At 56.1% G+C, this 111,659-nt stretch carries 119 protein-coding genes, 3 tRNA genes, 1 other RNA gene and 1 pseudogene (2 of these 124 only partly in view); 50 read left to right on the plus strand and 74 right to left on the minus strand.

The window, feature by feature from the left end:
* Nucleotides 1-809: the 3' portion of a phage tail tape measure protein gene (locus PGH32_RS06040; RefSeq protein ID WP_337893475.1), read on the plus strand. Its footprint begins 1,936 nt before the window's first position; 809 of the gene's 2,745 nt are visible here — the last part of the coding sequence; the start codon falls outside the window, past its left edge; its stop codon occupies nt 807-809.
* A 12-nt stretch (nt 810-821) separates the two neighbouring features.
* Complete coding sequence (locus PGH32_RS06045) at nt 822-1,307, plus strand: phage tail protein (RefSeq protein WP_337893476.1); 486 nt, start codon at nt 822-824, stop codon at nt 1,305-1,307.
* 117 nt (nt 1,308-1,424) lie between these two features.
* On the opposite strand, the gene arsH is transcribed toward PGH32_RS06045, so the two are convergent.
* Nucleotides 1,425-2,123, minus strand: a complete 699-nt coding sequence (gene arsH, locus PGH32_RS06050) for an arsenical resistance protein ArsH (RefSeq protein WP_031592440.1) — start codon at nt 2,121-2,123, stop codon at nt 1,425-1,427.
* Between the two features lie 86 nt (nt 2,124-2,209).
* On the opposite strand from arsH, the gene PGH32_RS06055 reads away from it, so the two are divergent.
* From PGH32_RS06055 to arsC, 3 genes are read left to right on the plus strand one after another with little or no spacing between them, the layout of a single operon-like run.
* Nucleotides 2,210-2,530, plus strand: a complete 321-nt coding sequence (locus tag PGH32_RS06055) for a transcriptional regulator (RefSeq protein ID WP_337893477.1) — start codon at nt 2,210-2,212, stop codon at nt 2,528-2,530.
* Between the two features lie 45 nt (nt 2,531-2,575).
* Nucleotides 2,576-3,865: an arsenic transporter gene (locus PGH32_RS06060; protein WP_337893478.1), complete on the plus strand. Its 1,290-nt coding sequence runs from the start codon at nt 2,576-2,578 to the stop codon at nt 3,863-3,865.
* 12 nt (nt 3,866-3,877) lie between these two features.
* Nucleotides 3,878-4,303 carry a glutaredoxin-dependent arsenate reductase gene (arsC, locus tag PGH32_RS06065; RefSeq protein ID WP_337893479.1) on the plus strand — a complete coding sequence of 142 codons (426 nt, stop codon included), beginning with the start codon at nt 3,878-3,880 and terminating at the stop codon, nt 4,301-4,303.
* A gap of 208 nt (nt 4,304-4,511) precedes the next feature.
* On the opposite strand, the gene PGH32_RS06070 is transcribed toward arsC, so the two are convergent.
* The 18 genes from PGH32_RS06070 to PGH32_RS06155 all read right to left on the minus strand — a co-directional run bounded on the left by PGH32_RS06070 (nt 4,512) and on the right by PGH32_RS06155 (nt 17,742).
* Nucleotides 4,512-5,606 carry a phage tail protein gene (locus tag PGH32_RS06070; protein ID WP_337893480.1) on the minus strand — a complete coding sequence of 365 codons (1,095 nt, stop codon included), beginning with the start codon at nt 5,604-5,606 and terminating at the stop codon, nt 4,512-4,514.
* 2 nt (nt 5,607-5,608) lie between these two features.
* Nucleotides 5,609-6,325, minus strand: a complete 717-nt coding sequence (locus PGH32_RS06075) for a hypothetical protein (protein WP_337893481.1) — start codon at nt 6,323-6,325, stop codon at nt 5,609-5,611.
* A gap of 7 nt (nt 6,326-6,332) precedes the next feature.
* Nucleotides 6,333-9,296 (minus strand): hypothetical protein, encoded by a 2,964-nt coding sequence (locus PGH32_RS06080; protein WP_337893482.1) that lies wholly within the window; start codon nt 9,294-9,296, stop codon nt 6,333-6,335.
* Between the two features lies 1 nt (nt 9,297).
* A complete protein-coding gene (locus tag PGH32_RS06085; RefSeq protein ID WP_337893483.1) occupies nt 9,298-9,900 on the minus strand; it encodes a phage tail protein I in 603 nt (200 codons plus the stop codon).
* Nucleotides 9,893-10,792 (minus strand): baseplate assembly protein, encoded by a 900-nt coding sequence (locus tag PGH32_RS06090; RefSeq protein ID WP_337893484.1) that lies wholly within the window; start codon nt 10,790-10,792, stop codon nt 9,893-9,895. The genes PGH32_RS06085 and PGH32_RS06090 overlap by 8 nt, the downstream gene beginning before the upstream one ends.
* Nucleotides 10,779-11,147 carry a GPW/gp25 family protein gene (locus PGH32_RS06095; RefSeq protein WP_337893485.1) on the minus strand — a complete coding sequence of 123 codons (369 nt, stop codon included), beginning with the start codon at nt 11,145-11,147 and terminating at the stop codon, nt 10,779-10,781. Before PGH32_RS06095 ends, PGH32_RS06090 begins: the two co-directional genes overlap by 14 nt.
* On the minus strand, nt 11,144-11,728 hold the full coding sequence (locus tag PGH32_RS06100; protein WP_337893486.1) for a phage baseplate assembly protein V: 585 nt from the start codon (nt 11,726-11,728) through the stop codon (nt 11,144-11,146). Before PGH32_RS06100 ends, PGH32_RS06095 begins: the two co-directional genes overlap by 4 nt.
* Nucleotides 11,728-12,366: a phage virion morphogenesis protein gene (locus tag PGH32_RS06105; RefSeq protein WP_337893487.1), complete on the minus strand. Its 639-nt coding sequence runs from the start codon at nt 12,364-12,366 to the stop codon at nt 11,728-11,730. Before PGH32_RS06105 ends, PGH32_RS06100 begins: the two co-directional genes overlap by 1 nt.
* Entirely contained in the window at nt 12,363-12,821 is a 459-nt protein-coding gene (locus PGH32_RS06110; protein ID WP_337893488.1) for a phage tail protein, read from the minus strand. Before PGH32_RS06110 ends, PGH32_RS06105 begins: the two co-directional genes overlap by 4 nt.
* On the minus strand, nt 12,818-13,060 hold the full coding sequence (lysC, locus tag PGH32_RS24685; protein WP_443112740.1) for an Rz1-like lysis system protein LysC: 243 nt from the start codon (nt 13,058-13,060) through the stop codon (nt 12,818-12,820). Before lysC ends, PGH32_RS06110 begins: the two co-directional genes overlap by 4 nt.
* Nucleotides 12,966-13,361, minus strand: coding sequence for a DUF2570 domain-containing protein (locus tag PGH32_RS06120; RefSeq protein ID WP_337893490.1), 396 nt, complete (start codon nt 13,359-13,361; stop codon nt 12,966-12,968). Before PGH32_RS06120 ends, lysC begins: the two co-directional genes overlap by 95 nt.
* Nucleotides 13,358-13,909, minus strand: a complete 552-nt coding sequence (locus PGH32_RS06125) for a lysozyme (protein WP_337893491.1) — start codon at nt 13,907-13,909, stop codon at nt 13,358-13,360. Before PGH32_RS06125 ends, PGH32_RS06120 begins: the two co-directional genes overlap by 4 nt.
* Entirely contained in the window at nt 13,906-14,187 is a 282-nt protein-coding gene (locus PGH32_RS06130) for a hypothetical protein (protein ID WP_337893492.1), read from the minus strand. Before PGH32_RS06130 ends, PGH32_RS06125 begins: the two co-directional genes overlap by 4 nt.
* The gene (locus tag PGH32_RS06135) at nt 14,178-14,378 is read right to left on the minus strand and encodes a tail protein X (protein WP_337893493.1); all 201 of its coding nucleotides are present in this window, start codon (nt 14,376-14,378) and stop codon (nt 14,178-14,180) included. Before PGH32_RS06135 ends, PGH32_RS06130 begins: the two co-directional genes overlap by 10 nt.
* Nucleotides 14,378-14,875 (minus strand): head completion/stabilization protein, encoded by a 498-nt coding sequence (locus PGH32_RS06140; protein WP_337893494.1) that lies wholly within the window; start codon nt 14,873-14,875, stop codon nt 14,378-14,380. The genes PGH32_RS06135 and PGH32_RS06140 overlap by 1 nt, the downstream gene beginning before the upstream one ends.
* Nucleotides 14,876-14,976: 101 nt before the next feature.
* Nucleotides 14,977-15,801, minus strand: a complete 825-nt coding sequence (gpM, locus tag PGH32_RS06145) for a phage terminase small subunit (RefSeq protein ID WP_337893495.1) — start codon at nt 15,799-15,801, stop codon at nt 14,977-14,979.
* Between the two features lie 46 nt (nt 15,802-15,847).
* Nucleotides 15,848-16,891: a phage major capsid protein, P2 family gene (locus PGH32_RS06150; protein WP_337893496.1), complete on the minus strand. Its 1,044-nt coding sequence runs from the start codon at nt 16,889-16,891 to the stop codon at nt 15,848-15,850.
* A 23-nt stretch (nt 16,892-16,914) separates the two neighbouring features.
* Nucleotides 16,915-17,742 (minus strand): GPO family capsid scaffolding protein, encoded by an 828-nt coding sequence (locus PGH32_RS06155; protein ID WP_337893497.1) that lies wholly within the window; start codon nt 17,740-17,742, stop codon nt 16,915-16,917.
* A gap of 157 nt (nt 17,743-17,899) precedes the next feature.
* Here PGH32_RS06155 and PGH32_RS06160 point away from each other — a divergent pair, with 157 nt between their 5' ends.
* From PGH32_RS06160 to PGH32_RS06170, 3 genes are all read left to right on the plus strand, one after another.
* Entirely contained in the window at nt 17,900-19,624 is a 1,725-nt protein-coding gene (locus PGH32_RS06160; protein WP_337893498.1) for a terminase large subunit domain-containing protein, read from the plus strand.
* Entirely contained in the window at nt 19,624-20,676 is a 1,053-nt protein-coding gene (locus tag PGH32_RS06165; protein WP_337893499.1) for a phage portal protein, read from the plus strand. The genes PGH32_RS06160 and PGH32_RS06165 overlap by 1 nt, the downstream gene beginning before the upstream one ends.
* A gap of 459 nt (nt 20,677-21,135) precedes the next feature.
* Nucleotides 21,136-21,471 carry a hypothetical protein gene (locus PGH32_RS06170; RefSeq protein ID WP_337893500.1) on the plus strand — a complete coding sequence of 112 codons (336 nt, stop codon included), beginning with the start codon at nt 21,136-21,138 and terminating at the stop codon, nt 21,469-21,471.
* 575 nt (nt 21,472-22,046) lie between these two features.
* On the opposite strand, the pseudogene PGH32_RS06175 reads toward PGH32_RS06170, so the two are convergent.
* The 7 genes and pseudogenes from PGH32_RS06175 to PGH32_RS06205 all read right to left on the minus strand — a co-directional run.
* Nucleotides 22,047-24,119, minus strand: a pseudogene (locus tag PGH32_RS06175) (replication endonuclease); the annotation flags it as partial.
* Nucleotides 24,116-24,979, minus strand: a complete 864-nt coding sequence (locus tag PGH32_RS06180; protein WP_337893501.1) for a DNA adenine methylase — start codon at nt 24,977-24,979, stop codon at nt 24,116-24,118. The pseudogene PGH32_RS06175 and the gene PGH32_RS06180, both read right to left, overlap by 4 nt.
* Complete coding sequence (locus tag PGH32_RS06185) at nt 24,976-25,203, minus strand: TraR/DksA family transcriptional regulator (protein ID WP_337893502.1); 228 nt, start codon at nt 25,201-25,203, stop codon at nt 24,976-24,978. Before PGH32_RS06185 ends, PGH32_RS06180 begins: the two co-directional genes overlap by 4 nt.
* Nucleotides 25,203-25,436: a DUF2732 family protein gene (locus PGH32_RS06190; protein ID WP_337893503.1), complete on the minus strand. Its 234-nt coding sequence runs from the start codon at nt 25,434-25,436 to the stop codon at nt 25,203-25,205. The genes PGH32_RS06185 and PGH32_RS06190 overlap by 1 nt, the downstream gene beginning before the upstream one ends.
* Nucleotides 25,437-25,665: 229 nt before the next feature.
* Complete coding sequence (locus PGH32_RS06195) at nt 25,666-25,941, minus strand: hypothetical protein (RefSeq protein ID WP_337893504.1); 276 nt, start codon at nt 25,939-25,941, stop codon at nt 25,666-25,668.
* On the minus strand, nt 25,938-26,144 hold the full coding sequence (locus PGH32_RS06200) for a DUF4761 domain-containing protein (protein WP_337893505.1): 207 nt from the start codon (nt 26,142-26,144) through the stop codon (nt 25,938-25,940). The genes PGH32_RS06195 and PGH32_RS06200 overlap by 4 nt, the downstream gene beginning before the upstream one ends.
* Before the next feature lie 48 nt (nt 26,145-26,192).
* Nucleotides 26,193-26,453, minus strand: a complete 261-nt coding sequence (locus PGH32_RS06205; protein WP_337893506.1) for a hypothetical protein — start codon at nt 26,451-26,453, stop codon at nt 26,193-26,195.
* Between the two features lie 100 nt (nt 26,454-26,553).
* On the opposite strand from PGH32_RS06205, the gene PGH32_RS06210 reads away from it, so the two are divergent.
* Complete coding sequence (locus PGH32_RS06210; protein WP_337893507.1) at nt 26,554-26,856, plus strand: helix-turn-helix domain-containing protein; 303 nt, start codon at nt 26,554-26,556, stop codon at nt 26,854-26,856.
* 55 nt (nt 26,857-26,911) lie between these two features.
* Here the strand turns inward: PGH32_RS06210 and PGH32_RS06215 are convergent, their stop codons facing one another.
* Nucleotides 26,912-27,145 (minus strand): hypothetical protein, encoded by a 234-nt coding sequence (locus PGH32_RS06215; RefSeq protein WP_337893508.1) that lies wholly within the window; start codon nt 27,143-27,145, stop codon nt 26,912-26,914.
* Here PGH32_RS06215 and PGH32_RS06220 point away from each other — a divergent pair.
* The 7 genes from PGH32_RS06220 to PGH32_RS06250 all read left to right on the plus strand — a co-directional run bounded on the left by PGH32_RS06220 (nt 27,135) and on the right by PGH32_RS06250 (nt 33,160).
* Entirely contained in the window at nt 27,135-27,479 is a 345-nt protein-coding gene (locus PGH32_RS06220; protein ID WP_337893509.1) for a hypothetical protein, read from the plus strand. The genes PGH32_RS06215 and PGH32_RS06220 overlap by 11 nt on opposite strands.
* Nucleotides 27,479-28,468 carry a phage integrase gene (locus PGH32_RS06225; RefSeq protein WP_337894269.1) on the plus strand — a complete coding sequence of 330 codons (990 nt, stop codon included), beginning with the start codon at nt 27,479-27,481 and terminating at the stop codon, nt 28,466-28,468. The genes PGH32_RS06220 and PGH32_RS06225 overlap by 1 nt, the downstream gene beginning before the upstream one ends.
* Before the next feature lie 243 nt (nt 28,469-28,711).
* Complete coding sequence (gene btuC, locus PGH32_RS06230; protein WP_337893510.1) at nt 28,712-29,692, plus strand: vitamin B12 ABC transporter permease BtuC; 981 nt, start codon at nt 28,712-28,714, stop codon at nt 29,690-29,692.
* A gap of 42 nt (nt 29,693-29,734) precedes the next feature.
* Entirely contained in the window at nt 29,735-30,280 is a 546-nt protein-coding gene (locus tag PGH32_RS06235) for a glutathione peroxidase (RefSeq protein WP_337893511.1), read from the plus strand.
* Nucleotides 30,281-31,021: a vitamin B12 ABC transporter ATP-binding protein BtuD gene (gene btuD, locus PGH32_RS06240; RefSeq protein ID WP_314421912.1), complete on the plus strand. Its 741-nt coding sequence runs from the start codon at nt 30,281-30,283 to the stop codon at nt 31,019-31,021. It abuts the gene before it with no gap.
* 73 nt (nt 31,022-31,094) lie between these two features.
* Nucleotides 31,095-31,553, plus strand: coding sequence for an NlpC/P60 family protein (locus tag PGH32_RS06245; protein ID WP_337893512.1), 459 nt, complete (start codon nt 31,095-31,097; stop codon nt 31,551-31,553).
* Between the two features lie 167 nt (nt 31,554-31,720).
* Nucleotides 31,721-33,160, plus strand: coding sequence for a protein adenylyltransferase SelO (locus PGH32_RS06250; RefSeq protein ID WP_314421907.1), 1,440 nt, complete (start codon nt 31,721-31,723; stop codon nt 33,158-33,160).
* Here the strand turns inward: PGH32_RS06250 and PGH32_RS06255 are convergent.
* The 6 genes from PGH32_RS06255 to ppsR form a co-directional block, all read right to left on the minus strand.
* Nucleotides 33,157-33,936 (minus strand): heme ABC transporter ATP-binding protein, encoded by a 780-nt coding sequence (locus PGH32_RS06255; protein ID WP_314421906.1) that lies wholly within the window; start codon nt 33,934-33,936, stop codon nt 33,157-33,159. The two genes, PGH32_RS06250 and PGH32_RS06255, sit on opposite strands and share 4 nt — an antisense overlap.
* Entirely contained in the window at nt 33,929-34,930 is a 1,002-nt protein-coding gene (locus tag PGH32_RS06260; RefSeq protein ID WP_337893513.1) for a FecCD family ABC transporter permease, read from the minus strand. Before PGH32_RS06260 ends, PGH32_RS06255 begins: the two co-directional genes overlap by 8 nt.
* Nucleotides 34,927-35,748 carry a heme/hemin ABC transporter substrate-binding protein gene (locus tag PGH32_RS06265; protein WP_337893514.1) on the minus strand — a complete coding sequence of 274 codons (822 nt, stop codon included), beginning with the start codon at nt 35,746-35,748 and terminating at the stop codon, nt 34,927-34,929. The genes PGH32_RS06260 and PGH32_RS06265 overlap by 4 nt, the downstream gene beginning before the upstream one ends.
* Complete coding sequence (locus PGH32_RS06270; RefSeq protein WP_314421888.1) at nt 35,745-36,776, minus strand: hemin-degrading factor; 1,032 nt, start codon at nt 36,774-36,776, stop codon at nt 35,745-35,747. Before PGH32_RS06270 ends, PGH32_RS06265 begins: the two co-directional genes overlap by 4 nt.
* 262 nt (nt 36,777-37,038) lie before the next feature.
* Nucleotides 37,039-38,085 (minus strand): 3-deoxy-7-phosphoheptulonate synthase, encoded by a 1,047-nt coding sequence (locus tag PGH32_RS06275; RefSeq protein ID WP_337893515.1) that lies wholly within the window; start codon nt 38,083-38,085, stop codon nt 37,039-37,041.
* Between the two features lie 132 nt (nt 38,086-38,217).
* A complete protein-coding gene (gene ppsR / locus PGH32_RS06280; RefSeq protein WP_314421877.1) occupies nt 38,218-39,051 on the minus strand; it encodes a posphoenolpyruvate synthetase regulatory kinase/phosphorylase PpsR in 834 nt (277 codons plus the stop codon).
* Between the two features lie 471 nt (nt 39,052-39,522).
* Between ppsR and ppsA the strand changes: the two genes are divergently transcribed.
* The gene (gene ppsA / locus PGH32_RS06285) at nt 39,523-41,901 is read left to right on the plus strand and encodes a phosphoenolpyruvate synthase (protein ID WP_314421875.1); all 2,379 of its coding nucleotides are present in this window, start codon (nt 39,523-39,525) and stop codon (nt 41,899-41,901) included.
* Between the two features lie 925 nt (nt 41,902-42,826).
* On the opposite strand, the gene rprA is transcribed toward ppsA, so the two are convergent.
* Nucleotides 42,827-42,932: antisense sRNA RprA (gene rprA / locus PGH32_RS06290), an RNA gene on the minus strand.
* A 261-nt stretch (nt 42,933-43,193) separates the two neighbouring features.
* Nucleotides 43,194-44,315: an AI-2E family transporter YdiK gene (ydiK, locus tag PGH32_RS06295; RefSeq protein ID WP_314421870.1), complete on the minus strand. Its 1,122-nt coding sequence runs from the start codon at nt 44,313-44,315 to the stop codon at nt 43,194-43,196.
* A 301-nt stretch (nt 44,316-44,616) separates the two neighbouring features.
* On the opposite strand from ydiK, the gene ydiJ reads away from it, so the two are divergent.
* Together ydiJ and PGH32_RS06305 are read left to right on the plus strand one after the other, a co-directional pair.
* A complete protein-coding gene (gene ydiJ, locus PGH32_RS06300; protein ID WP_337893516.1) occupies nt 44,617-47,670 on the plus strand; it encodes a D-2-hydroxyglutarate dehydrogenase YdiJ in 3,054 nt (1,017 codons plus the stop codon).
* Nucleotides 47,670-48,086 (plus strand): hotdog fold thioesterase, encoded by a 417-nt coding sequence (locus tag PGH32_RS06305; RefSeq protein WP_337893517.1) that lies wholly within the window; start codon nt 47,670-47,672, stop codon nt 48,084-48,086. The genes ydiJ and PGH32_RS06305 overlap by 1 nt, the downstream gene beginning before the upstream one ends.
* A 59-nt stretch (nt 48,087-48,145) precedes the next feature.
* Here the strand turns inward: PGH32_RS06305 and PGH32_RS06310 are convergent, their stop codons facing one another.
* The gene (locus PGH32_RS06310) at nt 48,146-48,550 is read right to left on the minus strand and encodes a hypothetical protein (protein WP_314421861.1); all 405 of its coding nucleotides are present in this window, start codon (nt 48,548-48,550) and stop codon (nt 48,146-48,148) included.
* Nucleotides 48,551-48,939: 389 nt separating this feature from the next.
* Between PGH32_RS06310 and sufA the strand changes: the two genes are divergently transcribed.
* From sufA to PGH32_RS06345, 7 genes are all read left to right on the plus strand, one after another.
* On the plus strand, nt 48,940-49,314 hold the full coding sequence (sufA, locus tag PGH32_RS06315; protein ID WP_314421857.1) for a Fe-S cluster assembly scaffold SufA: 375 nt from the start codon (nt 48,940-48,942) through the stop codon (nt 49,312-49,314).
* A 5-nt stretch (nt 49,315-49,319) separates the two neighbouring features.
* Complete coding sequence (sufB, locus tag PGH32_RS06320; RefSeq protein WP_337893518.1) at nt 49,320-50,813, plus strand: Fe-S cluster assembly protein SufB; 1,494 nt, start codon at nt 49,320-49,322, stop codon at nt 50,811-50,813.
* A gap of 64 nt (nt 50,814-50,877) precedes the next feature.
* Nucleotides 50,878-51,624, plus strand: coding sequence for a Fe-S cluster assembly ATPase SufC (gene sufC, locus PGH32_RS06325; protein WP_314421847.1), 747 nt, complete (start codon nt 50,878-50,880; stop codon nt 51,622-51,624).
* Nucleotides 51,599-52,879, plus strand: a complete 1,281-nt coding sequence (gene sufD, locus PGH32_RS06330) for a Fe-S cluster assembly protein SufD (protein WP_314421843.1) — start codon at nt 51,599-51,601, stop codon at nt 52,877-52,879. Before sufC ends, sufD begins: the two co-directional genes overlap by 26 nt.
* The gene (gene sufS / locus PGH32_RS06335; protein ID WP_314421836.1) at nt 52,876-54,099 is read left to right on the plus strand and encodes a cysteine desulfurase SufS; all 1,224 of its coding nucleotides are present in this window, start codon (nt 52,876-52,878) and stop codon (nt 54,097-54,099) included. The genes sufD and sufS overlap by 4 nt, the downstream gene beginning before the upstream one ends.
* A 114-nt stretch (nt 54,100-54,213) precedes the next feature.
* On the plus strand, nt 54,214-54,636 hold the full coding sequence (sufE, locus tag PGH32_RS06340) for a cysteine desulfuration protein SufE (protein ID WP_314421834.1): 423 nt from the start codon (nt 54,214-54,216) through the stop codon (nt 54,634-54,636).
* A 74-nt stretch (nt 54,637-54,710) separates the two neighbouring features.
* Nucleotides 54,711-55,742 carry a L,D-transpeptidase family protein gene (locus tag PGH32_RS06345; protein ID WP_337893519.1) on the plus strand — a complete coding sequence of 344 codons (1,032 nt, stop codon included), beginning with the start codon at nt 54,711-54,713 and terminating at the stop codon, nt 55,740-55,742.
* Nucleotides 55,743-55,845: 103 nt separating this feature from the next.
* Here PGH32_RS06345 and PGH32_RS06350 read toward each other — a convergent pair whose 3' ends face one another.
* The 6 genes from PGH32_RS06350 to PGH32_RS06375 form a co-directional block, all read right to left on the minus strand.
* Complete coding sequence (locus tag PGH32_RS06350; RefSeq protein WP_008456504.1) at nt 55,846-56,082, minus strand: major outer membrane lipoprotein; 237 nt, start codon at nt 56,080-56,082, stop codon at nt 55,846-55,848.
* A gap of 305 nt (nt 56,083-56,387) precedes the next feature.
* On the minus strand, nt 56,388-57,800 hold the full coding sequence (gene pykF, locus PGH32_RS06355; protein ID WP_314421821.1) for a pyruvate kinase PykF: 1,413 nt from the start codon (nt 57,798-57,800) through the stop codon (nt 56,388-56,390).
* 375 nt (nt 57,801-58,175) lie between these two features.
* Nucleotides 58,176-58,252: transfer RNA gene (locus tag PGH32_RS06360), tRNA-Val, on the minus strand.
* 15 nt (nt 58,253-58,267) lie between these two features.
* Nucleotides 58,268-58,344: transfer RNA gene (locus tag PGH32_RS06365), tRNA-Val, on the minus strand.
* Between the two features lie 20 nt (nt 58,345-58,364).
* Nucleotides 58,365-58,441: transfer RNA gene (locus PGH32_RS06370), tRNA-Val, on the minus strand.
* A 149-nt stretch (nt 58,442-58,590) separates the two neighbouring features.
* A complete protein-coding gene (locus tag PGH32_RS06375) occupies nt 58,591-59,964 on the minus strand; it encodes an MATE family efflux transporter (protein WP_314421816.1) in 1,374 nt (457 codons plus the stop codon).
* A gap of 230 nt (nt 59,965-60,194) precedes the next feature.
* Between PGH32_RS06375 and PGH32_RS06380 the strand changes: the two genes are divergently transcribed.
* Entirely contained in the window at nt 60,195-60,851 is a 657-nt protein-coding gene (locus PGH32_RS06380; RefSeq protein WP_314421809.1) for a riboflavin synthase subunit alpha, read from the plus strand.
* Nucleotides 60,852-61,033: 182 nt separating this feature from the next.
* Here the strand turns inward: PGH32_RS06380 and cfa are convergent, their stop codons facing one another.
* Both cfa and punC read right to left on the minus strand, forming a co-directional pair.
* Entirely contained in the window at nt 61,034-62,182 is a 1,149-nt protein-coding gene (cfa, locus tag PGH32_RS06385) for a cyclopropane fatty acyl phospholipid synthase (RefSeq protein WP_314421807.1), read from the minus strand.
* A gap of 322 nt (nt 62,183-62,504) precedes the next feature.
* Nucleotides 62,505-63,698, minus strand: a complete 1,194-nt coding sequence (gene punC / locus PGH32_RS06390) for a purine nucleoside transporter PunC (RefSeq protein WP_337893520.1) — start codon at nt 63,696-63,698, stop codon at nt 62,505-62,507.
* Between the two features lie 112 nt (nt 63,699-63,810).
* On the opposite strand from punC, the gene punR reads away from it, so the two are divergent.
* Nucleotides 63,811-64,725: a DNA-binding transcriptional activator PunR gene (gene punR, locus PGH32_RS06395; RefSeq protein ID WP_337893521.1), complete on the plus strand. Its 915-nt coding sequence runs from the start codon at nt 63,811-63,813 to the stop codon at nt 64,723-64,725.
* A 23-nt stretch (nt 64,726-64,748) separates the two neighbouring features.
* Here punR and purR read toward each other — a convergent pair whose 3' ends face one another.
* Nucleotides 64,749-65,774 carry an HTH-type transcriptional repressor PurR gene (gene purR, locus PGH32_RS06400; protein ID WP_314421800.1) on the minus strand — a complete coding sequence of 342 codons (1,026 nt, stop codon included), beginning with the start codon at nt 65,772-65,774 and terminating at the stop codon, nt 64,749-64,751.
* 294 nt (nt 65,775-66,068) lie between these two features.
* Between purR and cydH the strand changes: the two genes are divergently transcribed.
* A complete protein-coding gene (cydH, locus tag PGH32_RS06405; RefSeq protein ID WP_105594962.1) occupies nt 66,069-66,158 on the plus strand; it encodes a cytochrome bd-I oxidase subunit CydH in 90 nt (29 codons plus the stop codon).
* 57 nt (nt 66,159-66,215) lie between these two features.
* Here cydH and PGH32_RS06410 read toward each other — a convergent pair whose 3' ends face one another.
* Complete coding sequence (locus tag PGH32_RS06410) at nt 66,216-67,079, minus strand: C40 family peptidase (protein ID WP_337894270.1); 864 nt, start codon at nt 67,077-67,079, stop codon at nt 66,216-66,218.
* A 365-nt stretch (nt 67,080-67,444) separates the two neighbouring features.
* On the opposite strand from PGH32_RS06410, the gene PGH32_RS06415 reads away from it, so the two are divergent.
* A complete protein-coding gene (locus tag PGH32_RS06415) occupies nt 67,445-67,783 on the plus strand; it encodes a Grx4 family monothiol glutaredoxin (RefSeq protein ID WP_314421796.1) in 339 nt (112 codons plus the stop codon).
* A 95-nt stretch (nt 67,784-67,878) separates the two neighbouring features.
* Here the strand turns inward: PGH32_RS06415 and rnt are convergent, their stop codons facing one another.
* From rnt to PGH32_RS06445, 6 genes are all read right to left on the minus strand, one after another.
* Nucleotides 67,879-68,529 (minus strand): ribonuclease T, encoded by a 651-nt coding sequence (rnt, locus tag PGH32_RS06420; RefSeq protein WP_314421790.1) that lies wholly within the window; start codon nt 68,527-68,529, stop codon nt 67,879-67,881.
* Between the two features lie 104 nt (nt 68,530-68,633).
* Nucleotides 68,634-69,041 (minus strand): lactoylglutathione lyase, encoded by a 408-nt coding sequence (gene gloA, locus PGH32_RS06425; RefSeq protein ID WP_314421788.1) that lies wholly within the window; start codon nt 69,039-69,041, stop codon nt 68,634-68,636.
* Between the two features lie 143 nt (nt 69,042-69,184).
* Nucleotides 69,185-70,285 (minus strand): alkene reductase, encoded by a 1,101-nt coding sequence (locus PGH32_RS06430; protein ID WP_314421786.1) that lies wholly within the window; start codon nt 70,283-70,285, stop codon nt 69,185-69,187.
* Between the two features lie 44 nt (nt 70,286-70,329).
* Complete coding sequence (locus PGH32_RS06435) at nt 70,330-70,920, minus strand: TetR/AcrR family transcriptional regulator (protein ID WP_314421784.1); 591 nt, start codon at nt 70,918-70,920, stop codon at nt 70,330-70,332.
* A gap of 78 nt (nt 70,921-70,998) precedes the next feature.
* Entirely contained in the window at nt 70,999-72,636 is a 1,638-nt protein-coding gene (eptA, locus tag PGH32_RS06440; protein WP_337893522.1) for a phosphoethanolamine transferase EptA, read from the minus strand.
* A 67-nt stretch (nt 72,637-72,703) separates the two neighbouring features.
* Nucleotides 72,704-73,348, minus strand: coding sequence for an NAD(P)-dependent oxidoreductase (locus tag PGH32_RS06445; RefSeq protein ID WP_314421778.1), 645 nt, complete (start codon nt 73,346-73,348; stop codon nt 72,704-72,706).
* Nucleotides 73,349-73,452: 104 nt separating this feature from the next.
* Between PGH32_RS06445 and PGH32_RS06450 the strand changes: the two genes are divergently transcribed.
* From PGH32_RS06450 to PGH32_RS06460, 3 genes are read left to right on the plus strand one after another with little or no spacing between them, the layout of a single operon-like run.
* Nucleotides 73,453-74,361 carry a LysR substrate-binding domain-containing protein gene (locus PGH32_RS06450; protein ID WP_337893523.1) on the plus strand — a complete coding sequence of 303 codons (909 nt, stop codon included), beginning with the start codon at nt 73,453-73,455 and terminating at the stop codon, nt 74,359-74,361.
* A gap of 47 nt (nt 74,362-74,408) precedes the next feature.
* The gene (locus tag PGH32_RS06455) at nt 74,409-74,648 is read left to right on the plus strand and encodes a DUF1289 domain-containing protein (protein WP_314421769.1); all 240 of its coding nucleotides are present in this window, start codon (nt 74,409-74,411) and stop codon (nt 74,646-74,648) included.
* 44 nt (nt 74,649-74,692) lie between these two features.
* Nucleotides 74,693-75,589 carry an aldo/keto reductase gene (locus tag PGH32_RS06460; RefSeq protein WP_337893524.1) on the plus strand — a complete coding sequence of 299 codons (897 nt, stop codon included), beginning with the start codon at nt 74,693-74,695 and terminating at the stop codon, nt 75,587-75,589.
* A 38-nt stretch (nt 75,590-75,627) separates the two neighbouring features.
* On the opposite strand, the gene PGH32_RS06465 is transcribed toward PGH32_RS06460, so the two are convergent.
* The 3 genes from PGH32_RS06465 to PGH32_RS06475 are packed head-to-tail and all read right to left on the minus strand — an operon-like array spanning nt 75,628 to nt 78,740.
* On the minus strand, nt 75,628-77,631 hold the full coding sequence (locus PGH32_RS06465; RefSeq protein ID WP_314421764.1) for an FUSC family protein: 2,004 nt from the start codon (nt 77,629-77,631) through the stop codon (nt 75,628-75,630).
* A gap of 7 nt (nt 77,632-77,638) precedes the next feature.
* Nucleotides 77,639-78,496 (minus strand): HlyD family secretion protein, encoded by an 858-nt coding sequence (locus PGH32_RS06470; protein WP_337893525.1) that lies wholly within the window; start codon nt 78,494-78,496, stop codon nt 77,639-77,641.
* A gap of 4 nt (nt 78,497-78,500) precedes the next feature.
* Nucleotides 78,501-78,740: a DUF1656 domain-containing protein gene (locus PGH32_RS06475; protein ID WP_337894271.1), complete on the minus strand. Its 240-nt coding sequence runs from the start codon at nt 78,738-78,740 to the stop codon at nt 78,501-78,503.
* A 151-nt stretch (nt 78,741-78,891) separates the two neighbouring features.
* On the opposite strand from PGH32_RS06475, the gene slyA reads away from it, so the two are divergent.
* Nucleotides 78,892-79,329, plus strand: a complete 438-nt coding sequence (slyA, locus tag PGH32_RS06480; protein ID WP_314421758.1) for a transcriptional regulator SlyA — start codon at nt 78,892-78,894, stop codon at nt 79,327-79,329.
* 131 nt (nt 79,330-79,460) lie between these two features.
* On the opposite strand, the gene PGH32_RS06485 is transcribed toward slyA, so the two are convergent.
* The 3 genes from PGH32_RS06485 to ycgZ form a co-directional block, all read right to left on the minus strand.
* A complete protein-coding gene (locus PGH32_RS06485; RefSeq protein WP_314421755.1) occupies nt 79,461-79,739 on the minus strand; it encodes a biofilm development regulator YmgB/AriR family protein in 279 nt (92 codons plus the stop codon).
* Nucleotides 79,740-79,776: 37 nt separating this feature from the next.
* On the minus strand, nt 79,777-80,079 hold the full coding sequence (locus PGH32_RS06490) for a hypothetical protein (protein ID WP_337893526.1): 303 nt from the start codon (nt 80,077-80,079) through the stop codon (nt 79,777-79,779).
* 67 nt (nt 80,080-80,146) lie between these two features.
* Entirely contained in the window at nt 80,147-80,386 is a 240-nt protein-coding gene (gene ycgZ / locus PGH32_RS06495) for a regulatory protein YcgZ (protein WP_314421749.1), read from the minus strand.
* Nucleotides 80,387-80,704: 318 nt separating this feature from the next.
* Here ycgZ and PGH32_RS06500 point away from each other — a divergent pair, with 318 nt between their 5' ends.
* Nucleotides 80,705-81,925, plus strand: a complete 1,221-nt coding sequence (locus PGH32_RS06500) for a diguanylate phosphodiesterase (protein WP_337893527.1) — start codon at nt 80,705-80,707, stop codon at nt 81,923-81,925.
* Nucleotides 81,926-82,178: 253 nt separating this feature from the next.
* A complete protein-coding gene (locus PGH32_RS06505; RefSeq protein WP_314421742.1) occupies nt 82,179-82,910 on the plus strand; it encodes a MerR family transcriptional regulator in 732 nt (243 codons plus the stop codon).
* A gap of 57 nt (nt 82,911-82,967) precedes the next feature.
* Here PGH32_RS06505 and slyB read toward each other — a convergent pair whose 3' ends face one another.
* Nucleotides 82,968-83,435 carry an outer membrane lipoprotein SlyB gene (slyB, locus tag PGH32_RS06510; protein ID WP_123330363.1) on the minus strand — a complete coding sequence of 156 codons (468 nt, stop codon included), beginning with the start codon at nt 83,433-83,435 and terminating at the stop codon, nt 82,968-82,970.
* Between the two features lie 286 nt (nt 83,436-83,721).
* On the opposite strand from slyB, the gene anmK reads away from it, so the two are divergent.
* The 5 genes from anmK (at nt 83,722) to pdxY (ending at nt 88,303) form a co-directional block, all read left to right on the plus strand.
* Entirely contained in the window at nt 83,722-84,840 is a 1,119-nt protein-coding gene (gene anmK / locus PGH32_RS06515; RefSeq protein WP_314421740.1) for an anhydro-N-acetylmuramic acid kinase, read from the plus strand.
* 62 nt (nt 84,841-84,902) lie between these two features.
* Nucleotides 84,903-85,217, plus strand: a complete 315-nt coding sequence (locus tag PGH32_RS06520) for an MliC family protein (protein ID WP_314421736.1) — start codon at nt 84,903-84,905, stop codon at nt 85,215-85,217.
* Nucleotides 85,218-85,282: 65 nt separating this feature from the next.
* Nucleotides 85,283-85,942: a pyridoxamine 5'-phosphate oxidase gene (gene pdxH, locus PGH32_RS06525; RefSeq protein ID WP_314421734.1), complete on the plus strand. Its 660-nt coding sequence runs from the start codon at nt 85,283-85,285 to the stop codon at nt 85,940-85,942.
* A 146-nt stretch (nt 85,943-86,088) separates the two neighbouring features.
* Nucleotides 86,089-87,363: a tyrosine--tRNA ligase gene (tyrS, locus tag PGH32_RS06530; protein ID WP_337893528.1), complete on the plus strand. Its 1,275-nt coding sequence runs from the start codon at nt 86,089-86,091 to the stop codon at nt 87,361-87,363.
* A 79-nt stretch (nt 87,364-87,442) separates the two neighbouring features.
* Nucleotides 87,443-88,303, plus strand: coding sequence for a pyridoxal kinase PdxY (gene pdxY / locus PGH32_RS06535; protein ID WP_314421726.1), 861 nt, complete (start codon nt 87,443-87,445; stop codon nt 88,301-88,303).
* Nucleotides 88,304-88,411: 108 nt separating this feature from the next.
* Here the strand turns inward: pdxY and gstA are convergent, their stop codons facing one another.
* From gstA to ydgT, 11 genes are all read right to left on the minus strand, one after another.
* Nucleotides 88,412-89,017: a glutathione transferase GstA gene (gene gstA, locus PGH32_RS06540; RefSeq protein WP_314421724.1), complete on the minus strand. Its 606-nt coding sequence runs from the start codon at nt 89,015-89,017 to the stop codon at nt 88,412-88,414.
* 164 nt (nt 89,018-89,181) lie between these two features.
* Nucleotides 89,182-90,675: a dipeptide/tripeptide permease DtpA gene (gene dtpA, locus PGH32_RS06545; protein WP_314421720.1), complete on the minus strand. Its 1,494-nt coding sequence runs from the start codon at nt 90,673-90,675 to the stop codon at nt 89,182-89,184.
* Nucleotides 90,676-91,361: 686 nt separating this feature from the next.
* The gene (gene nth, locus PGH32_RS06550; protein ID WP_337893529.1) at nt 91,362-91,997 is read right to left on the minus strand and encodes an endonuclease III; all 636 of its coding nucleotides are present in this window, start codon (nt 91,995-91,997) and stop codon (nt 91,362-91,364) included.
* A complete protein-coding gene (locus PGH32_RS06555; protein WP_314421715.1) occupies nt 91,994-92,695 on the minus strand; it encodes an electron transport complex subunit E in 702 nt (233 codons plus the stop codon). The genes nth and PGH32_RS06555 overlap by 4 nt, the downstream gene beginning before the upstream one ends.
* Entirely contained in the window at nt 92,688-93,320 is a 633-nt protein-coding gene (gene rsxG / locus PGH32_RS06560) for an electron transport complex subunit RsxG (protein ID WP_337893530.1), read from the minus strand. Before rsxG ends, PGH32_RS06555 begins: the two co-directional genes overlap by 8 nt.
* Nucleotides 93,320-94,381 (minus strand): electron transport complex subunit RsxD, encoded by a 1,062-nt coding sequence (gene rsxD / locus PGH32_RS06565; protein WP_314421709.1) that lies wholly within the window; start codon nt 94,379-94,381, stop codon nt 93,320-93,322. Before rsxD ends, rsxG begins: the two co-directional genes overlap by 1 nt.
* Nucleotides 94,382-97,135 (minus strand): electron transport complex subunit RsxC, encoded by a 2,754-nt coding sequence (gene rsxC, locus PGH32_RS06570; RefSeq protein ID WP_337893531.1) that lies wholly within the window; start codon nt 97,133-97,135, stop codon nt 94,382-94,384.
* Nucleotides 97,128-97,703, minus strand: a complete 576-nt coding sequence (rsxB, locus tag PGH32_RS06575) for an electron transport complex subunit RsxB (protein ID WP_314421707.1) — start codon at nt 97,701-97,703, stop codon at nt 97,128-97,130. Before rsxB ends, rsxC begins: the two co-directional genes overlap by 8 nt.
* On the minus strand, nt 97,703-98,284 hold the full coding sequence (gene rsxA, locus PGH32_RS06580) for an electron transport complex subunit RsxA (RefSeq protein WP_105594928.1): 582 nt from the start codon (nt 98,282-98,284) through the stop codon (nt 97,703-97,705). The genes rsxB and rsxA overlap by 1 nt, the downstream gene beginning before the upstream one ends.
* Before the next feature lie 210 nt (nt 98,285-98,494).
* Nucleotides 98,495-98,938, minus strand: coding sequence for a DUF2569 domain-containing protein (locus PGH32_RS06585; protein WP_314421704.1), 444 nt, complete (start codon nt 98,936-98,938; stop codon nt 98,495-98,497).
* A 109-nt stretch (nt 98,939-99,047) separates the two neighbouring features.
* Entirely contained in the window at nt 99,048-99,263 is a 216-nt protein-coding gene (gene ydgT / locus PGH32_RS06590; RefSeq protein WP_314421702.1) for a transcription modulator YdgT, read from the minus strand.
* A gap of 458 nt (nt 99,264-99,721) precedes the next feature.
* Between ydgT and ytfQ the strand changes: the two genes are divergently transcribed.
* From ytfQ to yjfF, 4 genes are read left to right on the plus strand one after another with little or no spacing between them, the layout of a single operon-like run.
* Entirely contained in the window at nt 99,722-100,678 is a 957-nt protein-coding gene (gene ytfQ / locus PGH32_RS06595) for a galactofuranose ABC transporter, galactofuranose-binding protein YtfQ (RefSeq protein WP_123330333.1), read from the plus strand.
* 53 nt (nt 100,679-100,731) lie between these two features.
* Nucleotides 100,732-102,255: a galactofuranose ABC transporter, ATP-binding protein YtfR gene (gene ytfR / locus PGH32_RS06600; RefSeq protein ID WP_314421696.1), complete on the plus strand. Its 1,524-nt coding sequence runs from the start codon at nt 100,732-100,734 to the stop codon at nt 102,253-102,255.
* Nucleotides 102,248-103,267, plus strand: a complete 1,020-nt coding sequence (gene ytfT, locus PGH32_RS06605; protein ID WP_337893532.1) for a galactofuranose ABC transporter, ATP-binding protein YtfT — start codon at nt 102,248-102,250, stop codon at nt 103,265-103,267. Before ytfR ends, ytfT begins: the two co-directional genes overlap by 8 nt.
* Nucleotides 103,260-104,246: a galactofuranose ABC transporter, permease protein YjfF gene (yjfF, locus tag PGH32_RS06610; RefSeq protein WP_337893533.1), complete on the plus strand. Its 987-nt coding sequence runs from the start codon at nt 103,260-103,262 to the stop codon at nt 104,244-104,246. The genes ytfT and yjfF overlap by 8 nt, the downstream gene beginning before the upstream one ends.
* A 302-nt stretch (nt 104,247-104,548) precedes the next feature.
* Here yjfF and PGH32_RS06615 read toward each other — a convergent pair whose 3' ends face one another.
* Nucleotides 104,549-105,007 (minus strand): hypothetical protein, encoded by a 459-nt coding sequence (locus PGH32_RS06615; RefSeq protein ID WP_337893534.1) that lies wholly within the window; start codon nt 105,005-105,007, stop codon nt 104,549-104,551.
* A gap of 340 nt (nt 105,008-105,347) precedes the next feature.
* Here PGH32_RS06615 and PGH32_RS06620 point away from each other — a divergent pair, with 340 nt between their 5' ends.
* Entirely contained in the window at nt 105,348-105,956 is a 609-nt protein-coding gene (locus tag PGH32_RS06620) for a dTMP kinase (protein ID WP_337893535.1), read from the plus strand.
* Nucleotides 105,957-106,061: 105 nt separating this feature from the next.
* Nucleotides 106,062-106,577 (plus strand): glutathione peroxidase, encoded by a 516-nt coding sequence (locus PGH32_RS06625; RefSeq protein ID WP_337893536.1) that lies wholly within the window; start codon nt 106,062-106,064, stop codon nt 106,575-106,577.
* A 5-nt stretch (nt 106,578-106,582) separates the two neighbouring features.
* Here PGH32_RS06625 and PGH32_RS06630 read toward each other — a convergent pair whose 3' ends face one another.
* Nucleotides 106,583-107,146 (minus strand): TetR/AcrR family transcriptional regulator, encoded by a 564-nt coding sequence (locus PGH32_RS06630; RefSeq protein WP_337893537.1) that lies wholly within the window; start codon nt 107,144-107,146, stop codon nt 106,583-106,585.
* A 70-nt stretch (nt 107,147-107,216) separates the two neighbouring features.
* On the opposite strand from PGH32_RS06630, the gene PGH32_RS06635 reads away from it, so the two are divergent.
* Nucleotides 107,217-107,834 carry a glutathione S-transferase family protein gene (locus PGH32_RS06635; protein WP_337893538.1) on the plus strand — a complete coding sequence of 206 codons (618 nt, stop codon included), beginning with the start codon at nt 107,217-107,219 and terminating at the stop codon, nt 107,832-107,834.
* Nucleotides 107,835-107,873: 39 nt separating this feature from the next.
* Here PGH32_RS06635 and PGH32_RS06640 read toward each other — a convergent pair whose 3' ends face one another.
* The gene (locus PGH32_RS06640; protein WP_337893539.1) at nt 107,874-108,335 is read right to left on the minus strand and encodes a GNAT family N-acetyltransferase; all 462 of its coding nucleotides are present in this window, start codon (nt 108,333-108,335) and stop codon (nt 107,874-107,876) included.
* Between the two features lie 41 nt (nt 108,336-108,376).
* Nucleotides 108,377-109,084, minus strand: a complete 708-nt coding sequence (locus PGH32_RS06645; RefSeq protein WP_314421679.1) for an MgtC/SapB family protein — start codon at nt 109,082-109,084, stop codon at nt 108,377-108,379.
* A 286-nt stretch (nt 109,085-109,370) separates the two neighbouring features.
* On the opposite strand from PGH32_RS06645, the gene PGH32_RS06650 reads away from it, so the two are divergent.
* A complete protein-coding gene (locus PGH32_RS06650) occupies nt 109,371-110,693 on the plus strand; it encodes an MFS transporter (protein WP_443112741.1) in 1,323 nt (440 codons plus the stop codon).
* A 17-nt stretch (nt 110,694-110,710) separates the two neighbouring features.
* Nucleotides 110,711-111,659, plus strand: the 5' portion of a protein-coding gene (locus PGH32_RS06655; RefSeq protein ID WP_337893540.1) for a mandelate racemase/muconate lactonizing enzyme family protein. The gene runs 215 nt beyond the window's last position; 949 of the gene's 1,164 nt are visible here — the first part of the coding sequence; its start codon is at nt 110,711-110,713; its stop codon lies off the right edge, out of view.

Consider the following 111,659-nt stretch of genomic DNA (forward strand, 5'->3'; position numbering starts at 1 on the left):
CCCCGTTTGCGCCGATATTTTCAGCCATTGGTGATGCGATAAAAACCGCATGGGAGTGGTTCAAGGAGCTACTCACCCCGATGGAGGCCAGCAAAGAAACCCTGGATAAATGCGCCAGTGCCGGTGAGACGTTCGGTAATGTCATCGGTGGTGCTTTGCAGCTGGTGCTAACCCCCGCAAAGATCCTGCTGGATACGCTGGGCTGGATTCTGGAAAAACTGGGTGTATTGCCAGACGAGGCGGAGCGCGCCCGCAGGCGAATTGAAGAGGCTCAGGCGTCAGCAACATTGCAGGGAAGGATCGCACTTCTTCAGGGGGATTTAGCTGTTGTTAACCCGAAGAAGCCTGACGGAACGCCTGAATTTGTTGGCCCTCTACAGCCGCCGGGCGGTGTCCTGACCGGGACAAATTCTGGCGCGACAAAGAACCTCAGCAAGATAGCCGACAACACGAAAGCCACGGCAGATAACACGAAGAAAGTCGGCCCCGGCGACATTGTGTTTAAGAATCTGCCGCAGGCGCTGGCGCTGCGTGGGGCTTATCAGGAAGCCCGCGTTATTCCGCAGCCCGTACCGCGTGTTTCAGCGGTGGCGGGCGGTGGCATTCTGTATGTACCGGTTGCCACACAACGATCTGAGAATACCCCTGTTTATGCGGCATCAGCTGGCATGCCAGATGTGCATATCCATTTCCATGATGTCGGAAAATATACACAGCAGGAGCTGGAAAACATGATGCGCAAGATTATGCGCGAAGAGGTGGCCAGCACGCGCAGATCTAACCGTGGTTCTTTCCGTGACAGGGAATAAGGGGATGATTTTATGATGATGGTTTACGGGATGTTCGTCTTTACGCTGCGCACGGTGCCCTATCAAGCTTTGCAGCATTCGCAGGCCTGGCGGCACGTTAAAAACGACAGGGTGAATGCCTCGGCAGGCTGGCAGTACATCGGCCCCGGTGACGACACGGTCACTCTGCAAGGGGTGCTTTATCCTGAAATCACCGGCGGCAACCTGTCACTGGCTGCGCTGAACAGTATCGGCTTTGCCGGTCGTCCGTGGCCGCTTATTGAGGGAACGGGGCGCATTTACGGCATGTACGTCATGACGGCGCTGGAGCGGGGGAAGTCGGAGTTCGACCGTTACGGGAACCCGAAGAAAATAGAGTTTACTCTGAGTCTCAGTCGTGTTGACGCCGACTTCCGTGAAAAGCTGCAATCTTCATCCGTCAGTGACGTGCTGAACGATCTGAAAACCAGCGCGATGAAAGCCGTTAACTCGGTATCCGATTCGATTAACATTTTTTAGCTAAGACTTGACCCGACAAATCTACGGCACAGAGCTGAATCTAATTTGACAGGCAGCTCTGTGCCAGAAGCGGACGTTGTTGAGTTCACACAGTAGGAATTCATGAAAACAGGAACGTCATATTTTGTCTTGATTAACGCGGGATGAAAGCTCCTCATGGCTCTCTTTTCGTTCACTGTAGCGATCGGCAAGGTAACCGGTCTGTCCCTTGAGTATGAGGGTGATTTTAAACAACTCTTCGGCGACATCGACGATACGATCATACCAGGACGAGGGTTTCATTCTCCCGTTCTCATCAAATTCCTGCCATGCTTTGGCCACTGAAGACTGGTTGGGGATCGTAAACATCCGCATCCAGCGTCCCAGAATTCGCATCTGGTTCACGGCGTTGAAAGATTGCGAACCGCCGCATACCTGCATGACCGCCAGAGTTTTTCCTTGGGATGGGCGAACGGCCCCTTCGCTTAAGGGAATCCAGTCGATTTGTGCCTTCATCACGGCACTCATTGCCCCATGCCGCTCCGGGGAACTCCACACCATTCCGTCACACCACCTGACCAACCCGCGCAACTCGGTGACTTTTGGGTGCGTATCCGGGGCGTCATCCGGCAGGGGTAAACCTGAAGGGTTAAACAATCTGACCTCCGCTCCCATCGCCTCCAGCAGGCGACCTGCTTCCTCTGCTGTAAAACGACTGTAAGAACGCTCTCTTACCGAGCCATACAGAATCAGAATGCGTGGCGGCTCATGGAGCTGCAGACGTTCAGCAATATGCTGATCGAAGCAATCAGCGTTCAGGGCAGGAAAGTGCTCCATTTTTTCTCCTTCGGGTGGCTCTGGTGATTTCAAAATAAACACATATGATTTAACGTATATGTATACTAAAGGGAATGGAGTAATAAATGCTACAGCCTGTTCAGCTTTTTAAGATCCTGTCGGATGAAACCCGGCTCGCAATTATCATGCTTCTCCGGGAATCGGGCGAACTGTGCGTATGCGATATATGTGCGGCTACCACTGAATCACAGCCTAAAATTTCCCGTCACATGGCTATCCTGCGTGAGGCTGAACTGGTACTGGACCGTCGGGAAGGGAAATGGATTCACTATCGTCTCTCACCGCACATGCCCGCATGGGCAGGCGAGACGATAACGACGGCATGGCACTGCCTGCGCGATGATGTGCGAGAACGACTGGAAAAATCCGCATGTACTTCTTGCTGACAAGCTTTATCACATACACATAAGCATATATAAAGGAGTCTGAAAATGTTTCTGGCAGGAAGTATCTTTATACTCACGCTGGTCCTGGTCATCTGGCAGCCCAGAGGCCTCAGCATTGGCTGGAGCGCAAGTATCGGAGCCGTGCTGGCGCTGGGAACGGGAGTCATCCACTTTGAAGATATCCCTGTCGTCTGGAATATCGTCTGGAATGCAACAGCGGCGTTCATTGCGGTAATCGTCATCAGCCTGCTGCTCGATGAGTCTGGGTTCTTTGAATGGGCCGCACTGCATGTTTCCCGCTGGGGTAACGGGCGCGGTCGCCTGTTGTTTACGTGGATAGTACTGCTTGGCGCTGCTGTTGCTGCGCTGTTTGCTAACGACGGTGCAGCACTGATACTGACACCGATTGTGATTGCGATGCTGCTCGCTCTGGGGTTCAGCCAGGAAACGACACTGGCATTTGTCATGGCTGCAGGATTCATCGCTGATACCGCCAGCCTGCCGCTTATTGTCTCTAACCTGGTAAATATTGTCTCGGCGGATTTCTTTGGCCTGGGCTTTACGCAGTACGCCTCCGTGATGGTTCCTGTGAATCTGGCAGCCATTGCTGCCACGCTGGTCATGCTGCATCTCTTTTTCCGCCGCGATATTCCTGCCAGATATGACGTTTCACTGCTGAATATGCCTGGCAGTGCGATTAAGGATCCTGCGACGTTCAGGGCTGGCTGGATTGTTCTGCTGTCCCTGCTGGTCGGTTTCTTTGTTCTTGAGCCGCTGGGAATCCCCGTCAGCGCGATTGCAGCAGTTGGGGCAGCGGTGCTGTTCGTGGTGGCAAAGAGGGGCCAGGCCATTAATACCGGCAAAGTGCTTCGCGGTGCGCCCTGGCAGATCGTGATTTTCTCGCTGGGTATGTATCTGGTCGTCTATGGCCTGCGTAATGCCGGACTCACTGAGTATATTTCTGCCGTACTCAACATGCTGGCAGACAAGGGTTTATGGGCTGCCACGTTCGGTACCGGCTTCCTGACTGCCTTCATGTCGTCGGTGATGAACAATATGCCGACGGTGCTGATTGGTGCACTGTCCATTGAAGGGAGTGCTGCGACTGGCGTCGTCAGAGAGGCAATGATTTACGCCAATGTGATTGGCTGCGATTTAGGTCCCAAAATTACCCCGATCGGGAGTCTGGCAACCCTGCTGTGGCTGCATGTACTGGCACAGAAAAACATGAGCATTACCTGGGGATATTACTTCCGCACCGGCATAATTATGACCCTGCCCGTGCTGTTCGTCACTCTGGCCGCGCTGGTATGGCGGCTCTCTGTCACTTTGTAATGAGATACTGATATGAGCAACATTACCATCTATCACAACCCGGACTGTGGTACTTCACGTAACACGCTGGAGATGATCCGTAACAGCGGTAACGAACCAACAATTATTTATTACCTCGATACGCCACCGACACAAGAAGAGCTTACCAGGCTGATTTCAGAAATGGGGATTTCTGTACGTGCATTGCTGCGTAAGAATGTTGAGCCTTATGAGCAGTTGGGTCTGGACGAAGATAAATTTTCTGATGCGCAGTTGATCGATTTTATGCTTCAGCATCCGATCCTGATTAACAGGCCGGTAGTAGTGTCGCCGTTAGGGACACGACTTTGCCGTCCTTCAGAAATTGTGCTGGATATTCTCCCTGAAGGTCAAAAAGGTTCTTTCACCAAAGAGGATGGAGAAAAGGTGATTGATGAGGCGGGGAGACGGTTTAAGTAACCTGGCTACTTCACATTAGCGGACGCTGTGCGTCCGCTTGTCGCTCAAGGCAGACTGTCAGATTTGGTTATGCTCTACCCGCGAAACCTGTCAGCCCAAGTCTGAGCTAATACAGCTAACAACCTGTTCTGAGCAATAAAAAAGCCCCGTTTCAGGGGCTTTCTTCTAGCGGCAGAAACTGCCAATTCTGACCATGCTGCAGGTGTTTTTATGCGGTACGCGCCCAGCACATCAGCAGGGTATGTGCCTCAACGACGCTTATCGTTTTACCCTGGCCGAGTGCCTCAGTTTCACCGCTAACGGAGCGCTCCGGGACCGTCAGGCTGATGGTGTGTTTATGGGGCTGGATCTCCACAGGTACAGGGACGTCACCCATTTCCACATCATCCAGTGAAAAGCGGCCTTTGCTGTTCTCACGCCCGTCAGCGCCAAAGCGATACACGTTAAACTCCGCGCTGCCTGCATCCGTGGTTTCCACATTGTTCAGTTCAGCAGATTCCGCTTTACCGGACACATTGATTTTTTCAGCTGGCAGATTTTCACGCTTGATTGTCGCGGTATCACTGCCGCTGGTCTGGCCGACGTTGCTACCGTCAGCCTTTCCCACGCGGATAGATTTATTCTCGCCGGTGTAAATCCATGTTGACCACGGATACAGTGTGTTCGGGTCAACCTTCTTCGCGTAGAACCGTACCGTGCCAACGGGGTTTTCTTCCTCCCAGAAATCGCGCCGTGCAGTCTCTACCGCTTCTTCAATGCTGTTGTTAATAAGCTCTTTCAGGGTTTTATCAAGCTCGCCGACTGTCTCGTCGGTATAGTCTTTAGCGGCATTTTCTGCGTCGGTGACGCTCTTGACTGTCGCCAGCACGACTGATGGATCGGCAATCAACTCCACCGCACCTGTACTGCTTACCCTCAGTTGCATCCTGATAACCTGGAACCGCCCTGAACCTTCCGCCAGTAATGGCTTATAGGTTTCCGGCATGTTTCCCACCGCAACGCACGTTCCGTCATCAGTAAACACGGCCATTTCGCGCAGCCAGAACCCCCCGGCCTGCGGGGGGATAATCATCTCGGCTTCGATAACGCTGGCATTACTGTCTGTTATATCCAGCCGATTCAGGGTGCCCCGGTAGACTTCATTAACCAGCCCTTTCCACTCAGGCTCTGGCCTCGGCAAATTACCCAGGCCATCCCCGACAGCCATAGACGTTATTTCAACGGGCTGACCGGTGACAGCGGCGCGGGCTATTTTTTCATTACCGGCAACTGTCGTAACGGCATAAAACGGATTTGCAGTCATGCTCACCCCTCGCGCGAATTGATGACTTCAATTCCTGTTCTGATGGCGGCCTTGCGCTGGGCCGGTGTCAGAAAACCATCATAAACGGCAACAAATCCCACCGAACCGTCGCACGTACCGCCCGAAACCCCCTGACCGATAATCAGCGGGCGTACCCAGTGGGTGATATTAATCGGCGAAGTAAACTCATTCGGAACAACATCACCGTGCTGGTTTTCCATGCGAAGGGACTCAGCAGACAGCGTGATGCACAGAATATTCCATTCATTTTCAACGAAAGTCGGTGAGCGGTAGCTGACGCCGGTTCCCGACGGATAAACGACCTGGACGCGTACGGCTTTATCATTCGGTGAAAAATCGACACAGAAGCCGCTGCCGCTCCCCTCTGTCATCTGCCGACAGTCCAGGAACGTTGAAAAGGCGTCGAATGAGTTCGGTTTTACCGCGCACAATACGGAGATAGCGTCTTTACTGGCGATAAAATCCGTACTGGCACCGCCACCCTGTCGGGTGAAATCCAGCCCGTAGTTTTTAATTACTCCACCGCCCTTGGTGACTTTCCATCCATGTCCGCTGTTATCCAGTGGATTAAACAGATCGAACGATGCCAGGCACGGCAGAGGGATATCATCAACCAGTGGCGATTTCACCACGACAAAATCATGATCCCAGCTGTCCAGGGGGATAACTTTATTACACAGAATACGAAGACCGTTCATGGTGACCTCAGATAAAAACAGAAGAAGGGATATTCGGGGCTTTGGTGACATCCCCCCGGTTTTCGTTAGATGCGCCACGAAGTGAACCATCGTATGACACGCCGCCAGCCGGATTAAGCCAGGTGCAGCCAAAGGCAACAGCGTGCGCGCTGTCAAAATAAAGATTACCGGCCAGATTAGGCATTAACTGAATATCTGAACCGTTAATGCGCATTCGACTTTCTGCGTTACCGTTCAGGTAACGGGCAAGCGAGCCACCTGTAACGTGAACAGTACTGATTGCACCGCGAGTATCAACAACTGCATTAGGGCAGTTATCCAGCGTGATTTTTGGGATCCATGAGTATGGGGATGTTTTGTATTCATCCGTCCAGTTTGCTGAAGTCCCTGGCAACCACACCGTGTTGTTGGTATCTAACTCTACGGTGGGATTATTTATTACACTGACAATATCGCGGCCTATAACCTCTGCGTTAGTCCCGTCCGGGCGTTTTTTACGGCGGGAGCCGAACGTATTTTTATACAAATCATCAGCAAAACGGATCAGGTTCATATGAACATTGTATTCTTTCGGCACATTGATCGCGGTCATGCCGTCAACACTGATCATCTCCGGCAGGTACGTTTTGTACCCGGTAGTTGCAGTATCGATACGCTCACTGCGAATAAAGCGAACAGCAGTGAAACTGAAGTTCCCTGGCGTCGCAGCAAAGTTAAGAACATTTTGGCAGTCAACCACGACATTCTTAATCGAGATCCGGTTAAAGCATTTGGTATCATGTCGGTCATTCGTTGTTTGAGTGCCTACAGGGCGAACAATGTCATAACCAATGGTGGAGGCAGTAAACGGAATATCCGTTGTGTCGAACTTAATAAGCAGCCCGTCAATTTCTAATACGCCGTCACAGTCGCAGGCATAATCTTCCCGTGCCTGCACCAGATAGTTTTGTTTTGCTTCGCCGCGAGTATTCTGACTGTTGACCGGAATAATGTGCGTCAGATCTTTAAACTTCCAGACCCCTCCGCCGTGCGCATTAATACCATTGCCTTTCAGCGTGACATTGTATCCGCGAACGTTATACCCGAAAGTATGCCAGTCAATGCGGTTCATCATGCAGTCACGGAACGTGATTTCTTTGGTGCCGTGATGGCCGTTAACACCCCAGCCATACATGCCCGTGAAGTCACGGACCTGCATGTTAATACAGTCGCGGAACGACAGCACGTAAGCCCCGGCATACTGAAATGACCCGTCGCACTGACCGCCACGGTATTTAACGTCGAAAACCTCGTGTGCAGAAATCTTCACCCAGGCAGGTGCAGAGCCGTAGGCATCTGTGCGCAGCGACATTTCCCCGATAATGGTCATCGGACGGTAAATTTCGATGTTATAAAACCGGCGACTGTTGCCGGACTCATGGAAGTGCGGCGGCTCGAAAGTAAGATAGCTGTCTTCTTTCGGAACGATAAACGCCTCTGCCACCGACCCGTCAGGGATGTTCTCCACCATCATATCCGTCAGCGCGCCGTTCTTGCCGATACGGGCGAAATCACGGTACAGCACCTGCTGGCGCGGCACATCGACAAGCCCGTTACGGGAGTACTTGACCGCACTGGAGCGCACGAACAGCAGCCCGCCGCGATACGGATACAGGTCCGGCATAGGGAGCTGGCAGCTTCCCGCTTTCAGATACTTTGCATAGGTGGTGTTCAGCGCAGCAATCTGCGCAGCTGTCAGCTGAATACGCGCTTTCCGGCTGCGGATGATGAACATACGCACCGGCTCGGGTGCATCATCATCCAGTCCGGGGATAGGTCCCCAGCGGTCCTCAGCAACCCCGGAGATATCCGTGGTGACGATGGTCGAACCGTTCAGATTTGTGCAGGTGTAGACATTCCACTCGGTGTTTTTCCACAGAAACACGCCGTCATTCTGCCTGACCGGAATATTCATCTTTTTGGCAAAATCAAAACAGGCGGCAATCCGGTCATCCGCAGGTGTCTGGTCAGCCATGAGCGCGGCAGCGCCAGCGCGGTCGCCGGTAGCGGCTTTAACTGCGAATGTCAGGTAAGTTGCACCGGGCACGCGTGGCGCGCCGAACATATCCCACGACACAGAATCAGCCTGCCTGATCCAGCGCCGTCCCAGCACATCAACCAGACAGCCGCCTCCATCGTCAGGCGAGCTCGTGTCGCTGGCATCCACAACAAAACGACCGGAAATACGGTTACCAACCACATCTTTTACTGTCGCAGGGCCGCTGTACTGACGAATAGCGTCATATGTTGCAGCAGTATCGCCGGGGATGATTTCACCGGACTGCCCGCCACCACTTCCGCCCCCGTTGCCACCAAAGCCGACAACCGTACCATCTTCTTTCACGCCCGCTATGACCAGACCGTTCGTCGAGTGAATAGCAAAAAGCCAGCCTGATGGCGCATAGTTGTCGATGGCGTGGCCGGAAAAAGTCAGCCCGCTGTCGCCGGTCATCAGTCTGACAATTTCAGTCAGTTCAGTTTTCATATCATCGCGAATACGGAATGCCCGGACGCCGTTTTTTGCGACAAAATCAATCACCGAATCTTCGGACTCAGAAAGTGTTGAGCGTATTACGCTGGATAAATAGGAAACCAGCTCACCCGAAAAAAGTGTTTTGCCTGTAGGCTGAATAACTCCGCCGATATTTTCACATTCGATAAACCAGAAATCGGCATTATCTGTACGGGAGGTGATGATCGCACCTTCGGGTATTTCCCCACGGTCGGCAGCTGCCTGCGCCTCACTGATGCTGAGATACGGACGCTCACCCAGCCGCAGCCCTTCCACCGAATCTTTGAGGTAATTGGTTCTGGACGTCAGCTGACGAGCCTGAATATTGGCCTTCCCGTTTGCGCCCCCGGAAACCATGTCACCACGTTTAATCTGGTAGACTTCATCCACCCAGTCTTTGCCTGCTGTCAGATTCGACATTTTAATCCCCTGAGTAGTAATAAGCGCCGCCGAAATCCACAACGCCGTTATATCTGATACTGTCGTCCGGCTTATATCCCTGCGCATAAACCGTGACGATATCGCCGCAATACATTGCTGCTGCGGTGTGAATTAACCCGCCGGATTTTGTTGCTATGTTCATCTGAGCAAGATGCCTGCTCACTGGTTTTGCATCGGCAATCATGCGCTCAAGCTCAGAGAGTGTTTTTGGGTTAATGCCGACTTCGTTAACGTCCACCTCCAGTCGGAACGTGCCGGGTGCATCACCCACATCGAACCACTCGGCAAACGAGGCGGAAAAGCCCATATCCTCGATCACACGGCGCACCGCTGCGCGCGTACCCTTGCGCCGGTGAAGCCAGTAGGACTGCTGAATAGCGCCAATTTTCTTATCGGCCGGCCAGTCCTTATCCCAGCGGTCAACCGACAGCGCCCAGGCCAGATAGGGCAGCAGCTCCACCGGGCAGGCGGTCGGCGTCCAGATGGTACGCAGGGCAACGGTAATCGCTGACAGCCTGGCTGTGGCGGCCTCGGTGTGGCGCATCCAGTCACCGGCAGATGGCGGCAGCAGGGTGTTATTCATCCGTACCACCATTGTCTACCGTGTATCCGGTGTTGCGTGCTGCCTGGGTGTTGCTGATTTGCAGGTCAGCGGCAGGTGAGTTGATCACCACGCGCTGGACGCCCTGCACGTGTAATGCAGCGGAAAGGGCGGAGCGGACAATATCGCGGCCTATCTTTTTATCGTTGGCAGTGAGGAAGGCCCGCAGTGACGCCATTGCCGCGTTAATAATCGGTTCAGACTCCGGCCCCGGATACAGGTACAGGGTTGCGTCGATCACGTATTCAGTGATTTCCGCACTGCGCACCGTCACACGATCCCCCAGGGGGCGCACCTCTTCATCGTTCACCGCAGCAGATACAGCGGCCAGCAGTTCTGGCGATGCTGTGCCGTCACCCTCGGTGGACAGCACGGCGATCACCACTTCAGCCGGTGACGGGCTGGTTGCGCGTGCGTCAGCTACCTGACCGCTGGCACTGCGGGCAAAAAATTCGTAAGCCGCAGACGGCCCGGCAACGCTCATACCCTCAAAAGCCGACTGTGCCCGCAGGCGTAATGCCTCGTCGCTTTCCATTACCGCATCCGTAGTATCGGTGGCCGCAGTGATGGCCAGGCGCTGCGTGTTGAGGTTCGCAGCGATATTATCCAGATCATCGCCGGTCGCATGGCTGAGCATTGTTGCCGCTGCTCCCTCGTTAATTTGCTGGCGAATCAGCATCTCGCGATACGCGATATCCTGCGCAATCGCGTTCAGCGGTTCAGACTCCAGCGTCAGTGCTGCCGCAACGGCGGCCTGCTGGTCTGCCGGAAACCCCGCAATCATGACTGCTTTGACTTCGGTCAGGATGACTTCGAAGTCCAGCGTTTCGATAATGGCCGGTGACGGCAGTTGCGAAAGGTCAATTGTCGGCATTGCCGGTACTCCTTAGCGTCACCGTGCCGGTGCTCTTTTCCAGTGTTTCCGTCAGCATGCCGGACAGTGCAGCCGTTACTGCGCCGCTGGCAGAGTACGTCACATCGACGGCATCCAGCACTATCCGTGGCTCCCATGCGGCCAGTGCAATGACTGCCGCGCTCATCAGCTGCATGCGGGTTACGTCGTTCTGCGGGCTGTCCAGCAGGTCAGGGCAGAGCGAACCGTAATTGCGGCGCATCAGGCGACTGCCGACCGGCGTCAGCAGAATGTCGTTAACGGACTGCCAGACGTGATCTTCATCGGTCAGGGTGCCGGTGCCGCTTGCGTTCATACCGCGATAGCGTTCGGTCATTGCGTCTCCCTGGTCCAGCTGCCGCCGCTCTGCACTGCGCCGTGCGCGTGGTCATCCACCTGCACCCCGTTAGATTTGAGTGCGCCGCCGCTGTGATTAAAGTTTCCGCGCAGATCGCCACCTTCAGTGATATCCAGTTTCTTTGCCCGCAGCAGTTCTGTGCAGTCAACCAGCGGGGTATCCAGCGTCACTTTTACCGACGCGGTGAGAGTGGCAGACCTGATTCCCGTCACCCGCAGATCGCTGGTTTCAGCGTCATAGCGGAATTTCGCACCGTCCGGGGCAGTCACGACGATCTCTTTTCGTGATGCGCCCGGTGCCGGGTTGTCTTCGCTGTACAGGCTCCCGCCGATAATGGCGTTACTGGTATTGCCGCCCATGCAGAACATCCACACCTGTTCACCCACTGACGGCGGTATCCAGATGCTGAAATCACCGGCGCGCTGGGCGTTCCAGCGCAGCCAGGTCATTTCCAGCGCACCGGATTGCACGCGTACCCGCCAGTTTTCCTCGTCAATCTCCGTCACCGTGCCGGTGCGGATGATGTTTTCCAGCAGGCGGATCAGCTCAGGCAGCTCCATCAGCGGATCTCCATCGTGTCGATCACCTGGCGGGCAATCGCCAGCCGGTCAGCCTTGCTCAGGCCCAGCAGTTCACGGCGCGGATAACTCGCCATCGCACCGCCATCATTGATGCGGTCACGCAGGCCAAACTGATGCGCGCGGGCAATGCGGGCCACCACGCCGGAAAACCCGATCTCAGCCCCGTCTGCGGTGGCGCGCGCCTTGAGGAACGTCGCGGAGCGCAGGCGGCGAAACATCGGATCGGTTTTGGTCGTGTCCCGGCGGGTTTCATTCAGACGGATATCGAGATAGCGCTCAATGTCCTCCCGGTAAAACGAGCGCAGGCCGCCGCGCTCGGTATCAAAGCCGGTCAGCATGCGCCCGCGACGGCCACGGCTTGCACGCCATGTGCGCAGGTTTCGGGTTTCACCCTGCCAGATAAAGCTGATACCGGCCTGAGAACGCAGCACGCGGCGGCGGCGCTTCGCGTATCTGGTGCCGTCCGGGTTTTCCTGCTTGCCGATGCGCTGCGACTGGCTGCGGCGTAGCATTGTGCTGATGCCGCGCGCCATGCGCAGGCGGCCCGCCGGTGCGATGCCCTGAATAATCGCCGCAAAGACGTTATCGAGCTGGTCAAAACGCGCGTCGTCATTCATACCAGCGATCCCCCGTTATCGGATTCAAAAACGGTTTCCCACTCGCCGCCGCTGATGCGCGGGCGGGACTCTGCCAGATGCTCTGCGGTGGTGATGCCGTTCTCAGCCTTGACCATCACGCGCTCCCAGACTGGCACGCGGAAAAGAATGTCCGCAGCCTCATCGCTGATAATGTCGGCATCAAATTCGATCCTGCTGTTGTTATCCGGGTTAAGCAGCAGGTCAGGCTGCTGCTCCCACACCCACTCCAGCAGCGGTAACATCAGGTCATCGATCGCACCAGGGAAGTCCATCGCAAACGCCTGAATGCTGTAGCGGTACATAAACGACGGTTCGCCCGTTGCCTGGATCTCAATACCGCCTTTTTCCACCCACACGGTGATAGCGTCAGGGTTGGCTTTGCACCAGGTGTTCCCGGCAATAAGTGCCTCGCGCAGCAGTTCAGCTTTTTTCACTTGATCCCCCGGGCGATGCGCCGCAGTTCCAGTTCACGAATGCCAGCCTTGTCGGCGTTGCACGTATCCAGCGCATCCAGCAGCGCATCGGACCACGGTGCCAGTTTCCCGTATGTCATCGGCCTGACCGGTGCCGGTGGCACTTCAGTTTTTGCCGTCAGGCTTTCGGGCAAAGGCTCCTGAATAATCACCGGCGGCGACTTCTGCTGCGCGCTGGTACAGGCTGTCAGCCACGGCATCAGGCACAGCAACAACAGCGCACTGTTCACCTGCCAGTGCAGCATTAATTTTTTCACGGCGTGACTCCCCTGATGTGTTGCGGTTTTGTCCCAGCGTTTTCAGCCGGGCTTCAACGTCGCTGATGTCATTGCGCAGTGCCCGGACTTCTTTCAGCACGTCGCCGGTCTGTTTCAGTTCGCCCTGTGCGGTCAGCAGTGATGCCTCGGCCAGGTTGCGTTGATGGCGCTCCCATGCGATACCGCCCACGGCGGCAGCCAGCAGGGTCAACAGCACCACGGCCAGCAGCGGCAACGTTTTCACCCTGCCACCTTCAACGCAGGATCTGACAGGCACCACTGGCTAAACTCGGCACGGCGCTTGACCAGTCCCGGCATTTTTTTCCCGGCGGCGTTCACAAAGTCCGGCAGGCGTTCGCAGACGCCGCGCCAGTCACCGGCCTGTGCGTTGCGCCACAGCGTGGTGCGGACTTTTTTACTCTGCCTGTTCGTGTACCAGGCAAGCCCCGTGCAGCCGACGTTAAACGCGCCATCAGTCATGCTGTCAAATACACGCGGTGGTGCAGCTGCGCCGTTAAATTCGCGGTTCACACACTTTTCGGCGCGCATCACATCGTTAACCCAGCGTTCGGCAATCTCCGCTTCGCTGTGTATCCGGTCCTGCACCTTGCCAGTCGAACCGATCCCCACGGTCAGCTCGCCCGCCGGGCAGTAATACGGGGTTTTGCGGCAGTCTTCATACTTCGCCATCATCTGCTGCGCTTCCGGGCTGGTGCGCAGTGTCTGCGGCCAGAGCGTGGCGGCCAGTGAAATGATCACGGCGGTAGAGCAGGCGATAATGCGTTTTTTCATCGTGGCGTCTTCCTGATATCGGCTATCAAGTCTTTAACGTCTCTGCGGTGTTCGTTGTCGTCACGAATGGCAACGATCAGCTGGCCCAGCAGTGCATTATTCGTCTCCTGACTGCGCGCCATCCGGCGGCGGTGCAGTTCGCCCATCACAGCAGCGGCGACACCAATCACCACACCGATTGCCGCCAGCCAGTCCCGCTGCGTCATCATGCCGATGCTCGTAAGCAGGGTTAGCCAGGAGTAAGTCAGCCAGTTCCAGATACGGTTAATCAGCTCCATAGCTGCACCGTGTCCTTAACCGCCGGTGCGGTGATTTCCGGCATTTCAACCAGCTGGCCTGCGGTCAGGAAAAGCTGACCTGACAGCGCCTTGTTGGCCGCCAGCACCAGTTCGGTCACGCCCTGCGTGGTGCCGTAATGCCGCTGACACAGCAGGTCCACCGTGTCGCCCTGAAGCGCCTGCACTTTCATCAGAACGCCTCCGCAGAGTTACGCACGGTGCCGATAATGTCGGTAATCGCCCAGCGTGCATCGCGCCACATATCATCAGCCTGGGAGGACAGGGAGACCGCACGCTTTTCCCCGGCGCTGCCGGTGGTATCCACATCACGAAACGTCCCGAGTATGTGAGCGCGGGCGATACTGGATACCGCACGGCGGAAGCGGTGAACCTTCACGCTCTCGCCGTCAATCGCCGTGGCTGGCACATCAGCAAGCCGGGCATAACCCGCAGCGAGCTGCACAGCCTGCCACTCTGCCAGCTGGTCAAGGGTGTGGGCCATCCCCTCGATCACTGCTGCTTTCAGCCGGGTGGTGGTAACCGCGCCGTTGATGCGCATTTCTTTACGGATATCACTTAAAACGATCTCCGGCCAGAACGCACCGGCGGTGACTTTCTCCCCGCCGTCGTCCGTGTCCGGCACATCCTCAGAAGAGGGGGTTACTGTGCGACCGGCAACAAGGCTCATAACATCTCCTGAAAAGGTTGGCGGTGAGCGGACGGAGAAAAGCACACGCATTGCGTTGCAGATCTCCGCCCGCGCCGCCAGCGCACGGGGCGCAATTCGGTTTACTGTTCTTTGGTGACGGATACCGCTTTTTTGGCTGCGGGCTTACGTGCGGTGGCCTTGCGTGTCGCAGGCTTGCGCGCTGTTTTTGCCGCCGGTTTTGTGGCCACCACTGCTGGATCTGACGATGCTGCAGCGTTACTTTCTGGCGCACCTTCTGCTGCCTTCTTCACCACGCGGGCCAGCCGGTCAATTTCTTTCTTAACCCCGGCTCCGGCATCGAGCGTCATCGCCAGTCTCAGCAGCTCCAGTGCGGTTGCCTGCTCTTCGGCAGTGCCGTTACGCAGCGCGAACGCGCGCAGCTTATGCAGTTTGGCCCGCACGATGTCAGGCATGTCCTGACTGGCGGTTATCTCCATCACTTCATCGAGCAACGTCAGATATGACGTGACATCGGTGCTTTCGTTGGCCTTGACCTGAACCAGAATCGGGTCACAGATTTCATCAACCAGCACCGTCGCCGCTGTACGGTTAAAGCGGTCAGGCATAGCCAGGCCGTGCGTGACGACATAGCGCCCGATGCGCACTGCCAGCGCCAAATCACCGGCGTCAATCGACCACACCATCAGGGTGACGATCACTTCATCCTGGCGACCGCTGTTACCTTCCAGCGTTCCCTCGATCCAGCCCTCGTAATGTGGCAGCAGGGTGCGCTTCAGTTCGGCTTTCGCCTGGTCAGACTGCACTCGCTTTAATGCACTCTGATCCATACGCAGCCGGTGCATGATTTGTTCGTGCGCGGTGCGCACGGTTTCTGGCTGCGCATCCGTTCTGCCGTGGCGTTCAGCCATGACTTTTTGAAAATGTTTCTGTGCCGGTGTCAGCATTGTCCTGCTCCCGAATAACGGCGGGCCGCAGCCCGCCTGATACGAATCAGCCGCCCGCTGCCTCGGCAAAGGTGATGCCGTCAATAAACGCCACGTTGCCGTAATCTTCGATCACGAAGTCATCGTTCGATGACTGGTATGTTGCGATACGGTTGTAGTGCGGCTCTTCGATAATCGACCGGCGCAGACCACCGCGCTGGTAGTAAACCGACAGGTTTTTGAATGGCGTGATCAGAACACCATTTACCGGGAAATAAGGCGCGATAAACGTCGGCATATTGCCCACGCGCTCCTGTGCGACGATCAGCTGACCGGCCAGCATTTCGCTATTCGGGTTAGTCTGACTCATGGCGTTAATGGCCGGGAAGTTGGTGGTTGTCAGCAGATCACCTGCCAGAATTACCACGTTGTCCGGGTTGCGCTTGTGCCATTCATCCATCAGGCTGTTTTTGGCGTCGTAGACTGCCGCAGTCAGATTTCCATAGGTGCCTTTAGCAATGACTTTGTTATCTTCATCACGTGAGGTGACGGTGACGTCTGAAATAACGCGGTGCGGCGCTTCGGTGCGGATTTTTTGCAGCCAGCCAATACCGCAGTCCTGCAATAGCGGATTTTCAGCGCGGTTGGATGGGTCGCTGTACTTAATGCCGTTAAAGCCAATCATGATGCGGTCCAGTGACATCTGCCGCGCCATAGCGGTACTGATCATCGGCTGGAAGTTCGGCTGATGCGCCCAGGTGTCCATCTGCTCGTAGCTGATCCCATAGTCGTAATTCACTTTACGGCACATGTAATCGTAAGGTTCCATCGCAGCATTGCTACCCGGATTGCGTCGGGTGGTTGAACTGTTATTGACGCCAGCAAGCGGGCCTTTGCTGCCGATTAGCACCTTCTGTCCGATCTGCTGGGTGACACCAAAAACATTGATTTTGCTCAGCAGGCTGTCACTTTCCTGTGCCGCCGCTTCCAGACGCTGCTGCACCGCCGGATCAACAGCAAATTTGGCCGCGACAGCCGATGGCGATACACGGTTAAGCTGCGCCTGCCGGGCGACATACTGCTCAAACAATTGACGGGTAGTGTTTTCCATTCTCGTTACTCTCGTTGTGAATATCAGTAGTCAGCCAGCTGTGCGTTGCCGCCACCGCTGGCCGGAGGACGCTGGCTGAAGTTGCCCGGCGCGCTTTCCAGTTGCTGACGCAGTGCGGACAGGTCGCTGGTCAGTTTCTGGATTTCAGCCTTGTCTGCCGCGCGTTCCTGCTCAGCGGCACTGAACTGGTCGCCGATATCCGCCTGGGCCTGCGCAATCACTTCAATGGTCTGATGCACCTGGCTGAAACGCTGGTCATCCGTTTTTTGCCCTTTCCCCAGAATGCTCATGACACGGGAAAACCACGCCTGACCGTTATCACTGCGCCCCTGATTTTCCTGCACGATTTCCGCATCGAAAGCCGGTGTGAAAAGGGTTGGCTCTGCCGTGGCTGACGAGAAACGCAGGACTTCAGTGCGTTTTTCAGAAGTAAATTTCAGCCGGTCAGTGCCCAGACTTGCCGGGGTATCTGTCATCGCCAGACCGACCAGGTAAGGGCCGTTGGTGAGTGCGAAATTCGGATGGATCTCGACGCTGGAATAAATCTTTTTCCCTTCATCGGTCATCGTTTTCATGCGTGCGGTCGGTTCGATCTCCGCAAACAACGCCACTTCACCGGCCAGTGCGCCCTCGGAGATATCCTCCACGGACAGCGCCACCACATCCCCCATCGCACAGAACGTGCTGTCAGGGATCGGTGAGAGGTAGTGCTCAATATTGACGCGCGCACCGTAGACCGTCGGGTTATACGCTGCGGCCATCTGGCGCAGCTGATCGGGCGTTGTTTTGCGTCCGTCAATCGTTGCGCCGCTGGTCATCACCTTAAATTTCTTACGGGTGTTCTGGGCCATGTTCATTTGCTCGCTTTGTTGAGTTCGCAGTGATGATGGCAGGGGCCAGCCCGCCCGCGCTATGCGTTGTTGTTGTCGGCGAACGGTGAGAACAGGCAGGGCGCGAAAGCATTCGCGCGCGCGGGTTAATCTCCCCGGCAGGAAGCGAGGAGGCTAAATGGCGGTTGAAGAAGCATTCATCATGCAGCGTGCGCGGCAGCTGTACTGGCAGGGTTATCCGCCTGCGGAAATCTCGCGCCTGATGGGTATCAATGCGAACACGATTTACTCATGGAAAAAGCGTGATGAATGGGACACCACCCCCCCGATCCAGCGGGTCACGACGTCGATTGATGCCCGGTTAATTCAGCTGACCGGTAAGGACAAAAAGAGCGGCGGGGATTTCAAGGAAATTGACCTGCTGACGCGTCAGCTGAAGAAGCTGGATAACGGCACGGCGGTGACTCAGCCGAAAAAGAAGGTGCGTAAAAAGCAGAACTTTTTCTCTGAAAGCCAGATCGCGGCACTTCGCGCAAACATCCTTGATTCGCTGCACTGGCATCAGAAGGGCTGGTATGAAAACCATCATCACCGCAACCGGGCGATCCTGAAAAGCCGTCAGGTCGGTGCAACGTGGTATTTCGCCCGCGAGGCGCTGCTGCGGGCGCTGACCGGCGACGTGAAGTACAAGCACCAGCTGAATCAGATTTTCCTGTCTGCCAGCCGTCGCCAGGCCTATCAGTTCCGCAGTTTTATCCGCTCAGCAGCTGAAGAGGTGGACGTTGAGCTGAAGGGCGGTGACATGATCCAGCTTGCGAACGGGGCGGAGCTGCATTTCCTCGGCACGTCGGCCGCAACGGCGCAGTCATACACCGGCAACCTGTATTTTGATGAATTTTTCTGGGTCGGGCAGTTTGCCAACCTGAAAAAAGTGGCCGGTGCAATGGCAACCCTGAAGGGGCTGACACGCACCTATTTCTCCACGCCATCAGCGGAAAGTCATGAGGCTTATCCGTTCTGGTCTGGTGAAGCATTTAACAAAGGGCGCAGCAGCAAAGGCCGTATTGAGTTCGACACGACATGGAAGACGCTGAACAGCGGACTGATGTGCCCGGACAAAATCTGGCGACAGATAGTCACCCTGCAGGATGCCATCGATCACGGGTGGGACCTGACTGACCTGGAAGAAATCCAGCAGGAGAACAGCCCGGAAGAGTATGAAAATCTCTATAACTGCGTCTTCATCAAGAACGGTGAAACGGCATTTGATTACAACCAGCTGCTGACCTGCGGTGCGGACGGTTTTGACGAGTGGCAGGACTGGAAACCTTATGCCGTGCGCCCGATGGCAGACCGCCCGGTATGGATTGGCTATGACCCCAACGGGGCCAGCGGTAAGGGTGACAGCGGGGCGATATCGATCAATGCCGTGCCAGTGGTGCCCGGCGGTAAGTTCCGCACAATCGAGACACACAAAATACGCGGTATGGAGTTTGAAGCACAGGCCGCGCTGATCATCAGCATGCTGTCACGCTACAACGTTCACCACATCGGCATTGACGGTACCGGCATCGGTGAGGCGGTTTATCAGCTGGTTAAGAAGAAGTTTCCTGCGGCAGTTTGCTACCAGTTTTCACCGGCCAGTAAACGGATGCTGGTACTGAAGATGCTGCAACTTATCCGCGCTGGTCGCTGGGAATATGACCGTGGAGAGTATGACCTGATCACTGCATTCAGCGCGGTGCGCAAGGTTGTTACACCAGGCGGCATCATCACGTATGACACAGACCGTGCGCGCGGCGTCAGTCACGGCGATCTGGCGTGGGCAACCATGCTGGCAACCATCAACGAACCTCTGGGCCAAGATGCCAGCGGCGGCGGCATGACCGTAATGGAGTATTAATGAGCAAACGAACCCCAGCGCGCGTCCGCGCCCGGACCTCCGAGCGTGAAGATCTGGCGGCAGCGCTGAAGACCGCGCCCGGCCTCAGTATGTTTACCTTTGACGGGCCCTGGCCGGTAGCCAGTGCCCATGACCTGCTTGATAACATGTACTGCGCCAATAATGGCCGGTACTACGAAACGCCGGTGAGCTGGTACGGGCTGGCCCGCCAGTTCGGTCACGCGAGCTGGCACCAGTCGGCGATCATCTTTAAACGCAACGTGCTGGCAGGCTGCTTTATCCCGCACAAACTTTTATCCCGTCAGGCGTTCTCTGCGTTTGCTATGGACTGGTTTGTATTCGGTAACGCATATCTGGAGATGAGAAAGAACCGGATCGGCGGCTCCTTTGGATTTAAAAACTCGCTGGCCAAGTACACACGGCGCGGATCTGATTTGGATACGTACTGGTTTACGCAGGCGGGCATTGACGATCACCAGTTTGAAACCGGTTCGGTGTGCCACGTCATCAATCCTGACATCCATCAGGAGATATACGGCATGCCGGAGTATTTTGCCGGTCTGCTGTCAGCCAGCCTGGCGCATTCAGCGGATAAGTTCCGCAAGCTGTATTACGACAACGGATCACACGCAGGCTGCATCGTTTACGTTAACAGCGCGATGGCTGACAAAGAAAGTATCGACCAGCTCAAACAGACTCTGACCGATACGCGGCGGGGTGGGGCATTTAAAAATATCCTGCTGCATGCGCCTGAAGGCGGTAAGGACTCGGTGCAGATCCTGCCGTTCAGCCAGATATCGGCGAAAGATGAATTTGCTAACGTGAAATCATCAACCCGCGATGACATTCTGGCGGCCCACCGCGTGCCGCCGCAGCTGATGGGGGCGATCCCGGAGGGTAACGGATCGTTCGGGGATGTAGAAAAAGCGGCCCGCGTGTTTGCCATTAACGAACTGACGCCGGTGATGGAAGCCATGAAGCACGTTAACGACTGGCTCGGTGAAGAGGTGATCCGCTTCAGCCCTTACGCATTACTGACCCCAGCGAATTAACATTCTGGTACCGCACCGTCATTCCCGGCGGTGTGGTATCGCTGCAGCATTGTCATTTCTGTCCATGACAAACACCTGAACCACAATACAACCACCCACATAAACGCAGCCAGCGCCACGCTGGCGCGATATCCCGTTTCCGGTACCCCAAATGCGTATTTCCTGTATGCGTTCGGCACGTTTTTGCTGGCTAAGCCTGACCCCCTGTGCCACCCCAAAGCGCGGGATTGCTCCCCCGCCTCGCCCGCACACAAAACGTACCTCTTTTTGTGCAGGTTTCAAAACCGGTCCGAGCGCCGCCAGCACTGGCGCGGGCGGCTATTAAGAACGGATAAAAAATTGTGCAAAATTGTGCGTTTTTTTGCATGATGAGTGCCTCAATAAGAAAGGCAATAGTATCTAACCCCTTAAGTGCGTAAAACCACAACTCAAAATGACGAATCCGATAAGGAGCGATGTGTGTATATACCTACATGGTTGCTAGTGCTGTTATTTTTATACTTTATCTTCTTACAGTACTCTTATTCTAAAACCTCCAAGGAAAATCATAGGATTAGGGTTAAATACAATGCAGTTGCTCACTCAACAAGAGGTTGGTGGAACCGTTTGAATGGTTCAGTTATGTACAAGGTTTATAATATTGATACGAGTAATCTGGAAGATATCAATAGTGAACTCGGCGCTGAGTTTGCTCCCTCAATTGATATAACAGAATCGATTGAATTAATAAGTGACTTGAAAGGTTTAATTGAAGATTTTAGACAGCTACCTGTGATGCATGAGTATGATGAGTAAATTTGTTAAATTGATGCTTGCGCAAAAAAAATCGACTAACGATTTTGCTGGACAATAAACCGTGAATGTATTCACGGTTGTTGCTGTCGGCAATGATGCCTGTATTGAATAGCGGCATGCTAAATGTGGCTTTTTCTGGATTTATTTTTTTCATCTTTCGATCCCTTTCTGATGTTGTTGAACCTCGCAAGAATTTCATGTGCCCTTGCTGCCTGCTCTAACTCCTGATTTGTGGTGATTTCTGGCTCTTTTCGGCTGTAAATCTGTCCGTCATTTCGGGAGTAATAGCGCTCGCCATTGATGGACAGCTCTCCGCCCGCTGCCAGATGGCGCGCCCACAGCATGAGATTGTTATCGCGCCAGCCCAGTGACTGCGCGAAATCATAAATTTCAGCCACTTTCTGGCTGTCCTCTGGTGCATAGGCTGCTTTTTTCGCTGGTTTTGGTGGGGCTTTCTCACTACGGATGCGCCGGAGGATGTCCCGGCGTTCCTGTCTGGTCGCCTTATTCAGATCAGGTGGCCATGTTTCAGCTGCTGGCACCGTCATTTCTGACGGATGACTGTGGATAACTGTCCCGTTTTTGCTGGTTTTTTGTTCCGGGGGACAGTTATTGCCACGAGTCCAAGGGGCGCTAGCGCCCTGGTCGGCTGAAGCCTCCTGAACGTCAACGGACTTACGAACCTTTTTCCACTTCGTCGCATGCGTGCATATCCGGCCTGCTGCGAGGCGTGACCACACGCCATAAATACGGATGCCGTGATCGCCGTAGGCGTTTGCCTCTTCGTTAATTTCGTATGCGGTGCGGATAAGATGGAGATCGCGCGGTACCAGTACGCCACCCTGTTTCATGATGTAGGTAGCGAAGCAGCCCACATCTGCGGCGGCCAGAACGGCATCAAGGCGTGGATTTTCCAGTACCGGCGCGCCCGGCTTTTTGTCTTTCTGCTGCCTGCCAGCCTGACCGGCCAGCAAACGCAGTTCGCGGTAAGCCTGGCGGCTCGGTATGCCAAAGAAACGGAATTGCTGGACGCGGTGCAGTGATGCCCAGGCAGTAACATGCTCTGCGTTATCACGCAGTGATTTACCGGTTTCTTTGCTGACCTCGTTAGCCAGTCCGCGTCCGTCGATGTTCTTACTGATGTATTTCGATATGTAGCTGGTTGGCGTGCCTTTGCGGCGGTCAATCAGCTTTGATTTGAAGCGAGGGCCAGTATTGTTCCCCAGCTCTGCACGATCTTCACGAATAGAGAATTTCCGCAGCATTGCGGTGACTGCCCGGCGGTCTTTTTTGCGCATAAAGCACAGCAGGTGCCAGTGTACTGTACCGTCATGGTGAGGTTCAGCCACGCGCACGCCATACCAGCGCAGACCAGCCTTGTGCATTGCCTTACGGTAGGCTGCGAACATATTTACCAGGTAATCGCTGCTTTCCCTTACGGTGGCATTTTTCCATGTTGGGTTAGGGCGGCCATTGCTCAGCGTTGCATGGAAGCGAGAAGGGCAAGTGATGGTATAGAAAACCGCACAGTCGCCGCGCATCTCGGCGATCAGCTCCAAGCCCTTTACGCAGGCCATCATTTCATTGCGCCGGTGCGCCGGGTTGCTGCTGCTGGCGTTCACAACGTCTTCCATATCCAGCGTGTCACCGTCTTCATTCACCAACTCATGCGCGCGGAAAAACTCCAGCGCTTTGCGACGCTGTTCGCGCTTATGGATCACCGCCTCATAGCTGACATACGGAGATGCTTTTTTGTTGACCAGGCATACCGCGCGAAGCTGTTCTTCGCGCCATTCGCAGCGCATCTGCCATAACTTGCCATACCACCAGTCGGCACAACGCATACGCCCTATCGATCCGGGAATTACGTCGTAAGGAACAGGTTTGCGGCGGCGCTTTTTGCGTCGCAGCCTGTCAAAGGCGGGCGGGATAACATCAAGGCGCATTGCCTCATCAGCAACGCGCTCCCATACACGCCTGATTTGCTCAGGTAGCGAGTCATCGCCGGTCAGAAACTCGCTGCATGCTGCCTCCAGACACATGTCCATATGCGCGGCAACCAGCGTGGAAAGCCTTTTCACCTGGTTCTGATTCATTTCGGGCATCACCAGCAGGCCGTCCAGACCCTGATGACTCGCCATGAAGCGGAAAGAAATGGATATCTGTGAGTCGCGCACGCGATCGAGGCGCTCAAGGCATGGCCTGACAGTCTCGCGCAGATAGCGTGAATAAGCTTTCGGTCTGTTCAGGCTGTACAGGTAATCAATGCGCTGCAGCATAGGTTTGCTGATGAATGATGGTTGGGCGTGGACGTTCGCACGGATTATCAGATCTGGGCTGAACTGCTGGCGCTCATGGGCCATTTTCGCCCGGCTCAGTAAGTCGGCCTGGTCATTCTCGCGCTGAACGGGATCGCGCGACTCGTTATAGAAATAGCGGTTCCACACCTCATCACTCAGCGCCTCGCGGCGCAGCTGTTCGCGCTCGTTGTCTTTCGCATAGAGAGTGATCAGGTTTGAAAGTGCCGATTCTGGTGCTGCCTGTGCGGAGTCCAGATAAGGATTAACCGCCTTTTTTGGGGCATTCCATGAAAAAGCACCGGCGGCCTCATTTGGGCCGCCGTTTGTAATGGCTTTGGCGTTGCTCAAGACAGAACCTCTTGAACAACAGTGCTCTCATCTCCGGCTGCTGGATCGAAACCAATCCAGTATTTCGGGTTTGACGTTGCGATTATTTCTGCGCCCTTTTTTCCTTCACCGGCAGCAACTGTCACGCTGCGAGATGTGGTGATATGACTCAGGGTGAAGTCATGGTATGCCTTGCGGTTGAACTCGGTATCGCTGTTAGAAACAACAACAGGGAACCCCTTACCGACTAGCTGATTTAGCTGATCAGCGAGCGCTTCATGCTCTGCGCGGGCAAAGCCGCTCGTGTGGTACTGACTGAATGTGCCGTCATACGGCGAATCGCTGTAAATCACATCGCCGGGCTGAACCATTGAAAGGGTGTCGGCGAAGTCTGCACAGATGAACGTTGCTCGTTTGGCTTTGGTAGCAAAGTCACGGATTTCATCAACAGGAAAATACGGTTTGGCTATTTTCTCGTACGGAACGTTAAAGCCGCCGTTCTGGTTGTACCGACACACGCCGCGCCAGGCATGGCGATTTAGATACAGGAACGCTGCTGCCCGATATAGCAAAGTCATTCCCGGATTGTTATTGAAGTCATCGCGCAGAGCGTAATAGTCCTGCTCACTGGCATTCTGGGCGAAAAGTTTCGCCGCCAGCGCAATGAATGCGTTTTCGTGCTGCTGGATTTGCTGGTACATGTTGATCAGATCGCTGTTGATATCAGCGACGAGATAGGCGGGATAGTCAGTGGCCATCATGACGGCGCAAGATCCGCCGAACGGCTCAACCAGGCGCTGGCCGGCTGGCAGAAACTTTTTCAGCTCGGTCATCACTTTTGACTTACTGCCTACCCACTTCAGAGGAGTTTTAACGGTCATAAGGCACCGCCTTGCATGTGCTTTGCGCGGCTCTCAATCAGTGACTGGCAGTGAGTGCAGGTAGAAACGCCCGGCACAGCGATGCGCCGCGCCTGCTCAATTTCTTCACCGCAGGACTCACAGAAAAATGCACTTTCTGCCGTTACATGCGATCTGGCCGCCATGATTTGACGCTCAAGCGTGGCGGCGGCATGTTCCTGCGCAATGTCGATTACGTCAGCCATCAGCAGATCTCCCGAGCCTGGTTATTCATGGCTTCAGCTTCCTGTCGCAGCAGTTCGGCGGCCTCTGCGTAATTGAGCTGGCGTGAGGTGATATGAGCAGCAAGGGAATCCAGGCGGGCAGAGTGGGCAGCAGCGCGATTGCGGCGCTCGTCTAATCTTGTCTCAGTCAGCAGGATATTGATCCCGGCATCGTCCTCGCCGGTTTTAATTGAGCGCTGTTCTAAATTACGCATTTTCTGAACTCCTGAATTTTGGCAATAAAAATCCCGGCGAACAGATACGCCTTTTTATTGACCATTAAGGATTAACGGAAAAGTATTTCGGGATTATCAATAATGCCCGGTTTGGGTATAGGAGATACTCTGCTCTATTGCAGCCCATTCTTGTCAGGGCGCGACCAGATATCTCCTATTTAATGAGGCACTAATCAATGCGTCATTAAATAGGGCCGGTTTTACCCGGCTATGCGGAAAAGTGTTCCAGGCTGACAGGTGAGGGGATTTCGCCGCAATTGCACATGCTGACCAGGGATTCCAGAGCATCAGCGCTGACATCATCACCAGCGGCACGGGCCACGCTGGCTAGCCCTTCCATGCCTACGCTCAGGCGGAAGGCATAATCATTCAGCGACAGCTGGCGAACTGCCTCGGCGGTGGCGACGGCATAATTCAGGTTTTCTTTTTTGTAGTGATATTGCTGAAGCAAATCGTTTAATAGCACTGCGTATGCTTTTTTCATTTCCTCGCCCTTTTAATGATTTTATCTATAGTTTTTTCCGCCTCGGCAGGGGAGAAATCACGGCCCAGATAAATTCCATTGTTAGTTATTTGATATGTCCGGCGTTTTGTTTTGCTGTGCTGCGGGCATATCTGAATGGTGAAACCACAATAAAGGCGCGTGTGTTTAGATATATGGACTGTTGCGCCGGTGAGATTATTCATCTTCATGATTCCTGAATAGCTAAAGAACTATTAAGCAATGCAATTAATTCAGACCTTCATCATCAACGCTTCTTGAGCTTCCGCATACGCTTCTAAAAACTCGTAAACCATATTTACCTGACGCTCCCTGCCTGGCTTGGTTTTGGTGAGAACCAACTTTCCTTCATTGGCCTGCTGCTGAATTGTGCGAACGGTCTGACCGGTGATCTCTGCATATGCAGATAGGGTCAGTTTTGGGTAGGGAAGGCAGAATACAACCGGGCAATCAGGCATTCTTAACAACGTTGGTTTTGGTTTCTTAGCTGTCATGGATTATCCTCTAGGATCACGCCGGATTTAACCGGATTTCATTAGATCTAGGGTAGTAATCTCTACCCTTGATGCGCAGTTTAGGGTGGTAATCTCTACCATGTCAACGAACATTGGAAAAAAAGTAAGGTCTGTAAGGGAAGCTGAAGGGCTGACTAGGGGGCAATTCTTTGAATTGACGGGGATTCCTGAAGGTACACAGAAGTACTACGAGACAGGAAGGGTAGAGAGTGTGGGTAGTGATATCCTGCTGAAAATCACATTACATCCACAGTTCCAAAAATATGCTCTTTGGTTAGTAACCGACACTACATCGGAAGCATCCGGGCAAATCTCTCCGGCTCTCTCCCCTGATGGGCAAAGCAGCACATCGAGCCGCCGAAAAGACCAAAAGGCTGGCTAACTGCTTTAAAAATAAAAGATAAATGGTCTAAGGGCGGGATTTGTTACGAGCGCAATTACTTCTGTTGATGCGGAGCTGCTTTCTTGGTTAAGCAGTCGATTTGTTGATTGTCATCGACCAGTAAATACATAAAACCAGAGCCAGAGCGCAGCTCTTCAGCTGTGCCGAAGCGATCAAATGTAAATGACACTTGGCCGCCTTTCAGCTGCCTTAAGGCGACTAACAAGAAAATCACGGCGCGCTGGATGCGTCCTTTTAGTGATGGAGAGCTATCAATTATGAGTCTCATAAATGCCCTTAGGTTGCGTCTCGATGAAGATTGTAGAGATGATGTTGTAGCAATGCTGGAAAATCAAGGGATTCGCGTGACTAACATCATGCAGTTTTCCGTGTTTGGTTCCGGTAGTCTTGCTGTTTGTTTTGAAACTGCTTCAAAAGCTACTAAGAGCATTCAGAAGATTTTCAACCATATGACTAGCAAGAAGAAAGTTGTTTTTGTAGTAACGTTACCCAATGGTGCATCCGTTAACATCAACATGGCTAACCTAACCCATGAAGAGCAACTGGACATAATTGATAAGGCTGTGGGGGTTATCGTCTCTTCTAAAACTGAGGCGGAATGATGACAATTGCTAAGTTGGAGTCAGGTCAGTACCGTGTCGATGTTCGTCCCCAGGGCAGGGATGGTAAGCGCATTCGCAAGACATTTAAAACCAAGTCTGAGGCGCAGCAATATGAGCGCTGGGTTGTCGCTACCCAGAACAATAAAGAATGGATAGATAAACCCGCTGACAGACGACCGCTTAAGGAATTGATTGAGCTGTGGCGATCGCAGCACGGCAGAACTCTTAAGGACGGCGAGGCTATCTACAAAAAGCTGATTAATATCGCCGAACGAATGGGGCACCCGCGAGCTGATCAAATCAACCGCGCCAGCATTGCCCGGTATCGCGCGTTGCGGCTGGAGGCAGGCATAAAGCCTGAAACCATTAACAAAGATCAAACCATGTTAAGCGGAGTTTTTACTGCTCTGATTGAAACCGGTCTTTTCCACAATGAACATCCGCTAGCTGGTCTTACGCGTATAAAGCGCAGTGCCCGGCAGATGGCTTATCTCACTCAGCCGCAAATAATTGCATTCCTGAACGCATTGGATGGAGATGATCTAAAGGTGGCTCGCCTGTGCCTGGCTACCGGCGCAAGATGGAGTGAAGCCGCAACATTGACGCGGGACGCTGTCATCCCTTTCAAGTGTACTTTTGTTAATACGAAGAATGGCAAAGATCGCACAGTGCCAATTTCAAAGACACTACATCAGGAAATTGCAGGGGAGGGTGACGGACGCGAGTTGTTCCCCGAAGTCGATTATGACAATGTGCGAAAAGTCCTCAAAAAACTGGTTCCCGATTTACCAGATGGTCAAGCTACCCACGTTATGCGTCACACTTTTGCCAGTCATTTTATGATTAACGGGGGCAATATTATTTCGCTTCAAAAAATTCTAGGGCACTCCACCATCCTGCAAACAATGGTCTATGCGCACTTTGCCCCAGACTACCTGAATGATGCTGTGAAGCTTAACCCATTAGCACCTTTGGAAGGGGGTAAGTGATCCACATTTTGCCCAAAACAACAGGATTATGGCGGATTAATGAAGACCAGTGTTTCATCTAACATCAAGATAATAAACGTAAAATACTGATTTATAAGATGTATGTAAGGCCGCGCAAGCGGCCTTTTTTCATTCAAGTGTGAAACGATCCCGGTCGAAGCGCGTATCTGTGGTCGACAAGGCTTCCATTTTTGCCATTTCCCTCTAAAATTAACTCTCTGTTTTCTCTGAAAAACACCGGTTATGACCCTGCTTTCCCAACAGATTACGCGTGCAAAACGGCGGTCAAGAATTTGGCTCAGCGCGCTGACGGTTTTTTGCCTGCTCCTGCTGTTGCTCAGCCTGTGTGCGGGCGATCGCTGGATCCCGCCAACGCGCTGGCTGACGGCCGACGCCGACCTTTTCGTCTGGCAGCTGCGGCTGCCGCGCACGCTGGCGGTACTGCTGGTGGGGGCGACGCTGGCGGTTGCCGGTGCAACGATGCAGGCGCTGTTTAATAATCCGCTCTCTGAACCAGGCCTGCTGGGCGTCTCCGCCGGCGCGGGCGTCGGGCTGGTGCTGGCGGTATTTGTCGGCAACGGCGAGCCGTGGGTGATGAGCGTCAGCGCTATTGCCGGCGCGCTGTTTATCACGCTGCTGCTGCTGCGTTTCGCCCGAAGGCATCTTTCCGGCAGCCGTCTGCTGCTGGCCGGGGTGGCGCTGGGGATTGTCTGTAGCGCGATCATGACCTGGGCGGTTTATTTCAGCAGCAGCCTCGATCTGCGTCAGCTGATGTACTGGATGATGGGCGGCTTCGGCGGGATTGGCTGGAACGAGCGCTGGCTGATGCTGGCGCTGCTGCCGGTGTTAATCTGGCTGACGACCCGCGCGAGGATCCTCAACCTGCTGGCGCTGGGCGAAACCTCCGCCCGCCAGCTTGGGCTGCCGCTGGTTCTGTGGCGCAGCCTGCTGGTGCTGGCGATTGGCTGGCTGGTAGGGGTCAGCGTGGCGCTGGCCGGAGCGATAGGCTTTATTGGTCTGGTCATACCGCACATACTGCGTCTGAACGGCCTGAGCGATCACCGTACTCTTTTGCCGGGCTGTGCCCTTGCCGGGGCGGGCGTTCTGCTGGCGGCGGATATTATCGCCCGCGTGGCGCTGAATTCCGCCGAGCTGCCGGTGGGGGTGGTGACCGCCACGCTGGGCGCACCGATCTTTATCTGGTTATTATTAAGCAACCGCTAGCCGTGCTTTCGGCTGGTCATCCACGTTAAACAGGAAAATTCAATGAGCATTTTTGCAACAGAACTGACTACGCTGGACGGTGAAAAAACCACGCTGGCACAGTGGCAGGGCGATGTCCTGCTGGTAGTGAACGTCGCCTCAAAATGTGGCCTGACGCCGCAGTACGCTCAGCTGGAGAGCCTGCAAAAGGCCTGGCATGAACAGGGCCTGACGGTACTGGGATTCCCCTGCAATGCATTTCTGGAGCAGGAGCCGGGAACCGACGCGGAAATAAAAACCTTCTGCAGCACCACCTACGGCGTCACGTTCCCGATGTTCAGCAAAATTGAGGTTAACGGTCCGCAGCGCCACCCGCTGTATGCGCAGCTGGTTGCCGCCCAGCCGCAGGCCTTGGCGCCGCAGGGCAGCGGATTCCTTGAGCGTATGACCAGCAAAGGCCGCGCGCCGAAGCAGCCGGGCGACATTCTGTGGAACTTCGAAAAATTCCTGATTGGCCGCGACGGTCGGGTACTGCAGCGCTTCTCGCCGGATATGGAGCCGGAAGATGAGGTGGTGGTCAGCGCAATCAAACAGGCGCTGGCAGGCTAAATGCGACTGGATATCCGCCACGTTGCCGTTGCCCGGCGCCTGTATCCCTTCAGCGCCAACGTTGCCAGCGGTCAGCTGATCCACCTGGTCGGGCCGAACGGCGCGGGGAAAAGCTCGCTGCTGGCCTCCCTTGCGGGGTTGCTCAGCGCGCAGGGAGAGATCCGGCTTAACGGTGAACCGCTGGCGGAGTGGTCCGGTCCGCGTCTGGCCCGCCATCGCGGATATCTGCCACAGCAGCAGCAGGCTTCGCTGCAAATGCCGGTCTGGCACTATCTGCTGATGCACCAGCAGCAAAACGACGCCGACGGCGAGCGGCGGCTGATGCACTTTACCGATGCGCTGCAGATTAGCGATAAGCTGCAGCGCCCGCTGGGGCAGCTTTCCGGCGGCGAGTGGCAGCGGGTCCGGCTTGCCGCCGTATTTTTCCAGGTCAGCCAGCCGGAGGGGCAGCTGCTGCTGCTGGATGAGCCGATGACCGGCCTGGATATCGGCCAGCAGGCGGTCTTTGACCGTCTGCTTCCCGATCTGCGCGATCGCGGCGTGACGGTGATCATGAGCAGCCACGATCTGAATCACTCGCTGCGCCATGCCGACGGAGCCTGGCTGATGCGGCCCGGACAGCCTGCGCTGATCGGTACTCCGCAACAGGTTCTGACGCCGGAACATCTGTCTGCGCTGTATCAGGTGCCTTTTCGTCAGCTGGACGTAGAAGGGCGGCCTTTTCTGGCCACGTTCGCCTGATGGGGCGCTGACGTTGCCAGCACGGCGATTTTGCCGCTAAAGTTAATATCCCGACTCCAGAGGATGGTGTGCTATGCGTTACTGGTTTGTGCTGATGATTGTAATCCTTGCCGGCTGCAGCAGTCATGCACCCCCGCCAAAAACGCAGCTTGCCGATCGGATCATGGTCATTGCACAGCTTGACGATCAGCTTTCACAGTGGCACGGCACCCCTTATCGCTACGGGGGAATGAGCCGGGGCGGGGTCGACTGTTCGGGGTTTGTTTATCTGACCTTCCGCGATCGCTTTGATTTACAGCTGCCGCGAGCCACGTCCGCGCAGACGGATATTGGTACGCGTATCAGTAAGGATGACCTGCTGCCCGGCGATCTGGTGTTTTTCAAAACCGGCAGCGGTGAAAACGGCCTGCACGTCGGCATTTACGACACGGATAATCAGTTTATCCACGCGTCGACCAGCCAGGGCGTGATGCGATCCTCGCTGGATAACGTTTACTGGCGCAAAGTGTTCTGGCAGGCGCGACGAATTTAACCGGACAAGCGCTGTGTTGACCGGCTTTGCAGGCCTGTTCATCCGATGTCGCGGGAAGAAAGCCGAATAACCCTTCATACTCTCCGTGTTTTATCCACGCTCCGCGATTTACACTAGCTCCAGCACCTGCCGGCGGGGATGATCCCGCGGGCACTGATGGAGACAGCATGCAATTTAATAATACCTGGTTCCAGGAACTGAGCGGCTGCTACAGCGCCGTATCGCCCACTCCGCTGGCGAATCCTCGCCTTCTGTACCGCAACGCGGCGCTGGCGCATGAGCTTGGCCTGAGCGACGACCTGTTCAGCGCGGAGAATGTGGGGCTGTGGAGTGGCGATCGCCTGATGGACGGCATGCAGCCGCTGGCGCAGGTTTACAGCGGTCATCAGTTCGGCGTCTGGGCCGGACAGCTCGGTGACGGGCGCGGGCTGCTGCTCGGTGAACAGCAGCTGGCCGACGGGCGTAAAGTGGACTGGCACCTTAAGGGAGCCGGGCTGACGCCCTGGTCGCGAATGGGCGACGGGCGTGCGGTGCTGCGTTCCACGCTGCGTGAATTCCTGGCCTCGGAAGCCATGCACGCGCTGGGTATTCCCACTACCCGTGCACTGACCATCGTCGCCAGCGATGAGCCGGTCTACCGTGAAACGGCCGAGCGGGGCGCCATGCTGCTGCGGATCGCGGAGAGCCACCTGCGCTTTGGTCACTTCGAACATTTTTACTACGCGGGCAATCAGCAAAAAGTGACCGAACTGGCCGACTACGCCATTCGCCACCACTGGCCGCATCTGCAGCAGGAGGCGGATAAATACCTGCTGTGGTTCAGCGACGTGGTGAAACGCACCGCGCGGCTGATTGCCAGCTGGCAGAGCGTGGGGTTTGCGCACGGCGTCATGAATACCGATAACATGTCGATCCTCGGCCTGACGCTGGACTACGGTCCTTACGGTTTCCTGGACGACTATCAGCCCGGCTTTATCTGCAACCACACCGACCATCAGGGGCGCTACAGTTTTGAAAATCAACCGATGATCGGGCTGTGGAATCTGAACCGCCTGGCCCATGCGCTTTCCGGCCTGATGACTACCGAGCAGCTTAAACAGGCGCTGGCCCACTACGAGCCTGAACTGATGCGCGCCTGGGGTGAAAAAATGCGGGCGAAGCTGGGGCTGATGACCGCCGACAAACACGACAACGATATCCTGACCGGCCTGCTGTCGTTGATGACGCGGGAAGGCAGCGACTATACCCGCACCTTCCGCCTGTTAAGTGACAGTGAACAGCAGCAGTCACGCTCTCCGCTGCGCGATGAGTTTATCGATCGCGAGGCGTTTGACGGCTGGTACAACGTCTGGCGGCAGCGGGTACTGCAGGAAGAGCAGAGCGATGCCGATCGTCAGCGGGCGATGAAGCAGGCTAACCCGGCGGTGGTGTTACGTAACTATCTGGCGCAGCAGGCCATCGAGAAGGCTGAGGAGGACGATATCAGCGCGCTGGCGAGACTCCACCAGGCGCTGTCGAATCCGTTTGAAGACGTTGAAGCATACGGCGATCTGGCGCGTCGACCGCCGGACTGGGGTAAAAAAATCGAGGTCAGCTGCTCCAGCTAGCGGCGCAGAGCCACCTGAGGCACCCCTTCGATCTGATGCGGGTGCACCATCACGTCGGCGTGATACCAGCGCGTCAGCGTCTCTTCATCCAGCACGCCGGCCGGCGTGCCTTCCGCCACCAGTTTCCCCTGCGCCAGCAGCATCACCCGATCCGACCACAGCGAGGCGAGGTTCAGGTCGTGCAGCACGCAGCAGACGCTCAGCGGATGCTGCTGGGTCAGCTGCGACAGCAGGCGCAGCAGGTGCTGCTGATGGTAGAGATCCAGCGCGGAGGTAGGTTCATCGAGGAACAGCCAGCCGCGCGGGCCATCCTTCTGCCACAGCTGCGCCAGCGCGCGGGCAAGCTGCACCCGCTGCTGTTCCCCGCCGGACAGCTGCAGGAAGTCACGACCGGCCAGGTTCGAACAGCCGGTCAGCGCCATCACTTCCTGAACCACGGCTTTTTGCGGCTGGCCGGGCCAGGGCGCACGACCCATCGCCACCACATCGGCCACGCTGAGCGGGAAGGTCATATTGCTCTGCTGACGCATGACCGCACGCTGCTGCGACAGTTTTGCCGGTGACCAGGCCGCCAGCGGCTTGCCGTTCAGCGTACAGTGGCCGCGCTGCGGTGCGTAAAAGCCGGTCAGCAGGCGCAGCAGGGTGGATTTCCCCGCGCCGTTGGGGCCGATCAGCGACACCAGCTCGCCGGGGCGCAGGCTGAGGGAGATATCCTCAATCAGCCAGCGCTGCCCGAGCTGATAGCTTATACCGTTAGCCGTTAATAACTCAGCCATTCAGACCTCCACGACGGCGCAGGATCAGCCACAGGAACCACGGGCCGCCGATCAGGCTGGTCAGCAGGCCAACGGGCATTTCCGCCGGCGCAACCAGCGTTCGGGCCAGCGTGTCCGACACCAGCAGCAGGATCGCACCGCTGAGCAGCGAAGAGGGCAGCAGCCAGCGATGATCGCCGCCGAGCCAGAAGCGCATCAGGTGCGGCACCACCAGGCCGATAAAGCCAATAATCCCGCTCACCGACACCGCCGCGGCGACCAGCAGGGCGCTGAGCACCAGCAGGTAGCGCTGGGTGCGCGGCACGTCGACGCCAAGATAGTGCGCCTCCTCCTCGCCGAGCTGCAGCAGGTTCAGGCGGCCGGCAAGGCGCTGCACCAGCACCATCGCCGGTAACACCACCGAGGCGCAGACCAGCACGGTAGGCCACTGCGCGGAGCTGAGGCTGCCCATTCCCCACAGTGACAGCTGACGCAGCTGCTGATCGGTACTGACCCAGGAGAGCACGCCCACCGCTGCGGCGCAGAGCGCGTTGATCGCAATACCGACCAGCAGCAGGCGGCTCAGCCCGCTGAAGCCCTGACGGCTGAGCAGAAAAATCAGCACCGTTACGGCGATACTGCCGATAAATGCCGCCAGCAGCGGCACATACAGCGCAAAGATCCCCGGCAGCGAGACGGACATCACGATGGAGAAGGCCACCGCCAGTGCCGCACCGCTGCTGATCCCCAGCAGGCCGGGGTCGGCCAGCGGGTTGCGAAACAGCCCCTGCATCACGCAGCCGGAGAGCGCCAGCGCGCCGCCCACGACCACCGCCAGCAGCACGCGCGGCAGACGAATGGTAAACCAGATCTGCCACAGGCTGCTGTCGGTCCCGGCGTGCCATAGCATCGGCAGCGACAGCTTCATCGCCCCGATGTTGGCAGCGCTGACGGCCAGGGTCAGCAGCAGCAGCAGCAAAATGCCCAGCCAGCGTAGGGCGCGTGCTGACATCACTTAATGGTTTCCGCGGTCTGACGCAGTTTCAGAATGGCGGCCGGCGTATCAATACCGAAGCCCAGCAGCGCCATATCATCCACCACCAGCAGCTGTTTATTTTTCGCCGCCGGCGTCAGCGCCAGGCCAGGCAGCTTCCACAGGTTTGCCTCGCCACCGACGGTTTTCAGGCCATCCGTGGTGATCACAATCAGCTGAGGGGCACTGGCCACCACGCCTTCCTGAGACAGTGCCTGGTAACGGGTTACCGCTGCCATGGCATTTTGCAGACCTGCCGCGGCGATCGCGCTGTCGGCAGAGGTACCGCTGCCTGCGGCCAGCGTGCCCATGCCCTGATGCGCGAGGATAAACAGCACTTTCACCGGCAGCGGTGTCTTCGGAATGCTGGCCAGTTCGGTGGAGATTTTTGCCTGCAGCGCTTTACCTTCCTGCTCGCGGTGCAGTGCGGTCGCCACCGTGGCAATTTTCTCATTGATGGCGGAAACGTCGGTTTTACCGGTCACGTCGACCACTTTGACGCCGTTCTTCGCCACCTGCTCCAGTGCCAGCGCCGGTTTTGCCAGCTCGGTAGTCAGCACCAGTGTCGGTTTCAGCGCCAGAATCCCTTCCGGGTTGAGCATGCGCATATAGCCGACGTCGGGCAGCTTTTTCACTTCTTCCGGATGCAGGCTGGTGGTGTCGCGCGCGACCAGATCCTTCTGGCCGTTAAGCGCATAGATAATCTGGGTCACATCACCGCCGATGCTGACGATACGCTCGGCGGCCAGGGTAGAAAACGACAACGGCAAAACGCAAAGCGCGGCTAACCATGATTTCATGCTGAAACTTCCTCGCTGCTGAGAGTGGCTAACTGTTCGCGCCACAGACTCTGTTCCGGCTGGCCTTCGCTGCGCTGGCCGTAGAGCTGCGCAATCTGCGTGCCGTCTGCGGCAAACAGCTCAAGGCTGGTAACAATGCCGTCGGCGGTTGGCTTGCGGGTGATCCAGGTTTCGGCAATTTCCAGCTCCTGCAGATGCAGGGTGAAGGCCGTGTTGAAGATGTTAAGCCAGTTGTGCATCGGCACCAGCTTCTCAATGACGCCGGTGAAGATCTGGGTGCAGGCACGGTTGCTGACGAAAATCATGATTTCGTTCCCGTCCTGCTTTGCCGTTTCCAGCAGCGAAGCCAGCGATGCGTTGCTAACGCGCGTAGCCAGATCGTCGGCGACGGCGCGGAAGGCCTGCTGGCGAGAGACATTATGACGTTTCAGCAGGCGGAAGAACTGGTGCACATCGGTCATCGCGCGCCATTCACTTTCCAGCAGCGCGGCATCAACGTTTTCTGCAAAGGCCGCTGGCTCGGCGGCGGCAACGTGGAAGTCGGCAGCAGGATCGGCCTTAAATTCCGCCAGCACCGTCTGCCAGGCCTCTTTATCGGTATTGTCCGTTGCGTACACTTTCAGCACCGCGTCGCCCTGGCGATCGAAGAACTGAATGCTTTGACGCTCACCGTGCCCGGTCATTTCCTGCAGGTGAAATACGCTGGCCCACTGATTAACGAAGACGCGGAGATCCAGTGCGCGTGGGTTGAGGACGATCCCGGCATGTTCGTTGATATGGATATTGTTAAACGTGCCCAGCTGCTCGTGAACCGCATACTCGTTGCGGGTGATGCATTTGGTTTCACCGACTTTTTCCAGCGCGTGCAGCAGCTCGCGCATCGCAGGGCGCAGCGGCGCGGCCTGATGACCCACCCGTGCTGCGGTCAGCTCGGCTTCGCTGATCCCCATCAGCGCGGCAAGGTCGCGGGCATATTTTTTAGGATGCTCTTCTTTTAATTCAATATAACGTTGATAGTGCGCTGTCATTGCTGCTCCTCACAAAGTTCACCCACCGACAATCGCAATCGTCAGTGACAATCATTAACACTGATGGCCCATAAAATCATGACCGTCGATCGCATTCTGGATCGCGATCGCACCGAATAGCCGTTGGAAGTAAAAGGATATTCATTATCAAAATGATAATCATTATCAGGGAAAGATGGCGGTAATCAAGCAGAAATTCAGCATATTGATGGCGGAGAGCAGAGAAGGTGAAGGACTGGCCATAAAATGGCCAGCCGGAGGATTAAAAGCGCGAGTCGATGGCGTTTGCCAACTGGTCCAGAACGGCGACGCTGTCTTCCCAGCCCAGGCAGGGGTCGGTAATGGACTGGCCGTAATTCAGCGGCGTATCGGGCAGCACTTTTTGCGTGCCTTCCTGCAGGAAGCTTTCGATCATAACGCCGGCAATCGCCGTGGAGCCATCGCGTATCTGGGCGGCAACCGAGCGCGCGACTTCTTTCTGCAGGCGATGCTGCTTCAGGCAGTTGCCGTGGCTGAAGTCGATAACCAGCTGCGGCGGCAGGCGATGTTCAGCCAGCGCCGCAGCGGCTTCTGCAATGTCTTCCGCATGGTAGTTCGGCTGCCTGCCGCCGCGCATAATGATATGGCCAGAAGGATTGCCGCTGGTCTGATAAATCGTCATCTGTCCCTGCTTGTCGGGCGAAAGGAACATATGGCTGACGCGGGCTGCGCGAATGGCATCCACCGCGATGCGGATATTGCCATCGGTACCGTTTTTGAAACCCACCGGACAGGAGAGGGCCGAGGCCATTTCACGGTGGATCTGGCTTTCCGTGGTACGTGCACCGATCGCTCCCCAGCTAATCAGGTCGGCAATAAACTGCCCGATCACCATATCAAGGAATTCAGTCGCGGTAGGCATGCCCAGCGCATTGATATCCAGCAGCAGTTTGCGTGCCACTTCCAGCCCGTGGTTCACGCGGAAGCTGCCATCCAGGTCCGGGTCTGAAATCAGTCCTTTCCAGCCCACCACCGTGCGCGGCTTTTCGAAGTAGGCGCGCATCACGATTTCCAGCCGGGACTGGTACTTATCACGCAGCTCCTTGAGGCGGGCTGCGTACTCCAGTGCCGCAGCGGGATCGTGCAGCGAGCAGGGACCGATCACCACCAGCAGGCGCTTGTCTTCGCCCGAAAGAATGCGGGCAATACGCTGGCGGGAGGTCATCACATTTTCGGCAACGGCGGCGGTAATCGGCTGTCTGGCCAGCAGTTCGGCAGGCGTTATCAGGCTGTCGATGCGCGCGGTCCGCAGTTCATCTGTTTTGTTCATCGGCTTCTCTAAATTTTTGTCTTCGCAACGGCAGGAATACCGGGAAGTAATGGCGATCACCTTAAAGCAAACGGCGATGATTTCAACCACCGCCGCAGGATAAATGCCATAAAAAAAGCCGCCTGGCCGGCTTCAGTACATCCGGCGCGCCAGCCCCATAATATCGAGGATCTTGGTGGCGATTTCTTCTACCGAATAGTTAGTACTGTTGAGGTAGCGGATTTGGTTGGTGCGGAACAGGGCTTCAACTTCACCCACCTCGAGGCGGCACTGCCGCATGGAGGCATAGCGGGTATTCACCGCGCGCTCCTGGCGAATCGCCGCCAGCCGCTCGGGATCGATGGTTAAGCCAAACAGCTTGTTCTGAAACGGCTTGAGGGCGGGCGGCAGCTTGAGGTTATCCATATCATCCGCAATAAACGGATAGTTCGCCGCTTTGATACCGAACTGCATCGCCAGGTACAGGCTGGTAGGGGTTTTACCGCAGCGCGATACGCCCAGCAGGATCACCTGCGCTTCTTCCAGCCCGCGCAGCGAAATCCCGTCATCGTGGGCCAGCGTGTAGTCGATAGCGGCAATACGGGCGTCGTATTTGCCGAGATTGCTGGCGGTCAGGCCGTGGGTACGGTTAGCGACCGGTGCCGGGGCCACGCCCAGCTCCTGCTGCAGCGGTGCGACCAGCGACTGAACGATGTCCTGGCAGAATCCGTCGCTCTGCAAAATGATCTCACGGATTTCCGGCGTAACAATCGAGATAAAGACCAGCGGGCGGATACCGCTGTGCTGGTAAATGGTGTTGATCTGGGCTTTTACCGCCAGCGCCCGCTGCACGTTCTCAACAAAGGGCAGGGTGACGCTGTTGGTTTCCACCGGGAACTGGGAAAGTACGGCATGGCCCAACACCTCGGCGGTTATCGCCGTACCGTCTGAAATATAGAAAACACTGCGTTCGGCATTCACGTCCATTTTATCTCCAGAATTAGCTATCCGGGCAGACTAAATTATTTCCGATACAGAAAGCAAACTGTGATTTCAGCGACAAAACAAAACGAAAAATTCATAAATATGATGATTTGAAATATTTATTCTTATAAAATAGGCGCTGTCATTCCATTACGCATAAATGAAATGACGTTTCTGTTTAGTATTCATTTAATGCGCCCCTTCTTTTTAAAACATTCTAAAATGGAATCCTGTATTTGTTGCGCAAACAAATTTGCGCGATTTGAACGTGATTTATTAAGTTGTTGTAAATTAATGATTTTATTTTATAATTTGATTTATCAACGTCATTAACGTGCGCAGAGTTGTCTTAAAAACGCCGCCTGCGAGTTGCTTGAACGATTCAACACTTTCTCAACCCTCCGCTGTTATGCCAGTCTGACTGGGCAATGCTGTATCCCTTATTCCTAATTAAATCTTACAAGGATTGCTTCAATGTCCAATAAAGGCCAATTGCCGCTCGTGCTCTGGTATAACGAACTTGGCATGCACGATGTCGATCGGGTGGGAGGCAAAAATGCTTCTCTGGGTGAAATGATTACTAACCTGTCATCGCTGGGTGTGTCCGTGCCGAATGGCTTTGCGACCACCTCTGATGCTTTCAACCAGTTCCTTGATCAAAGCGGCGTTAACCAGCGTATCTATGAACTGCTGGATAAGACCGATATTGATGATATTGATCAGCTGGCGAAAGCGGGTAAGCAGATCCGTCAGTGGATTATTGACACGCCTTTCCAGCCCGAGCTGGAGCAGGCTATTCATCAGGCCTATGACCAGCTTTCCGCCGATGACGCTGAGGCCTCCTTTGCCGTGCGTTCTTCCGCTACCGCCGAAGACATGCCGGATGCCTCCTTTGCCGGCCAGCAGGAAACCTTCCTGAACGTGCAGGGCTATGATGCGGTGCTGGTGGCGGTGAAGCACGTCTTCGCCTCACTGTTCAACGACCGCGCAATCTCTTATCGCGTGCATCAGGGCTACGACCACCGCGGCGTAGCGCTGTCCGCCGGGGTTCAGCGCATGGTGCGTTCTGACCTCGCTTCTTCGGGCGTGATGTTCACTATCGATACCGAATCGGGCTTCGATCAGGTGGTGTTTATTACCGCCGCGCTGGGCCTGGGCGAGATGGTCGTACAGGGTGCGGTTAACCCGGATGAGTTCTACGTGCACAAGCCAACGCTGGCCGCAGGACGCCCGGCGATCGTTCGCCGTAATATGGGATCGAAAAAGATCCGTATGATTTATGCCGACTCGCAGGAGCACGGTAAACAGGTAGCGATTGAAGACGTGCCGGAAGCCGAGCGCGACCGCTTCAGTCTGACCGATAAAGAAGTTGAAGCGCTGGCGGTGCAGGCGGTGCTGATTGAAAAACACTACCAGCGGCCGATGGATATTGAATGGGCGAAAGACGGCCATACCGGCAAGCTGTTTATCGTGCAGGCCCGTCCTGAAACCGTCCGTTCTAACGGCCAGGTGATGGAGCGCTACAACCTGCAGGGTAAAGGCAAGATTCTGGTGGAAGGTCGCGCCATCGGCCACCGTATCGGTGCAGGTGAAGTGAAGGTGATCCACGATATCAGCGAGATGGGCCGCATTGAAAAAGGCGACGTGCTGGTGACGGACATGACCGACCCGGACTGGGAACCGATCATGAAAAAGGCCTCGGCGATTGTAACCAATCGCGGTGGACGTACCTGCCATGCGGCAATCATTGCCCGTGAGCTGGGTATTCCGGCGGTGGTGGGCTGCGGTGACGCGACCGACCATCTGAAGGACGGCCAGAAAGTGACCGTATCCTGTGCGGAAGGCGATACCGGCTACGTCTACGACGGCCTGCTCGACTTCGAGGTGAAAAGCTCGCAGGTTGACGAAATGCCGTCGCTGCCGCTGAAGGTGATGATGAACGTCGGCAACCCGGATCGCGCCTTCGACTTCGCCTGCCTGCCTAATGAAGGCGTGGGTCTGGCCCGTCTGGAGTTTATTATCAACCGCATGATTGGCGTTCACCCGCGTGCCCTGCTGGAATTCGATCAGCAGACGCCGGAACTGCAGCAGGAGATCCGCGGGATGATGAAAGGGTTTGACGATCCGGTGGAGTTTTACATCGCCCGTCTGACCGAAGGGATCGCCACGCTGGGCGCGGCATTTTCGCCTAAGCGTGTAATCGTTCGTCTGTCTGACTTTAAGACCAACGAGTATGCCAACCTGGTAGGCGGCGAGCGCTACGAGCCTGAAGAAGAGAACCCGATGCTGGGCTTCCGCGGAGCCGGTCGCTACGTTGCCGACAACTTCCGCGACTGCTTCGCGTTAGAGTGCGCAGCGGTGAAGCGGGTACGTAACGAGATGGGGCTGACCAACGTGGAGATCATGGTGCCGTTCGTCCGCACCGTGGCTCAGGCGAAGGCGGTGGTTGAAGAGCTGGAGCGTCAGGGGCTGAAGCGCGGCGAGAACGGGCTGAAGATCATCATGATGTGTGAGATCCCGTCCAACGCGCTGCTGGCGGAACAGTTCCTGGAATACTTCGATGGTTTCTCCATCGGTTCCAACGACATGACCCAGCTGGCGCTCGGCCTTGACCGCGATTCGGGCGTGGTGTCCGAGCTGTTCGACGAGCGTAATGATGCGGTGAAAGCGCTGCTGTCGATGGCAATTCGCGCGGCGAAGAAGACGGGCAAGTACGTCGGTATCTGTGGTCAGGGTCCATCGGACCATGAGGATTTTGCGGCCTGGCTGATGGAAGAGGGGATCGACAGTCTTTCCCTGAACCCGGATACCGTGGTGCAGACCTGGCTGTCGCTGGCTGAAATTAAGAAGTAGTGTGTTTAATGTAGGGCGTGTGATGCGCCCTTTTTCGGATACACCGGGGCATGTTTCAGCCCGTGGTGATTGTCTGGGACGCTTGTAAAAACCGCTCTCGTTTTACGATGGCGGTTTTTTTGTTTACTGGCGGGTAGCTGGTGGAGCGGTGGCGGGTTCGCAGCCTGTGCTGCGCCATCAGGGCGGTCCTCGCGCCGTGCTTTGCACGGTGCCTTCGGCTGCAGCCGCTGGCCCAATGACCGGCAAAGACGGGTCATCCCTGACCCGACTCCGCCTGACGCCAACATCCCTGTTGTCGTCTCATGGCCATCCGCTTTCACCTCAGCGCTGCGGGTTACCCTGATGGCGCAGCACAGGCTGTCTCCCTGTCTGATTATCCTGTCGCTGTAACGCTAAGCCGCTGTCATTTAACTTCTCGCTAATCCACTACGGGCTGAGTAAAAGCATCCAAAGTGAACAGTGAATCCTGACTCTTGGCACGTTAATCCTGGTGTCTACCAATTCAGAAAAATATTCTTTCAAACTGCCCCAACTGTAGCCAGTTGCCCCAAATCAGCTCCTGATAACGCCTATTGTCTGAGCCAGTGATTTCAAATGAATCACCATTAAACGGCCATTGAATCAGCATTAAATCAGCATGTTAATTTTAGCTGGGGATTTTTGGGTATTTGCAGCAGGCGACGCGGAAGTTAAAAGCGGACTGACCGGGCCTGTGATTGCACCATCCGCAGCGCTGAACGGAGAGAGGAAGCCAGGATTCGCCCGCAGGACGCGGGAGAAAGGTGCAGCCGGTCCAGGGATGGACCGTCTGCAGCGGTCCGGCAGGCTGACGAGCGAAGTGAGGGCACCACGCCGCGCGTGGCGCGAGGACCCGGGCAATCACAGGCCCGGCCAGTCGGCGTAGCAGCAGCCTGACAAAATGCAGGCAAAAAAAAGCCCATCGCAGAGGATGGGCAAAGACTACACACAGCAATTTTGTACTTCACTCAGGGGAAAGGGCGTTTAAAAATCAGTAGGTTGATTTCAAACATGGACTCAATACTAAGCAACGTGCTTTCAGGCGTCATTAAGAATCATCTCATTAGTTTAAAATCAATAATCCTTCAATTGCCCGATACTCAATTATGGAGATTTATCCAAAAGAAAAGGTTAACAAACGTGCTCATTCAGGCCGGGCTGGCGACGTTTTTGGGCTTTAAGGTAAAGAAACGCTAACGAGAAAGGGCGAAGGAAGGGCGAAATGTTATTTATTACTAATGATTGCGGCCAGCCTGGCTGACCGCAATGCGGCCTTAATTACGCTGATGGCTTTCGTTCTCAAACTCCACCAGTTCTTCAACCACCAGGGTGGGATCGTCGCTCGGAGCCGGAACCTCGTGGACCCAGACGCACACCAGACGATAAGAGACGGCAAGGACCACCGGGCCAATAAACAGACCAATCATACCGAATGCCACCAGTCCGCCGATCACTCCGGAAAGGATCAGGATCAGCGGCAGGTCGGCCCCCATACGGATCAGCATCGGTCGCAGTACGTTATCCAGCGTGCCCACCACGCAGCTCCACACCAGCAGCACGGTGCCCCAGGTGGTATCACCGCTCCAGTAGAGCCAGATAATCGCCGGCACCAGCACGGTCAGTGGACCCAGCTGCACCAGGCAGGAGAAAATCATCAGCACCGTCAGCAGGGTGGCGTAGGGAATACCGGACACCGCCAGCCCGATGCCGCCGAGCACCCCCTGCACCAGCGCGGTGACCACCACGCCCAGCGCGACGGCACGAATTGCCTGACCGGCAAGCAGCACGGCGGCATCGCCACGGCGGGCGGCAAGGCGGAAGGCGAAGTGGCGAATACCGCGCCCAACCTGTTCACCGCGCCAGAATAACAGCATGCTGAACAACAGCATCAGGCCCAGATGCAGCATAAAGCGGCCAAAATACCCGGCCTGCGCAACGAAGAAACCGGTGGTCCGGCCAATGTAAGGCTGGATCTTGGCCATCAGTGCGGTTCCGCCTCCCGCGACCAGCGTGTGATAACCGGAATAGAGGTTATCGCCAATCATGGGCACATCGTTCAGCCACGCCAGCTGGGGCATCTGCAAATGACCGGAGCTGACCATAGCGATAACCGGCGCGCTGTTATCCAGCAGGCTGTTCACCAGCAGCGAAATGGGGATAATAAACACCAGCAGCAGCAGCAGCGTCATGGCGATCACCGCCAGCGAACGGCGGCCCCACAGCCAGCCCTGAATTCTGATCATCAGTGGCCAGGTGGCGATCACCACCATGCTGGCCCAGGCAAAGCCCAGAATGAAAGGCTGAATTACCCAGAAACAGGCGATGATCGCAATGCTGATAAACAGCAGCGTGAAGACGATCTGCGGTAAGTCCCAACCCTTATAAACATTCTTCATGTGTGAACCGTAACCTCGGGTCAATAAATATCCTGTCCGCCTCGTCCGGCGGCGCCGAACGAATTATTTGTCATCCTGCCTTCAACCATTTTATTTTTGAAAATCCGCGTCAGCGCGACAGTTACGCTAAGGCGACCGGTTTAATCATGATGTATGAAACGATTTTGTGACACAGACAACAGGTTATTCTTTTGTTTCGTTTTTTGAAATAACGGCAGGTCATAAAAAAATGTGATAAAACGGATAGCTGCGTCATTTACGTCGCGCAGAATGATCCATACAACATTTTGGTCACCCGATAATGATCCCACAGATTTCCCAGGCACCGGGCCTTGTTCAACTGGTGCTGACGTTTTTGGATATACTGAAGCAGGAAGGTTTTACCGGTGATACGGCTACCAGCTATGCCGATCGCCTGATAATGTCGACCGATAACAGTATTTACCAGCTGCTACCCGATGCAGTGGTCTTCCCCCGTTCCACCGCAGACGTCGCGCTGATTGCACGGCTGGCCGGCGAAGCGCGTTTTGAATCCCTGGTCTTTGCCCCGCGCGGCGGCGGCACCGGCACTAACGGCCAATCCCTGAACCGGGGGATCGTGGTGGATATGTCGCGCCACATGAAGCGCATCCTGGAAATTAATACCGAAGAAGGCTGGGTAAAAGTTGAAGCGGGCGTGATTAAAGATCAGCTCAACGCTTACCTGAAGCCCTACGGCTATTTTTTCTCTCCAGAATTATCCACCAGTAACCGCGCCACGCTGGGCGGGATGATCAATACGGACGCTTCCGGTCAGGGGTCGCTGGTCTATGGTAAAACCTCCGACCACGTGCTGGGCCTGCGGGCGGTGCTGCTGGGCGGCGATATTCTTGATACCCGCGCGATGCCCGTCGAGCTGGCGGAACAGCTGGCACAGCGGCAGGATGCCGAGGGAAATATCTACCGCGTGGTGCTGGATCGCTGCCGCCAGCAGCGCCAGCTGATCCTCGATAAGTTTCCCAAACTGAACCGCTTCCTCACCGGCTACGACCTGCGCCACGTGCTGAGCGACGATCTGCAACAGCTCGACCTGACGCGCCTGCTGTGCGGTGCCGAGGGCACGCTGGCCTTTATCACCGAAGCGCGGCTGGATATTACGCCTATCCCGAAAGTGCGGCGGCTGGTCAACATCAAATATGACTCGTTCGACTCGGCACTGCGCAACGCGCCGTTTATGGTTGAGGCCAAAGCGCTGTCCGTGGAAACGGTCGACTCCAAAGTGCTTAACCTGGCGAAGGAAGATATCGTCTGGCACTCGGTCAGTGAACTGATCTCCGACGTGCCGGATAAGGAGATGCTCGGCCTGAATATGGTTGAGTTCGCCGGTAACGATAAACCGCTAATTGACGGCCAGGTAGAGTCGCTCTGCGCCCGGCTGGAAACGCTGATGGCGGAGGGTGAGGGCGGCGTGATCGGCTACCAGCTGTGTAACGACGTCGGCGGCATCGAGCGCATCTACGGCATGCGTAAAAAAGCGGTGGGGCTGTTGGGCAATGCCAAAGGCCGCGCCAAGCCGCTGCCGTTTGTCGAAGATACCTGCGTGCCGCCGGAAAACCTGGCCGATTATATCGTTGATTTCCGTGCGCTGCTGGACGCCCATAACCTGAGCTACGGGATGTTCGGCCACGTGGATGCCGGCGTTCTGCACGTTCGTCCCGCGCTGGATATGTGCGATCCGCAGCAGGAGATCCTGATGAAAAAGATCTCCGATGAGGTGGTGGCGCTGACCGCGCGCTACGGCGGGCTGCTGTGGGGCGAGCACGGTAAAGGCTTCAGGGCGGAGTACAGCCCGTCGTTCTTTGGCGAAGAGCTGTATACCGAACTACGGCGCATCAAGGCGGCGTTCGACCCGGCTAACCGCCTTAACCCGGGTAAGATCTGCGCGCCGCTCGGCGTGGACGATCCGATGCTGAAAGTGGATGCGGAAAAACGCGGGACCTGGGATCGCCAGATCCCTGTCTCGGTGCGCAGCGACTGGCGCGGCGCGATGGAGTGTAACGGTAACGGACTGTGCTTTAACTTTGATGTGAACAGCCCGATGTGCCCGTCAATGAAGATCACCAGCAACCGTATGCATTCACCGAAAGGGCGCGCCACGCTGACGCGCGAATGGCTGCGACTGCTGGCCGAGCAGGGCGTCGATCCGCTGGTGCTGGAAAAGCAGCTGCCGTCAAAAGGCATCAGCCTGCGCGGGATGATCCAGCGGACCCGCAACAGCTGGCATGCGCGGCGCGGCGAGTATGATTTCTCGCACGAAGTGAAGGAGGCGATGTCCGGCTGCCTGGCCTGCAAAGCCTGCTCAACCCAGTGTCCGATTAAAATCGACGTGCCGGGGTTCCGTTCGCGCTTCCTGCAGCTGTACCACACCCGCTATCTGCGCCCGGTCAGCGACTATCTGGTGGCAACGGTCGAAAGCTATGCGCCGCTGATGGCTATGGCACCGAAAACCTTTAACTTCTTCCTGCGCCAGCGCTGGGTGGGGGCGTTAAGCAAGCGTCAGCTCGGCATGGTCGATCTGCCGCTGCTCTCTTCGCCAACGCTGAAACAGCAGCTGGCAAAGCACCGCAGCACGGCGACCACGCTGGAACAGCTTGAGCAGATGAGCGCAGAACAGCGCGCGCAGCACGTGCTGGTGGTGCAGGATCCGTTTACCAGCTACTACGAAGCCCAGCTGATTGGGGATTTTGTTCAGCTGATCGAACGGCTTGGCTTCACGCCGGTGGTGCTGCCGTTCTCGCCGAACGGCAAGGCCCAGCATATTAAAGGCTTCCTGCAGCAGTTTGCGCGTACCGCGCAGAAAACCGCCGACTTCCTCAATCGCGTGGCGCAGCTTGGCCTGCCGATGGTTGGGGTCGACCCGGCGCTGGTGCTCTGCTATCGCGATGAGTACCGCCAGGTGCTCGGGGATAAACGCGGTGATTTCACCGTTCAACTGGTGCATGAATGGCTGCAGCACGCGCTGGTGGACCGCGATATTCAACCCGCCAGCGGTGAAGCCTGGTATCTGTTCGGCCACTGTACCGAAGTGACCGCGCTGCCCGGCTCCGTTAAGCAGTGGGAAACCATCTTCTCGCGATTCGGCGCGAAGCTGGAAAGCATCAGCGTGGGCTGCTGCGGCATGGCCGGAACCTACGGCCACGAAACCAAAAACCTGGAAAACTCGCTGGGTATCTTTGAACTGTCCTGGCAGAAGGCGCTGCAAAAGTTCCCGCGCCAGCGCTGTCTGGCCACCGGCTATTCCTGCCGCAGCCAGGTTAAACGCGTGGAGGGGAGCGGTATGCGCCACCCGCTGCAGGCTTTACTGGAGATCGTGTAATGGCAATCTGGCAACGAGAAGTGACGCTTGAACAGCTGAACCTGCACAGTAAAGGGACGATGGTTGAACACCTCGGCATTCGATTTATCGCGCTGAATGACGACAGCATTGAAGCGGTGATGCCGGTCGACAACCGCACCCGGCAGCCGTTCGGGCTGCTGCACGGTGGGGCATCGGTGACGCTGGCGGAAACGCTCGGATCGATGGCCGGCTATCTCTGCACTCAGGGAGAGCAGCAGGTGGTCGGGCTGGAGATCAATGCCAATCACGTGCGTTCGGCGCGGGAAGGGGAGGTGCGCGGCGTCTGTCGCGCCACCCATATCGGGCGAACGCATCAGGTCTGGCAGATAGAGATTTACGGCGCTGACAGTCGATTATGCTGTACCTCGCGGCTGACAACGGCGGTGATAAGCTAATAACCCCAAATTATGCGGGGTTTTTAGCTGCTCTGCCACGCGGTATACTGTCAACGGGACTACATAATCCACGAAGCGTGTTTCACAAAGTCGCTTTGCAGTACCGTTGCTTTATCCCATTCACCGTTAAGTGCCAACTGATGACACAGGCGGCTGAGTGAGTGGCGCGCCAGCTGCCAGGCCTGCATACGGAATAAACGCTCGCGGGATGTATTGCTCAGCTCAACAACCAGTCGTTGATGAAGTTTGCCCATTGCGTGCAGATAGCTCCGATCGTCACCGTTCAGCTGGCAAAGCTCAGCCATATCGAGACAGGTATCATTGAACTTGCGTAACTGCTCAATGGTACATTCCGGGCGGTTCAGCTTTGCCTGCGCCATATAGAAGTCGACGGTGATATCACGTACGGAAAACTTATATTCATCAATCTTGTGTTGCAGCCACGCACTCATCGACAGATTCATTGCTGGTTCCAGTCGCGCTAATGATAATCATTATCATATTATAACTGCGTTAATATTCAATCGTCCGGCGGGATTTTTTATCGATAAATGCCGCCTTTCAAAAAAATTGGTATTAACGATAAGCGTTACGACGGATTCAGGTGAATGATTATTATTAAGAAGTGGCTGAAGATTACAACTTAGAAACATTTTGTTTTCAACAATTTATCTTTTGCGGTTATGACCTGAAGAGCACGTCACAATCTGTTTTACAGGGGCTAAACTTACTCAATAAGATTAGAAAAGCACCCCAAGGGTAATATCCCTGCAAAACAAGAGGTTGAAGTGATACAGGTTATCACTAACATAGAGGCACTAGCCCGAAGGGCTAACGTATCGCGAGGTAATGTATGCAATCAGCAAATCCAGCATCTTTTTCTCCAGACGACTTTATCTGGAAAGGACTGACGCTCACCGACAGCGCCGCCAAACAAATCAGCACCCTCGTCGCGGGCGATCCCGCTGTTAAGGGGCTCAAGCTGGGCGTTAAAACGTCAGGCTGCGCCGGTTTTGGTTACACCATGGATCTGGTGAAGGAAACGGCGAAGGATGATTTGGAGTTTAGCCATAACGGAGCATCGCTGTTCGTGCCCCTTCAGGCAATGCCCTATATCGACGGTACGGAAGTTGATTTCGTCCGTGAAGGCCTGAACCAGATTTTCAAATTTAATAACCCTAAAGCTCAACACGCCTGTGGCTGTGGTGAAAGCTTTGGCGTTGAGTAAACACTATGTCTCGTAATACTGACGCATCTGATGATGTACAGGTTTGGGAAGGCGGCCATCAGAAATACAAAGAAGGCTTCTTTACCCAACTGGAAACCGAAGAATTTGCCCACGGCATCAACGAAGATGTGGTGCGCGCAATCTCGGCTAAGCGTAATGAACCTGAGTGGATGCTGGATTTCCGCCTGAAGGCGTTCGCCGCCTGGCTGGAAATGGAAGAGCCTCACTGGCTGAAAGCCAACTATAAAAAACTGGATTATCAGGATTACAGCTACTACTCCGCGCCGTCCTGCGGAAGCTGTGACGATGCCTGTGCCTCAGAGCCGGGTGCCACCCAGGCTTCCGGCAGCGAAGCGCCTAACTACCTGACGCAGGAAGTGGAAGAGGCCTTTAAGCAGCTGGGCGTTCCGGTCCGTGAAGGGCTGGAAGTGGCGGTTGACGCCATCTTTGACTCGGTTTCGGTTTCGACCACCTACCGCGACAAGCTGGCGAAAGAAGGCATTATCTTCTGTTCATTCGGTGAAGCCATTCACGATCATCCGGAGCTGGTGAAACAGTATCTGGGTACCGTGGTGCCGGCTAACGACAACTTCTTTGCCGCGCTGAACTCCGCCGTGGCCTCGGACGGCACCTTCGTGTATATCCCGAAAGGCGTTCGCTGCCCGATGGAGCTGTCGACCTATTTCCGCATCAACGCGGCAAAAACCGGGCAGTTCGAGCGTACGATCCTCATCGCCGATGAAGGCAGCTACGTCAGCTACATCGAAGGCTGCTCTGCGCCGGTGCGCGACACCTACCAGCTGCATGCGGCGGTGGTTGAAGTGATCATCCACAAAGACGCGGAAGTGAAGTATTCCACCGTGCAGAACTGGTTCTCCGGCGGCGACAGCGAAGGCGGTATTCTGAACTTCGTGACCAAGCGCGCGCTGTGCGAAGGCGAAAACAGCAAAATGTCCTGGACCCAGTCAGAAACCGGTTCAGCCATTACCTGGAAATACCCGAGCGTGATCCTGCGCGGCGACAACTCCATCGGTGAGTTCTTCTCGGTGGCGCTGACCAGCGGACGTCAACAGGCCGATACCGGCACCAAGATGATCCACATCGGCAAAAACACCAAGTCGACGATCATCTCTAAGGGGATTTCCGCCGGCAAGAGCGAAAACACCTATCGCGGGCTGGTGAAGATTATGCCTACCGCGACCAATGCACGTAACTTCACCCAGTGTGATTCCATGCTGATTGGTGCCGACTGCGGTGCGCACACCTTCCCGTATGTGGAAGTGCGTAACAACACCGCCCAGCTGGAACACGAAGCGACAACGTCACGTATTGGTGAAGATCAGCTGTTCTACTGCCTGCAGCGCGGGATCAGCGAAGACGATGCGATTTCTATGATCGTTAACGGCTTTTGCAAGGATGTCTTCTCTGAACTGCCGCTGGAATTCGCGGTAGAAGCGCAAAAACTGCTGGCCATCAGCCTGGAACACAGCGTGGGCTAAGCCCGCGCCCTGAACTTTACCCAAGGGTATTTACAGTGCCGGAAAGCACTGCAAAGGAAACCATATGTTAAGCATTAAAGATTTACAGGTCAGCGTTGAAGATAAAGCTATCCTGCGTGGGTTGAATCTTGAGATCAAACCCGGCGAAGTTCACGCCATTATGGGACCGAATGGTTCAGGGAAAAGTACGCTGTCCGCCACGCTGGCAGGGCGCGAAGATTACGAAGTGACCGGTGGCTCCGTTGAGTTCAAGGGCAAAGACCTGCTGGAACTGGACCCGGAAGAACGTGCCGGCGAAGGCATCTTTATGGCCTTCCAGTATCCGGTTGAGATCCCGGGCGTCAGTAATCAGTTTTTCCTGCAGACCTCGGTGAACGCGGTGCGCAAATACCGTGAACAGGAAGAGCTGGACCGCTTCGATTTCCAGGACTTTATTGAAGATAAAATCCACCTGCTGAAAATGCCTGAAGATCTGCTGACCCGTTCCGTCAACGTTGGCTTCTCCGGCGGTGAGAAAAAGCGTAACGACATCCTGCAGATGGCGGCGCTGGAGCCGGATCTGTGCATCCTGGATGAAACCGACTCCGGTCTGGACATCGATGCGCTGAAAATTGTTGCTAACGGCGTGAATACCCTGCGCGACGGCAATCGCTCCTTTATCATCGTGACTCACTATCAGCGCATCCTTGATTACATCAAGCCTGATTTCGTACACGTGCTCTATCAGGGCAAAATCGTTAAATCAGGTGATTTCTCGCTGGTGAAACAGCTGGAGGAGCAAGGCTATGGCTGGCTTACCGACGAAGAGTGATAACGCGCTGCAACAGTGGCATCATCTGTTTGAAACCCGCGCTGAACATCGTTCAATGCAGGCTCAGCAGCACTGGCAGCAGCTGCTGCGCGTAGGGTTACCTACGCGTAAGCAGGAAAACTGGAAATACACTCCGCTGGACACGCTGTTTAACCACCAGTTTGTGCTGCCGCAGCAGGCCGCGCTGACGACGGAAGACATCAACGCGCTGGCACTGGCGGTTGATGCGGTACGTCTGGTGTTTGTTGACGGGCGTTTTTCCGCTGAGTTAAGCGACAGCGAATACGATCTGTTCAACGTTCAGGTGACGGGTTCCGGCGAGCGCCGCGAACTGAATGCACCGATCCAGCCGGAAGTCTTTCTGCACCTGACCGAAAGCCTGGCCGAGGAGTCTACGCTGATCCATCTGGCCCGCGGCAAGGCTGCAGCGCGTCCGCTGTACCTGCTGCACATCAGCAGCGGCAGTGCGGAAGGCGAGATGAACACCTCGCACTATCGCCATCACCTGCAGCTGGATGAAGCCGCGGAAGCGACGATTATCGAGCACTACGTCAGCCTGAACAACGCCACCCACTTCACCGGCGCGCGTTTTACCGCCGACGTGGGGAACGGTGCGGCGCTGACCCACTACAACTTCGCTTTTGAAGATCAGAGCAGCTACCACTTCTCGCACAACGATCTGGTGCTGGGGCGCGATGTGCGCGTACAGAGCCACAGCTTCCTGCTCGGGGCGGGCCTGACCCGTCACAATACCAGCGGTCAGCTGAACGGCGAGGGTAGCGATCTGGTGATCAACACGCTGATGCTGCCGATCGATAAAGACGTGTGTGACAGTCGTACCTATCTGGAGCACAACAAAGGCTACTGCCAGAGCCGTCAGCTGCATAAAACCATCGTGCGCGACCGCGCGCGTGCGGTGTTTAACGGCATGATCAAAGTGGCGAAGCATGCCCTCAAAACCGACGGTCAGATGTCCAACAATAACCTGTTGCTGGGTCGGCTCGCCGAGGTGGATACCAAGCCGCAGCTGGAAATCTATGCCGACGACGTTAAGTGCGGACACGGCGCGACCATCGGACGTATTGATGAAGAGCAGATGTTCTACCTGCGCGCGCGCGGCATCTCCCGGGATGCGGCACAGCGGATGATCATCTATGCGTTTGCCGCCGAGCTGACCGAAGCCATCAGCGATGACACGCTGAGAGAAGCGGTGATGCAGCGCATTGCGCAACGCTTCCCCGGAGGTCTGCAATGAGTTTCGATCTGGCTCGGGTACGGGCGGATTTCCCGCTGCTGACGCGTGAGGTCAACGGGCAACCGCTGGCCTACCTCGACAGCGCCGCCAGCGCACAAAAGCCGCAGGTGGTGATTGATGCAGAGAGCCAGTTCTACGAGCACGGTTACGCTGCCGTTCACCGTGGCATCCATACGCTGAGTGCGGAAGCCACGACCGAGATGGAAGAGGTGCGCGTTCAGGCTGCCCGCTTCCTCAATGCGGCGTCGACGGAAGAGATTGTGTTTGTCAAAGGCACCACGGAGGCGATTAACCTCGTGGCCAACAGCTGGGGAGGCAGCCAGCTGCAGCCCGGCGACAACATCATCATTACCGAGATGGAACACCACGCCAATATCGTTCCGTGGCAGATGGTGGCCCAGCGGACCGGGGCGGAAGTGCGCTTTATCCCGCTCAACGCCAACGGCGAGCTGGATCTGGCTAAACTCCCCGAACTGATTGACTCGCGTTCGCGGCTGCTGGCGGTGACCCAGGTGTCCAACGTGCTGGGCACGGTTAACCCGGTAAAAGAGCTGGTTGCGCAGGCGAAAGCGGCGGGGCTGGTGACGCTGATCGACGGCGCGCAGGCCATCATGCATGGTCACGTTGACGTGCAGGACATCGGCTGTGATTTTTACGTCTTCTCCGGGCATAAAATCTACGGGCCGACCGGCATTGGTATCCTGTATGGCCGTAAGGCGCTGCTGGACGCGATGCCGCCGTGGGAAGGGGGCGGTTCGATGATCGCCACCGTCAGCCTGACCGAAGGGACCACCTTCGCCGCCGTGCCGGGCCGGTTCGAGGCGGGTACGCCGAACACCGGTGCCATTATCGGCCTGGGTGCCGCACTCAAGTACGTAACGGATCTGGGACTTGATGCCATTCAGCAGCGTGAACATCAGCTGATGAACTACGCGATGGATAAGCTGGCTTCGGTGCCGGATATCACGATCTATGGACCTCATGAGCGCAGCGGGGTGATTGCCTTTAATCTCGGCAAACACCACGCCTATGACGTGGGCAGTTTCCTCGATCAGTACGGGATTGCGATCCGTACCGGCCACCACTGTGCTATGCCGCTGATGCAGCACTACGGCGTGCCGGCGATGTGTCGCGCCTCCTTTGTGCTGTATAATAGCGAAGAAGAAGTCGATCGCCTGGCAGCGGGATTAATTCGTATTCACCGTCTGCTGGGGGGCTGAACGCTCTCTGAGCCGGAGTGATTTCAGCCTTAAAGGGCGAGGCATGCCTCGCCCTTTCTACATAACGATCCGTTAGAGCAATGTCGTTCAGAAGCCGATTTAAGTGAGGAAGCAATGGCAACTTTGCCAGATAAAGAAAAACTGGTGCGCAACTTTAACCGCTGCGCGAATCAGGAAGAGAAGTACCTGTATATTATTGAGCTGGGTTCCCGTCTGGCTGCCGCATCTGAAAACCTTCACCAGCAGGAAAATCTCATCCCGGGCTGTCAGAGCCAGGTCTGGGTCATCGTCGATCTGGATGAAAACGGGCGGGTTCGTCTGCAGGGCGACAGCGACGCCGCACTGGTTAAGGGGCTGATTGCTATCGTTTTCGCCGTTTATCAGAAGATGACGCCGCAGGAAATTATCGATTTCGATGTCCGTCCGACCTTTGCCGATCTTTCCCTCACCCAGCAGCTGACGCCTTCGCGTTCTCAGGGGCTGGAAGCCATGATCCGTGCTATACGTCAGAAAGCGCTGATTCTCACCGGCGCGTGAGTTGCTAAACTACTCGGTGTGCGCCCCGCTGGTATACAGTGGGGTGGTTCCTCCTTCATAACCGAGAAAAACGCATGAAACCTCTGTTCCGATTTGCATTTATGGTTACTCTGCTGACCGGGGCGTACAGCGCCAGTGCTACCGAATATCCTCTTCCGCCTGACGACAGCCGCCTGATTGGTGAAAACAGCACCTATATTGTGCCCAGTGACGGTCGGCCGCTGGAGGCCGTGGCGAAGGATTACATGATTGGCCTGCTGGGGATGCTGGAAGCCAATCCGGGAACCGACCCCTGGCTGCCGAAGGCCGGAACGCAGTTGACGATCCCTACCCAGATGCTGCTGCCCGATACCAAACGTGAAGGCATCGTGATCAACGTGGCGGAACTGCGGCTTTACTACTACCCGAAAGATGAAAACAAAGTCATCGTCTACCCGATCGGCATCGGCCAGCTGGGCGCGAATACCCCGGCGATGGTCACCAGCATCAGCCAGAAAATCCCCAACCCGACGTGGACGCCTACGCCCAACATCCGCAAACGCTACGCCGCCAAAGGGGAAACCCTGCCGGTGACCGTTCCTGCCGGACCGGACAACCCGATGGGCCTGTATGCAATGCGGCTGGCCTACGGCAAGGGCCACTATCTGATCCACGGTACTAACGCTGATTTTGGCATCGGTATGCGCGTCAGCTCCGGCTGCATTCGCCTGCGGCCGAACGATATTGAAGCGCTGTTCAACAGCGTGCCGAAGGGAACGCGCGTTCAGGTGATTAACCAGCCGGTGAAATACGCCGTGGAGCCTGACGGCAAGCGCTGGATTGAAGTTCACCAGCCGCTTTCACACAACGAGAACGACGATCCGCAAACCATGCCTATTGCCCTCAGTCCGGGCGCGAAGAAGTTTATCAGCAGTGCTACCAGCGACGATGCGGTGATCAAAGCAGCAATAACGCGTCGCTCCGGTATGCCGGTTCTGGTCAACGAAGGGGAGGAAGTGAAAGATGATGCTTCAGTGCCCGCATTTCTTCATCAGCAGTCCGTAGACGGTTCCAAATCGCAACCGGCGGGGATTACTCAGGTTGGCGGTGAAAGCGTTCAGAATTGATTGCAGAGCGTCTGGCGGCGGGGTCAGTATCCGCCGTCGGCGTTACTGAATAGCAGGCAAAAAAAATGGCGCACAATGTGCGCCATTTTCAGTACCAGAACTCTTACTTACGGTAAGAGTGAGCCTGGTTGTCCAGACGCTGGTTAGCACGAGCTGCGTCATCTTTAGCAGCCTGAACGTCAGAGCGAACTGCGTTCACGTCGTTGCTCAGCTGGTCAACTTTAGCGTTCAGAGTCTGAACGTCAGAAGACAGCTGGTCGATTTTAGCGTTGCTTGAGCAACCAGCCAGCATAGTTGAAGCCAGGATTACCGCGCCCAGTACCAGTTTAGTACGATTCATTATTTATACCCTCTAGATTAAGTTAATCTCCATGTAGCGTTACAAGTATTACACAAAGTATTTTCTAATGAGAATAATTTTTTGATGAGAACGTGCTTAAATTTGATCGTTCGCTCAAAGAAGCATCTTCTTTAGGGGATAAGGCAAAAAATTAAGCGAAAACAGACGATTTTAATCGGATAGCTCTTAGATTTTAGTGCAATTGAATAGTTAATTTCGATTGGAAATTTTGTGAAATCAGGTTACGCAAATTGAAAAAAAGGCGCCTCTTAGGGCGCCTTATTACTTAATTGTGTAATCTTAAATTACAGAACGTGGACGGAAGCCGTGTTGGTTGTCCCGCTCGGCACCAGCGCACCGGAAACCATCACCACAACGTCACCCTTCTGCGCGTAGCCGCTGGCCAGCGCCGCTTCTTTACCCAGGCGGTAGAAATCGTCGGTAGAGGCGATTTCCTGCACCAGGCTGGTAATGACCCCTTTGGTGAGCAGCAGCTGGCGGCTGGTCAGTTCGTTAGTGGTCAGCGCGAGGATGGTCGCGTGCGGGAAGTATTTACGGATGGATTTGGCTGATTTACCGCCTTCGGTGGCAACCACAATCACCGGTGCTTCCAGATTTTCAGCCGTTTCAACCGCACCGCGGCACACCGCTTCGGTGATGCGCATTTTACGATCGTCGTTACGGGCATCAATGCGGCTCTTCATCACGCGATCGGTACGTTCGCAGATGGTGGCCATAATCCCGACGGATTCCAGCGGGTATTTACCCTTGGCGCTCTCACCGGACAGCATCACGGCGTCGGTGCCGTCGAGGATGGCGTTCGCCACGTCACCGGCTTCTGCACGGGTAGGGCGCGGGTTTTTGATCATCGAATCCAGCATCTGGGTGGCGGTGATCACCACTTTGCGTGCGCGATTACATTTCTTGATCATCATCTTCTGGGCAAAGATCACTTCTTCAACCGGGATCTCAACGCCCAGGTCGCCACGGGCGACCATGATGCCGTCAGAAGCATCAAGGATCTCATCGAAGTTGTTCAGACCTTCCTGATTCTCGATTTTTGAGATGATCTGGATGTTTTCGCCACCGTGGGCTTTCAGGTGCTCACGGATCTCCAGCACGTCTGAACGCTTACGAATAAAGGACGCAGCGATGAAGTCAACGCCCTGTTCGCAGCCGAAGATCAGGTCGAGCTTATCTTTTTCTGCCAGAGCCGGCAGCTGAATAGAGACGCCCGGCAGGTTAACGCCTTTGTTCTCGCCCAGATCGCCGTTGTTACGGACCTTGCAGACTACGGTGGTTTCGGTGACGTCGGTCACTTCCATACCGATCAGGCCGTCGTCAACCAGGATGGTATCGCCGACTTTCAGGTCTGCCGCGAAGCCGGTGTAGGTCACCGCAACGCGTTCGTTATTGCCGATCACGCTCTGGTCGGTGGTGAAGGTGAAGGTCTGGCCTGCGGTCAGGGCAACATCGTTACCGCCTTCCAGTTTCATGGTGCGGATTTCCGGGCCTTTCGTATCCAGCAGGATAGCGGCCTGGTGTCCGGTGTTTTTCACGACCGCGCGCAGGTTAGCAATACGCTGACCGTGCTCTTCATAGTTACCGTGTGAGAAGTTCAGACGCATAACGTTCATCCCTGCTTCAAGCAGGTTGGTCAGCATCTCTTCAGATTCAGTTTTTGGACCGATGGTGCAAACAATTTTAGTCTTTTTCATGACGGATTATCTGTAAGTTGTGATGGATGATAAGAATGGGTTCCGATGACGTGGCCACCGGAGGAGAAATTGGGTGCCTGAGGCAGACTGCGATACAGAGTAAGGATAGGTGACGGATTAAAGACATGCAGAAGAAGTTGAGACGTGGTTTCGGCGTGAGCGCAGCATGTTGTTGCGCAACAGGTACGGCTTATAAATTGTGTATTTACCATGCGCTGAAACCATTCAAGTGAAACAACGCGTGCATTATAAAGGCTAAGTGCTAGAAAACCAATTAAAAAGCGTTAGGACGTTTTAGTAAATGCGTCATGATGGCGTGTTGCGCAACGGAATCAAAGGGCGTGATGGGGTCTTAAAACGGGAGAATACGAAGAGTGGTGCGTTCTAGAGGACTCGAACCTCCGACCCCCACCATGTCAAGGTGGTGCTCTAACCAACTGAGCTAAGAACGCATTCTGGAAAATCTCTGGTGCGTCCGAGTGGACTCGAACCACCGACCCCCACCATGTCAAGGTGGTGCTCTAACCAACTGAGCTACGGACGCAAATTGTTTCTTCAGAGATTTGGTGCGTCCGAGTGGACTCGAACCACCGACCCCCACCATGTCAAGGTGGTGCTCTAACCAACTGAGCTACGGACGCACTGTTGCTATCTGGGTGACAGCGGGGACGAATATTAACGGCAGCCCGAACGCCTGGCAAGGAGAAAAAAGCTTTTTTATGCCTGATTGCTGCGCAACTGTGCGAAGCGCAGCAATTTTAAGCATATTCAGGCGAAATCTACCGAAAAATTAGTGTGCTGCGCGCGCCAGGATACGCTCCGAAGGCTGTCGCTGCAGGCGGATAATGCGCCAGATCATTAATATCGCCGAACTGGTCAGTCCGATGATAAAACCGCACCAGAAGCCCGCTGGCCCCATCGGTGACACCACCCAGTCGGTCATCGCCAGCACGTACCCGCTGGGCAGGCCGAGCACCCAGTAGGCAATAAAGGTAATAAAGAAAATCGCCCGGGTATCTTTATAGCCGCGCAGAATGCCGCTGCCAATCACCTGAATGGAATCCGAGAACTGATACACGGCCGCCAGCAGCATCAGCTGCGCCGCCAGGGTAACGACCTCAGGATTATCGTTATACAGCAGGGCGATTTCATGACGGAACGTCACCGTAAACAGTGCGGTCAGACAGGCCATGCAAATCCCCACGCCCTGCGCGGTCCAGGCAGCAACGCGCGCCTGCTCGGTTGAGCCCTGTCCAAGGCGGAAACCGACGCGAATGGTGGTGGCGACGCCCAGCGACAGCGGGATAACAAACATCAGCGAGCTGAAGTTAAGCGCAATCTGATGACCGGCGACTTTGACGATGCCCATCGGCGAAACCAGCAGAGCCACAACGGCAAACAGCGTGACTTCAAAGAATAACGCCAGTGCGACCGGCAGCCCAAGCCCGACGAGGCGGCGCAGCACCTTCCAGTCCGGGGCGGAAAATGACGTCTCAAGGCGAATATCATGCATAAACGCCGCCCGATTGACCCAGAATTTCATGGCGATAAACATCACCCAGTAGACCGAAGCCGTTGCCACCCCGCAGCCGACGCCGCCGAGGGCGGGCATACCAAAATGGCCGTAGATAAAGATGTAGTTAACCGGGATATTCACCAGCAGGCCAATAAAGCCCATCACCATGCCCGGCTTGGTTTTGGACAGCCCTTCGCACTGGTTACGAGCGACCTGGAAAAACAGATAGCCCGGTGCGCCCCACAGCAGCGCGTGCAGATAGCCGACCGCTTTGGCCGACAGCGCCGGGTCAACATTATGCATCGCACCAATCAGATAGCCCGCGTTATAGAGCACCACCATGATAATCAGCGACGAAAATCCCGCCAGCCAGTAGCCCTGGCGGATCTGCCAGGCAATGCGGTCGCGTCGGCCCGAACCGTTGAGCTGGGCAACCACCGGGGTCAGCGCCAGGATCAGCCCGTGGCCAAACAGGATGGTAGGCAACCAGATAGAGGTTCCCACTGCGACGGCGGCCATATCCGTGGCGCTAACGGCACCGGCCATCACCGTATCGACAAAGCCCATTGACGTTTGCGCAACCTGCGCAAGGATCACGGGAATTGCCAGCATTAATAACTGGCGCGCCTCTGTGAGGTACTTCTGCACGTAATACACCTTTATTTTACTTGTGGAGGTTTTTAGCTGGAGAACAGGCGGCGTTGACGCTTCGCCTCAGCATAGCAGGCCGCTTAGTGTAGTGTTTGCAGACGAATTAGCCAATAAGTAGAGGAAAGAATAGCTCTTTACGTCACGCAAACGGGTTTCAGTTAAGTTGGCTTTACGCGGCAGCCAGGGCAAACTAGTGCCAGCGACAACAAATTAACAGAGGCAAAGCTATGTTTACCGGAATTGTGCAGGGCACGGCTGAAGTGCTGGCAATTGAAGAGAAACCCAATTTTCGCACCCACATTATTAAAATGCCGGAAGCCCTGCTGCCAGGGCTGGAGCTGGGTGCGTCGGTTTCCCATAACGGCTGCTGCCTGACGGTGACGGAAGTTAACGGCGATCGCGTGAGTTTTGACCTGGTCAAAGAGACGCTACGCATTACCAACCTCGGCGATTTGAAAGAGGGTGATACGGTAAACGTTGAGCGCGCGGCTAAATTCAGCGACGAAATTGGCGGTCATCTGATGTCGGGTCACATTATGACCACGGCGGAAATCAGCAAAATCATCACCTCAGAAAACAACCGGGAAATTTGGTTTAAGGTGCAGGACGCCGACCAGATGAAATACATTCTGCATAAAGGTTTTGTTGGCATTGACGGCATCAGCCTGACGGTGGGGGAAGTTACCAAAACCCGATTCTGCGTGCATCTGATCCCAGAAACCCTTGCCAGAACCACGCTGGGCGCCAAGCGTCTGGGCCACCGGGTGAATATTGAGATCGATCCACATACCCAGGCGATTGTCGAAACCGTTGAACGCGTACTGGCACAGCGTGAAGCGTCGCTGCTGCTGGCGGCGGCGGCCGCTGAGGAAGCGGCTGAGTAAAATGAAACGGGTCTTCGGCTTGATACAGTGGATCTGTTTTAAACGCGCAGTGCAGGCGGCCTGGTGATAAAAAAGCCGCTATCTAAAAAGATAGCGGCTTAATAATCTTATCAATGCCGTAGTGTACTAAGACAACCTCTAATGCTCCCCATTATCCGCCGTCATCTCACGCGGCAGCGGTATCAGCGTGCCACACGCAGCCCGCCGTCAGCGCCGTGGGTAAACACCACCTGCCACAGCTGAATATCACGCGCGCGGAAGGCACCCGCACAGGCGTTAAGATAATAACTAAACATGCGCTTAAAGCGTTCGCCGTAGTTATCCGCCAGTTCCGGCCAGGCAGCCAGGAATCGATGATACCAGGCCATCAGCGTCAGATCGTAATCGGCACCAATATTGTGCCAGTCCTCCATCACGAAATGTGGCTCACTGGCGTTGGCAATATGCCGCACAGAGGGCAGGCAACCGTTAGGGAAAATATATTTATTGATCCACGCATCCACATTTTCATCGGTCTTATTCGCTCCGATGGTATGCAGCAGGAAAATACCGTCCGGTTTTAAATTACGGTCGACGACGGAAAAATAGGTCGCGTAATTTTTAGGACCGACGTGTTCAAACATCCCTACCGAAACAATTCTGTCGAACTGCTGATTTAAATCGCGGTAATCCTGCAAAAGAATGGTGACGTCCAGCCCTTCACAGCGCTGCTGGGCCATCTTTTGCTGTTCGGCAGAAATTGTCACCCCAAACACGCTGACGCCGTAGTGGCGAGCGGCATATTCCGCCAGCCCACCCCAGCCGCAGCCGATATCCAGCAGCGACATACCGGGTGAAAGCTGGAGCTTTTCGCAGATCATTTTCAACTTTGCTTCCTGCGCCTGCTCAAGCGTTTCTGCCTCTTTCCAGTAACCGCAGGAATATTGCATATACGGGTCAAGCATCAGTGAAAACAGGTCATTACCGAGATCGTAATGCTCTTTACCGACGATCCACGCTCTTTTACGCGACTGAAGATTGGTCAGACGCGCGGCGGCAACGCGCAGCGTATCTTTGAAATGGTGGGGGAGTTGTTGATCGAGTTTTGCCAGCAGCACGCGTTGGAAAAAAATATCCAGCCGATCGCACTGCCACCAGCCGTCCATATAGCTTTCACCCAAACCGAGCGAGCCTTCCTGCAGCACGCGTTTAAAAAAGTCCGGATGTGTGATTCTGATATCCCATGGACGGGAACCGTTTATTTCTATGTCAGCCTTGCGCAACATCTCCTGGACAATTCGGTACCACTGGTTGTGTTCCAGGCTCACTTCTTCTATACACGATGAACTCATTAGCTTCTCCATCACCCTGTGTGATTGAAACCCGAGAAAAGAATAGTCAAATTCTACAAGTCTATGAGAAAACTCACGGCAGAGCCGCAGTCTGATATCCGACGTTAACAGAGGATTGAATTATAACCGACAGAGGCTGAAACAGACGTAACACGAGAAGATGACAGCCTTGTCAGAAAAAAACACCGGACATTGCTAAAGCAATCTGCGGTTTTAAATGTTGGTAACTTGTTATTTTGTAGTGCCTGACGAGTATATGCTCCCGTCAGACAATATTCAATGCATTATTGTTAGCATGCTAACCAAGTGATTTTACTGCATATCAGCATGGATTTTCCATCGTTTGTAATGCCATTTTCCTGGCGGCTTTGCGCTGTATCAGATAGCCAATTGTAGCCAGTAAAATGGTCAGTAACATGACAAACACGGTCGTGTGTAGCGGTGACTCAATCCATGTTGAAACCGCCAGACTGGCGATAAAGCACATCCCCAGCTGCAGCATATTTTGCAACGCCGCGGCTTTACCCGTGGCCTGCGGGAAGGGCAGCAGGGCGCTGGACACCACCACCGGGTAAATCGCACCGCTGGACATCGACATCAGACAGAACGGCGCCAGCAGGCTGAACAATGACGGCGTCTGCTGCTGCGCGGAGATGAACAGTGCAATCACGCCAAGGCTGAAGCACAGCAGCAGCCACGGCAGCAGCTGGCCGCCGGAGAACCGATTAAGCAGCGCACGGCAGCCAAATCCGCCAATCAAAAAGGCGATGGTCTGCGGCACGTAGCTCAGGCCGATATCGGCCGGTGACAGGCCCAGATTGCCAAGAATAAACGGCGAGCCGGTAAGCCAGGCGAAGAAGCTGGCGGAACAGGCGGCGAAAATAAGAACGTTGCCGCTGTAAACCGGGGATTTCAGCAGCATCAGGAAGCCGGGTGCCGGACCCTGCGGCGCGGTGTTTTCAGCGGATGCCCGGCCTGCAAGGCGAAGCGTTGGGACCAACAGCGCCACGCTAATCAGCAGCAGTGCAACGAAGATAGCCCGCCAGGAAAAATGCTCAAGCAGCCAGGCGCCCAGCAGCGGCGCCAGCGCGGGGGAAAGCGCGACCAGTGGCATGATGGTGGCGAATACGCGTTTAGCCTGCGCGGCACTGTAGCGATCGACAACCAGCGCCTGCCAGCTGACGGCGGCAGCGCAAACGCCCACCGCCTGCAGGAAGCGGAAAAAGAGCAGCCACGCTGCGGATTCAACCCACATCATCGCCGCGCAGCCGATGGCGAACAGCCCAAGCCCCACCAGCAGCACCGGTTTACGCCCAAGACGGTCGGATAACGATCCCCAGATAAGCTGCGCGCAGGCGAAGCCGGCCAGAAAAATACTCAGACTGGCGCTGATCGCACCCGAACCGGTGGCCAGATCCTGCTGCATCTCGCCAAAAGCGGGCAGGTACATATCGGTAGCAAGAAAACCCAGCATGCTGAGCAGGGCCAGATAAACAATAAAGAATTTTGAGGGCATAGTTGACTCGTAGAGGGCAGTTTTTTTTCGCTGGAAGTGTAAAGGGATGCAGTTGGGCTTGTGAAACGGTAATATTAGTCGGTTGCGTTGAAAATTTTTGCAGGCAAAAATTATGTGGTCAGAACATTCTCTGGAAGTGATTGAAGCGGTGGCCAGAACCGGCAGCTTTACCGCCGCGGCGGCTGAACTTCACCGGGTCCCCTCCGCCGTGAGCTATACGGTGCGCCAGCTGGAGCAGTGGCTGGCCGTCAGCCTGTTTGAGCGCCGCCACCGGGATGTGGTACTGACCGAGGCCGGGCGCGTATTCAGCGAGGAAGGGCGTTCTGTTATCAAAAAAATGCTTTCCACGCGCCGGCGCTGCCAGCAGGTGGCAAACGGCTGGCGTGGCCAGATTAATATTGCCGTCGATCGCATCGTCAGACCGCAGCGCACCCGCCAGCTTATCGTCGATTTCTATCGTCACTTTCCCGACATGGAACTGCATATATTCCCCGAGGTGTTTAACGGCGTATGGGATGCCCTGGCGGATGGGCGCGTGGATGTGGCGATCGGTGCCACCCAGGCGGTGCCGGTAGGGGGGCGTTTTGCCTTTCGAGATATGGGCAGCCTGAACTGGCGCTGTGTGGTGCAAAGCGGGCATACCTTGCTGGCACAGCCGGGGCCGCTCAGTGACGACCTGCTGCGCGAGTGGCCCTCCATGACGCTGGAAGACACCTCGCGATCGTTGCCAAAACGCACCACCTGGACGCTGGATAATCAACGACGGCTGGTGGTCCCGGACTGGGAAAGCGCCCTGGACTGTCTGCGTGCCGGGCTGTGCGTGGGGATGATCCCGGGGCACTTTGCGCAAACCTGGATCGCTCAGGGAGGGATCGCCGAACTGGCGCTGGCGAATCCGTTTCCGATCAGCCCCTGCTGCCTGAGCTGGTCGGAACAGAGCGCCTCACCCGCGCTGAGCTGGCTGCTGGAGTATCTTGGCGACAGCGAAACGCTGAATGCGGAATGGCTGTGTGAACCGTCCGCCTGAGCGAACGGCCGGGCCGGATGGGATCAGCGACGATAGTCGCGGAACGGACCGTCAGCGACGGAACGGCGTTCAATCAGTGAAGGATGAACTTCGATAGTCTGCGGCTCTTCACGCTTGCTGGTGATGCGGTCAAGCAGCATATCGAAGGCGGTTTCTCCCAGCCGCTCTTTCGGCTGGTGCACCGTGGTCAGCGCCGGGGTGAAATAGCGCGCGTTGCGCACGTTATCATAACCGATCACCGAAATATCCTGCGGAACGCGCAGGCCCATCTCATCGGCCGCGCAAATCGCGCCCATCGCCATCACGTCCCCACCGCAGAAAATAGCGGTAGGGCGCTGTTTCTGGCCGAGGATTTGCTGCATGGCCCGATAGCCGGATTCGGGTTCGAAGTCGCCCTGAACCAGCCACTCTTCGCGCAGGGTGATGCCGGCTTCGTTCAGTGCCTTAAGAAAACCGGCATGGCGTCCGCCGCCGGTATTGCGTTCCAGCTGACCCGGGATTGCGCCGATATCGCGATGTCCACGCTCAATCAGGTAGCGCCCGGCCAGATAGCCACCCTCAAAGGCGTTGTCCAGTACGGTATCGGTAAAGTCGCCGCGCGCTTCACCCCAGTCCATCACCACCATCGGGATATTGCGGTGGTCTTCCAGCATAGCGATCAGGGAATCCGGGTACTCAGAGCACATCACCAGCAGCCCGTCGACGCGCTTTTGCGCCATCATCGACAGGTAAGCCTGCTGCTTATTCAGGTCGTTATGGGCGTTTCCAAGGATCAGGGTATAGCCTTTGGCAAAGCAGCGGTTTTCCACGGCTTCAATGATTTCGGCAAAGTAGGGTGCTTCGCTGGATGTTGCCAGCAGGCCGATAGTTTTGGTGTGGTTAACCTTGAGGCTGCGTGCCACGGCGCTGGGGGAATAGTGCAATTCTTTAATTGCTGCCCATACCGCTTCACGAGTCTCTTCAGCTACAAAGCGCGTTTTATTAATTACGTGGGACACCGTAGTGGTCGAAACCCCGGCTCGCTTTGCCACATCCTTAATTGTTGCCATTAAACTTATACTCCTGGTGTTATCGTAACTATTTGATAACAGGTTGGTTAAACGTTTGCCTGGGTGCAGCCTTTTCCCGCCAGACCAAAATGGTTTGGGTGCTGCCGCAACGGGTCGGAAAGGGGAAAAAATCGTCCGTAGAGTGACTGCAGAGCTGGCAAAAACCGTTTCCGCTGCTGTTGCGCAACGGAAAAGAGGAATTCTAACAAGGCTGCGCAGAGAAAACGAGATTTTTACGGGTAACTGTGGGAAAATCTTTGTGCATACATTTTACAGGGTTATTAAGGAGAGACGATGAGTACCGATCTGAAATTCTCACTGCTGACCACGGTGGGTGCGCTTCTGATGATTATTGCATTTAGCTTCACGGCTATTCTGCACTAAAAAAATCGGGAGGAGCCAGGCTCCTCCCGATTTGCATCTGCATCCGGCGTTGCGCAATCAGCGAATGGTTTTGGGTGTCATCATCCGACGGGCACCAATGTAGTGCTCCTGCCAGTAATCATCGCCCAGCGCGCTCACCTGGATATCTTTGCCGGTTCTCGGCGACTGAATGAATTTCCCACCGCCAAGATACACACCAACGTGATCGGCAGTGCCGCGGCCGTTGATACGGAAGAACACCAGGTCACCTTTTTCAAGCTTGTCGCGCTTGATCGCAGCGGCATCGCGCAGGTGATACATTTCATTTGCCGTGCGCGGGATTTTGAATTTCACCAGATCTTTATAGGCATACCACACCAGCCCACTGCAGTCGAAACCCGTCTGCGGCGACGTGCCGCCCCACTGATAGGGCTTACCGAGCTGGCCCATCAGCTTGTTCATCGCGGTTTCACGCGCTTTCTGGTAGCGGGCGCGGTGCGCCTTACTCAGCTTAAGCGGGGATTCAGGCGACTCAACTTCATCACGCTCGATAGCGCGCAGCGGGCCTTTCCTGCCTTTTTTGGTCTGTAATGATGCCAGACGCTCGCGACCGTAGCGCTTTTTCTCCATTTTACCGATGCGCGTTGTTTTCACTTCGCGAGCGGCAGTGGCTTCCTGACTTTTTTTCAGCTTTGCCTTTTGGGACGCAGAGACTTTGGCTTGTTTAAGCGCGGGCGCTTTGGTTTTTTTAACGAGGGGTTCTTTAACTTTTTTGGTTGAGGCGGCTTTCACCGGGCGACGCTTGCGGCGCTCATCCTCACGTGCGGTGTTGTGGTCAACTTTGTGCTGATTAGCGTTAACGGGAGCATGAGGCGATGCATGCGCCAGATTAAAGAACAGCTGGGCGAAGGCCAGCATGCCAAGCGTGATGATTAAACGCAACGTTCCCATTAACAGTTAAACTCAGTGTAATGACTGCATGGCAATCGGAAAAGAATTCTGCAATTTGCAGGGGTTAGGGCAATTCTAATCTAACTTCTTAACAAAAGGTAAGGTGTTTTTTGTTTCAATAAGACAGATTAAGTAAATGATGAATTATTAAGCGCAATCAGCTGGTTAACTCAGCAGTAAAACGTGAACCGGCATCGAGAAACGCTGCAACGATGATAGGAAAATGTTATTTTGTTTTCATAATTTTGCAATTTGTTGCGCTCTGTTCATCGGGCCTGCAGAAAATGTCGTTTTCAACGGCCGGGCAGAATCGCTACAATAACTAAACACGAAGTATCGTACTGAGGAAGTCATTTATGAGTACTGTTGAGAAAATTCAGCGCCAGATCGCAGAAAACCCAATCCTGCTGTATATGAAAGGCTCACCTAAGCTGCCAAGCTGCGGATTCTCCGCACAGGCCGTACAGGCACTTTCTGCCTGTGGCGAACGCTTTGCCTACGTTGATATCCTGCTGAACCCGGATATCCGTGCAGAGATGCCCGCTTACGCTAACTGGCCAACCTTCCCACAGCTGTGGGTAGACGGTGAGCTGGTCGGCGGCTGCGACATCATTATCGAGATGTTCCAGCGCGGCGAGCTGCAGCAGCTGATCAAAGAGACCGCGCAGAAATACCCGGCACCGGCTGCGGAATAAGCGACTGCATAAAAAAAACCCTGCATCGCAGGGTTTTTTTTCGTCCGTCTTTCGTGCGGAGCGTGCTTAACGGCACGCCGTGGGCAGCAGCCGACTCAGGACTCCGCTTCCGGCACCGCCAGCGGCCAGCCGCCAAGGCGTTTCCAGCGGTTGACGAGCTCACAGAATAAATCCGCCGTCTGCGTCGTATCGTAAAGCGCGGAGTGCGCCTGGCTGCTGTCAAAGGGCATTCCGGCGGCGATACAGGCTTTGGCCAGCACGGTCTGACCAACGACCAGTCCGCTGAGGGCTGCCGTATCGAAGGTGACGAACGGGTGGAAAGGGTTGCGCTTCAGGCTGGCGCGTTCCGCCGCTGCATTCATAAAATTGAGGTCGAAAGTGGCATTATGCGCCACCATGATCGCCCGGCTGCAGCCGGTGTCCTTAATCCCTTTACGAACCAGCTTAAAAATAGCGTGCAGCGCTTCATATTCGCTGACGGCACCCCGCAGTGGGTTGCTGGGGTCGATGCCGTTAAAGGCCAGGGCTTCCGGCTGCAGAACTGAACCGACAAAAGGCTCTACGTGAAAATGCAGGGTTTCATCTTTCTCCAGCCAGCCATCTTCATTCATTTTTAAGGTGACGGCGGCGATTTCGAGCAGCGCGTTCGTTTTGGCATCAAATCCCGCAGTTTCCACATCGATCACTACCGGATAGAAACCGCGAAAGCGGCTGCTCAGCGTATTCAGTTCATTTAGTTCAGACATCAGCTTCTCATTGGCGCAAAAAGGCAGGGCGTATTATGGCAAACTTTGCTACGTGATGCAGCAGGCAGGTGAGAAGGAGGGAGCCGCAGCCCCCTCGGGGGAACTTAATTGCCCAGGCCGTGACCGGCGTGTTTATTCTCAATCAGTTCAATCTTGTAGCCATCCGGATCTTCAACGAAGGCGATAATGGTGGTGCCGCCTTTAACCGGGCCGGCCTCACGCGTGACGTTGCCGCCGTCGTTGCGAATGCGGTCGCAGGTTGCCGCGACGTCATCCACGCCCAGCGCGATATGGCCGTAGGCGTTACCGAGATCGTAGCTGTCCACGCCCCAGTTGTAGGTCAGTTCGATAACCGCACCGTCGCTCTCTTCGGTGTAGCCAACGAAGGCGAGGGTATATTTATACTCGGTATTTTCACTGGTGCGCAGCAGGCGCATGCCCAGCACTTTGGTGTAGAAATCAACGGAACGTTGCAGATCGCCAACGCGCAGCATGGTGTGAAGTAAACGCATAACATCCTCTTTTTTTTGGCGTCATCGGCGGATGACGTTAGAAAAACAGTATAGCGATAATCAGTACGACCGCGAGCGGCGCAACAATTATCGCTATTAAAACAGTCTATTATAACATGATTACGCCGCCAGATTTAGCGTAATTAACCTAATGCAGGATAATCCGTGTAGCCTTCCGCCCCGCCGCCGTAGAACGTTTCCGGGCGAGGTTCATTCAGCGGTGCACCGGCCTGCAGGCGCTCGACCAGGTCCGGGTTAGCGATGTAGCTACGGCCGAAGGCAACGGCATCGATCAGTCCGCGCTCAATCAGGTCTTCGGCTTTTTCTGCCGTGTAACCGCCGGCACCGACGATGACGCCGGGATACACCGCGCGGATCGCTTTGCGGAAGCTCTCGGTATAAGGCTTGCCGCCGGCCCAGTCGGGTTCAGAAATGTGCAGGTAGGCCAGATTACGTTTAGCCAGTTCGGCAAGGTAATACAGCGCCGCTTCTTCCTGATCTTCCCCGTTATCCAGCCCGTTGAACGGACCGAGCGGCGAAATGCGTATGCCGATGCGATCGGCGCTCCAGCCGTCAATCGCGGCATCAACCACTTCCAGTGCGAAACGGGTGCGATTTTCAATGCTGCCGCCGTACTGGTCGTCGCGCTGGTTAGAGGCCGGGGAAAGGAACTGGTGGATCAGATAACCGTGAGCGGAGTGCAGTTCAACCAGATCGAAATCGGCTTCGCGTGCGTTAATCACCGCCTGACGGAAGTCGGCAACGATACCGGCCACTTCATCGGTGGTCAGCGCGCGCGGAGTGGAGGTCGCTTCACGCAGCGGTTTACCCTCAGCATCGCGCAGGGAGGTGCGGGTCTCGGCATTAATCGCGGAGGCGGAAACGGGTGCTGCGCCGGCCGGCTGCAGGCTGGCGTGGGAAATTCGCCCGGTGTGCCACAGCTGAACCGCACTGTGGCCGCCTTCCTGATGAATGCCTGCGTTAATCGCCTTCCACGCGGAAATCTGCTGCGGGCTGTGCAGCCCCGGCGCTCCGGCATAGCCTTTGGCCTGGAAGCTGATCTGGGTGGCTTCCGTGATAATCAGGCCGGATGAGGCGCGCTGGCGGTAGTATTCCCCCATTAACGGCGTAGGGATATCGCCAGGCTCAATGCTGCGCAGGCGGGTCAGTGGGGCCATAAAAATGCGGTTTGGCACGGTGATCGCGCCGGTTTTCATTGGGGTAAACAGTTTGTTCAAAGCCATAACTCACTCCTGGTAGACCGGTCGACTAGTAATAAAGTTTTTTTTTACAACGCCTGAAGAATACGCGTCATTTCCTGTACGGCAGTCCGTAACGGCGCACTGTCACGACGAATTTTGCACTGCAGACTGGCGCCCAGCCACAGCATATAAAGCGTTTCGGCAGCGGCAGGGGCGGAAACAGCAGGGGAGAGCGTTTGCTGCTGCTGCGCCTTTTCCAGCGCGGAAGTCAGTACGCTGATTAAGGCTGCCGAGCCCGCGGCTAACGCGTTGCGCATCTCTTCGGAGAGATCGCACACCTCAGCGGAAAGCTTTACGGACAGGCAGCCGGCAAACTGATGTTCCTGCCACCAGCTGCACGACTGCTGATAATATTCCAGTACGCGCTGGCGTGCATCACCCTGATGTTCCGCAAGGAAGGTGCTCAGGTTCTGCACGTATCGGGCAAAATAGCGCTCCAGCATCGCCACGCCAAAGGCTTCTTTGGAGGGGAAATAATAGTAAAACGACCCTTTTGGCACTTCCGCCTTTTTCAACAGCTCGATCAGTCCCGTGCCGTTAAAGCCGCTCTGCACGCAGAGCTGTTCGCCGGTATTGAGGATATGTTCGCGGGTATCGAAACGGGTCGTCTTATTCATCGCAGCAGCGTACCCGACCGAACGGTCGATTTCAACCCTCGCTCACTGGTGGGGCACAATCCGCCTGGCGCATTTTCCTCAGCCATTTTTGCGGCAGCCCTGGAGCATATCCAGATTCTGCTGGTATTCCCGCGTCTGTACATTGAGCATGCCAAGCAGCGTGTGGAAGACATTATCCTGTGAAACCGGCTGGCTCTGTGCCTGCTGCTGCAGACAGGCTGCATCAATTCCCCGGGCGTTTTCATAACCCGGCGACAGCCACAGCAGGAACGGAATATGCGTTTGCTGTTCGGGCGCGAACAGGTACGGCGTGCCGTGCAGATACATTCCGCGTTCGCCCAGCGATTCACCGTGATCGGAGAGATAGACCATCGCGACGTTAAATTTACTGCTGTAGCTTTTCAGCAGGGTGATGGTGCTGTCGAGCATGGAGTCGGTATATAAAATGCTGTTGTCATAGGTGTTGATCAGCGCCTGACGATCGCAGTCCTGGATCTGGTTGCTGTCGCAGGTCGGCGTGAACTGGCGCATTTCAGCCGGATAGCGCAGGTAATAGGCCGGGCCGTGGCTGCCCATCTGATGCAGAACAATGACCGAATCATCCTTAACGCCGTCAATATAGTTGTTCAGGCGGTGCAGCAGCACATCATCAAGGCAGAAGTCGCTTTTACACAACGCACTTACCTGCCATTGGGTCATGTCGGTATGCGGTACACGATCGCAGGCCCCCTTACAGCCGCCGTCGTTTTCGCGCCACAGCACGTTAACTCCGGCATGGGCCATAATGTCCAGCAACCCTTCCTGATGGCGTGCCAGTCCGGCATCGTACTGCGTGCGGGGCATATTGGAGAACATGCAGGGAACGGAAATCGCCGTTTCGGTTCCACACGAGGTGGCGTTCTTATAATAGATGACGTTATCGCGCTTCAGCTTTGGATTCGTCTCTCGGGGGTAGCCGCCCAGGGAGAAATTCTCGGCGCGGGCCGTTTCCCCCAGCACGAATACCACCAGCGTCTTTTTCTTTTCCGCGCCGATGACCGGGCCTTTACGGGCATCCAGGCCGATTTTCACCAGTTGCTGACTGCCGGCAAACCAGCGATCGTGCGTGTAGTGACCGATACCGCTGGCCACGTTAGCCGGGGTAATCATCTTCACCAGCCCTTTATTGTTGCGCACCATCGACGCGTAGTCTTTATAGAACAGCGCGGCCATCATCACAATCACCAGGACTGCCGCCAGCGAACTGACCGAGCGCCAGATAAGGGAGGCCCACCACGGGCGTGACGATGCAATCTTTACCCGCCAGATCGCGGCGACGGGCAGCAGGCCGAGCAGCGCCAGCCAGATGAGATAACGCGTGCTGAACAGCGAGGTGGCTTCCTGAATGTCGGTTTCGAAGACATTCTGGATCATGTTGGTGTCAATCACCGTGCCGAAGCTGTACATAAAGTAGTTGGCGGCGGCGCTGAGCAGGATCAGTACCGTCAGCAGCGGCTTGCGCAGCCAGGGCAGGGCCAGCAGGTTAAAAATCAGCAAAAAGGCGCAAAACAGCACCACTGGAATTGATGCGGCAAAAAAATAGTCCTGCACGCCAACATAAGGAAAGGTCTGCCACGCCCGCAGCAGAAAAACGCCGTTAAGGGCAAAAGTAAACAGCAGCGCAGCGCAAAGATTAAAGGTGATATCGTTACAACGTAACTTTAAAAAAGGTTTCATGGTATTCCAGTAACAGTGTCATCTGTCAGCAGAATAGCGATGAAACCTTAGATGAACCTTAAATGCGCTACCAGGCGGCGGTAAACTGCTGACGAATATGCTGCGGGTTTTCAATTTCATCGACGATCGCCACGGCCAGGTCGGCAACGCTGATGGAAGCCGGATGCTCGCCGTTCATCAGCAGCGAGGTGGTGCCAAGGCGGAAGGTGCCGGTACGCGGCCCCGGTTCCAGCATGGCCGCCGGTGAAAGATAGGTCCAGTCCAGCGCCTGTTCCTCTGCCTGCAGGCGGTTGCGCAGCGCACGCGCACCCAGCGCGCCCGGTTTGATACTGGCCGGGAAAGCCTCGGTGTCAACCAGCTCAACGCCCGGAGCCACTTCCAGACTGCCCGCACCGCCCACCACCAGCAGGCGTTTTACACCGCTGGCTTTCACCGCCTGCAGGATCAGATCGCTACCGCGGGTGAATTTCTCATACAGGTCGCTTTCCCCCCAGCCCGGGTTGTAGGCGCTGATAACCGCATCCTGGCCTTTCAGCACGCTGCTCAGCCACGCCACGTCGAGAACATCACCCTGAGCAGGAGTGAGGCCGGGTTGGGCAGCCAGTTTATCCGCTGAACGTGATACGGCCACAACCTGATGACCGCGAGACAGGGCTTCCTTAACAATCTCAGGGCCGACAAAGCCGGTTGCGCCAATGATGGTGATTTTCATGCTGTGGATCCTTATTAACGGGTGTGGATTGCACTTTACAGCTTAACAGTACGGCTGATAAGTGGCATATTTTCGCTTTCATAATGAAGCAAGGCTTACGAATAGTGGAAAAACTGAACAGAATGGCGGTGTTTGCCATCGTGGTCAGCGAAGGGTCACTGGCGGGGGCGGCGCGCCGTCTGGGCATGTCGGCCTCGGCGGTAAGCCAGCATCTGCGGGCACTGGAACAGGCGGTCGGCGTGCCGCTGCTGTACCGTTCAACGCGTAAACTGACGCTGACCGATGCCGGAGCCGCGTTCTATCCCGGGTGTGAGGCAATGCTGAGCCACGCCCGTGAAGCTGAACGGCGGCTGGCCGAGATGCGCGACACGCTTACCGGTGAACTGCGCATCAGTGCGACCGTGGGCATCGGGGGGCAGCCGCTGTGCAGCGCGATGTCGCCGCTGCTGCTGCAACATCCCGGGCTACGGCTGCGAATCATCGCCACCGATAACGTGCTGGATATGATTGAGCATCGGATTGATATTGCTCTGCGCTTCAGCCGGCAGCTCGGCGATGCCAGCATGATTGCCCATCCGCTGGTGGAATGGCCGATGGTGATTTGTGCCGCACCGGCCTATCTGACCCGTCACGGCGTGCCGGAAACGCCGCAGCAGCTGGCGGGCCATCGCTGGATCCAGGGGCATGTTTATCAACGGGTGATTGAACTGCATCATCCGCGCGAGGAAACGCAAATTCTGCGGCTGGGCGAGGGGCAGGTACAAAGCGACAGCATGCTGGTGATCCGCGAATTCACTCTGGCAGGTATGGGGCTGTCGCTGCAGCCGCTGAATGAAATTCGCGCCGAGCTGAACAGCGGCCAGCTGATGGTGCTGTTACCGGAATGGCGGGCGCCGTCGCTGAAGCTGACCGCCCTGACCCTGGAACGGGTGCTGCCTGAAAAAAGTCGCCAGGCGCTCCAGGCGCTTCGCGATTATTTTTCCAAAATTCCACTGAGCGGGCTTGTACAGTAACCGTCGACGCACTTCAATAGAGAAAATACGATCCAGCAGGAGACGGTGTGGCAGAACAGTTAGAGTTTTTCCCGGTACCCAGCCCCTGTCGCGGGATCTGTCAGGCCGATGCGCGCGGCTACTGCCGTGGCTGCCTGCGCAGCCGCGAGGAGCGGTTCAACTGGAACAGCTTCAGCGATGCACAAAAACGCGACGTCCTGCGTCTGTGCCGCCAGCGCTTTCTGCGACAGCAGAGAGGCCAGCCTGTCCCCGCTGCCGACGAGCCGGATCAGCCCACCCTGTTTTAAGCCGGGCCGCCCGAGCCGGTTCACACAACGTTATGGAGAGAGTCATGTTGCAACCCGTGCAGATTGCCCCGCAGGGCCCCGTATTTTCGCCGCTGGTGATGGGTTACTGGCGGCTGATGGAGTGGCAGATGTCGCCACAGCAGCTGAACACCTTTATAGAACAGCATCTGGAGCTGGGGATTACCACCGTCGATCATGCGGATATCTATGGCGGCTATCAGTGCGAGGCGGCATTTGGTGAGGCGCTGCGGCTACAGCCGTCGCTGCGCGGACGCCTGCAGCTGGTGACCAAGTGCGGCATTGCCACCACCGCAAAAGCGGAACACGCGCTGGGCCACTACCGGACCGACGCGCAGCATATCCGCCAGAGCGCGGAAAATTCCCTGCGCTATTTTCACACCGACCACCTCGATCTGCTGCTGATCCATCGCCCGGACCCGTTGATGGACGCCGACGAGGTAGCCGGGGCGTTTTTGCAGCTGCATCAGAGCGGTAAGGTGAAGCACTTCGGCGTGTCCAACTTTACCCCTGCACAGTATTCGCTGTTACAGTCGCGCCTGCCGTTTACCCTGGCCACTAATCAGGTCGAGATTTCGCCAATCCAACAGGATCTGCTGCTGGACGGAACGCTGGATCAGTGCCAGCAGATCCGCATCAGGCCGATGGCCTGGTCATGCCTCGGTCGCGGGGAAATTTTCACCCGCCCGGAACACCAGGCACTGCGTGAGGAGCTGGAGCGGGTTCGTGAGGAAACGGGCGCTGATAATATTGAGCAGGTGATTTATGCCTGGATTATGGCGCTGCCTTCGCGACCGCTGCCGATTATCGGCAGCGGAAAGATTGAGCGGGTTCGCAGCGCCGCCGCGTCGACTGGCTTCTCACTGAACCGCCAGCAGTGGTTCCGCATTCGTAAAGCCGCGCTGGGATACGACGTACCTTAAGGAAACCGGCTCCGGCGCGCCAGCCGGAGCCGGGGCGGTTATGCGGTCGTTTCGCGCGGCTGCAGCTGCGAAAGCGAGCAGAGCAGGCGCCAGACGATGCCCGCCAGCTCAATTTCCTGCGGATCGCCGCTTTTGAGCAGTAAATCGATGCGCTGCTGCAGCGTGACCAGCGTATCGGCCAGCGAAACGGGATGGATCCCGCGTTCGCTGATAATGTTTCGCAGGTCGTGCAGTACCGCATCCCGCAATGCCGCCAGGGTGGCCGAGGACGTTTTCCACTCGCGCAGCTGCCAGGCAATCTGTGAACAGTTCAGCAGCACCATCCCCCAGCGTAGCAGCCAGAGTCGGGCATTTTCATCCCGGCTGGCGTTAAGCTGGTTGATGCGGTGATAAATCTGCGACTCGAAGCTGCTTTCGCTCAGGCGCGGCCTGCGGCTGAGCTGGTCGAGAAACTCCCGACGCAGGGCGCGAATATGGCGACGGCTGCGGCGCTTGTCCGAACTGGGGCGCAGAATGCTGAACGCGATCCACACCAGGGTGACGCCGCTCACCTTGGCCAGATTATCGTTAATAAAACTCTGATAGTTATAAACGGGGGGATTCGTCACCGACAGGAACGATCCCATAAACACGATCAGCATCCCCCACAGTGCCGCATACTTTTTCTGCTGAAGTTTAAACAGCTGCATGGTCAGCAGCAGCGGAAACAGAACGATCAGGAACTGCCACAGTACGGTGATCTGCACCATCACGCCGAACATCATCACAAAGCTGAATACGGAGAGCAGGCCCAGGGTTTTTAACATCAGCAGCGTGCTGGCGGTGGGGGAAGGCGACGAGGAGTAAAGCACGCAGCCGATCGCCGCCAGGGTGATGCCCGCCGCACCGGAATCCCACTGGGTGGCAATCCAGTAGCTGCAGCCCAGCACGATAACGCTGAACGTACGGATGGCGCTCCAGCCCGCTTCTGCACCATCTGCCTGGCGGGCCAGGGCAGGGACCTTCGGAGGGGTAAGCCGGGTGTCGCCGTCCGCGCGTTCGAACTGGCGGATCCAGCGCGAGTTATTCAGGTACAGCCAGCAAAAATAGCGCAGATGCTTCCAGTAAGCGTGATGCTGATAGTCGCTGACATCGCGGGGGGCCGCGCTTTGCAGGATCTGCGCCAGGCGGTACTTATCACAGTTTTTCTGCGCCAGTTCAGCAAGCAGCTGCTGCGTGGCGTGGAAGAGGATCTCCGGCGGCTCCTGCCAGTTAAGCAGCATTCGCCGCAGGCTGGAAATGACGCTGGTCAGCCGCAGCTGCTGGTGGAGAACGTAGTTCAGCACGTTATTCTGGCGGCGGAAGCGATAGTGGCTCCAGAAAGCCTGAATGCGCAGCAGGTTCATCGTCAGGATCTGACCGATCACGTTTTCATGCGCGTGCCGCATGTTATCCGTGGTTTCCCGCTGTAGCAGCAGGGTGGCGTGCTCCAGAAGCTTAACGTGCATCTGTTTAAGCGAGTTAATCAGCGTGTCGCCGTCCGACGTGCTGGGCAGCACCATCATCATCAGCGCACCGCACAAAATGCCGGAGATCACCTCACAGACGCGTGCCTGGGCAATGGTCCACAGCTCGCTGGAATCGGTGACGTTAACGCAGGTAAAGGCGATAATCGCCGCCGTATAGCCCGACAGGGCAAAGGCATAGGCGACGTTGTTCTGATAGTGATTGGAAACCCAGGTACAGAAAGCCAGCCACGCGGCGATGGTCACCGTAAAAAGCCAGGGTTCGTTCAGGGTATGGCCGGTAATTAGTAGCGCTGCCCCGGCACCAATCATACTGCCGACAATACGGCCCAGGCTTTTGCTGATGACGCCACCCACCGTGGGGAAGCTGACGACCGCCGCCGAGGTCATCGCCCAGTAGGGCTGATCGAGCTGTAGTCCGTAGGCAATGCTTAATGCCAGACACATCGCAATTGAATTACGTAACGCATAGCGCCACTGCGCTCCCGTGGCTTTGATCCACGGCAGATGCTGCCACTCCAGCCAGCTCAGATTCATTTCAACCTCAGAACTGGAGTGAAATCGTCACGGTGGTACCGGCCACCAGCGGCAGATCCGCCGGCGGATCCGTCAGCCGGATGCGAACCGGCACGCGCTGAGCCAGCCTGACCCAGGGAACGTTAGGCTTGATATCGGGCGTCAGGCCGCTGTCGGTTTCAACGCTCTGATCGTAGATCGCCCGGCCAAAGCTCTCGACCACGCCGCTAAGCTCGCGGTCGTCGCTGTAAAGCCGCAGTCTGGCCCTGGCGCCTGGCCGGATATGGCGCAGCTTGGTTTCTTCAAAATATCCCATCACGTAAAACGAGTGGCTGTCGACCAGGGCAAACAGGGGTGAGCCGCTGGTGGCGTAGTCGCCCTCACGCGTGACCAGATTATTAATCCAGCCGTCGACAGGGGCATAAACCACGGTCTGCGACAGTTCCCAGCGGGCATCATCGAGCTGGGACTGCGCCGCTTTCTCGCTGGCTTCCATAGATTTAACCGCCAGGCTGGCTTCATCCAGATCTTCCGCGGAGATAACGTTGCGGGGCAGGTTCTGGCGGCGGCGTGCCTCGTGCTGCGCCTTTATCAGCTCGGACTGGGCCTTAGCCAGCTGTGATTCAGCCGTACTGACGGCGATGCGATAGGGCGCGTCGTCGAGTTTAAATAATTTCGCGCCTTGATGAACGAACTGATTGTCTTTCACCGAGAGTTGCGTAATGCGTCCCGATACCTGTGGGGTCACGTTGACCAGCTCCGCGCGAACCTTGCCATCGCGGGTCCAGGGGGACTGCATGTAGTAGTTCCATAACCACCACGCCGCACACAGGGCCGCAGCAAAGACGATTAGCGTTGAAAAATACTTAAGCGAATTCAGTTTCATTACGTTATCCAGAAATCATCAACCATAACCACAGCGAGGCGCTGACGCAGAGTATAAAAATCGACAGGTCCAGCAGCGTTGGGTGCCAGATTTCACCGGAATACATCCAGTCACGGAGCAAGGGATGGAGCATTAACCACAGGAAAAAACCGCACAGGACGGCCTTGAACAGGGGAGGAAAGTAGAGAGAGGCGCCCAAAACCAGGTCGGTGAAAGGGGCCGCTATGGGGGAGGTTGTCGTCATCACATTGTAAATCCTTCTCGTCGTCGGCCCGGTGGCGACTAAAAATCTGATACAAGCGCTTTATGGAGCGATTTGTATTTTGTCCTGGAAACTCGCAGAATAGTCTAAAATGAGGCTTGATAGCTAGCAAGCTAATTATAAGGAGTGGAAATTGGATACCCCATTGGGAACCGACCTTGCAAGACTGGTGCGCATCTGGCGCGCATTAATCGATCAAAGACTGAAACCGCTGGAGCTGACGCAGACGCACTGGGTGACGCTGCACAATATTCATCAGCTGCCCCCTGAGCAGTCGCAGATCCAGCTGGCAAAAGCCATCGGCATTGAACAGCCGTCGCTGGTGCGCACGCTGGATCAGCTGGAAGAGAAGGGGCTGATCGTTCGCAGCACCTGCGCTAACGACCGGCGCGCCAAACGCATCCGCCTGACGGAGGAAGCCGAGCCGATTATTAATCAGGTTGAAGACGTGATTGACGCCACGCGGGACGATATTCTGGCCGGTATTTCACCGGATGAAATCAAGAAGCTGGTAACGCTGATTGCCCGGCTGGAAAAAAATATCGTGGAACTCCAGCGCAAAGATGACTGAAACGCGGGCTGCGTGGCAGAGGGATAGCACTGTCTGGCGGCTTTTTATCAGTGAGTTGTCGTGAATGTCAGTGAGAGTGGCATGAGCATCGCCGCGTTGCAATGCTCATTGGCCCGTTACCCTACAGCGGTTCAAATATCATCAACCGTATGATCCAGAACGATTTCCAGAGTCTTACGGACGACGTCACCGGTGACCACGCTGTCGGTGTATTCAAGAACGTCTATGAGCCGCGCAATAATCGCCTTATTGGTCAGGTGCTGGTTGGACGCAAGAATGCTGCGGATGACCTGCCCAAGCAGTGCCGATTCCTCTGCCAGCGCTTCGCCTGAGGTACGGAAATACTCAGAGAGGCTGCTACCCGGAATACCCTGAAAACTCTCTGTGTTTTTTCTTGCTGTCTGGTTCATTGTTCTCACCGTAGAGGTTATAAATCGCCGTAATCAGTTAGTGTTTCCTGGGAATGACGGAAACAGTATTCTCACCAAAAATGGGGTACACATTGTCCGAATTTTGTTCCGCACTTTGATACATTCCGTTGCCCTTGAAAAACGAGGGCCCGTCACTGCTCAACTCGGCAACCAGACCGGCAATAAATGCACGACGTTCGCTGTCCACCTCGTGACTGGCCATCTGCTGCAGTTGACGCGTCAGCGACTGCTTATTGATCGGGCCTTTTTTCTGCAGAAGCGTAAAAGCAGCTTCTCCAATCAGTTGCTCGGTCAGTCTTTCGTGTTCAATTTTATTCATAACAACATTTCTTATCGCCGCGAAACAGGACAATTTCAGGCGGCACTAAGCCTTCGTTACTGGAGTTTCAGTTCTCGAAAAGCAAACCAATTAGCGTCTGATAATGATTTTCTTCTTTAGCATCGGCGGCGTTTTCAAGACGGCCAAGTAATTTGGTGCAAATCGCTTTGCGATTCAGGCTGCGCCCGTCGGTCAGTATTTCAACCACGATCTGCCCAAGGGTCGCCTGCTGTTCAAACTGGTCTGCTTTATTGAAATAGCGGGTAATGGCATTTGCTGTATCCGGCATGTATCGGTTCTGCTGCATCTGTCACTCCTCTGATTTACAAAATAATTCAAGATGCAATAAAGTTATACGAATACTTTAAACTTGTACATAGAAAATTGTACAAAAAATTGCTGCATTTCCAGAAACCTTCTATTATTCTGTTTTTTAAGGAAATTAACGGCACCTTCAAACTGAATTCCCTGCGAACTGTACAGGTTACTTTCGGCACCCTTGCCGAAGTTGAACAGTCAGAAAATCCAGTGAGGAGTCGTGCTCTATTACTCACTGGACTTAACAAGACGGGTTGTCGGTCATCTGCTAATCTGACTTTCCCTTTATCGATCTGCTGGAATTTTCATGCTCACTACCCTTATTTATCGCAGCCATATTTGTGAGCCTTTCCCGACCGAGGCACTCAAGGAAATGGTTGCCGCTGCAAATGCAAAAAATGGCCAGGCTGCCGTCACGGGTATTCTGCTTTTCAACGGGATCCACTTCTTCCAGCTACTCGAAGGCCCGCAGGAAAGCGTGTTTGAGATTTACAACCACATCTGTGCAGACAAACGCCACTACAACGTGGTTGAACTGCTTTGTGATTTCGCGCCAAACCGGCGGTTCGGCAAAGCGGGAATGGAACTCTTTGACTTACGCGATTATGAGAAAGAAGACGTTCTCCAGCGCATACTGAATCAGGGAACGTCGAAATATCAGCTGCTTTACGATGACCGCGCGCTGCACTTTTTCCGCACGTTCGTTGAAGCGACGGAAAAAGAAAACTACTTTGAAATCCCGCGTCCGGATTCCTGGGCCTTCATTCCTGAAGGGGATGGCGTTACGCTTGAGGCGCTCCCGGCGGGCATCGCAGCGAACTGCAGCTTTGCTTTTCAGCCAATAGTCGATCCGCTCGCGCAGGAGATTGTCTCGCTGGAGGCCTTAATACGCACCCCTTGCGGCGATACCGCGCAGGTATTTTTCAGCGGGCTTGAAGATGACGCGCTGTACGAGGCCGATCTGAGAAGTAAGCAGGTTGCCTTCCGTCTTGCCGGTGAGTTAAACGTGGCGGCGCAGACGCTGTCCGTCAACCTGCTGCCTATGACGCTGGTCAGAATGCCCAATGCGGTCGATTTCCTGCTGGCCGAGATCGCCGCCAGCGGGCTGATCCCTGAACAGGTCATCGTTGAGTTTACCGAGAATGAGGTTATCTCCCGCCTCGACGACTTTACGAATGCGGTCAGGCAGCTGAAAGCGGCCGGCATCCGCGTGGCGATCGACCATTTTGGCGGTGGGTTTGCAGGCCTGTCACTGCTGGCGAGATTCCAGCCGGAACGAATCAAAATCAACCGTGAACTGATCCGTGACGTGCACAAAAGCGGCCCCCGACAGGCCATCGTTCGGGCGATCATCCAGTGCTGTACCTCGCTTGAGATTCGGGTTTCAGCCGTCGGCGTTGAGCAGCCCGAAGAGTGGATGTGGCTGGAATCCGCCGGGGTCTCACACTTCCAGGGCCACCTGTTTGCGGCGCCGGCTTTCCAGGGTATCCCGGCTATCGCCTGGCCTGAAATGCTGACCGAGATGTAATTCCAGTCCGTTTGCCGAAATCCTGTACAGCGCTGACGATAAAATCAGCGCTGTCTGATTTTCGCCCCCGTTCAAATCGTTACAACCCTCAATATTTTCACTACTATCCGTAGGTTACACTTTTGACACCCCGGTACAGGTTTCCCCGCCAGGCAGACGCATCGTAGCCAAAACTGAGATAAATGTCAGAACGTTGTACAGCTTTAATGTGTATACTTGCACCATGATGTATCGGCTGGGGATGAGGAAGTGAATGGCCTTTTACAGTATTGGTGATGTCGCGGAACGTTGCGGAATAAATCCGGTGACGCTGCGTGCGTGGCAGCGGCGCTACGAGTTGTTGAAACCCAAGCGCACCGAAGGCGGGCATCGCCAGTTTGATGAAGACGATATCCAGCGTATCGAAGAGATTAAGCGCTGGATCGAAAGCGGTGTTTCCGTCGGCAAGGTGAAAGCGCTTTTAGAAGAGAGCGAAATCAATCTGCAGGAGGGGGCGGCATCGCGGCAGGAAGAGATGATGACCATCCTACGCCAGGCCAGGCCGGTTAAACTGCGCGCCCTGATCGGCGAAGTGGGGCGTAAACATCCCGTTGACGTGGCAATCGATCAGATTATCCTTCCCGTTCGCCAGCGGCTGGCACTTGACCTGATGACCGCCCACTCCATGAACAGCCTGTTTGATGGCGCACTGATCGACTACGCCAGCGCATGCCTTGCGGCCGCGCGGAAAAAGCCGGGCAGAGAGACGTTATTATTAAGCTGGGCTAACGACGACCGAACGCAGCTGTGGCTTGAAGCCTGGCGGCTTTCACAGCGGAGCTGGCATGTTGATGTGCTCTCCGAACCCCTCGAATCGCCGCGGCCTGAGCTTTTTCCGGGCCAGCACATTTTTGTCTGGACGGGGCATCCGCTGACGCCGCTTCAAAAGGAGCAGATGACGCACTGGCAGGCGCAGGGATATGACGTTGCGTTTCACGCAGGATAAAAAAATACCGGCCACCTGAGGTGACCGGCATCAGTATCAAACCCGGAAAGAAAGGGCTTAGCGTGGGGAAACGGTGATCTGGCTGCCGTTTGAGGCCATCGCAACACGCTGACCGACCGAGAAGCGGCTGGCAGCCTGCTTCTGAACCACCATGATGGTATTGCCATCATCCTTGCGGATTTCCAGCTCTACGCCCTGGCTCTTGTTCACCGCGGACTCTACGCCCTGACCGGCTACGCCACCGGCAATTGCGCCTGCGGCCGTTGCCAGGCTGCGGCCTGTACCGCCGCCCACGGTATTACCGAGGAAGCCACCCAGTACGGCACCGCCGATAGCGCCGATAACGTTGCTGTTTTCGCCGCCCTGGATTTGAACCGGACGAACGGAAACGAGAGTACCGTAAGAGACGCTTTGAACCTGCTTGGCTTCCGACGCGGAATACACATCACCTGACAATGTATCGTTATTTGCACAACCCGCCAGCGTCATCCCGACAAGTGTCACGGCTAGTAAACGCTTCATCATATTAAGAACTCCTTTTTATTGCAGTTGCTGCACAGAGTCAGGCAGCCGTAATGGCCTCATTATATGTTACCAGCTGTGCATTTCTCACTATTGGATGTGAAAAAAGTAAAAGAAATATAGCCCACGATGCTTAAACACCATATCAATCACCGCATGAAATGTCTTATCAGTACGCTTAATGACATCGGGCTTGAAAAAATGTTCACTAAATCATGGTATTGCTAAGGATAATTTGCCAGGCTGGCAGCATCATTTTCACGCCCTTACGCGGGGTTAAGGCAAACGCATGAAATCGGGACGCTATATTGGTGTGATGTCAGGAACCAGTCTTGACGGTGTTGACGTCGTTGTTGCCGCTATCGATCAGCAGATGGTGGCTCAGCAGGCCAGCTATTCACATCCCATTCCGCACGAGCTTAAGCTGCAGATCCTCGCCATCTGTCAGGGGCAGCCGCTGACGCTCTCACAGCTTGGACAGCTGGATACCCGCCTGGGCCGGCTGTTTGCGGAGGCGGTGAATACCCTGCTGAAACGCCAGGGGCTGAGCCGTGAGGATATTACCGCCATTGGCTGCCACGGCCAGACGGTGTGGCATGAACCGAATGGCGACGCGCCGAACACCCTGCAGATCGGCGACAATAATCAGATCGCGGCGGCCACCGGTATCACGGTGGTCGGCGACTTCCGCCGCCGGGATATGGCGCTGGGAGGCCAGGGCGCGCCGCTGGTTCCCGCTTTCCATCATGCGGTGCTGATGCATCCCAGCGAGCGCAGAATGGTGCTCAACATTGGCGGCATCGCCAATCTTTCCCTGCTGATGCCGGGCCACCCTCCGCGAGGTTATGATACCGGGCCGGGCAATATGCTGCTCGATGCCTGGATCTGGCGGCAGCAGGGCAAACCCTACGATCGCGACGGTGCCTGGGGTGCCGGTGGGCGTATTATTTATCCCCTGTTGCAGCAAATGCTCAGCGATCCCTATTTCGCACTCAGCGCACCGAAAAGCACCGGCAGGGAATACTTTAATCTCGGCTGGCTGGAGCGCCATCTCGCGATGTTCCCCGGGCTGGCCGCGCAGGATGTTCAGGCCACACTGATTGAGCTGACGGCCAGCACCATCGCCGGACAGGTATTACTGAGCGGTGGCTGTGAGCGGCTGCTGGTGTGCGGGGGCGGCGGGCGTAATCTGCAGCTGATCTCACGGCTGGTGGCGCTGCTGCCGGGCACGGAGGTCACCAGTACCGATAAAGCCGGGATCAGCGGCGACGATATGGAAGCGCTGGCGTTTGCCTGGCTGGCCTGGCGCACGCTGAGCGGGCTGCCGGGCAATCTGCCTTCGGTAACCGGCGCGCGCGAATCCAGCGTGATTGGCGCAATATTCCCGGCAAATCGTCCATTACGCTGATTGCATCTCGGGAAAGAGCGTTTTAGGCTGAAGCGGAATGACGTTAAACACAGGAGAAGGTGATGAAACAGGGGATTATCGTGGCGGCGCTGCTGCTTTCAGGCTGTAGCTACTTCCAGCATTCCGCAGAGGAACAGCCCAGAACGCTGCACTATACCTGCGGCACGCTGCCGTTAACCGTTCAGCTCGATAACGCAAAAAGTGAAGTCAGCCTGATCCTCGACGGCAACCCGCTGACGTTAAAACAGCAGGTGGCGGCATCGGGTACCCGTTACAGCGACGGTAACTATGTCTTCTGGTCCAAGGGTGATTCTGCCTTTATTGAGCGTAATGACAAAATCATCATAAATGACTGTCAGTTACAGAACGCAGGTTAACCCATTGAAATAATGAAGGGTGGGGCGCACAATGCCTTATCCCTTCCCAACCAGAAGTCAGAGCGATGAGCGACAGCGATCACCTGCAACAAATTGCCCACCTGCGGCGCGAATATACCCGTGGCGGCCTGCGCCGCAAAGACCTTCCCGAAGACCCGCTGAAACTGTTTGAGCACTGGTTCGAGCAGGCGGTCGCGGCGCAGCTGCCCGACCCCTCAGCGATGAGCGTTGCGACGGTTGACGAACGCGGCCAGCCCTACCAGCGGATCGTGCTGCTCAAGCACTTCGACCAGCAGGGAATGGTGTTCTACACCAACCTCGGCAGCCGCAAAGCGCAGCAGCTGGAAAAGAATCCCCGCATCAGCCTGCTGTTTCCCTGGCACATGCTGGAGCGTCAGGTAATGGTGCTGGGCAGCGTTGAGCGCCTTTCAACGCTGGAAGTGATCAAATATTTCCACAGCCGCCCGCGCGACAGTCAGCTGGGTGCCTGGGTATCCAAACAGTCCAGCCGCATCTCTGCCCGTGGCGTGCTGGAAGGAAAATTCCTCGAACTTAAACAAAAATTCCAGCAGGGCGAGATCCCGCTACCCAGCTTCTGGGGCGGATTCCGCATCAAAATCGACTCAATGGAGTTCTGGCAGGGGGGCGCACACCGCCTGCACGATCGCTTCTTCTACCAGCGTGAAGATGACAATTCCTGGTCGATTGACCGCCTGGCCCCCTGATGCGTGAAATGAAACGCGAAATAATGGCTTAACCGCTGGATTCGAGCGAAGTGGGCCATTATTCTATATCCCTTATTTTTTCTCCGCGTGTGAGCGGAAAGCTGTGTACCAGCTTAGGTGCAGACTTTTTTTACATGGAGTCTTAGATGGCCAGCAGTAACCTGATCAAACAATTGCAAGAGCGGGGCCTGGTAGCCCAGGTAACGGATGAGGACGCGTTAGGAGAAAAACTGGCGCAGGGCCAAATCTCTCTTTATTGCGGCTTCGATCCCACCGCAGACAGCTTGCACTTGGGGCATCTGGTACCGTTACTCTGCCTGAAGCGCTTTCAGGATGCCGGTCACCGACCGGTGGCGCTGGTGGGTGGGGCAACCGGTCTGATCGGCGACCCGAGCTTTAAAGCAACTGAGCGTCAGCTGAACACCACCGATACCGTTAACGAGTGGGTAGAGAAAATCCGTCATCAGGTCGCGCCGTTCCTCGACTTTGACTGCGGTGATAACAGCGCGATTGCCGCCAATAACTACGACTGGTTCGGCGGCATGAACGTGCTGACCTTCCTGCGCGATATTGGTAAACACTTCTCCGTTAACCAGATGATTAACCGTGAAGCCGTCAAACAGCGCCTGAACCGCGACGATCAGGGCATCTCGTTCACCGAGTTCTCCTACAACCTGCTGCAGGGCTACGATTTTGCCGCCCTGAACGAGCGCCACGACGTGGTGCTGCAGATTGGCGGCTCCGATCAGTGGGGTAACATCACCTCCGGCATCGATTTAACCCGTCGTCTGCACCAGAACCAGGTCTTTGGTCTGACCGTTCCGCTGATCACCAAATCTGACGGCACCAAGTTCGGTAAAACCGAGGGCGGCGCGGTCTGGCTCGATCCGAAGAAAACCAGTCCGTACAAATTCTACCAGTTCTGGATCAACACCGCCGATGCGGACGTTTATCGCTTCCTCAAGTTCTTCACCTTTATGAGCATTGAAGAGATCAACGCCCTGGAAGAAGAAGACAAGAACAGCGGTAAAGCCCCACGGGCGCAGTACGTGCTGGCAGAGCAGGTGACCGGACTGGTACACGGCGCTGAAGGCCTGGCGGCAGCAAAACGCATTACCGACAGCCTGTTTTCCGGTGCGCTGAGCGACCTGAACGAGCAGGATCTGGCGCAGCTGGCGCAGGACGGTATGCCAACCGCCGAACTGGAAGCGGGACAGGATCTGCAGCAGGCGCTGGTTAACGCCGAGCTGGCTCCGTCACGTGGGCAGGCGCGCAAGCTGATTGATGCGAAATCCATCAGCCTCAACGGCACGCTGCAAACCAACGCGGAATATGTGCCGGGCGAAGACGATCGCCTGTTCGGTCATTACACGCTGCTGCGTCGCGGCAAAAAGAATTACAGCTTAATCTGCTGGAAATAAAATAACTCGCGGGGCCAGCCCCGCTGCTAAAGCCGGGTCAACCGGCTTTTTTATTGGCAGGAATGTACAGGTCAGCACGATGAAAAATATTCTCTCCATTCAGTCCCATACGGTATTTGGCCACGCCGGCAACAGTGCGGCGGAATTTCCTATGCGCCGCATGGGCGCAAACGTTTGGCCGCTCAATACCGTGCAGTTTTCCAACCACACTCAGTACGGTCACTGGACCGGCACGGTGATGCCCGCGACGCATCTTACCGATATTGCGCGTGGAATTAACGATATCGACCGTCTGAAAACCTGTGATGCGGTGCTGAGCGGCTATCTGGGTTCTGCCGAGCAGGGCGAACAGATTCTGGAAATCGTTCGTATGGTGAAGGCCGCCAACCCCAACGCCTGGTACTTCTGCGATCCGGTCATGGGCCACCCGGAAAAGGGCTGCATCGTCGCTCCCGGCGTAGCGGAGTTTCATCGGCTTTCCGCCCTGCCGGCCAGCGATATTATTGCGCCGAACCTGCTTGAGCTGGAAATTCTCAGCGGCCGCAGCGTGTCCAGCGTGGAAGAGGCGGTGACAGTGTCACGCGAGCTGATTGCCCAGGGGCCGAAAGTGGTGCTGGTGAAGCATCTCGCCCGTGCGGGATATCGCAGCGATCGTTTTGAAATGCTGCTGATTACCGCCGACGAGGCGTGGCATATCAGCCGTCCGCTGATCGACTTTGGCGTCCGTCAGCCGGTGGGCGTGGGCGATCTGAGCAGCGGGCTGCTGCTGGTGGACCTGCTGCACGGCCTGTCGCTGCAGCAGTCGCTGGAGCACGTTACCGCCGCGGTGTATGAAGTGATGCTGAAAACCCATCAGATGGGCGAGTACGAACTGCAGCTGGTGGCGGCGCAGAACGCAATCGCGGAACCGGTGCAGCATTTTGACGCGGTGAAGCTGTAGTCTCGCTGGCAGGTTTTCCGCTGAGCGCGGAACAGTGCATCGTCGGGCAGGCCATCAGCGCCTGCCCGTTTTCATCAGGCCAGACCAAAAGCGTCTGACCGTTTGTTCTCAGACCAGGCCTTCCGCCTTCAGGGCAGCCGCGACAGCAGGGCGTTCAGCCACGCGGTCAAACCAGCTTTGCAGCGCATCCAGACCGGTCAGATCCAACTTCAGCGCGTGCGCCCAGCGGGTTACGGTAAACAGGTAGGCATCCGCCACGGTAAAGCGCAGACCCATCAGCCACTGCTTATCTTTCAGTTCGCTGTTCACGTAGCTGAACTTCTTCTCCAGCAGCTCCCGCGTGCTTGCCTTGAATTCGTCCGGGGTATTGGGGCGGAACAGCGGGCTGAACCCTTTATGCAGTTCCGTAGCGATGTAGTTCAGCCACTCCAGGGTGTGGTAGCGGTTCAGGCTGCCACAGGGTGCCAGCAGCTGACGGTCGCTTTTGAGATCGGCCAGGTACTGCACAATGGCCACGCCTTCGGTCAGCAGCGAACCGTCGTTCAGCTGCAGAGCAGGGACCTGTCCTTTAGGGTTGATCTGCAGATAGTCCTCGCCTTGTTCGGTCTTTTTGGTCTGTAGATCGACCGTAACGAGGGTGAAATCGATGCCGGTTTCGCGCAGCACAATGTGGGGGGACAGCGAACAGGCGCCGGGTTTACAGAACAGCTTCATTGCGTTCTCCTGAGGTTTGAGGGGCGTTCTGAATTCATCTTACTGCGCGCGTGGCGAAATGTCAGCGTGACAGATCAATTGAATAAGCAGTTTCAGGCAATCAAGGAAGGACTCGGGAAAATAGCCCGGAGCAGGGTGCTCCGGGCGGTCAGACAATCGGGCTATCAGGCCGTGACGTTTTCAGCAGCGGGCTTGCCTTCCTGCGTCATGCGATTCAGGCGCGATGCCGTCAGCAGCATCAGCACGGCAATAATCCCGGTGACAATACCAATCTTCATAAACACGTCACCGTAGATATGCAGCGATTCCAGAGGATTGGTGATATCGGACGGAATAGCCATCATGCTGGCAACGTTACCGGCAATCATCGCCGCACCGGCGGTGGTGAGGAACCAGGAACCCATGATAAAGCCCATCAGACGCTGCGGGACCAGCTGCGCCACCATGGCCAGGCCCAGACCGGAGATCATCAGTTCGCCCACGCTCTGCAGCGCATAGCTCAGAATCAACCAGCTGACCGGAACAATACCCTGTTCGCTGGCGAAGGACACGCCCAGCGGCAGGACCAGGAACGCGGCGGAACACAGCACCATACCCAGCGCAAACTTGTGCGGCATCGGCAGGCGGTCGCCCATTTTGTTATAGATCGCGGCCAGCAGCGGGCTGAATACCATGATCCACAGCGGATTCAGCGCCTGGTACTGCTGCGGCTCGAAGGCGATACCCAGAATGCTGTGTTCCACGTTGCGGATGGCGAAGAAGTTCAGGGAGGTAGGCATCTGCATGTACAGCACAAAGAACACCACCGCCTGCAGCATCAGCACAAAGGCGAGGATCATCTTACGGCGTGCAACGCCTTTCAGCGCCAGCGCTTCTTTAGCAAATACCATCACGATACCGATGGCGATAACCGCCAGTACCAGGCGGGCAATGCCCTGGTTGTGCAGCAGCCAGTACGCCACGCCGATCAGTACGACTACGCCGGCCAGCGTTGCCAGCAGCTTACCCACCTGCAGCGGCGCAAAGTCAGGCTTGGAACCGTAGTCCTTTACCGTTTTACGGAACAGCAGGAAGTTCACCAGGGTGATCAGCATGCCGACGAAGGAGAGGGCAAAGGCCACGCTCCAGCCAAACTTCGCCGCCAGTACCGGCGTGGCGAGCATGGAGAAGAACGAACCAATGTTGATCGACATGTAGTACATGGTGAATGCGCCATCAAGACGCGGATCGTCCTTCGCATAGCAGGTAGACAGCAGCGAAGAGGGGTTGGCTTTAAACAGGCCATTCCCCACCGCGATGGTGGCCATGCCGAGATAGACCATCGCGACATTATGCCCGGACCAGGCAATCAGCCCGTAACCTGCGGCGAGCACAATCGTCCCCAGCACAATCACGCGTTTGGTGCCCAGCACTTTGTCACCCAGCCAGCCGCCGATAGCGACCATGCCGTAAACCAGCGCACTGAAGGACGCAAACAGCGTTACGGACTGCGCTTCGGACATACCCAGCGTGTTGACCAGATAGCCGGCCATAATAGCCTGCAGGCCGTAAAAACCGAATCGCTCCCAAAGCTCAACGGAGAAGATCAGATAGAACGCTTTCGGTTGTTTAAAAGCGTTGAGGCTTGCCGCCTCGGGATGTTTGTTTGCAGTAGACACTTGTACCTCTGAATTAAGACCTGTTTTGTGGCAGGAATTAAGCTGACGAAGCGCGGGACGTACGCTCGCCTTATAGTTATAGAACATGAAAAGCGGCCAACAATTTCGCCGATTGCTCCCCCGAGGGCAAGCATTTTTTCAATGCTAAATTTCGCTAATTTTTTGGTATCAGGCTGGTGTATTTGCCCGTCAGCCAGCATGAAGTGCTGATTATTTTACACTAAATGCGTTTTAATTTTTAGTCTGGTGCAGACTTTAGCCAGCCAGAAGCGTGCTCTACTGGAAAGAGGGAATATAAAATTTAACTCGCTAACAGGCGTTTATTATGGCATTTAATAGTAAATATCGTGATTTAAGTGGTTTTAAATCAGTTGGTTATGCGTAGTAAGTAGCTGGATCGCCCGTCATGGCGTGTTTTGTGATTCAAGTCAAAAAAATGCCGATAATTGTCGGAATGAAAAAACTTTTCTTAAAATATCCCTGTGTTTTACCGGGATAAACCAGAGATAACACGTTAAATATGCGAATCTGCAGACCTTTCATCGGTCATTATTCAATCTGGACACTGATTGAGTGTAAACAAGGGGTTGAGAAGGGGCTGAAGGATGATAGTGGGAAAAATAGGGGGGAAATCTAAACACCCGGCCATATTCTGCCGGGCGGTAAGGGCGTGGTAACAGTGAGAGTTAGATTTCCACCTTTTCCGGAAACTCACACAGATCCTCAATCAGGCAGGATCCGCAGCGCGGCTTACGCGCCACGCAGGTGTAGCGACCGTGCAGGATCAGCCAGTGGTGACAGTCTACCTTGAACTCTTTCGGCACCACTTTCAGCAGCTTCTCTTCGACCTGCTCCACGTTTTTACCCGGCGCAAAGCGGGTCCGGTTACAGACGCGGAAGATATGGGTATCCACCGCAATCGTCGGCCAGCCAAACGCGGTGTTCAGTACCACATTCGCGGTTTTGCGGCCCACGCCGGGCAGAGCCTCCAGCGCCTCGCGGTTTTCCGGCACTTCGCCACCGTGTTGCTCCTGCAGGATCCGGCAGGTTTTAATCACGTTCTCGGCCTTGGTGTTAAACAGGCCGATGGTCTTGATGTACTCTTTTATCCCGTCCACGCCCAGCGCCAGCATCGCCGCCGGCGTATTGGCCACCGGGTAAAGCTTCGCGGTCGCCTTGTTGACGCTGACGTCGGTCGCCTGTGCCGAGAGCAGCACGGCGATCAGCAGTTCAAAAGGGGTGTTGAACATCAGCTCGGTTGTAGGATGCGGGTCGTTATCCCGCAGGCGGGTCAGAATTTGCAGGCGCTTATCTTTATTCACTGAGCCATTTTTCCATCCGGCAGCGTCGTCTGTGCTTCTTTCTCAGCTTTCAGGGCGGCGCGCTGTTTCATTTTATTATCAATCAGGTATTTGGCCGCCAGCAGCATGCCAAGGCCGATAAACGCCCCCGGCGGCAGCATCGCCAGCAGCATGGGGGAATCAAAGTGGATCACCTCAACGCGCATGACCTTAGCCCACGGACCCAGCAGCTGATCGGCACCGTTAAAAATGGTGCCGTTGCCGATGATTTCACGAATCGACCCCAGCACCACCATTACGCTGGTGGCCCCCAGACCGATAGCGGCCCCGTCAAGCGCGGAAAGCGGAATGCTGCTTTTCGACGCCACGGCCTCCGCGCGACCCACCACGATACAGTTGGTGACGATCAGCGGGATGAAAATCCCCAACGACTGATACAGTCCATAGGCGTAGGCGTTAATCAGCATCTGCACGCAGCTCACCACGGCAGCGATAATCATCACGTAAATCGGGATACGAATTTCCGACGGCACCCAGCGGCGGGACATCGAAATGCCGCTGTTGGTCAGGGTCAGCACCAGCGTGGTCGCCAGACCCAGCCCGAGGGCGTTGGTGGCGGTTGAGGTCACGGCCAGCAGCGGGCAAAGGCCCAGCAGCTGAACCAGCGCCGAGTTATTCTTCCACAGCCCGCCGATCAGCAGGGTTTTAGCTTCACTCATTGGCATCTCCACAGGTTGGCAGCGAGGAAATCTGCCCGGATAAGGTTTCAATATACAACGTCGTGCGCTTCACTGCATTCACCACCGCACGCGGGGTGATGGTCGCACCGGTAAACTGATCGAAATCACCGCCGTCTTTTTTCACCGCAAAATGCGTGTCGTCCGCGCCGGTAACCTTCCTGCCGTTGAAGCTGTTGATCCAGTCGGAGATACGCAGTTCGATTTTATCGCCCAGCCCCGGCGTTTCATGGTGCTCAACAACGCGGGTGCCGTAAACCGTGCCGGTGAAATTGGCCCCGACCACCATCTGAATCGCCCCGGAATAACCGTCCGGCGCGGTTGTCTCAATGGCGACAGCGACCGGCTTATCATCCATACGCGCCACATAAAGGTGATGGGGCGAACCGTTGCCCAGCGCCGGGCTGCTGACGATATAGCACTCTTTCTGAATCGAGTTGTTATACAGTTCGGTCGGCACCACCTGGTCCAGCAGCACCTTCTGCTGCAGCGCCGTTTGATGCTCAATAGTCGGCTTGGTGACCGTGTTAATCACCGCGGTCATACCGGTGGTAACGGCGGCGAATACCGCCAGCGTCACGCCGTTTTTACGAATCGCATCCAGCATCATTTCTCCTTACGGTGGCCGTAAACGCGCGGCTGCGTGTAGTAGTCAATCAGCGGAACGCAGATATTGGCCAGCAGTACCGCAAATGCCACTCCGTCCGGATAGCCGCCGAAGCTGCGGATCAGCCAGACCAGCAGGCCAATCAGCACGCCGTAGACCAGCCGGCCTTTATTGGTGGTGGAAGCTGTAACCGGGTCGGTGGCAATAAAGAAGGCACCGAGCATGGTGGCACCGGAGAACAGATGGATCATCGGTGACGACAGGGTATCCGGCGAGGCCAGCCAGCCGACGGTGGCAAACAGCGCCAGCGAACCGATGAAACTCAGCGGAATGTGCCAGCGAATGCTGTTGGTCCACAGCAGGAAGAGGCCACCGGCCAGGTAGCCAACGTTAATCCACTGCCAGCCAAGACCGGCCAGCACGCCGCTGTAAATGGGCTGCGCCAGCAGCTGCTCGGCGGAGTGCCCCGCGCGCAGGCCAGTTTTGAAGGTATCCAGCGGCGTGGCCTGACTGATACCGTCTATGCCCATCTGCAGCTGCTGCATGTTATGCCCATCCACGGTATGGAAATGGAAGATCATGCTCAGCGTATCGCTAAAGGTTGGGGTGATGCCCTGCAGCGTGTCCGGCGGCAGCCAGCTGGTCATCTGCACCGGGAAAGAAATCAGCAGCACCACATAGCCGACCATCGCCGGGTTAAACGGGTTTTGCCCCAGGCCGCCGTACAGCTGCTTTGAGATCACCACCGCAAAAAGGGTCCCGATCACCACAATCCACCACGGCGCCAGCGGCGGGATACTGATCCCCAGCAGCAGGGCGGTCAGCAGCGCAGAGTTATCCTTGAGCGTTGGCACCAGCGGGAGCTTGCGCAGACGCAGGATTGCGGCTTCGGCACCGATACCGGCGACGGCGGCAATCAGTACCTGAATAATATTTCCCCAGCCGAAGAAGTACCACTGCGCGGCCATGCCGGGAAGGGCGGCCAGCAGCACCAGCAGCATGATGGTACTGGTGCTGCGGCGGTTATGGGTATAGGGCGAACTTGCGATACGAAATGCCATTTAATCCTCTTGCGTCGAAGGCTGCTGAGCTTTGCGCGCTTTGACCCGCGCAATCGCCGCAGCCACCGCTGCTTTACGTGCATCTTCAGAAGCTGTCGCTTCCTGTTCAATTTTTACTGCTGGCCGCTGCGCAACCTGGGCTTGCGCTTCAGAAGCCGGAACGTCTGCAACCGCATCATCCGCCTGCGCGGCCTTCTTGGCCTTGGCGCGGGCAATGGCGGCGGCGATGGCGGCTTTGCGGGGATCTTCAGCGGCGGCCTGAGCAACGGGTTCGGCTACTGACTCCGTCACCGGTGTCGCAGGGGCTTCCGCTTCTGGTGCCGGGGAATTCGCCACTACGTCACCCGCCTGTGCGGCCTTCTTCGCCTTAGCGCGGGCGATGGCGGCAGCAACGGCTGCCTTACGCGGATCGACATCGGCAACCGGTTCGGCCGCAGGTTCAGTTTTCACCGCCGGAGCTTCTGCAACCGTCTCACCCGCCTGAGCGGCCTTCTTGGCCTTAGCGCGGGCGATGGCGGCGGCAACGGCAGCCTTACGCGGATCGACATCGGCAACCGGTTCGGCCGCAGCTTCAGGCTTCACGGCCGGAGCCTCTGCATCCGTTTCACCCGCCTGCGCGGCTTTCTTGGCCTTAGCGCGGGCGATGGCGGCGGCAACGGCTGCTTTGCGCGGATCGATATCGGCAACCGGTTCGGCCGCAGCTTCAGGCTTCACGGCCGGAGCCTCTGCATCCGTCTCACCCGCCTGAGCGGCCTTCTTCGCCTTAGCACGGGCGATGGCGGCAGCAACGGCAGCCTTACGCGGATCGACATCGGCAACTGGTTCGGCTGCAAATTCAGTTTTCACCACCGGATCCTCTGCATTCGTTTCACCCGCCTGCGCGGCTTTCTTGGCCTTAGCGCGGGCAATGGCGGCGGCAACGGCTGCTTTGCGTGGGTCAGCGTCAGCAGCCGGTTCCGCGACCGGTGCCGCAGCGGATCCAGCCTGCGCAACGGGTGCTTCGTCAACCGCATCACCCGCCTGAGCCGCCTGCTTCGCCTTAGCACGAGCAATCGCCGCCGCAACGGCCGCCTTACGCGGATCCTCCGCCTGGCGGGTCGCCGGTTCGGTTTCTGCCTGCTTCTCGGCCTGGCGGGCTTTCGCCTCCGCCAGACGCGCTTCACGCAGCGCTGCTCTTGCTGCATCGTCTGCCGGGCGTTCATTCACATCGGCGGCGGCAGCGTCTGCCGCTTCGCTCTGCTGCTGTTTCGCCTTCACGCGTTCACGGGCGGCGTTCAGCGCATCCGCATCCGTGGCGGCAACGGTGCGTTTCGCCTGCTGATGCTTCGCTTCACGCGCCTGTTTTTCGCGCTCAAGGCGCAGCTGGCGGGCTTCAAAGCGGGCCTTGGCCAGCGCGTTGCGCTCGGACTCCATATCGATGGCCTGAATCTCGGCTTTTTCCTGGCGGTAGTACTGCACCAGCGGAATATTGCTCGGGCAGACATAGGCGCAGGCACCGCACTCAATGCAGTCGGCGATATTGTGCGCACGCGCTTTATCGTGATCGCCGCCGCGGCTGTACCAGTAAAGCTGCTGCGGCAGCAGACCGGCCGGGCAGGCATCGGCACAGGCGCTACAGCGGATGCAGCCTTTTTCCGGCTCGCTGACGCCCATTTCGCTGGCGGAGGGGGCGAGGATGCAGTTGGTGATTTTCACTACCGGCACGTCCAGCGACGGCAGGGTAAAGCCCATCAGCGGGCCGCCCATTACCACCATCTGTTCGTTGCCCGGCTCGAAATCCGCCTGCTGAAGCAGATGGGCGATCGGCGTACCGAGGCGTCCCCACACGTTGCCCGGACGCTTCACGGCTTCACCGGTCAGGGTCACGACGCGTTCGGTCAGCGGCTCACCGTCGATCACCGCGCGTTTAACCGCGAAGGCCGTACCGACGTTCTGCATCAGCACGCCAATATCGGTGGAGCGACCGCCGTGCGGCACTTCCTTGCCGGTCAGAATGCGGGTCAGCTGTTTGGCGCCGCCGGAGGGATATTTGGTCGGGACTACCCGGATCTGCAGATCGCGCTTATCGCCGAGAGCGGCTTTCAGCGCGGCAATCGCTTCCGGCTTGTTATCCTCAATCCCGATCAGCACGCGCTCTGCGTTAAGGATCCACGCCAGGATGCGGCTGCCCTCCAGCACTTCTGCGGCACAGTCCTGCATCAGCCGGTCATCGGCGGTGATATAGGGCTCGCATTCGGCGGCGTTGATAATCAGGGTATTGACCCCGCGCAGGCCGCCCCTCAGTTTGGTCGCCGTCGGGAATCCCGCGCCGCCCAGACCGGCAACGCCTGCCTTATGTACGCGTGCCACAACGTCGCTGCGCTCAAGCTGGCGATAGTCGCCGACCGTCTGTTTTTCGCACCAGCGGTCTTCGCCGTCCGGCTCGATAAAGATACACATTTCGGCCAGCGCCGAGGGATGTGCGGTCATATGCGGGGCGATTTTCGTTACGGTACCGGACGTCGGGGCGTGAATCGGCAGCATGCGGCCGTTGCCGAAGGTCAGCGGCTGTCCGCGCAGGACTTTATCGCCCGGGCGCACGCAGATTTCACCTTCGCTACCGATATGCTGCTTCAGCGGCAGAATAAAGCGATCGGGCAACGGTAGCTGACGCAACGGCGTGCCGTTGGACTGGGTCTTCATTTCCGGCGGATGAATACCGCCTTCGAAGTCCCAGATTGCGTCTTTTTTAAATCTCTTGAACAGATTAAGCATGACTTTCTACAGGAATAACCCGAACCGGGATGGTTTGCAGATCCCATTTCCAGTTGGCAGTGGTGGTCGCAACCGGGCGCATTTCAATGCAGTCGGTCGGGCAGGGGGCAACGCAAAGATCGCAGCCGGTACAGACATCGCTCAGCACGGTATGCATCGCGCGGGTGGCCCCGACGATGGCATCCACCGGGCAGGCCTGAATGCATTTGGTGCAGCCGATGCAGTTAGCTTCGTCAATCCAGGCGACCTTGCGCTCTGGTTCAAGCTCGGCTTCATCACCCAGCGGCTGCGGGTCAACGTTCAGCAGCGCGGCCAGCTTGAGCATGGTCTGCTCTCCGCCCGGTGCGCATTTGTTGATCATCTCACCGCCGTTGGCCACCGCTTCAGCATAGGGGCGGCAGCCGGGATAGGTACACTGACCGCACTGGCTCTGGGGCAGCAGGGCATCGATCTGCTCAACGATCGGGTCTTCTTCAACTTTAAAGCGGCGTGAGGCATAGCCCAGCAGCCCTCCGAAAATCAGGCTGAGGGCGCTTAACACGGCAATCGCAATCCAAATCGCCGTCATCAGAATTTAACCAGTCCGGTAAAGCCCATAAAGGCCAGCGCCATCAACCCGGCGGTCACCAGTGCAATGGAGGAGCCTTTAAACGGCGCGGGCACGTCGGCCAGCACCAGGCGTTCACGAATGCCAGCAAACAGCACCATCACCAGCGAGAAGCCGAGCGAGGCGCTGAAGCCGTACAGCGCGGCCTGCAGGAAGGTGTGATTGAGGTTAACGCTCAGCAGCGGCACGCCCAACACGGCACAGTTGGTGGTGATCAGCGGCAGGAAGATCCCCAGCAGGCGGTACAGATCGGGGCTGGTTTTACGCACCACCATTTCGGTGAACTGAACCACCACGGCAATCACCAGGATATAGGCCATGGTACGCAGATACACCAGATCGAGCGGCAGCAGGATCAGGTGATTCACCAGCCACGCGCAGATCGAGGCCAGGGTGATAACAAACGTGGTGGCGAGTCCCATGCCAATGGCCGTTTCCAGTTTTTTGGAAACGCCCATAAAAGGACAAAGGCCGAGAAACTTCACCAGAACGAAGTTATTCACCAGCACGGTGCCAATAAAAAGGAGCAGGTAGTCGGTCATTCTTACGCCTGAAAATAGAAGAAAGAGCAGTTTTTGGCGACCCCAGGGGTCTGTACTGTTCACCGGCGGCATGCTTCACGCGGGTTATCAGCGCTGCAGCTTAAAATTGCAGGGGGATATTATCGGATATTGCCTGCCTGACCACAACCGTTGAGCGCGATTCAACGCCGTGATAACGCACTCACGATTAAATTCCTGACGGTTTTTACATCACTGTTCGACGGTGAAGGTGTTTTTCACCCGCCTGGACCGCTTGAAGTAGGGAACGAGGATGCCCGCCGCCAGCAGGGCGATAAGCAGCGTCTGCACCGCCCGGCCGTCGGCTACCGGGGCAAAAGCGAAGGTTTTCAGCGCCAGCACCACGGTGATCAGCAGCCAGATAATGTAATGGCGGGGCAGGCGGCGGGAGCGCTTGCAGAAAATCCACGTCACCCAGCCGGTATAGCACCAGACCAGCGTGGAGGTCAGCAGCGACAGCCCCCAGGGCAGCAGCACCGCACTCTCCTGCGCAAACAGCTGATGGCGCATCGCGGGATCGAACAGGGCGCTGAGGTACAGGGCCATTACCAGGGCGCTGGTTAACAGGGTCATGATTAACCAGGCCAGCGGCACCAGCAGCCAGCCTCCGATGCGAGTTTTGGAATCTACAGCCACGCGAAGTCCTCAATATAGCCAGAAAAAATGCGAGCGTATCGCATCAGCAGAAGCCAACTATACGGAAAAACGCCTGCCAAATCACCAGGCTAAAGCTGCTTTAACGGTTTCAGACGACATAGTGCCAGAGCGTTTTCGGTACGCAGCCGGGATCGAATAAACGCCCACCGGAAGCCAGCTCTGCACGACGATGATCGGCTGCACGATACATTAAGATGATTTCACTATCCTCGGTGAGCGAATAGTTGAGGTGATCGAAAAGTTTTTCCAAACTTTCAAGGTTGTTAACTTTGCGAAACTTTAACAGGTAGTCGTGAATGCTCATGAGGCCCATGTCGTGCAGCAGGAGAAGAAAATCAGTATATAACGGCTACTTACGGAATCCATCGTGCAAATGTTAAAAAACATCAGTTTCGGAAAACTGATTAAATTTACGATCGACGGCGGTCTTTCCCTGATGAATCGTGAGAAACATCACAGTTCAGGATAATTCTTAATCCTCAAACGATGACGGGCAGAACGACAGAACTTCACGCGGTGCTGTAATCGCTTCCAAATGCTCAATGTGCAACCGCTTCTGTTTATTACACTTATTTAACCTGATTTTCTTTCATAACAGGTGAATTCTCCATATTCACTGTTCGGATTTTACTGATGCTATTTCTCTAATCTCTTTGATTTTTAGTGTTTTGTGAGCTTTGTCGAATATGTTTTTTCGGTAATAGTCCAGGATTTAGGTGCAGTTACCCTATACGGCAAAATCCCATCAGAGGAAAAATGATCATGTGGAAGCGTTTACTCTTACCTGTCCTTATCGGCGCCAGCCTGTCTGCTCCCGTGCTGGCTGAATCAATGACCGTTGGATTTTCTCAGGTTGGCTCCGAATCGGGCTGGCGTGCGGCGGAAACCAGCGTGGCAAAAACCGAGGCGCAGAAGCGCGGCATTACCCTGAAAATTGCGGATGGTCAGCAAAAACAAGAGAACCAGATTAAAGCCGTTCGCTCCTTTATCGCCCAGGGCGTGGATGCAATCTTTATTGCTCCGGTTGTGCAGACCGGCTGGGAGCCGGTGCTGGAAGAAGCGAAAGACGCCAAGATCCCGGTATTCCTGCTTGACCGTGCCATTGTGGTGAAAGACAAATCGCTGTATCAGGCGGTGGTCACCGCGGATAACGTCTATGAAGGCAAGCTGATCGGCGACTGGCTGGTGAAAGAGCAGGCCGGCAAACCCTGTAACGTCGTAGAACTGCAGGGCACCGTGGGTGCCAGCGTGGCTATCGATCGCAAAAAAGGCTTTGCTGAAGCGATTGCCAACACCCCGAATATCAAAGTTATTCGCTCACAAAGCGGCGACTTTACCCGCAGCAAGGGTAAAGAAGTGATGGAAAGCTTCATCAAGGCCGAGAACAACGGCAAAAACATCTGCATGGTTTACGCGCACAACGATGATATGGCTATCGGTGCCATTCAGGCGATTAAAGAAGCCGGGCTCAAGCCGGGCAAAGACATCCTCACCGGATCGATTGACGGCGTGCCGGATATCTACAAAGCCATGCTGGCCGGGGAAGCCAACGCCAACGTTGAGCTGACGCCAAATATGGCCGGCCCGGCCTTTGACGCGCTGGAAAAACTGAAAAAAGACGGCACCGTACCGCCTAAAATTATCAAAACCGAAACCAAACTGTTCCTGCCTGCGGACGCACAGGCACAGCTGGATCGCAAAAAAGGTATGGGTTACTGAGCCACGTGCCGCTCCACCCGGGGCGGCTTTTTTCATGGTTTGAGGCGCAGCGTATGACCATTAACTCCCCCTCTGCAACGCTACTGGAAATCAGCGGCGTCAGTAAATCCTTTCCCGGCGTCCGCGCGCTGGATAATGTTTCCTTTGATATCCGCCCCGGCGAAATTATGGCGCTGCTGGGTGAAAACGGCGCGGGGAAATCCACGCTGATTAAAGTGCTGACCGGCGTCTATCAGCGCGATGCCGGATCGATCGCTCTCTCCGGCCAGGCAATTAACCCGCGTAACACCGCCGAAGCGCAGGAGCTGGGCATCGGCACCGTCTACCAGGAAGTGAACCTGCTGCCGAACATGTCGGTGGCGGACAATCTGTTTATCGGCCGCGAGCCAAAGCGTTTTGGGCTGATCGATCGTAAAACCCTGAACCAGCGCGCGGTGAAACTGCTCAATGATTACGGCTTCGAGCTGGATGTAACCCGTCCGCTGGGCCACTACTCCGTTGCCATGCAGCAGATTATCGCCATCTGCCGCGCGGTGGACCTCTCGGCGAAGGTGCTGATCCTTGATGAACCGACCGCCAGCCTGGATGCCAGTGAAGTGGAGATGCTGTTCACCCTGATGAGCCAGCTGCGGGCGAAAGGCATGAGCCTGATTTTCGTCACCCACTTCCTCGACCAGGTGTACCGCATCACCGACCGTATCACCGTGCTGCGCAACGGCCAGTTTATTGCCACCCGCGACACCCGTTCACTGCCGCAGATTGAGCTGATTAAGCTGATGCTGGGCCGCGAACTGCTGGAAACGGCGCTTCAGCGCGCGGGCAGCACGCTGCGTAGCGACACCCCGGTGGTGGAATTTAAGGACTACGGCAAAAAAGGCACCATTGAACCGTTCAGCCTCAGCGTGCGCCCCGGGGAAGCCGTGGGCCTGGCGGGCCTGCTGGGATCGGGGCGAACCGAAACGGCGGAGCTGCTGTTTGGCATCAGGCGGGCGGATTCCGGCAGGGCGTTTATTAAAGGCAAAGCGCAGAACATCCGCACCCCGGCGCAGGCCTCCCGTTTGGGGATGGGCTTCTGCCCGGAAGATCGTAAGACCGACGGCATTATCGGTGCCGCTTCGGTACGGGAAAATATCATCCTGGCCCTGCAGGCGCAGCGCGGCTGGCTGCGGCCAATCAAGCGCCGTGAACAGCAGGAAATCGCCGAGCGCTTCATCAAAAGCCTCGGCATCCGCACGCCGGACGCCGACCAGCCGGTTGAGCTGCTGTCCGGGGGCAACCAGCAGAAGGTGCTGCTGTCCCGCTGGCTGGTGACCCGTCCCCAGTTTTTAATCCTTGATGAACCGACGCGCGGCATCGACGTGGGGGCGCATGCTGAAATTATTCGCCTGATTGAAACGCTCTGCGCCGACGGCCTGGCGCTGCTGGTGATTTCATCGGAGCTGGAAGAGCTGGTCGGCTATGCCGATCGGGTAGTGATCCTGCGCGACAGGCAACAGGTTGCTGAAATTCCACTGGAACAGCTGTCGGTTGCCGCCATCGTTAACGCTATCGCGGCAGGGGGAGAACAGCATGCTTGAGAGCCATTTGCTACCGGGGAAAACGCCGATGTTGAAACGTAAACTACCGCCGGGACTGCCGCAGATCGGGGCGCTGATCCTGGTGCTGCTGATCGACAGCATGGTGGCGAACAACTTTTTTGCCATTCATCTGCAGGACGGGCGGCTGTTCGGCAGCCCGATTGATATTCTGAACCGCGCCGCGCCGGTGGCGATCCTCGCCATTGGCATGACGCTGGTTATCGCCACCGGCGGCATTGACCTGTCGGTGGGGGCGATGATGGCCATCGCGGGCGCAACGGCCGCGACGATGACCGTGGCCGGGCACAGCCTGCCGGTGGTGATTCTGGTGACGCTGGGCAGCGGGCTGCTGTGCGGGTTATGGAACGGCGTGCTGGTGTCGCTGCTGAAAATCCAGCCGTTTGTCGCCACGCTGATCCTGATGGTCGCCGGGCGCGGCATCGCCCAGCTGATCACTCAGGGACAGATCGTTACCTTCGACAGCGATGCGCTGGCCCGGCTCGGCAGCGGCACGCTGTGGTTCCTGCCGGTGCCGCTGTGGATCACCCTGGCGCTGGCGCTGGTTGTCTGGCTGCTGACCCGCAAAACCGCGCTGGGCATGTTTATTGAGGCGGTGGGCATCAACCTGCGCGCCGCGCGCAACGCCGGCGTCAACGGCTGGCTGGTGGTGATGAGCACCTACGTGCTGAGCGGGCTGTGTGCCGCGGTGGCCGGGCTGATCGTGGCCGCCGATATTCGCGGTGCCGATGCCAACAACGCCGGTCTGTGGCTGGAGCTGGATGCCATCCTCGCGGTGGTCATCGGCGGCGCTTCGCTGATGGGCGGCCGCTTTAATCTGCTGCTGTCGCTGATCGGCGCACTGATTATCCAGGCGATGAACACCGGCATTCTGCTTTCCGGCTTCCCGCCGGAGCTGAACCAGGTCGTGAAGGCGGTGGTGGTGATGATTGTGCTGCTGCTGCAGTCGCCACGCTTTATTCAACTGTTTAAGAGAGGGCCGCGCGGTGGTTAAACGTCATCTTCCGTTAATGATAACCCTGCTGGTTTTTGTCGCCGGTTATCTGTTCTGCCTCAGTCAGTTCCCCGGCTTCGCGTCGACCCGGGTGATTGCCAATATCCTCACCGACAACGCCTTCCTCGGCATTATCGCCGTTGGCATGACCTTTGTGATCCTCTCCGGCGGCATAGACCTTTCCGTGGGCGCGGTGATCGCCTTTACCGGGGTGTTCCTGGCCCGCGCCATCGGCGATTTCCACCTGCATCCGTTTGTCGCCTTTGGGCTGGTGATGGTGATGGGGTCGGCCTTTGGCGCCTTTATGGGCTGGCTAATCGATGCCTTAAAGATCCCGGCGTTCATCATCACTCTGGCAGGGATGTTCTTCCTGCGCGGCTGCAGCTATCTGGTGGCGGAAAGCTCGCTGCCTATCGATCACCCGCTGTACGCCACGCTGTCGTCGATGGCCTGGAAAATCCCGGGCGGCGGGCGGCTCAGCCTGCTGGCGCTGATTATGCTGATGGTGGTAGCGCTGGGGATTTTGCTGGCCCACCGCAGCCGCTTCGGTAGCCAGGTGTATGCCATCGGCGGCAGCGCCACCTCGGCGAAGCTGATGGGGATTTCCACCCGCAGCACCACGGTGCGGGTTTATATGCTCTCCTCCGGGCTGGCAACGCTGGCGGGGATTGTCTTCTCTATTTATACCTCCGCGGGCTACGCGCTGGCGGGAATGGGCGTGGAGCTGGATGCCATTGCGTCGGTGGTGATCGGCGGGACGCTGCTCTCCGGCGGCGTAGGTACGGTGTTGGGCACGCTGTTTGGCGTGCTGATTCAGGGGCTGATTCAGACCTGGATTAACTTTGACGGTACGCTGAGCTCCTGGTGGACCAAGATTGCTATCGGGGTGCTGCTGTTTGCCTTTATCGCGCTGCAGCGGCTGCTGACGGTGATGTGGGATCGCCAGCAGAATGCGCCGGTTAAGCGGTTGAGTACCTGATAGTTTGGGTTTGTCGGGGGGCTGCGGTAGTTGGGTGACAGTCGATGGCAGGTGGTCAGATCGCGGTGAGTTCCGGTATCTGGCCGGCCGTTACGGGCAGATCGCCGGGTCGCCGTAGATACTTCCCTGTAGGCTTGACTGCCGCATCCGTGCGGCAGACACCCGGCTAACCTGTCCCGTAACGGTCGGCCTTTTAAATTTAGCTTAGCGGTTTTAAAAGACCGGCTTTGTCTCGATTGAATCAGTCACTATTTTCAAATCAGTCAGTTGATGATAGTAAATAGTGAAAAGGGCGAGAACGGTTATTCGTTCCAGGTTTTTTCACTGTGCTTCATGATGTTCACTTTCCGACTCTCAACGATCCTTTTCTCCCCAGATTTTGACGTTTCTAATTTATCAAAAACCAGAGTGATATCCGCATCTTCGGGTCTGTCTGGAATGATGTCGATCACCTCAAACCGTGCCTTGTCAGATTTGACCTCATCATCCTGATTTTTAGCGGTGAATACAGCGGGCGTTTGCGGTTTCAGTACCCAGCTGGTTTCATTTGTGACAGGCAAACGTACGCGATTAACGTCACCCTGCAGTGAATGGAACAGGCATCCGTCTTTTGTTTCGCCCTCGGCGGAACAAAGTGGCTGTTTGGCAGCAGGGCGCATTGCGTTAGGCACGGCAAATTCATAATGTTCATGTGCGGCATACGAAGAAAGGCTGATAAGGGAAAGTACAGATAATAAAAGCAGCGATCGTGAGTTTTTCATATCGAATCCACGTTAAGAAGTCACGCAAATGACAAGGGTATTACCCTTTGATTTTACAAGGCAATTACAGTCGACTGCCCGGCGATGAAACTATACCGCGTAATGACCGTTCGTACACGAACTAATGGTATATTAAATCCCTGTGCCCGCGTTGGGGGGAAAATGACTTGAGTGTTTATCGGTGTCTGTTTATAAGAAACCGCTATGCTGTGCTGCTCGTGTTAACGCGTCAGCGGTTCCAGCTAACGAGATGGGTGGTCAGCTGTTTACAGAAAGGAAGTCAGATGCGTTTGCCAGATTTGAGCTTTACAAAAACCGTTCATAAACCCGCTTTAAAAGTATGAGTCATCCGCTGTTTGTAACTCTGGATGGACCGAAGGGCACCGGCAAAACCACGCTGCTAGAAGCCGTGACGAAGGTATTAAGGGCAGACGGCAGGAAGGTGATCCGGCTTTGCGAGAAAAAAAGCGATCCCTTCAGGGCGGAAACGATGGCCCTCGTTAACACCCTTGCGAGAAATCCCAGCCTCGATCTGGAGCGGGAGGTTTGTGCGCGCTTTGCCGACAGCCGCGCCTGGATTTCCCGGCAGGTGCTGACCAAACAGCCCGCGGACAGTATCATCCTGATGGATCGCTGGTACCCGTCGGATGCCGCATTTCGCCGTAGGGTGCCCTTTGCCGAGATTTTACAGCTTAACAGGGAACGCAACGTGCAAACGCCGGACCTGCATGTCGGGGTGGTGACGGCGCCCGAAATTTCATGGGCGAGGGCAGCGGCACGATCCCGTGGCCTGGGCAGTACGGTGCTGCTAAAGCAGGAAGAGCATATCGCCAGCACCCGGGCATTCGAGCGGGAAGTTGCCAGCCACGGCTGGATTTTATGCCGTAATGAAGGAACCATTGAAGAAGCAACCCTGCAGGTGGTTTCTGAGATTTACAGCGTGCTGTGAAGTCCTGTTATCGACATCAAGCTAGTCTCCAAGCCGTATGCCGCCGCCGCAAAGCGCTGCGCGGCAAAATCGACGTTGAATACGTTCTGTTTTGAGGATGACGATATGACCTCTTTCTATCAACTGACGGCCACCAGCCTGCAGGGCCAGCCCGTCTCTATGGCTGAGTATGCGGGAAAACTGGTGCTGGTGGTGAACACCGCCAGCCGGTGTGGCTTCACGCCACAGTACGCAGGTCTTGAAGCGCTCTACAAGAAGTACGCCGCACAGGGGCTGGTGGTGTTGGGCTTCCCCTGCAACCAGTTTGGCAAGCAGGAACCCGGCGACGCCGACGACATCGCGCAGACCTGTCACGTTAATTACGGCGTTAGCTTCCCGATGTTCGAAAAAGTCGAGGTCAACGGTGCCGCCGCGCATCCGCTGTTTCGTTATCTGAAAGATGAGTTGCCCGGCGTGCTGGGCGGGCGGATCAAGTGGAACTTCACTAAGTTCCTGATAGGGCGCGACGGCAAGCCGCTTAAGCGTTTTGCACCCATCGCCAGCCCGGAGAAAATGGAAGCCGCGATCCTGGCTGCGCTTGAAAGCCAGACTTCCCGCAGTGACCCTTTCGGCTCTGTTTAACGATTTTATTTGTGTTCGTTTAACATCGTTGTTATCAGAACCTTTACTGATTCATCGGGTGAATCGACGGCCTTGATATAGGTTTGCAGAGCAAAGCCGTCCAGTAAAATTAAAATTTGATCCGCCAGCTGCTGTCGATTGACGCGGCCCGCGTTTAAACAATCCACAATAAGCTGCCTTAACTGCCGTTTATAATTCTGTACAATAAGGAAAATTTCCCCATCAGGCTCAGCAGATTGAAACAAGGCATGGTTCATCGGGCAGCCACGCTGGTACGCTTTTTGCGCAATTGTATTGTTGAACAATGAGATTATTTTTTCCTGTTCGCTGCCCAGTTCCGACATCGAGTCTCGGCACATTTCAAGGATTTCCTCCGCTACCCGTTGATAAACTTCAGCGATAAGCGCGTCTTTCGATGAAAAGTTGTTATACAAGGTCATCTTAGCTAAGCCAGCCTCAGCGGTAACATCGTTAATCCCCACATTGGCCGTGCCGTTTTTTATAAACAGATGCTTAGCCGACGAAACTAAGATCTCCCTGCCTGCGCCCCGGCGAGTCTTCTCTTTCATTTTAGCACTCTTGACAATGTAATAAGCTGCAAACATGATAGACCAGTCTACCTACTAATGGAAGTTTCGTATGAATAACATCAAATTCTGGTTCTCACGTGGTTCATGTTCGTTGGCGACTCATACCCTGCTTCATGAGTCCGGGCTGCCGTTCACCCCGATTGAAACCTCAGTTCAGAAACAGGAGACTCAGAGCGCCTCGTTTTCCAGAATAAACCCCAAGCGGCGGGTTCCGGTACTGTCTTTCGATGATGCGGTGATTACCGAAACGCCGGCTATAGCGCTCGCCATATCGCAATGGGTGCCGGAGAAAGGGCTCCTCGGCGCGAGCGAGTTGCATAAAGTCCGCGTGCTGGAATGGATGTGCTGGTTATCGGGCGAAGTTCACGGTCAGGCATTTGGTGGGCTATTCAGGCCGCAACGTTTAACTGACGATCCTGCTCTCCATCAATCCATCCAGACAAAAGCGAAGCAGCGGGTAGCGGAGGCTTTTAAAATCATCGACTCGAAGCTGGGCAACGCGTTTGCCGTTGGCGAATCGTTAACCGTCGTGGACCCCTATTTACTGGTGTTTTTCAACTGGGGTAACGAGGTTGGCTTTAAAATGACGGAGGAATATCCTGCCTATGCGGATTTTTCACGCCGCATTGCGGCACACCCCTCCGTTATTAACGCGCTCAACGACTAGAGGTCATAATTGTTTAATTAATGACTGGCCCGGCGTGTGTTACGTCTTCCCATTCAGGTAAATATCCGGTCGGGTAATAGTCCACGCATAGTTTTCCCGGTTGACCGGCTCATAGCCCAACTTTTCATACAGCCAGGGGGCGGTGGTGGTGAACAGCATAATTCTGCGCAGCTGCTCAAAAACCGGGTGATGATGAAGACATTCCATCACCCATCGGCCCAGCCCTTTACCCTGATGCTCCTCAAGCACATACACGTCACAAAGGTAGGCAAAGGTGGCGTAATCCGTTATCAGGCGCGCGAAACCAATCTGGCAGCCTTCGTGATAAACGCCAAAGTTCAGGCTGTTCTGTATGGAAGTGGTGACAATCTCCTGAGAAATGCCCTTAGCCCACGTCGATCTGGTCAGATACCGATGCACGGCCTGCACATCCAGCTTTTCCCGGTCCGTGCTCACCAGGTAGCCATACTGCCGCCATTCATAAACCGCTGAAATGCTCATTTAATTTCTGTCCAGATGATTCAGGTAAATCAACCTTATCATCACAGCGTATTCGCCCGCCAGGTGGCGTAGCCGATATGTTCCAGCCGCTTCAGCTGCTCCACCAGTTTGTCCAGCTCGGCGGCGTCGACCTCCGTACTGATCAGGGTGATTTCAATCTCCACGTTGGTGCTGTCGGTTACCACGGTTTCAATATCCGCCGCTGGATAACGGTGCTCTTCCAGAAATTCCTGCAGGGCATCGCGTACCCTGCCGGAAAACTGACGCGGCACCGTAACAAGAATAACGTATTCGGCTTCAACGCTGTCGGTGTCGGCGCGGTTAATAAAGTTAACCAGCGGGCGCAGTAGCGTATTGCCCGCCAGAATAAACACCGTTAATAACGCCGCCTCGGGGATGCGGTCCACGCCGGTACAGGCTCCGACGGCCGCCGAACACCAGAGGGTCGCGGCGGTATTTAGTCCGCTGACGTTGGCGCCTTCTTTCATGATCACCCCGGCGCCGAGAAAGCCGATCCCGGACACCACATAGGAGATCACTCTCACCGCCTCCGTACTGCCGGCGATGGAGTCGGCGAGGTCAACAAACCCCGCAGCGCCGATGGCAACCAGCACGTTGGTTCGCAGCCCCGCCGTGCGCTGGCGAAACTGGCGCTCTGCGCCAATCAGCGCACCGAAGATAAAAGCAAAAAAATAGCTGAGAAAGGTGTTTGCGATCCCAGAAAAATCAAAGTGTTCAACGAAGTTCATGCCGGTCCCTTAGCAAAGGTGGAGTGTCGGGAAGGAGAGTATAAAAAAACCGTATGAATTTTTCGTTGTGGCGCAGCGGTTTATTTAGGTGCTGTTGGGATTAAGTACCGGGTCGCGCGATGGTTTTTCGTTAATGCTTCACTATATGAAGCAATTTTGCGATTCGTTCTTTGATTCGCTTCACGCAATCCCCCCCTGACAGCGCAGCCGCTAATCAAAAACCCTACGCTAACTTTCATGACATGACGCGTCTTCCTCGGCGCGACGTTTATCCTCTGGAGGTCGTATGGAGAGTTCAGACCGCCGCTATGGCGGTGAGTACAGGGCGGCAGAAACCGCAGGCCCGCCCAAAAGCACGGCCAGAATCATGATGGCCGCCGGGATTGGCCACTTTATCGAGTGGTTCGATTTCGGCTTATACGGCACGTTAGCGGCGATTATCGCCAGTAACTTCTTTATCAGTGACGATCCGGCTACCGCGCTGCTGAAGTCCTTCGCGGTCTTTGGTTCCGGCTTTTTGATGCGCCCGCTGGGGGGCTTATTTTTTGGCTCGATGGGTGACCGACTGGGGCGGCGCAAAGTGCTGGTCACGGTGATTGTCATTACGTCCATCTCAACCTTCGTGATGGGGATACTGCCCACCTGGCATCAGGCCGGCATTATCGCGCCGGTGCTGCTGGTGATCACCCGCCTGGTGCAGGGCTTCGCGGCGGGCGGCGAAAGCTCCGGCGTGATTACCTATCTGGCGGAGAGCGCGAAGCCGCACCGGCGCGCCACGCTCACCTGCTGGAGCGAAAACTTTAGTTTTATGGCGTTCGTCTGCGGGTCGGGCCTGGTGCTGATGTTGACCTGGTGGCTGGGGGAAGCGGCGATGAACGACTGGGGCTGGCGCATTCCGTTCCTGCTGGCCGCACCGCTGGGGCTGGGTGGCTTGTATATGCGCCGCAACATGGAGGACTCGGCGGAATTTCACAAGCTGAAGGCGAGCGGCAGGCTTGAAAAGTCGCCGCTGCGCACCGCGCTGAAAACCTCGCTGTCGGCGCTGCTGTTCTGTACCGGTTTCGTGGTGATTAAAGCGGTCAGCAGCTGGGTGCTGCAGTCGTTTATGCCCGGCTATCTCTCCACGCATCTGCACTACAGCCGCACCGATTCCTATTTGATCACTACGCTGGGCCTGCTGAGCGTAGCCATCTGCATGCCGGTAACCGGTTATCTGTCGGACAGATGGGGCCGGCGGCCGCTGATGCTGATGGGCTGCGCCGGATTCATCCTGTTCACGTATCCCGCCATGCTGCTGATGACCCAGGGTTCGGTGGGCAGTTCTATCGCCGCGATGAGCATGCTGGGCGTGTTTGTGGCGCTGTTTAACGGCGGCTGCGGTGCTGCGATGGTGGAGCTGTTTCCCACTGCAATCCGCTATGGCGGCATTGCCATGTCCTACAACCTCACCGTGGCGCTGTTTGGCGGCGTCACGCCGCTGGCTTCCGCAAGCCTGATTACCTTCACCGGCGATCCGCTTTCACCCGCCTGGTACGTGATGATTACCGCGCTGATCTCGTTTATTGCGGTGTGGTTTGCCAAAGAAACGGCTGGAAAAGTACTGGATTAATGAGAACTGGAGCTTTTATGCACATAACGAACGTGGAGTGTTTCCCGCTTAAAATCACCCCGGACCAGGCCTATCTCGGCGGACGGGCGGACGGGAGCGAACCGGACTATTACTACCGCCCGGAATACCGCTGTGTCTATTCACGCAAGATGGAAACCTGCCTGGTGAAAATTACCAGCAGCGACGGCCACGTCGGCTGGGGGGAGGCGCTGGCACCGGTGGTGCCGCAGGTGGCCGCCGAACTGATTAAACAGCTTTTTGCACCGCTGCTGATCGGGGAATCCCCGTTCTCCAGCGGCGTGCTGAACGCCAGAATGTACGACTCGATGCGCGATCGCGGCCACACCGGCGGCTATCACATCGATGCCATCGCCGGCGTGGATATCGCCCTGTGGGATCTTAAAGGCAAAATTCTCGGTCTGCCGGTCCATCAGCTGCTCGGCGGCGCGTTTCGCCGCACGATCCCGTGCTATGTCTCGGGCCTGCCCGAACCGGATATCGACAGCCGCTGCCGCCTGGCGAAGCAGTGGCAGGAAAAAGGCTTTCATGCCGTCAAGCTCGCGCTGGGCTACGGCGTGCGTGAAGACGTCAAAAACATCCGCGCCATTCGTGAAACCCTCGGCGACGAGGCGCAGATTTTTATCGATGCGCACTGGAACTACAGCGTGGCCGAGGCCAGCGATTTAGCCACGCAGTTACACGCGCTCGGAGTGGGCTTTCTGGAAGCGCCGCTGCTGCCGGAGGATATCGCCGGCCATCGTGAACTGCGCGCTAAAAGCCCGGTGGCGATTGCACTGGGCGAAACCGAACGCACGCGCTACCAGTTCAAAGCGGCTATTGAGCAGCGGGCGGCGGACATTCTGCAGCCCGACGTCGGCAGAACCGGCATCAGTGAACTGATGCACATCGCCTCGCTGGCCGAAACGTGGAATCTGCGGGTGGCGCCGCATTTAAGCGTGGGGCTGG

The organism is Erwinia sp. SLM-02 (genome assembly GCF_037450285.1).
Classification (GTDB): domain Bacteria; phylum Pseudomonadota; class Gammaproteobacteria; order Enterobacterales; family Enterobacteriaceae; genus Erwinia.

Bases quoted from the DNA above. Each gene is read 5' to 3' on its own strand.
- PGH32_RS06160 (WP_337893498.1), top strand. From the start codon at position 17,900: ATGGCGGTTGAAGAAGCATTCATCATGCAGCGTGCGCGGCAGCTGTAC.
- PGH32_RS06490 (WP_337893526.1), bottom strand. From the start codon at position 80,079: ATGAATAAAATTGAACACGAAAGACTGACCGAGCAACTGATTGGAGAA.
- PGH32_RS06235 (WP_337893511.1), top strand. From the start codon at position 29,735: ATGAGCATTTTTGCAACAGAACTGACTACGCTGGACGGTGAAAAAACC.
- ydgT (WP_314421702.1), bottom strand. From the start codon at position 99,263: ATGAGCATTCACGACTACCTGTTAAAGTTTCGCAAAGTTAACAACCTT.
- arsH (WP_031592440.1), bottom strand. From the start codon at position 2,123: ATGGAGCACTTTCCTGCCCTGAACGCTGATTGCTTCGATCAGCATATT.
- PGH32_RS06270 (WP_314421888.1), bottom strand. From the start codon at position 36,776: ATGACAGCGCACTATCAACGTTATATTGAATTAAAAGAAGAGCATCCT.
- PGH32_RS06220 (WP_337893509.1), top strand. From the start codon at position 27,135: ATGAGTCTCATAAATGCCCTTAGGTTGCGTCTCGATGAAGATTGTAGA.
- rnt (WP_314421790.1), bottom strand. From the start codon at position 68,529: ATGTCTGAACTAAATGAACTGAATACGCTGAGCAGCCGCTTTCGCGGT.
- ycgZ (WP_314421749.1), bottom strand. From the start codon at position 80,386: ATGCAGCAGAACCGATACATGCCGGATACAGCAAATGCCATTACCCGC.
- PGH32_RS06245 (WP_337893512.1), top strand. From the start codon at position 31,095: ATGCGTTACTGGTTTGTGCTGATGATTGTAATCCTTGCCGGCTGCAGC.
- PGH32_RS06075 (WP_337893481.1), bottom strand. From the start codon at position 6,325: ATGAACGGTCTTCGTATTCTGTGTAATAAAGTTATCCCCCTGGACAGC.
- PGH32_RS06190 (WP_337893503.1), bottom strand. From the start codon at position 25,436: ATGCGTAATTTAGAACAGCGCTCAATTAAAACCGGCGAGGACGATGCC.
- ytfR (WP_314421696.1), top strand. From the start codon at position 100,732: ATGACCATTAACTCCCCCTCTGCAACGCTACTGGAAATCAGCGGCGTC.
- rsxC (WP_337893531.1), bottom strand. From the start codon at position 97,135: ATGCTTAATCTGTTCAAGAGATTTAAAAAAGACGCAATCTGGGACTTC.
- rsxG (WP_337893530.1), bottom strand. From the start codon at position 93,320: ATGCTGGATGCGATTCGTAAAAACGGCGTGACGCTGGCGGTATTCGCC.
- PGH32_RS06125 (WP_337893491.1), bottom strand. From the start codon at position 13,909: ATGAAAAAACGCATTATCGCCTGCTCTACCGCCGTGATCATTTCACTG.
- PGH32_RS06265 (WP_337893514.1), bottom strand. From the start codon at position 35,748: ATGAAATCATGGTTAGCCGCGCTTTGCGTTTTGCCGTTGTCGTTTTCT.
- PGH32_RS06345 (WP_337893519.1), top strand. From the start codon at position 54,711: ATGAAACCTCTGTTCCGATTTGCATTTATGGTTACTCTGCTGACCGGG.
- rsxA (WP_105594928.1), bottom strand. From the start codon at position 98,284: ATGACCGACTACCTGCTCCTTTTTATTGGCACCGTGCTGGTGAATAAC.
- PGH32_RS06505 (WP_314421742.1), top strand. From the start codon at position 82,179: ATGGCCTTTTACAGTATTGGTGATGTCGCGGAACGTTGCGGAATAAAT.
- PGH32_RS06460 (WP_337893524.1), top strand. From the start codon at position 74,693: ATGTTGCAACCCGTGCAGATTGCCCCGCAGGGCCCCGTATTTTCGCCG.
- PGH32_RS06615 (WP_337893534.1), bottom strand. From the start codon at position 105,007: ATGAAAAACTCACGATCGCTGCTTTTATTATCTGTACTTTCCCTTATC.
- purR (WP_314421800.1), bottom strand. From the start codon at position 65,774: ATGGCAACAATTAAGGATGTGGCAAAGCGAGCCGGGGTTTCGACCACT.
- sufS (WP_314421836.1), top strand. From the start codon at position 52,876: ATGAGTTTCGATCTGGCTCGGGTACGGGCGGATTTCCCGCTGCTGACG.
- PGH32_RS06080 (WP_337893482.1), bottom strand. From the start codon at position 9,296: ATGTCGAATCTGACAGCAGGCAAAGACTGGGTGGATGAAGTCTACCAG.
- PGH32_RS06225 (WP_337894269.1), top strand. From the start codon at position 27,479: ATGACAATTGCTAAGTTGGAGTCAGGTCAGTACCGTGTCGATGTTCGT.
- PGH32_RS06415 (WP_314421796.1), top strand. From the start codon at position 67,445: ATGAGTACTGTTGAGAAAATTCAGCGCCAGATCGCAGAAAACCCAATC.
- PGH32_RS06435 (WP_314421784.1), bottom strand. From the start codon at position 70,920: ATGAATAAGACGACCCGTTTCGATACCCGCGAACATATCCTCAATACC.
- PGH32_RS06180 (WP_337893501.1), bottom strand. From the start codon at position 24,979: ATGACCGTTAAAACTCCTCTGAAGTGGGTAGGCAGTAAGTCAAAAGTG.
- sufA (WP_314421857.1), top strand. From the start codon at position 48,940: ATGCAATCAGCAAATCCAGCATCTTTTTCTCCAGACGACTTTATCTGG.
- btuC (WP_337893510.1), top strand. From the start codon at position 28,712: ATGACCCTGCTTTCCCAACAGATTACGCGTGCAAAACGGCGGTCAAGA.
- PGH32_RS06310 (WP_314421861.1), bottom strand. From the start codon at position 48,550: ATGAATCTGTCGATGAGTGCGTGGCTGCAACACAAGATTGATGAATAT.
- PGH32_RS06130 (WP_337893492.1), bottom strand. From the start codon at position 14,187: ATGGAGCTGATTAACCGTATCTGGAACTGGCTGACTTACTCCTGGCTA.
- slyB (WP_123330363.1), bottom strand. From the start codon at position 83,435: ATGATGAAGCGTTTACTAGCCGTGACACTTGTCGGGATGACGCTGGCG.
- PGH32_RS06090 (WP_337893484.1), bottom strand. From the start codon at position 10,792: ATGCCGACAATTGACCTTTCGCAACTGCCGTCACCGGCCATTATCGAA.
- cfa (WP_314421807.1), bottom strand. From the start codon at position 62,182: ATGAGTTCATCGTGTATAGAAGAAGTGAGCCTGGAACACAACCAGTGG.
- PGH32_RS06185 (WP_337893502.1), bottom strand. From the start codon at position 25,203: ATGGCTGACGTAATCGACATTGCGCAGGAACATGCCGCCGCCACGCTT.
- ydiJ (WP_337893516.1), top strand. From the start codon at position 44,617: ATGATCCCACAGATTTCCCAGGCACCGGGCCTTGTTCAACTGGTGCTG.
- PGH32_RS06275 (WP_337893515.1), bottom strand. From the start codon at position 38,085: ATGAACAAAACAGATGAACTGCGGACCGCGCGCATCGACAGCCTGATA.
- PGH32_RS06095 (WP_337893485.1), bottom strand. From the start codon at position 11,147: ATGACCGAACGCTATCGCGGTATGAACGCAAGCGGCACCGGCACCCTG.
- sufC (WP_314421847.1), top strand. From the start codon at position 50,878: ATGTTAAGCATTAAAGATTTACAGGTCAGCGTTGAAGATAAAGCTATC.
- eptA (WP_337893522.1), bottom strand. From the start codon at position 72,636: ATGAAACCTTTTTTAAAGTTACGTTGTAACGATATCACCTTTAATCTT.
- arsC (WP_337893479.1), top strand. From the start codon at position 3,878: ATGAGCAACATTACCATCTATCACAACCCGGACTGTGGTACTTCACGT.
- PGH32_RS06475 (WP_337894271.1), bottom strand. From the start codon at position 78,740: ATGACGACAACCTCCCCCATAGCGGCCCCTTTCACCGACCTGGTTTTG.
- PGH32_RS06150 (WP_337893496.1), bottom strand. From the start codon at position 16,891: ATGGAAAACACTACCCGTCAATTGTTTGAGCAGTATGTCGCCCGGCAG.
- PGH32_RS06140 (WP_337893494.1), bottom strand. From the start codon at position 14,875: ATGAGCCTTGTTGCCGGTCGCACAGTAACCCCCTCTTCTGAGGATGTG.
- PGH32_RS06380 (WP_314421809.1), top strand. From the start codon at position 60,195: ATGTTTACCGGAATTGTGCAGGGCACGGCTGAAGTGCTGGCAATTGAA.
- lysC (WP_443112740.1), bottom strand. From the start codon at position 13,060: ATGCCGTGGCTGACAGCCTGTACCAGCGCGCAGCAGAAGTCGCCGCCG.
- gstA (WP_314421724.1), bottom strand. From the start codon at position 89,017: ATGAAGCTGTTCTGTAAACCCGGCGCCTGTTCGCTGTCCCCCCACATT.
- PGH32_RS06165 (WP_337893499.1), top strand. From the start codon at position 19,624: ATGAGCAAACGAACCCCAGCGCGCGTCCGCGCCCGGACCTCCGAGCGT.
- PGH32_RS06200 (WP_337893505.1), bottom strand. From the start codon at position 26,144: ATGAATAATCTCACCGGCGCAACAGTCCATATATCTAAACACACGCGC.
- PGH32_RS06635 (WP_337893538.1), top strand. From the start codon at position 107,217: ATGAATAACATCAAATTCTGGTTCTCACGTGGTTCATGTTCGTTGGCG.
- PGH32_RS06430 (WP_314421786.1), bottom strand. From the start codon at position 70,285: ATGGCTTTGAACAAACTGTTTACCCCAATGAAAACCGGCGCGATCACC.
- tyrS (WP_337893528.1), top strand. From the start codon at position 86,089: ATGGCCAGCAGTAACCTGATCAAACAATTGCAAGAGCGGGGCCTGGTA.
- PGH32_RS06650 (WP_443112741.1), top strand. From the start codon at position 109,371: ATGGAGAGTTCAGACCGCCGCTATGGCGGTGAGTACAGGGCGGCAGAA.
- rsxB (WP_314421707.1), bottom strand. From the start codon at position 97,703: ATGACGGCGATTTGGATTGCGATTGCCGTGTTAAGCGCCCTCAGCCTG.
- ydiK (WP_314421870.1), bottom strand. From the start codon at position 44,315: ATGAAGAATGTTTATAAGGGTTGGGACTTACCGCAGATCGTCTTCACG.
- PGH32_RS06105 (WP_337893487.1), bottom strand. From the start codon at position 12,366: ATGAATGACGACGCGCGTTTTGACCAGCTCGATAACGTCTTTGCGGCG.
- anmK (WP_314421740.1), top strand. From the start codon at position 83,722: ATGAAATCGGGACGCTATATTGGTGTGATGTCAGGAACCAGTCTTGAC.
- pdxY (WP_314421726.1), top strand. From the start codon at position 87,443: ATGAAAAATATTCTCTCCATTCAGTCCCATACGGTATTTGGCCACGCC.
- PGH32_RS06485 (WP_314421755.1), bottom strand. From the start codon at position 79,739: ATGAACCAGACAGCAAGAAAAAACACAGAGAGTTTTCAGGGTATTCCG.
- rsxD (WP_314421709.1), bottom strand. From the start codon at position 94,381: ATGGCATTTCGTATCGCAAGTTCGCCCTATACCCATAACCGCCGCAGC.
- ppsR (WP_314421877.1), bottom strand. From the start codon at position 39,051: ATGGACGTGAATGCCGAACGCAGTGTTTTCTATATTTCAGACGGTACG.
- PGH32_RS06045 (WP_337893476.1), top strand. From the start codon at position 822: ATGATGATGGTTTACGGGATGTTCGTCTTTACGCTGCGCACGGTGCCC.
- PGH32_RS06250 (WP_314421907.1), top strand. From the start codon at position 31,721: ATGCAATTTAATAATACCTGGTTCCAGGAACTGAGCGGCTGCTACAGC.
- pdxH (WP_314421734.1), top strand. From the start codon at position 85,283: ATGAGCGACAGCGATCACCTGCAACAAATTGCCCACCTGCGGCGCGAA.
- PGH32_RS06445 (WP_314421778.1), bottom strand. From the start codon at position 73,348: ATGAAAATCACCATCATTGGCGCAACCGGCTTTGTCGGCCCTGAGATT.
- gpM (WP_337893495.1), bottom strand. From the start codon at position 15,801: ATGCTGACACCGGCACAGAAACATTTTCAAAAAGTCATGGCTGAACGC.
- sufE (WP_314421834.1), top strand. From the start codon at position 54,214: ATGGCAACTTTGCCAGATAAAGAAAAACTGGTGCGCAACTTTAACCGC.
- PGH32_RS06470 (WP_337893525.1), bottom strand. From the start codon at position 78,496: ATGAAACTGAATTCGCTTAAGTATTTTTCAACGCTAATCGTCTTTGCT.
- ytfQ (WP_123330333.1), top strand. From the start codon at position 99,722: ATGTGGAAGCGTTTACTCTTACCTGTCCTTATCGGCGCCAGCCTGTCT.
- gloA (WP_314421788.1), bottom strand. From the start codon at position 69,041: ATGCGTTTACTTCACACCATGCTGCGCGTTGGCGATCTGCAACGTTCC.
- ytfT (WP_337893532.1), top strand. From the start codon at position 102,248: ATGCTTGAGAGCCATTTGCTACCGGGGAAAACGCCGATGTTGAAACGT.
- PGH32_RS06305 (WP_337893517.1), top strand. From the start codon at position 47,670: ATGGCAATCTGGCAACGAGAAGTGACGCTTGAACAGCTGAACCTGCAC.
- PGH32_RS06135 (WP_337893493.1), bottom strand. From the start codon at position 14,378: ATGAAAGTGCAGGCGCTTCAGGGCGACACGGTGGACCTGCTGTGTCAG.
- ppsA (WP_314421875.1), top strand. From the start codon at position 39,523: ATGTCCAATAAAGGCCAATTGCCGCTCGTGCTCTGGTATAACGAACTT.
- PGH32_RS06465 (WP_314421764.1), bottom strand. From the start codon at position 77,631: ATGAATCTGAGCTGGCTGGAGTGGCAGCATCTGCCGTGGATCAAAGCC.
- btuD (WP_314421912.1), top strand. From the start codon at position 30,281: ATGCGACTGGATATCCGCCACGTTGCCGTTGCCCGGCGCCTGTATCCC.
- PGH32_RS06215 (WP_337893508.1), bottom strand. From the start codon at position 27,145: ATGAGACTCATAATTGATAGCTCTCCATCACTAAAAGGACGCATCCAG.
- PGH32_RS06155 (WP_337893497.1), bottom strand. From the start codon at position 17,742: ATGGCCCAGAACACCCGTAAGAAATTTAAGGTGATGACCAGCGGCGCA.
- PGH32_RS06205 (WP_337893506.1), bottom strand. From the start codon at position 26,453: ATGACAGCTAAGAAACCAAAACCAACGTTGTTAAGAATGCCTGATTGC.
- PGH32_RS06255 (WP_314421906.1), bottom strand. From the start codon at position 33,936: ATGGCTGAGTTATTAACGGCTAACGGTATAAGCTATCAGCTCGGGCAG.
- PGH32_RS06055 (WP_337893477.1), top strand. From the start codon at position 2,210: ATGCTACAGCCTGTTCAGCTTTTTAAGATCCTGTCGGATGAAACCCGG.
- PGH32_RS06195 (WP_337893504.1), bottom strand. From the start codon at position 25,941: ATGAAAAAAGCATACGCAGTGCTATTAAACGATTTGCTTCAGCAATAT.
- punC (WP_337893520.1), bottom strand. From the start codon at position 63,698: ATGCCCTCAAAATTCTTTATTGTTTATCTGGCCCTGCTCAGCATGCTG.
- PGH32_RS06085 (WP_337893483.1), bottom strand. From the start codon at position 9,900: ATGAATAACACCCTGCTGCCGCCATCTGCCGGTGACTGGATGCGCCAC.
- PGH32_RS06060 (WP_337893478.1), top strand. From the start codon at position 2,576: ATGTTTCTGGCAGGAAGTATCTTTATACTCACGCTGGTCCTGGTCATC.
- PGH32_RS06210 (WP_337893507.1), top strand. From the start codon at position 26,554: ATGTCAACGAACATTGGAAAAAAAGTAAGGTCTGTAAGGGAAGCTGAA.
- PGH32_RS06100 (WP_337893486.1), bottom strand. From the start codon at position 11,728: ATGGAGCTGCCTGAGCTGATCCGCCTGCTGGAAAACATCATCCGCACC.
- PGH32_RS06500 (WP_337893527.1), top strand. From the start codon at position 80,705: ATGCTCACTACCCTTATTTATCGCAGCCATATTTGTGAGCCTTTCCCG.
- PGH32_RS06350 (WP_008456504.1), bottom strand. From the start codon at position 56,082: ATGAATCGTACTAAACTGGTACTGGGCGCGGTAATCCTGGCTTCAACT.
- PGH32_RS06070 (WP_337893480.1), bottom strand. From the start codon at position 5,606: ATGACTGCAAATCCGTTTTATGCCGTTACGACAGTTGCCGGTAATGAA.
- pykF (WP_314421821.1), bottom strand. From the start codon at position 57,800: ATGAAAAAGACTAAAATTGTTTGCACCATCGGTCCAAAAACTGAATCT.
- PGH32_RS06620 (WP_337893535.1), top strand. From the start codon at position 105,348: ATGAGTCATCCGCTGTTTGTAACTCTGGATGGACCGAAGGGCACCGGC.
- sufD (WP_314421843.1), top strand. From the start codon at position 51,599: ATGGCTGGCTTACCGACGAAGAGTGATAACGCGCTGCAACAGTGGCAT.
- PGH32_RS06625 (WP_337893536.1), top strand. From the start codon at position 106,062: ATGACCTCTTTCTATCAACTGACGGCCACCAGCCTGCAGGGCCAGCCC.
- PGH32_RS06520 (WP_314421736.1), top strand. From the start codon at position 84,903: ATGAAACAGGGGATTATCGTGGCGGCGCTGCTGCTTTCAGGCTGTAGC.
- punR (WP_337893521.1), top strand. From the start codon at position 63,811: ATGTGGTCAGAACATTCTCTGGAAGTGATTGAAGCGGTGGCCAGAACC.
- PGH32_RS06555 (WP_314421715.1), bottom strand. From the start codon at position 92,695: ATGAGTGAAGCTAAAACCCTGCTGATCGGCGGGCTGTGGAAGAATAAC.
- cydH (WP_105594962.1), top strand. From the start codon at position 66,069: ATGAGTACCGATCTGAAATTCTCACTGCTGACCACGGTGGGTGCGCTT.
- sufB (WP_337893518.1), top strand. From the start codon at position 49,320: ATGTCTCGTAATACTGACGCATCTGATGATGTACAGGTTTGGGAAGGC.
- PGH32_RS06640 (WP_337893539.1), bottom strand. From the start codon at position 108,335: ATGAGCATTTCAGCGGTTTATGAATGGCGGCAGTATGGCTACCTGGTG.
- PGH32_RS06645 (WP_314421679.1), bottom strand. From the start codon at position 109,084: ATGAACTTCGTTGAACACTTTGATTTTTCTGGGATCGCAAACACCTTT.
- PGH32_RS06630 (WP_337893537.1), bottom strand. From the start codon at position 107,146: ATGAAAGAGAAGACTCGCCGGGGCGCAGGCAGGGAGATCTTAGTTTCG.